This window comes from uncultured Shewanella sp., assembly GCF_947501665.1.
Taxonomy (GTDB): Bacteria; Pseudomonadota; Gammaproteobacteria; order Enterobacterales; family Shewanellaceae; genus Shewanella.
The window spans coordinates 57,672-152,263 of sequence record NZ_CANMWS010000014.1; the positions used below are offsets into that span (position 1 = coordinate 57,672).

Annotated in this window: 98 protein-coding genes and 3 tRNA genes (1 of these 101 only partly in view); 20 read left to right on the forward strand and 81 right to left on the reverse strand. The window is 41.1% G+C overall.

The window, feature by feature from the left end; all coding sequences use genetic code 11:
- The 5 genes from Q0976_RS12210 to Q0976_RS12230 all read right to left on the reverse strand — a co-directional run.
- On the reverse strand, positions 1–320 hold the 5' end (the start) of the coding sequence (locus Q0976_RS12210) for a fumarylacetoacetate hydrolase family protein (RefSeq protein ID WP_299494116.1). 520 nt of this gene lie to the left of the window's left edge; 320 of the gene's 840 nt are visible here — the first part of the coding sequence; its start codon is at positions 318–320; its stop codon lies off the left edge, out of view.
- Positions 321–599: 279 nt separating this feature from the next.
- A complete protein-coding gene (locus tag Q0976_RS12215; protein ID WP_299494117.1) occupies positions 600–2,456 on the reverse strand; it encodes a hypothetical protein in 1,857 nt (618 codons plus the stop codon).
- 24 nt (positions 2,457–2,480) lie between these two features.
- Entirely contained in the window at positions 2,481–2,945 is a 465-nt protein-coding gene (locus Q0976_RS12220; protein ID WP_299494118.1) for a hypothetical protein, read from the reverse strand.
- Positions 2,946–3,340: 395 nt separating this feature from the next.
- On the reverse strand, positions 3,341–4,897 hold the full coding sequence (locus Q0976_RS12225; RefSeq protein ID WP_299494119.1) for an MFS transporter: 1,557 nt from the start codon (positions 4,895–4,897) through the stop codon (positions 3,341–3,343).
- 229 nt (positions 4,898–5,126) lie between these two features.
- Positions 5,127–6,389, reverse strand: a complete 1,263-nt coding sequence (locus tag Q0976_RS12230; RefSeq protein ID WP_299494120.1) for a sugar MFS transporter — start codon at positions 6,387–6,389, stop codon at positions 5,127–5,129.
- Positions 6,390–6,588: 199 nt separating this feature from the next.
- Here Q0976_RS12230 and Q0976_RS12235 point away from each other — a divergent pair, with 199 nt between their 5' ends.
- The gene (locus Q0976_RS12235) at positions 6,589–7,821 is read left to right on the forward strand and encodes an AGE family epimerase/isomerase (protein WP_299494121.1); all 1,233 of its coding nucleotides are present in this window, start codon (positions 6,589–6,591) and stop codon (positions 7,819–7,821) included.
- Positions 7,818–8,777: a carbohydrate kinase gene (locus tag Q0976_RS12240; protein WP_299494122.1), complete on the forward strand. Its 960-nt coding sequence runs from the start codon at positions 7,818–7,820 to the stop codon at positions 8,775–8,777. The genes Q0976_RS12235 and Q0976_RS12240 overlap by 4 nt, the downstream gene beginning before the upstream one ends.
- A gap of 137 nt (positions 8,778–8,914) precedes the next feature.
- On the opposite strand, the gene Q0976_RS12245 is transcribed toward Q0976_RS12240, so the two are convergent.
- Positions 8,915–10,207: a hypothetical protein gene (locus Q0976_RS12245; protein WP_299494123.1), complete on the reverse strand. Its 1,293-nt coding sequence runs from the start codon at positions 10,205–10,207 to the stop codon at positions 8,915–8,917.
- Between the two features lie 703 nt (positions 10,208–10,910).
- Here Q0976_RS12245 and Q0976_RS12250 point away from each other — a divergent pair.
- The gene (locus Q0976_RS12250) at positions 10,911–11,183 is read left to right on the forward strand and encodes a hypothetical protein (RefSeq protein WP_299494124.1); all 273 of its coding nucleotides are present in this window, start codon (positions 10,911–10,913) and stop codon (positions 11,181–11,183) included.
- Between the two features lie 73 nt (positions 11,184–11,256).
- Here the strand turns inward: Q0976_RS12250 and rarD are convergent, their stop codons facing one another.
- Positions 11,257–12,150: an EamA family transporter RarD gene (rarD, locus tag Q0976_RS12255; RefSeq protein ID WP_299494125.1), complete on the reverse strand. Its 894-nt coding sequence runs from the start codon at positions 12,148–12,150 to the stop codon at positions 11,257–11,259.
- Positions 12,151–12,538: 388 nt separating this feature from the next.
- Here rarD and Q0976_RS12260 point away from each other — a divergent pair, with 388 nt between their 5' ends.
- The 4 genes from Q0976_RS12260 to Q0976_RS12275 all read left to right on the forward strand — a co-directional run bounded on the left by Q0976_RS12260 (position 12,539) and on the right by Q0976_RS12275 (position 17,408).
- A complete protein-coding gene (locus Q0976_RS12260) occupies positions 12,539–13,828 on the forward strand; it encodes a DEAD/DEAH box helicase (protein WP_299494126.1) in 1,290 nt (429 codons plus the stop codon).
- A 650-nt stretch (positions 13,829–14,478) separates the two neighbouring features.
- The gene (locus Q0976_RS12265; RefSeq protein ID WP_299494127.1) at positions 14,479–14,955 is read left to right on the forward strand and encodes a CesD/SycD/LcrH family type III secretion system chaperone; all 477 of its coding nucleotides are present in this window, start codon (positions 14,479–14,481) and stop codon (positions 14,953–14,955) included.
- A 28-nt stretch (positions 14,956–14,983) separates the two neighbouring features.
- Positions 14,984–15,937, forward strand: a complete 954-nt coding sequence (locus Q0976_RS12270; protein ID WP_299494128.1) for a hypothetical protein — start codon at positions 14,984–14,986, stop codon at positions 15,935–15,937.
- A gap of 280 nt (positions 15,938–16,217) precedes the next feature.
- A complete protein-coding gene (locus tag Q0976_RS12275) occupies positions 16,218–17,408 on the forward strand; it encodes a YbfB/YjiJ family MFS transporter (RefSeq protein ID WP_299494129.1) in 1,191 nt (396 codons plus the stop codon).
- 377 nt (positions 17,409–17,785) lie between these two features.
- Here the strand turns inward: Q0976_RS12275 and Q0976_RS12280 are convergent, their stop codons facing one another.
- Together Q0976_RS12280 and Q0976_RS12285 are read right to left on the reverse strand one after the other, a co-directional pair.
- A complete protein-coding gene (locus Q0976_RS12280) occupies positions 17,786–18,043 on the reverse strand; it encodes a hypothetical protein (RefSeq protein WP_299494130.1) in 258 nt (85 codons plus the stop codon).
- A 330-nt stretch (positions 18,044–18,373) separates the two neighbouring features.
- Positions 18,374–19,039, reverse strand: coding sequence for a TetR/AcrR family transcriptional regulator (locus Q0976_RS12285; RefSeq protein WP_299494132.1), 666 nt, complete (start codon positions 19,037–19,039; stop codon positions 18,374–18,376).
- Positions 19,040–19,198: 159 nt separating this feature from the next.
- Between Q0976_RS12285 and Q0976_RS12290 the strand changes: the two genes are divergently transcribed.
- Positions 19,199–19,852 (forward strand): hypothetical protein, encoded by a 654-nt coding sequence (locus Q0976_RS12290; protein WP_299494133.1) that lies wholly within the window; start codon positions 19,199–19,201, stop codon positions 19,850–19,852.
- Between the two features lie 41 nt (positions 19,853–19,893).
- Here Q0976_RS12290 and Q0976_RS12295 read toward each other — a convergent pair whose 3' ends face one another.
- From Q0976_RS12295 to Q0976_RS12320, 6 genes are all read right to left on the reverse strand, one after another.
- Complete coding sequence (locus tag Q0976_RS12295) at positions 19,894–20,595, reverse strand: YafY family protein (RefSeq protein WP_299494134.1); 702 nt, start codon at positions 20,593–20,595, stop codon at positions 19,894–19,896.
- A gap of 35 nt (positions 20,596–20,630) precedes the next feature.
- Entirely contained in the window at positions 20,631–20,951 is a 321-nt protein-coding gene (locus tag Q0976_RS12300; RefSeq protein WP_299494135.1) for a hypothetical protein, read from the reverse strand.
- Between the two features lie 124 nt (positions 20,952–21,075).
- Positions 21,076–21,966, reverse strand: a complete 891-nt coding sequence (locus Q0976_RS12305) for a RelA/SpoT domain-containing protein (protein WP_299494136.1) — start codon at positions 21,964–21,966, stop codon at positions 21,076–21,078.
- Positions 21,963–23,171: a hypothetical protein gene (locus tag Q0976_RS12310; protein WP_299494137.1), complete on the reverse strand. Its 1,209-nt coding sequence runs from the start codon at positions 23,169–23,171 to the stop codon at positions 21,963–21,965. The genes Q0976_RS12305 and Q0976_RS12310 overlap by 4 nt, the downstream gene beginning before the upstream one ends.
- Before the next feature lie 12 nt (positions 23,172–23,183).
- Entirely contained in the window at positions 23,184–24,119 is a 936-nt protein-coding gene (locus Q0976_RS12315; RefSeq protein WP_299494138.1) for an NACHT domain-containing protein, read from the reverse strand.
- A gap of 72 nt (positions 24,120–24,191) precedes the next feature.
- A complete protein-coding gene (locus tag Q0976_RS12320) occupies positions 24,192–24,374 on the reverse strand; it encodes a DUF262 domain-containing protein (protein ID WP_299494139.1) in 183 nt (60 codons plus the stop codon).
- Between the two features lie 595 nt (positions 24,375–24,969).
- Here Q0976_RS12320 and Q0976_RS12325 point away from each other — a divergent pair.
- From Q0976_RS12325 to Q0976_RS12335, 3 genes are all read left to right on the forward strand, one after another.
- Positions 24,970–25,137 (forward strand): hypothetical protein, encoded by a 168-nt coding sequence (locus Q0976_RS12325; RefSeq protein WP_299494140.1) that lies wholly within the window; start codon positions 24,970–24,972, stop codon positions 25,135–25,137.
- Between the two features lie 198 nt (positions 25,138–25,335).
- The gene (locus tag Q0976_RS12330) at positions 25,336–25,584 is read left to right on the forward strand and encodes a type II toxin-antitoxin system Phd/YefM family antitoxin (protein WP_299003359.1); all 249 of its coding nucleotides are present in this window, start codon (positions 25,336–25,338) and stop codon (positions 25,582–25,584) included.
- Positions 25,574–25,858, forward strand: a complete 285-nt coding sequence (locus tag Q0976_RS12335) for a type II toxin-antitoxin system RelE/ParE family toxin (RefSeq protein ID WP_299494141.1) — start codon at positions 25,574–25,576, stop codon at positions 25,856–25,858. Before Q0976_RS12330 ends, Q0976_RS12335 begins: the two co-directional genes overlap by 11 nt.
- Before the next feature lie 416 nt (positions 25,859–26,274).
- Here Q0976_RS12335 and Q0976_RS12340 read toward each other — a convergent pair whose 3' ends face one another.
- From Q0976_RS12340 to rpsJ, 29 genes are all read right to left on the reverse strand, one after another.
- Entirely contained in the window at positions 26,275–26,919 is a 645-nt protein-coding gene (locus tag Q0976_RS12340; RefSeq protein WP_299494142.1) for a DUF6624 domain-containing protein, read from the reverse strand.
- Positions 26,920–27,261: 342 nt separating this feature from the next.
- The gene (rplQ, locus tag Q0976_RS12345; protein WP_298773372.1) at positions 27,262–27,654 is read right to left on the reverse strand and encodes a 50S ribosomal protein L17; all 393 of its coding nucleotides are present in this window, start codon (positions 27,652–27,654) and stop codon (positions 27,262–27,264) included.
- Positions 27,655–27,693: 39 nt separating this feature from the next.
- Positions 27,694–28,683 carry a DNA-directed RNA polymerase subunit alpha gene (rpoA, locus tag Q0976_RS12350; RefSeq protein ID WP_298773374.1) on the reverse strand — a complete coding sequence of 330 codons (990 nt, stop codon included), beginning with the start codon at positions 28,681–28,683 and terminating at the stop codon, positions 27,694–27,696.
- A gap of 24 nt (positions 28,684–28,707) precedes the next feature.
- Complete coding sequence (gene rpsD / locus Q0976_RS12355; protein ID WP_298773376.1) at positions 28,708–29,328, reverse strand: 30S ribosomal protein S4; 621 nt, start codon at positions 29,326–29,328, stop codon at positions 28,708–28,710.
- 35 nt (positions 29,329–29,363) lie between these two features.
- Positions 29,364–29,756, reverse strand: a complete 393-nt coding sequence (gene rpsK, locus Q0976_RS12360; protein ID WP_012153476.1) for a 30S ribosomal protein S11 — start codon at positions 29,754–29,756, stop codon at positions 29,364–29,366.
- Between the two features lie 17 nt (positions 29,757–29,773).
- The gene (gene rpsM / locus Q0976_RS12365; RefSeq protein ID WP_012153475.1) at positions 29,774–30,130 is read right to left on the reverse strand and encodes a 30S ribosomal protein S13; all 357 of its coding nucleotides are present in this window, start codon (positions 30,128–30,130) and stop codon (positions 29,774–29,776) included.
- A 111-nt stretch (positions 30,131–30,241) separates the two neighbouring features.
- Positions 30,242–30,355, reverse strand: coding sequence for a 50S ribosomal protein L36 (gene rpmJ / locus Q0976_RS12370; protein WP_006083579.1), 114 nt, complete (start codon positions 30,353–30,355; stop codon positions 30,242–30,244).
- A 23-nt stretch (positions 30,356–30,378) separates the two neighbouring features.
- Entirely contained in the window at positions 30,379–31,719 is a 1,341-nt protein-coding gene (gene secY, locus Q0976_RS12375) for a preprotein translocase subunit SecY (RefSeq protein ID WP_298773385.1), read from the reverse strand.
- 7 nt (positions 31,720–31,726) lie between these two features.
- Positions 31,727–32,161 (reverse strand): 50S ribosomal protein L15, encoded by a 435-nt coding sequence (rplO, locus tag Q0976_RS12380; RefSeq protein WP_299494143.1) that lies wholly within the window; start codon positions 32,159–32,161, stop codon positions 31,727–31,729.
- Between the two features lies 1 nt (position 32,162).
- Positions 32,163–32,345, reverse strand: a complete 183-nt coding sequence (gene rpmD, locus Q0976_RS12385) for a 50S ribosomal protein L30 (protein ID WP_298773387.1) — start codon at positions 32,343–32,345, stop codon at positions 32,163–32,165.
- A 6-nt stretch (positions 32,346–32,351) separates the two neighbouring features.
- Positions 32,352–32,855, reverse strand: a complete 504-nt coding sequence (gene rpsE, locus Q0976_RS12390; RefSeq protein ID WP_298773389.1) for a 30S ribosomal protein S5 — start codon at positions 32,853–32,855, stop codon at positions 32,352–32,354.
- A gap of 12 nt (positions 32,856–32,867) precedes the next feature.
- Entirely contained in the window at positions 32,868–33,218 is a 351-nt protein-coding gene (rplR, locus tag Q0976_RS12395) for a 50S ribosomal protein L18 (protein ID WP_299494144.1), read from the reverse strand.
- Positions 33,219–33,228: 10 nt separating this feature from the next.
- Positions 33,229–33,762 carry a 50S ribosomal protein L6 gene (rplF, locus tag Q0976_RS12400; RefSeq protein WP_299494145.1) on the reverse strand — a complete coding sequence of 178 codons (534 nt, stop codon included), beginning with the start codon at positions 33,760–33,762 and terminating at the stop codon, positions 33,229–33,231.
- Positions 33,763–33,772: 10 nt separating this feature from the next.
- On the reverse strand, positions 33,773–34,165 hold the full coding sequence (gene rpsH / locus Q0976_RS12405; protein WP_299494146.1) for a 30S ribosomal protein S8: 393 nt from the start codon (positions 34,163–34,165) through the stop codon (positions 33,773–33,775).
- Positions 34,166–34,189: 24 nt separating this feature from the next.
- Positions 34,190–34,495 (reverse strand): 30S ribosomal protein S14, encoded by a 306-nt coding sequence (gene rpsN / locus Q0976_RS12410; RefSeq protein WP_298773397.1) that lies wholly within the window; start codon positions 34,493–34,495, stop codon positions 34,190–34,192.
- Between the two features lie 10 nt (positions 34,496–34,505).
- Positions 34,506–35,045, reverse strand: coding sequence for a 50S ribosomal protein L5 (rplE, locus tag Q0976_RS12415; RefSeq protein WP_298773399.1), 540 nt, complete (start codon positions 35,043–35,045; stop codon positions 34,506–34,508).
- A gap of 12 nt (positions 35,046–35,057) precedes the next feature.
- Complete coding sequence (gene rplX, locus Q0976_RS12420; RefSeq protein WP_298773400.1) at positions 35,058–35,372, reverse strand: 50S ribosomal protein L24; 315 nt, start codon at positions 35,370–35,372, stop codon at positions 35,058–35,060.
- Positions 35,373–35,383: 11 nt separating this feature from the next.
- A complete protein-coding gene (gene rplN, locus Q0976_RS12425) occupies positions 35,384–35,752 on the reverse strand; it encodes a 50S ribosomal protein L14 (protein WP_298773401.1) in 369 nt (122 codons plus the stop codon).
- Between the two features lie 181 nt (positions 35,753–35,933).
- The gene (rpsQ, locus tag Q0976_RS12430) at positions 35,934–36,182 is read right to left on the reverse strand and encodes a 30S ribosomal protein S17 (protein ID WP_299494147.1); all 249 of its coding nucleotides are present in this window, start codon (positions 36,180–36,182) and stop codon (positions 35,934–35,936) included.
- Positions 36,182–36,373: a 50S ribosomal protein L29 gene (gene rpmC / locus Q0976_RS12435; RefSeq protein WP_012144642.1), complete on the reverse strand. Its 192-nt coding sequence runs from the start codon at positions 36,371–36,373 to the stop codon at positions 36,182–36,184. The genes rpsQ and rpmC overlap by 1 nt, the downstream gene beginning before the upstream one ends.
- Positions 36,373–36,783: a 50S ribosomal protein L16 gene (rplP, locus tag Q0976_RS12440; protein ID WP_020912144.1), complete on the reverse strand. Its 411-nt coding sequence runs from the start codon at positions 36,781–36,783 to the stop codon at positions 36,373–36,375. The genes rpmC and rplP overlap by 1 nt, the downstream gene beginning before the upstream one ends.
- Positions 36,784–36,794: 11 nt before the next feature.
- Positions 36,795–37,484: a 30S ribosomal protein S3 gene (gene rpsC, locus Q0976_RS12445; protein WP_298773406.1), complete on the reverse strand. Its 690-nt coding sequence runs from the start codon at positions 37,482–37,484 to the stop codon at positions 36,795–36,797.
- A gap of 9 nt (positions 37,485–37,493) precedes the next feature.
- Positions 37,494–37,826, reverse strand: coding sequence for a 50S ribosomal protein L22 (gene rplV, locus Q0976_RS12450; RefSeq protein WP_248942525.1), 333 nt, complete (start codon positions 37,824–37,826; stop codon positions 37,494–37,496).
- Between the two features lie 15 nt (positions 37,827–37,841).
- Positions 37,842–38,120, reverse strand: coding sequence for a 30S ribosomal protein S19 (rpsS, locus tag Q0976_RS12455; protein ID WP_006083596.1), 279 nt, complete (start codon positions 38,118–38,120; stop codon positions 37,842–37,844).
- A gap of 11 nt (positions 38,121–38,131) precedes the next feature.
- Positions 38,132–38,959 (reverse strand): 50S ribosomal protein L2, encoded by an 828-nt coding sequence (gene rplB / locus Q0976_RS12460; RefSeq protein ID WP_299494148.1) that lies wholly within the window; start codon positions 38,957–38,959, stop codon positions 38,132–38,134.
- Positions 38,960–38,975: 16 nt separating this feature from the next.
- Positions 38,976–39,278 (reverse strand): 50S ribosomal protein L23, encoded by a 303-nt coding sequence (gene rplW / locus Q0976_RS12465; RefSeq protein ID WP_298773414.1) that lies wholly within the window; start codon positions 39,276–39,278, stop codon positions 38,976–38,978.
- A complete protein-coding gene (gene rplD / locus Q0976_RS12470) occupies positions 39,275–39,880 on the reverse strand; it encodes a 50S ribosomal protein L4 (RefSeq protein WP_299494149.1) in 606 nt (201 codons plus the stop codon). Before rplD ends, rplW begins: the two co-directional genes overlap by 4 nt.
- A gap of 16 nt (positions 39,881–39,896) precedes the next feature.
- On the reverse strand, positions 39,897–40,535 hold the full coding sequence (gene rplC / locus Q0976_RS12475; RefSeq protein ID WP_299494150.1) for a 50S ribosomal protein L3: 639 nt from the start codon (positions 40,533–40,535) through the stop codon (positions 39,897–39,899).
- 27 nt (positions 40,536–40,562) lie between these two features.
- On the reverse strand, positions 40,563–40,874 hold the full coding sequence (gene rpsJ / locus Q0976_RS12480; RefSeq protein WP_005503530.1) for a 30S ribosomal protein S10: 312 nt from the start codon (positions 40,872–40,874) through the stop codon (positions 40,563–40,565).
- 329 nt (positions 40,875–41,203) lie between these two features.
- Here rpsJ and Q0976_RS12485 point away from each other — a divergent pair, with 329 nt between their 5' ends.
- A complete protein-coding gene (locus tag Q0976_RS12485; RefSeq protein WP_299494151.1) occupies positions 41,204–42,577 on the forward strand; it encodes a hypothetical protein in 1,374 nt (457 codons plus the stop codon).
- A 74-nt stretch (positions 42,578–42,651) separates the two neighbouring features.
- Here the strand turns inward: Q0976_RS12485 and tuf (Q0976_RS12490) are convergent, their stop codons facing one another.
- The 16 genes from tuf (Q0976_RS12490) to Q0976_RS12565 all read right to left on the reverse strand — a co-directional run bounded on the left by tuf (Q0976_RS12490) (position 42,652) and on the right by Q0976_RS12565 (position 61,098).
- A complete protein-coding gene (gene tuf, locus Q0976_RS12490; RefSeq protein ID WP_299494152.1) occupies positions 42,652–43,836 on the reverse strand; it encodes an elongation factor Tu in 1,185 nt (394 codons plus the stop codon).
- 82 nt (positions 43,837–43,918) lie between these two features.
- Positions 43,919–46,015 (reverse strand): elongation factor G, encoded by a 2,097-nt coding sequence (gene fusA / locus Q0976_RS12495; protein WP_299494153.1) that lies wholly within the window; start codon positions 46,013–46,015, stop codon positions 43,919–43,921.
- Between the two features lie 73 nt (positions 46,016–46,088).
- Complete coding sequence (rpsG, locus tag Q0976_RS12500; protein WP_298773419.1) at positions 46,089–46,559, reverse strand: 30S ribosomal protein S7; 471 nt, start codon at positions 46,557–46,559, stop codon at positions 46,089–46,091.
- Between the two features lie 79 nt (positions 46,560–46,638).
- The gene (rpsL, locus tag Q0976_RS12505) at positions 46,639–47,013 is read right to left on the reverse strand and encodes a 30S ribosomal protein S12 (RefSeq protein ID WP_248942498.1); all 375 of its coding nucleotides are present in this window, start codon (positions 47,011–47,013) and stop codon (positions 46,639–46,641) included.
- Between the two features lie 186 nt (positions 47,014–47,199).
- The gene (rpoC, locus tag Q0976_RS12510; protein WP_299494154.1) at positions 47,200–51,414 is read right to left on the reverse strand and encodes a DNA-directed RNA polymerase subunit beta'; all 4,215 of its coding nucleotides are present in this window, start codon (positions 51,412–51,414) and stop codon (positions 47,200–47,202) included.
- 87 nt (positions 51,415–51,501) lie between these two features.
- Positions 51,502–55,533, reverse strand: coding sequence for a DNA-directed RNA polymerase subunit beta (gene rpoB / locus Q0976_RS12515; RefSeq protein ID WP_299494155.1), 4,032 nt, complete (start codon positions 55,531–55,533; stop codon positions 51,502–51,504).
- A 250-nt stretch (positions 55,534–55,783) separates the two neighbouring features.
- A complete protein-coding gene (gene rplL / locus Q0976_RS12520; RefSeq protein WP_299011130.1) occupies positions 55,784–56,149 on the reverse strand; it encodes a 50S ribosomal protein L7/L12 in 366 nt (121 codons plus the stop codon).
- A gap of 53 nt (positions 56,150–56,202) precedes the next feature.
- Positions 56,203–56,703: a 50S ribosomal protein L10 gene (gene rplJ / locus Q0976_RS12525; protein ID WP_299494156.1), complete on the reverse strand. Its 501-nt coding sequence runs from the start codon at positions 56,701–56,703 to the stop codon at positions 56,203–56,205.
- A gap of 265 nt (positions 56,704–56,968) precedes the next feature.
- Positions 56,969–57,670 (reverse strand): 50S ribosomal protein L1, encoded by a 702-nt coding sequence (rplA, locus tag Q0976_RS12530; protein ID WP_299494157.1) that lies wholly within the window; start codon positions 57,668–57,670, stop codon positions 56,969–56,971.
- 4 nt (positions 57,671–57,674) lie between these two features.
- A complete protein-coding gene (gene rplK / locus Q0976_RS12535) occupies positions 57,675–58,103 on the reverse strand; it encodes a 50S ribosomal protein L11 (RefSeq protein ID WP_126508279.1) in 429 nt (142 codons plus the stop codon).
- Positions 58,104–58,228: 125 nt separating this feature from the next.
- Entirely contained in the window at positions 58,229–58,771 is a 543-nt protein-coding gene (nusG, locus tag Q0976_RS12540) for a transcription termination/antitermination protein NusG (protein ID WP_298773426.1), read from the reverse strand.
- A 9-nt stretch (positions 58,772–58,780) separates the two neighbouring features.
- Positions 58,781–59,152, reverse strand: a complete 372-nt coding sequence (gene secE / locus Q0976_RS12545) for a preprotein translocase subunit SecE (RefSeq protein WP_299494158.1) — start codon at positions 59,150–59,152, stop codon at positions 58,781–58,783.
- Between the two features lie 282 nt (positions 59,153–59,434).
- Entirely contained in the window at positions 59,435–60,619 is a 1,185-nt protein-coding gene (tuf, locus tag Q0976_RS12550; RefSeq protein WP_299494159.1) for an elongation factor Tu, read from the reverse strand.
- A 196-nt stretch (positions 60,620–60,815) separates the two neighbouring features.
- Positions 60,816–60,889, reverse strand: a tRNA-Gly gene (locus Q0976_RS12555).
- Positions 60,890–60,928: 39 nt separating this feature from the next.
- Positions 60,929–61,013, reverse strand: a tRNA-Tyr gene (locus Q0976_RS12560).
- A gap of 9 nt (positions 61,014–61,022) precedes the next feature.
- A tRNA-Thr gene (locus tag Q0976_RS12565) sits at positions 61,023–61,098 on the reverse strand.
- 233 nt (positions 61,099–61,331) lie between these two features.
- Here Q0976_RS12565 and coaA point away from each other — a divergent pair.
- Positions 61,332–62,282 (forward strand): type I pantothenate kinase, encoded by a 951-nt coding sequence (coaA, locus tag Q0976_RS12570; RefSeq protein WP_299494160.1) that lies wholly within the window; start codon positions 61,332–61,334, stop codon positions 62,280–62,282.
- Between the two features lie 105 nt (positions 62,283–62,387).
- Here the strand turns inward: coaA and birA are convergent, their stop codons facing one another.
- The 7 genes from birA to Q0976_RS12605 all read right to left on the reverse strand — a co-directional run bounded on the left by birA (position 62,388) and on the right by Q0976_RS12605 (position 69,188).
- Positions 62,388–63,350, reverse strand: coding sequence for a bifunctional biotin--[acetyl-CoA-carboxylase] ligase/biotin operon repressor BirA (gene birA / locus Q0976_RS12575; protein ID WP_299494161.1), 963 nt, complete (start codon positions 63,348–63,350; stop codon positions 62,388–62,390).
- A gap of 12 nt (positions 63,351–63,362) precedes the next feature.
- A complete protein-coding gene (gene murB / locus Q0976_RS12580) occupies positions 63,363–64,379 on the reverse strand; it encodes a UDP-N-acetylmuramate dehydrogenase (RefSeq protein WP_299494162.1) in 1,017 nt (338 codons plus the stop codon).
- Positions 64,380–64,608: 229 nt separating this feature from the next.
- The gene (locus Q0976_RS12585; protein WP_299494163.1) at positions 64,609–64,944 is read right to left on the reverse strand and encodes a hypothetical protein; all 336 of its coding nucleotides are present in this window, start codon (positions 64,942–64,944) and stop codon (positions 64,609–64,611) included.
- A gap of 87 nt (positions 64,945–65,031) precedes the next feature.
- The gene (locus Q0976_RS12590; protein WP_299494164.1) at positions 65,032–65,757 is read right to left on the reverse strand and encodes a methyltransferase domain-containing protein; all 726 of its coding nucleotides are present in this window, start codon (positions 65,755–65,757) and stop codon (positions 65,032–65,034) included.
- 198 nt (positions 65,758–65,955) lie between these two features.
- Positions 65,956–66,201: a hypothetical protein gene (locus tag Q0976_RS12595; RefSeq protein ID WP_299494165.1), complete on the reverse strand. Its 246-nt coding sequence runs from the start codon at positions 66,199–66,201 to the stop codon at positions 65,956–65,958.
- Positions 66,198–67,838 carry an acetolactate synthase large subunit gene (locus Q0976_RS12600; protein WP_299494166.1) on the reverse strand — a complete coding sequence of 547 codons (1,641 nt, stop codon included), beginning with the start codon at positions 67,836–67,838 and terminating at the stop codon, positions 66,198–66,200. Before Q0976_RS12600 ends, Q0976_RS12595 begins: the two co-directional genes overlap by 4 nt.
- Positions 67,839–68,267: 429 nt before the next feature.
- The gene (locus Q0976_RS12605; protein WP_299494167.1) at positions 68,268–69,188 is read right to left on the reverse strand and encodes an SDR family NAD(P)-dependent oxidoreductase; all 921 of its coding nucleotides are present in this window, start codon (positions 69,186–69,188) and stop codon (positions 68,268–68,270) included.
- 140 nt (positions 69,189–69,328) lie between these two features.
- Between Q0976_RS12605 and Q0976_RS12610 the strand changes: the two genes are divergently transcribed.
- Positions 69,329–70,195 (forward strand): AraC family transcriptional regulator, encoded by an 867-nt coding sequence (locus Q0976_RS12610; RefSeq protein ID WP_299494168.1) that lies wholly within the window; start codon positions 69,329–69,331, stop codon positions 70,193–70,195.
- Between the two features lie 2 nt (positions 70,196–70,197).
- Here the strand turns inward: Q0976_RS12610 and Q0976_RS12615 are convergent, their stop codons facing one another.
- From Q0976_RS12615 to Q0976_RS12625, 3 genes are all read right to left on the reverse strand, one after another.
- Complete coding sequence (locus Q0976_RS12615) at positions 70,198–71,994, reverse strand: aminotransferase class I/II-fold pyridoxal phosphate-dependent enzyme (RefSeq protein ID WP_299494169.1); 1,797 nt, start codon at positions 71,992–71,994, stop codon at positions 70,198–70,200.
- 71 nt (positions 71,995–72,065) lie between these two features.
- Positions 72,066–72,767 (reverse strand): DUF6875 domain-containing protein, encoded by a 702-nt coding sequence (locus Q0976_RS12620; protein WP_299494170.1) that lies wholly within the window; start codon positions 72,765–72,767, stop codon positions 72,066–72,068.
- A gap of 433 nt (positions 72,768–73,200) precedes the next feature.
- Positions 73,201–74,442 carry a multidrug effflux MFS transporter gene (locus Q0976_RS12625; protein ID WP_299494171.1) on the reverse strand — a complete coding sequence of 414 codons (1,242 nt, stop codon included), beginning with the start codon at positions 74,440–74,442 and terminating at the stop codon, positions 73,201–73,203.
- 400 nt (positions 74,443–74,842) lie between these two features.
- Here Q0976_RS12625 and Q0976_RS12630 point away from each other — a divergent pair, with 400 nt between their 5' ends.
- Positions 74,843–75,658, forward strand: coding sequence for an alpha/beta fold hydrolase (locus Q0976_RS12630; protein ID WP_299494172.1), 816 nt, complete (start codon positions 74,843–74,845; stop codon positions 75,656–75,658).
- Between the two features lie 323 nt (positions 75,659–75,981).
- Here the strand turns inward: Q0976_RS12630 and Q0976_RS12635 are convergent, their stop codons facing one another.
- The gene (locus Q0976_RS12635; protein ID WP_299494173.1) at positions 75,982–77,646 is read right to left on the reverse strand and encodes a P-loop NTPase fold protein; all 1,665 of its coding nucleotides are present in this window, start codon (positions 77,644–77,646) and stop codon (positions 75,982–75,984) included.
- A gap of 297 nt (positions 77,647–77,943) precedes the next feature.
- Here Q0976_RS12635 and Q0976_RS12640 point away from each other — a divergent pair, with 297 nt between their 5' ends.
- Together Q0976_RS12640 and Q0976_RS12645 are read left to right on the forward strand one after the other, a co-directional pair.
- On the forward strand, positions 77,944–79,095 hold the full coding sequence (locus tag Q0976_RS12640; RefSeq protein ID WP_299494174.1) for a hypothetical protein: 1,152 nt from the start codon (positions 77,944–77,946) through the stop codon (positions 79,093–79,095).
- Positions 79,096–79,429: 334 nt separating this feature from the next.
- Positions 79,430–80,785 (forward strand): phospholipase D-like domain-containing protein, encoded by a 1,356-nt coding sequence (locus Q0976_RS12645; RefSeq protein ID WP_299494175.1) that lies wholly within the window; start codon positions 79,430–79,432, stop codon positions 80,783–80,785.
- Positions 80,786–81,087: 302 nt separating this feature from the next.
- On the opposite strand, the gene Q0976_RS12650 is transcribed toward Q0976_RS12645, so the two are convergent.
- From Q0976_RS12650 to Q0976_RS12690, 9 genes are all read right to left on the reverse strand, one after another.
- On the reverse strand, positions 81,088–81,654 hold the full coding sequence (locus tag Q0976_RS12650) for a DUF1629 domain-containing protein (protein WP_299494176.1): 567 nt from the start codon (positions 81,652–81,654) through the stop codon (positions 81,088–81,090).
- Positions 81,655–81,657: 3 nt separating this feature from the next.
- Positions 81,658–82,335: a GAD-like domain-containing protein gene (locus tag Q0976_RS12655; RefSeq protein ID WP_299494177.1), complete on the reverse strand. Its 678-nt coding sequence runs from the start codon at positions 82,333–82,335 to the stop codon at positions 81,658–81,660.
- A gap of 3 nt (positions 82,336–82,338) precedes the next feature.
- Entirely contained in the window at positions 82,339–83,121 is a 783-nt protein-coding gene (locus Q0976_RS12660; protein ID WP_299494178.1) for a polymorphic toxin type 15 domain-containing protein, read from the reverse strand.
- 206 nt (positions 83,122–83,327) lie between these two features.
- The gene (locus tag Q0976_RS12665; protein ID WP_299494179.1) at positions 83,328–83,711 is read right to left on the reverse strand and encodes a hypothetical protein; all 384 of its coding nucleotides are present in this window, start codon (positions 83,709–83,711) and stop codon (positions 83,328–83,330) included.
- The gene (locus tag Q0976_RS12670) at positions 83,696–85,777 is read right to left on the reverse strand and encodes an S-type pyocin domain-containing protein (protein ID WP_299494180.1); all 2,082 of its coding nucleotides are present in this window, start codon (positions 85,775–85,777) and stop codon (positions 83,696–83,698) included. Before Q0976_RS12670 ends, Q0976_RS12665 begins: the two co-directional genes overlap by 16 nt.
- Positions 85,778–86,149: 372 nt before the next feature.
- Positions 86,150–87,391 carry an NAD(P)/FAD-dependent oxidoreductase gene (locus Q0976_RS12675; RefSeq protein ID WP_299494181.1) on the reverse strand — a complete coding sequence of 414 codons (1,242 nt, stop codon included), beginning with the start codon at positions 87,389–87,391 and terminating at the stop codon, positions 86,150–86,152.
- Between the two features lie 81 nt (positions 87,392–87,472).
- The gene (gene gpsA, locus Q0976_RS12680; RefSeq protein WP_299494182.1) at positions 87,473–88,495 is read right to left on the reverse strand and encodes an NAD(P)H-dependent glycerol-3-phosphate dehydrogenase; all 1,023 of its coding nucleotides are present in this window, start codon (positions 88,493–88,495) and stop codon (positions 87,473–87,475) included.
- A gap of 8 nt (positions 88,496–88,503) precedes the next feature.
- Positions 88,504–88,986 (reverse strand): protein-export chaperone SecB, encoded by a 483-nt coding sequence (gene secB, locus Q0976_RS12685; RefSeq protein ID WP_299494183.1) that lies wholly within the window; start codon positions 88,984–88,986, stop codon positions 88,504–88,506.
- 282 nt (positions 88,987–89,268) lie between these two features.
- Positions 89,269–89,703: a rhodanese-like domain-containing protein gene (locus Q0976_RS12690; protein ID WP_299494184.1), complete on the reverse strand. Its 435-nt coding sequence runs from the start codon at positions 89,701–89,703 to the stop codon at positions 89,269–89,271.
- A 414-nt stretch (positions 89,704–90,117) separates the two neighbouring features.
- Between Q0976_RS12690 and gpmM the strand changes: the two genes are divergently transcribed.
- From gpmM to Q0976_RS12705, 3 genes are read left to right on the forward strand one after another with little or no spacing between them, the layout of a single operon-like run.
- Positions 90,118–91,662, forward strand: coding sequence for a 2,3-bisphosphoglycerate-independent phosphoglycerate mutase (gene gpmM / locus Q0976_RS12695; protein WP_299494185.1), 1,545 nt, complete (start codon positions 90,118–90,120; stop codon positions 91,660–91,662).
- 10 nt (positions 91,663–91,672) lie between these two features.
- Positions 91,673–92,806, forward strand: coding sequence for a peptidoglycan DD-metalloendopeptidase family protein (locus Q0976_RS12700; RefSeq protein WP_299494186.1), 1,134 nt, complete (start codon positions 91,673–91,675; stop codon positions 92,804–92,806).
- Between the two features lie 34 nt (positions 92,807–92,840).
- Positions 92,841–94,037 carry a S41 family peptidase gene (locus tag Q0976_RS12705; protein WP_299494187.1) on the forward strand — a complete coding sequence of 399 codons (1,197 nt, stop codon included), beginning with the start codon at positions 92,841–92,843 and terminating at the stop codon, positions 94,035–94,037.
- Here the strand turns inward: Q0976_RS12705 and Q0976_RS12710 are convergent.
- On the reverse strand, positions 94,034–94,285 hold the full coding sequence (locus Q0976_RS12710; protein ID WP_299494189.1) for a YkgJ family cysteine cluster protein: 252 nt from the start codon (positions 94,283–94,285) through the stop codon (positions 94,034–94,036). The genes Q0976_RS12705 and Q0976_RS12710 overlap by 4 nt on opposite strands.
- Between the last annotated feature and the right edge of the window lie 307 nt (positions 94,286–94,592).

The window sequence follows — 94,592 nt, forward strand, 5'->3', positions numbered from 1 at the left end:
CCGGCCGTAATGTTATTGGCTTTGAGGAAAATGAGTGGTTCATCTGGTGGAGTTAAACCAAGTTCTTTCGCATGATCTAAATAATTTAATCCTATGCCTATTAATTTCGGCGGCCTAGCGACACAAGGACCGCGGCGTACAGTATCACCAATCTGAACAAGTTGACCTTGTTTCACCTGCTGGAATATTGCCGTTCGATCGATGTTCGATAGAGTTTCACCTTGCCAGTCATCCACTAAAACTGAGCAATCATAAGCCTTACCGTCAATGAGCACCCCGGGCTTTTCATAACCTTTTGCACCAAATCGCATTAACTTCATTCAGCTTCACTCCGATTAAAATAGATCTTAATTATTGTTCATCATGAATCAAGGCAACAGTTAATTTTCATTTAGTTTTGTAAGTTACAATGGTGTTAGTAATAAATAAATTAACACTTGTTACCTTATCTCCGTTTATCTAAAAAACAAACCTACTCAAGAGCCGTCATTAAAGTATACTCAATGTCTAAATACGACAGCTTATCTGGATAAACAAAAAGAGATAAAGCAGTTGATACTTCTGCTTTATCTCTTTATATAAATAAAAAATTAGTGAGATTAAATAGAGTACGCAGCACTCGCTTGAATTGATGAATCCATTCTGGTTTCTAAATCACTCGCCCTTTCTTGATTCACTTTATGAGCAAAATCACTTCCAACATTAACAGCAATTTGCTGCATATGAGGCGCAATAGACGTCATATTAAAGTATCTGTGACTATTTGGATCATCATCATACACAACACCACCAATTCCAGTAGATAGCATGACTAAATCCATTCCACCAGAACGGTTTCCAAATGATAAGTCCACACCTTCTTTCTGAAGCTCTTTAAATACTGCAATTTGCTTAATATAGTTTTCCCCCTCAATCGCATTCAATACTGGGTCTTTCCACATTTCAGTCAAATCATGAACCCGTATTTCATCTCCCATACGATTTTGAATATTTTGTATATTATTCGGTGTGTTATTCACTTTATTTCCAAGACCTAAATGGTCAATATTTAACTTCACACCATCTTTACCAAGCATCTTCCCTTTTTCGACCTTAGCCGCTTTATCACCAACAATAATAAGGTGTTCATACCCTTTATTCTTCAAAGCAGTCGCTAACCCTGCAAGGTTTTCCTTACTGTACAATTGCTCATTGCCTGTTTTTAGTAACCCTTTATTGCTGCTCCATAAAATGGCTTTTTTCCCCGGTAAATCGATGAGTCTCTTATTAGATAAATAGGTTTCACAAGCTTGCTGTAAATTTGTTATTTGACTCACATCGGCTTTTACATGTGATACTGGACGCGTAGCCTGATATCCAATTGTCTCAATAACCTGACTTTGAAAAGTTCGATTAATTAACTCTGTTCCCAGAGGACTAAAGATTGCCATATGCCCCCCCAAATCTCCCTTGGGTAATTTATGAGAACTGTTCCTTTCATTCAATGTTGCTAAACCTGTTCCCATTAATTCAAGTTGCTTAGCATTCAGTTCTTTATCATACTTAAGATTGACAAAATTAGTAGAAGAGCTACCTGCAAAACTGGCAAAAAACAGCACATTCATGATTTCACCAAACTCTTCTTTCCCTGTCGTGTAAGAAACGGGTTTCCATATAGCTTTGGAGACTTTTTCACTAAAGCCTTCAAAACATTTGTTACGAATAATTTCTATATTAGTATCTTTCCAATCTGCTTGTTGTTCTTTTAACTCTTTTAACAGCTCATCAGCAACAAACCTCATTGCAGCTGTCAATTTACCGACTTTGACCTGATGGTTTTTAAGATTATCACTATCCATATTATCTTTTTTGGCATCGATAGCTTTTATCATAACTTTATCATTTTTATGAAAATATTTCTCTTCATGCGCATTTTGATATTCTAACAAATGCGCTTGCAATCTAATGCCAGTAATTTTTGCTGATAAGCTAGGTTTATTCAATAGTTCTCCAACGACAGTACGTAAATTAACCTTATTGGTAGACTTTTTTACTAATTTTTTTAAAATACAATCCAAATCATCGCTAGTGATTTTACTCGGTGATGTTTTTTCAAGCTTTGAAGTATCTAAATTCAGCCTTTTTGCAATATTAACAACACCAGCTTTCAATGCGGTGCTAATTTGTTTTCCGCCTTTTCCTTTTAACAGAAATAGCTGAGAAATAACGCCTGTAATTTGTTCAATATCAGTTTTTGATTTGATTTTTTTACTTTTTATTCTTCCTGTACATACACCAGATATTCTAGGATCTTGTTCGTTTTGTATATGTTCTTTAAGGTTCGTTTTCTCCATTTTTTTTGTGAGTTCAGCCGTAGAAGGTTTAACAGATAATGTATGATTACCCGTAACTATTTCACTATTTTCATTTACTCTGATTTCAGAACTCGAAGCTGTACCCGTCGTTATTTTCGGCATCAAAGGTATCTCTTTATTTAAATTTTAAGCAAAATTCATCAAATTAAATTTATTCAATGAGGTTTTTTCTAATACAGGAACAAAGTTCTCTTTTTCTTCCTGCTGTAATTTTTGTTGCCAATATTTAGTCGTTTTGGCAAATATAATTAATTGTTCTAAAATTTCATCGTAACTACCCAGTAATAGGTCAACCTCTTTAAATAACAATATTGATTCCCGAGCATTATCCACCCCAAAAAAAACACCTTCAGGTTGTTGATTTGAGTATTGAGCACACAGCAGATCAATTAACAAATCACGTTGAACTAAACCTTCATCAATATCCAATAATTCACTTGTTATAGTAATAGACTTGTCTTTTTTATCATCTGACCTAATATAAATGTCGATATTATTATCTAAACTAATTGAAAACCCACCATTACTATCTAGTTTAGGTATTGCAATATCATTATTTTCAAATAAGATCTTAAAAAAAGAATTATTCATAAATCCCATATCATTCAATAAAAGCATATCAAGTTTTAAAATCAGCGGGGCATAATATATAAATAAAAAATCATGTCAAAAGTAAATCTATTATAAAAACGGCATTTCGAATAAAAAATATTTTCAATTAAACTAAGTGGAAATAATTAAAACCAAAAGCAGGTCTAAATTAGACCAACCCACTCAAAATTCAATCAATATATTTATAAAATGTATTAAAAACAAGCCAACATCAATATATAAACCATAAATATATCTTATTTTCTATCATAAAAACAAAATTCTTGTATAAAACCAATTAAATTTAATCAACTAAAATATATTAACCTTACCATTAAAACAGACTAACCAACCTAACCTTACTGTGATAAGTCAATCAAGATACCAACTATTTGTTAGTCACTATGTAATAAATGTGACGTATTCTTAAAAAGTAAACTGGCACAAAGCCCAATGAAAGAAAGAAGCAAATAAACTAACATCAAAGCATGAAATCCACTGTGAAAAGCATCTCTTCCCCACGCTAATACTGATGAATGAACCGCGGTATCATTAAATAGAACCAATATCTTATCTAATGGTTGAGCACCCGTAATAAACGGTAAAATTTGCTCAATACTGGGTGAACTAGCTTTTGTCATTTCTCCTGCTGCAAGTAACATAAAGGTATTAACAGACATGCTACTCACTAAGAGTCCTGCGCCAGCAATACCACAGGCATACCATAGATAAGTATGGGAAATGAACAAGCCATAAGAAGCCCCTTTTTCACTTTTAGGTGCCATCTGAACAGCAGCTAAATTGGTTGAAGCGTACATGAGGCCCACAGTGATCCCAATAAAAACCATGCCCGAAGCTAAATATAACCAAGACAGCTCCTCAGGCATGAGTACTAAAATAATAGCCCCCATAAATCCGATAAACTGTGCAACCACAATAGAAGGTAAAGGTCCAAAACGACTATTAAACTGACCTGCACTAATAGATGCTATACATAAACAACCAGTCATGATCAACATCACCAACCCTGCTGATGCTGGCGAAAAATTCAGAATATTTTCTAAATACAGCGGCAAAATAAATAAAAAAGATCCAAATAAAACTTGAAAGCAAGCTCGAGTAATAAGTAAACCTAAAAATAGTTTCTGTTTAAAAAGCCCCAAGCTTATCAATGGATGTGATAAAAACCGTTGCCAGTACAAGGTTATTACTAGTACCAAACCACCAAAAATGAATGGCATTAGAAAAGATAAACTCAAAAAACCGGTCAAAGAGACAATATTAAATGCATATAGCATCATCAAAAACGCAATTAATATTAAAAAACTAGAAGGAACGTGTACATTGATTTGCTTATTACCTTTATCCTTTTTAGCCGTCAGATAAATAATCAATAAACAAATCAAACATACAGGTACATTAATTAAAAATGCCCAACGCCATCCCCAATGTTCAACAATTAAGCCTCCTAATGTTGGTCCCAACGATTGTGCTAAAGCAGTAAATACCACCATAATACTCACTGCTAACCCTTGTTGATGCTTAGGGAAATGCCCAGCAGCAATAACAAAGACCATACCAAAAGTCCCCGCCATCCCTACGCCTTGAACAAAACGTCCTAGAATAATAAACCATAAATTAGGAGCAACGCTGGCAAGTAAAGAGCCAATAAGAAAAATCGTCACGCCCCACATCATCGTTAATTTATGGCCAAAACGATCACCTAACTTACCTGTGGTGATCATCAAGCCCCCCATGGCAATTAAATAAATATTATTGACCCATTGTAACTGAGATAATGTCGCCGAAAAAACGTCACCGATAACAGGCAAAGCTAAATTAATAATCGTCACATCGAGATTAATGATGACAAGACCTAAGCCTAATCCTGTCAGCAGCCACCAGCGATAGCGAAATGACTCTACTCCAACTTCGCTTTCGTTTTGGTTCACTTTACACCTATTTTAAGAGGATGATGATTTACTTCAGTTTAGTCGATAAACAAGAGCTGTGATCCATTACCTGAATATAATGAACCGACAAACAAGAGTAATGATTTATCGATAGAAAAGGGTTTACCTAGCGGTATGCCGCCGAGTTGATAGGTGAGCGAAATGAGCTATTAAGGATATGATTTACTGAGATATTGTTACTTCAAAAAAATACATCAAATCTTTACACTTACCACTTCTCTTTTAATTGACACCACTTATCCGTTAATCTTGGCGCACTAATAGCAAACCCAATGATCACTAAATAACTTAATGCGGGAATAATAAAGCTTGCTTGAACATCAGTCACATCAGCAACACTGCCTTGAACCAAAGGCATAATTGCTCCGCCAACTATGGCAAGACAAAGTAACCCAGAGCCTCGACTGGTATGTTGCTCAAGACCTTTGATGGCCAGAGTAAAAATAGTCGGAAACATAATAGAATTAAATAACCCTACAGCCAAAATAGACCACATCGCAATATAACCACTACTGTTCATTGATATGCATAGTAAGAGAATAGCCATAGAGCCATTAAACATCAGTGCACGTTGAGGCTTAACCACTCGAGTGACAACGGCGCCGATAAAACGCCCAATCATGGCTCCCCCCCAATAATATCCAACAAAATGTGCTGCACTGGCAGCAGGCATATTGCCAATATGGTGTAGCTCAAAATAATTAATCAGAAAACTACCGATCCCCACTTCGGCCCCGACATAGAAAAAAATAGCACATGCGCCAAACAGTGTCTGTTTAGCCTGCCATATACTTCTTCCATCATTGGCCTCAACCATACGACTGGATCCATTGATTTCCGGTAATTTCAATGTTTTTACAATAAGAGACGCAAGAATAAGCACACCAGCTAACATCAAATATTGTATTTTAACCGCTTCGGCTCCAGCAGCAACTCCTGCAGCTGATAGCAACATCATTCCGGCAAAAAATGGCCCTATCGTCGTACCAAATGAATTCAATGCTTGAGCTAAATTAAGCCGACTTGATGCCATTCTTTCAGGCCCCAAAGCGGCAACATAGGGGTTTATAGAGACTTGTAATATCGTGAGTCCACTGGCTAAAACAAATAAAGCAAGCAAAAAGAACCAATAGAGATGTAAAGAAGCAGCGGGATAAAAAAGTACACATCCTAATGCGGTAATCAGTAAACCAAAAATCATACTTCTTTTATAACCCACTTTATGTACTAATAAACCCGCTGGAACCGATACAACAAAATAAGCACTAAAAAAACAAAATTGAATCAACATTGCTTGAGTGTAATTTAACGAAAACATTTCCTTTAAATGCGGGATTAACACATCATTTAAAACAGTGATAAAACCAATAAAAAAGAACAAAACACACATTGAGGCTAAAGGAAATCGATAATTAATCTCTACAGGATCTTGAGACTGAGTAGATGATGAGACATTTGGAATTCCAGCCACAAGTATACTCCATATTTTTGGTTCATTAATGATACGTTCAGGCTTTATTAAGAAGCCACTTTTAATTTTGTTAACTAACGCACACTAGCAATTTAGACTATGATGTCAAGTTAATCGAATATAACTTAAATAATGACCTCCTCCATGATTTAATCGTTAAAGCACTTAATTTATTTGATAAAGAAATGAGATTAAAAGCATGAATAAACAAAAAGATATATCTATTAACGCCTCTGTTCCAGATTTTAAAGATTTATCCTTTCTTAAAGATCACATCAAACAAACTATGGCCTTTTACCACCCTCATTGCATTGACAATAACAATGGTTTTTTTCAAAACTTCACTAACAATGGAAACATTTATAACAAAAAAGATCGCCATTTAGTCTCAAGTTGCCGATTTATTTTTAACTACGCAATGGCAGCCATTGAATTAAACGTCCCAACTTATTTAAAAGTCGTACAGCACGGTATAGATTTCATCGAATCAAAACATAAAAATTCAAACATGCGCTCTTATATTTGGCAATTATCAAGTGACGTTATCACTAACGACACGAACCATTGCTATGGATTAGCCTTTGTACTTCTCAGTCATTCCTTGGCACTCAAAGCGGGTATCAGCACGTCAAAAGATAAAATAGAACAAGTGTGGACCTTACTAGAAACACATTTTTGGGATAATCAATTCGAACTTTATAAAGATGAATATAATGCTGACTTCACGCAACTTAGCGAATATCGTGGTCAAAATGCTAACATGCATATGTGCGAGGCCATGCTGACTGCTTTTGAAGTCACTTCAGATCCTAAGTTTTTATCTCGCGCCCACTTATTGGCGCGTAATATCACCCTCAGACAAGCATCCATAAGTCAAGGTCTCATCTGGGAACATTACACCCCCCAATGGCAAATCGATTGGGAATATAATAAAGATGATCCTCAAAACTTGTACCGTCCATGGGGTTATCAGCCCGGTCACTTTACCGAATGGGCAAAATTATTATGTATTTTATATCGTCATCAACCTGAAGAGTGGATGATTGAGCGTGCCGAATTTTTATTTAATACAGCCCTTGAAACAGCTTGGGATGAAACCAATGGAGGCATTTTTTACGGTTTCTCACCCGATGGTTCAATCTGTGATAATGATAAATATTTCTGGGTTCAGGCAGAAAGTTTTGCGGCAGCCGCATTGCTGGCTATCACCACAGGCAAAGACAGCTATTGGCACTGGTACCAAAAAATTTGGACCTATTGCTGGAAGCACATGATAGATCATCAATATGGCGCCTGGTATTTCATATTAGATGCCAACAATAATCATTATAATGATATAAAAAGCCCTGCAGGGGGCAAAACAGATTACCATACGATGGGCGCCTGTTACGAAGTGATTAAAGCAATAGAATTAAAGGAACAAGCATTATGAGTTTACTCGCATTTGGTGAAGCCTTAATAGACTTCTTATCCAATGGAGGCACACCTGAAACCTTCACGAAATTTCCAGGAGGAGCACCGGCGAATGTCGCCGTTGCTTACGCTAAATTAGGCGGAGCAAGTGCATTTTGTGGTATGTTGGGTCAAGACATGTTTGGTGATTATCTACTGACTTCCCTCAATGAACATCAAGTCAACACTCACTACTGTCTGCAAACCTCACGAGCAAAAACGGCTCTCGCTTTTGTCTCTCTCGATGCAAACGGAGAGCGAAGTTTTAGCTTTTACCGTCCCCCAGCAGCAGACTTATTGTTCCTTGCGAGTGATTTTTCCCCTCAAGCCTTTATGGATAACAACATATTTCATGTCTGCTCAAATAGTCTTACAGAAGAAACCATTTATGAAACGACAATTCATGGATTAACCTTAGCTAAAACACATCATTGTCTACGTAGTTTCGATGTCAATTTGCGCTTAAATTTATGGAATAATGAACAACTCGCCTACCAAAGAGTATGGCAATGCATACGCCATTGTGATGTCTTAAAACTGTCTCAAGAAGAACTCGATTTTTTATTGGATTCCATGCAAGAACCTGAAGAATTCCTCTTTATGCAACAGTGTTTCAAACATGGCGTATCAATAATAATGATAAGTAATGGTCACTTACCAGTGCGATATTATACACCAAATTTTCAAGGTGAATGCCACATACCCACCATCAAAGTGGTTGATACCACTGCAGCAGGAGATGCCTTTGTGGGAGGGATGCTATTTAAATTAAATCAATACCTCAATAATGCAAAGACATTAAACCAACTGCTCACTGAACAAAGTGAATTGCAACTTATTATTGATTTTGCCACTTCATGTGGTGCATTTGCCTGTACAAAAAAAGGTGCTTTTCCTTCATTGCCGTCAATGGAAGATATTAACAGTTTTAACTAGGGGCTGTTGGTTAAATAGCTTAAAAATAGTCAAATAAAATTGACTACTTTTAAGCTTGTTTAAAGCCTGCACCTTAAGGGACATGTGAGTAAATTGATGCTCAGGTTTTACCCTTCCTGTTTTTGAATGAGGAATACTTAAACAAAATGTTGAAAGTTAACTCGCTGATTTACAATTATCACAGAATCATTTAACTGACTAAAAGCTTGCTCTAACGCTTTGGATGCAAAGAAAAAGGCTAAATCAATCTTACGATTATCCTCACCAGCCGCTTCTAAGTCCTCGACTAATTTCGTCCCAATATTGTCCAATAATGCGGTATTATCGCTCCCCTCCTTCGTAAACTTTTCCAATAAATTATGCAAAGGGTAATGCTTCATCTTTTTTTCAGAACCATCAAACAGTAAATGATTTCGAGCAAAGGTCTCAGCAAAGTTAATCCCCTGCCTTTTAAACATATAATTGATATCAGCATAAGGATTCAAGTCGGGATCATCTCCGACTTTCCCTCGGCCAAAATCAATGGCTTGTAAGATCAATGACCCATCATTTAGCTTATGGACCATAAGATTATGCATATGAAGGTCATCATGTGATATTTTCGATTTATACATAACCCTCAACATATCAACAATTTGAAATGAAATATTTTCAACATCTTCTCGAGATAATTGGCTCATAGACACATCAAGCTCAGCACTTTGGACATGCTGACGATCATAAACAGGTACCACTGCATAGACATAATCAGAGTCTAAATGCGCTGGAGGCTCTATTTGAGTTTGCAAGGAAATGAATCGGTTAAGCTCATCCTTATTAGGCTGCTCTTTTATGTACTCACCTATTTTACGCTCTAATACAAAATCAGCTTCACCGACAGCGTCCATTGCTTTCAATACCCCTTGTGAAAACCTTTTGTTCACACCGCCGGTTAAAAAGTCACTATCTGTGACATCGCTAGTTTTGACTTCAATCAAATGATCTGTCAAAGGGTTTGGCTTAAAAACACCATGCAGTAAATCTTTTTCACAACCAAATAGGCTTGCTAGCTGCCTGCTTTGTTGTTCAGTTAACCTTATTGTCTTAATGGGTTTTGAATCGATACAAAGTTCAGCAACATCATCACCTCCTTTTGAGGACATATGAATTGTAAATAAAGCCCGATTCTCTGAAGAGGCTAGACTCGCTAATACTTGGAAAGTCTCAATACTCGCTAAGTTCATGTCGCTATTTTCATCTGTATTCTGATGTATAAGCTTATGCAGTTCAGTAAATGCCTCAGAGCGATTATTCCAAGAAAAAAAATCTTGTATGCACTCCCATACTGTTCTAGTGGTGGCTTCATGACTATCGTCACTCAATAATTTAGATAAACGCTCTTCACTAACTACAACATTCTCATGATTTGAAATATTCAAACCTATCGTCATTTAACCGCCTCAATATTTGTCTTTTTAAAAGTGAAGATCTCCCTACTCGATGTTGTCCTTGATCAAAAAAGAGCCTTATCTGAATAATAATATTCAAATAATCAAAATCCATTACGTATACACATGACTCTTTAGTCTCAAGTATATAATAACCTTACACTTCATCTATCAAAAAAACCGCATTCCCCCAACCAACTGGTCTGATGAGCTTAGATATTGAATAAAGATGAATCCACTTTATTCCTATTTTTTAACCATAAATGACAATAAACAGACTGACTTTAGAGGGGGTTATCCAATGAAAGGGTATCAATGAAAAAATGAACTGTAATCCATCATGGATTTTGCAACCTTACTGAGCGAATACACATAATAACTAAATCAATGTATCCACTTGATAAAATTAAATTTTGATAATCACATTTTCAGTCAATGACGAATCAATTAGGCAACATCATTTTCTTCTAATCGATGCTAATGAGGCCGATTTTTCTCAATGGCATTGAGAACAAGACATATAGCGCGATACACTTAACGATACAATCACGCCCTGTTGTCGGCTTCAAAAGTATCGCAATATTTATGGGGTTTAATACCCATCTCGATGACGATACTCATGCTGAGCGTGGGTAATATCAGGGTGTAATCGACATAACGTTGAAGAATATGCATCAAACCTTAGTAAATAGAGTGATAAATTACAATGAACAATGACAATGAAGCGATGATGACTGGCGAAGATTTAAAACAAGTCGTCGAAAATCAGCTATCTGATAATAACCCCATCAAAGTGAAAAGCACACTCATGCGCTTAATGATGACAGGTACACCCCGTGAAGAAGCTATCGAATTAATAGCCTGTGCTTTGTCAATTGAAGTACTAGACGTCATGCAAAAACAAGCCTCTTTTAATTTAACCCGTTATGAAACTCACTTAGATAAACTTCCAGATATATCTTGGTTAGAAGAAGCATAAAACCACACGGGGTTTCTCCGTTCACTTTCAAATGAACGGAGATCCTCACATCATCCCATGGGTTTATACCATTTTAGGACTGATTCATTTTCGGGCTCACTAACAGTAACGGCCGTTTAATCAAACAGCATAATAGCCCCAACCAAATAAATGAAAAAGTAATGAGCTTATGCACATCCAACATTTCACTAAATACCCAAGTGGCTAAAATAAACTGTAAACTAGGCTCCAAATATTGAATAAGTCCAATAGCAGTCAATGAGGTTCGTCTCAACGCAAGCGAAAACAATATCACAGGCACTAGAGTCACTGGTGCCGTTAACACGAAATACAACTGGGTCATCGGCGTACTATTTATAAAGACGCTTGTTCCTGTTGCAACTTCATATATTACAAAGCCTAACGCAAAAGGAAGCAACACAACGGACTCAACCATCACAGCAGTCATAGCATCATAACGAATTTGTTTTTTTAATACGCCATATAACGCAAAAAAACCGCCCATTAATAATGCCAGAATAGGGAGTTGCCCTGTGGTTAAAATCAAATACCCCACCCCTAGAATACTCAATATAATCGCTAAAGCCTGCCCCGTTGTGGGTTTTTCTTTGAGTAAAACGATACTGAGTGCAATTGTGATCAACGGATTAATGAAAAAACCTAAGCTCGCCGTTAACACTTGCTGATGGGTAACAGCATAAATGAAAGCATACCAGCTCACACACATCGTCGACGCGGCCAAAAAGCTATACCACAAAGAACGCTTATCAGACCAAATTTGACTAAAATCAAAACGAATAGTCATTAAGTAACTAAACATAAAGACAATAGGGACAGACCAAATAATGCGATGTGCTAATAACTCAAAGGTATTTTTCCCATCAAGTAAACCATAAAATAATGGCGTTAACCCCCAGACTGCAAAAGCAGCAATCGCAATAAGATTACCTTGCAAAGAACGATTCATAACAAACTTCAATCAATAAAAGCACAACATAAAAAACTTTTACGCTTACATACATTACATTGCAAGCATCTTTTTACACTGAACTCTTATTGGACGATTATTTTTTATTAATGATTTTAACCATATAAAATCAATACGTTAAAGTTTAATGCTGAAAACCAAAAAACAACAAAACAGACACTCAAACCCATAGTGATTAACATAAGAGAAACTCAATATAAACATTACGATTCCACTTTAGCGTTTGAAACATCAACGCCTAGCAAATTAATTTATAAAAAAGGAATGAGTCAGATATAATACAAACACAGTTAGATATTCGCGCCTTAACAATGCAAATAGTCAAATCTGCCGAACAATTATCATAAAATAATCAACTGAGATAACCATGCCTTTTTCTAAACTGGGATTAAGTGATCCAATCATTACCGCCATAACTCACCAGGGTTACACCACACCAACTCCCATTCAAGCTAAAGCCATTCCTATTATCTTATCAGGTAAAAATGTCATTGCAGCGGCTCAAACAGGAACAGGTAAAACAGCCAGCTTTGTCTTGCCTATTTTAGAAAAGCTAAAAGACAATGAAACAACACGTAAAAAACGCGTCAGGGCATTAATTATCGCCCCCACTCGTGAACTTGCGGTACAAGTTGACACCAATATTAAACAATACAGTTCAACACTTAATCTCACGTCTCTGGCCATGTACGGTGGGGTCGATCTTAAACCACAAAAACAGGCACTGATTGAAGGTGTTGATATTCTCGTTGCCACTCCTGGGCGCTTACTCGATATGTACACCCAAAGAGCCGTCCATTTTGATGAATTAGAAATACTGGTTTTAGATGAAGCCGATAGAATGCTCGACATGGGATTCATTGAAGATATCAATAAAATCATGGATAAGTTGCCTCAAAATAGGCAAAATTTATTATTTTCGGCAACCCTTTCTCATCAAGTCAAAGCCCTAGCCAAAACAACGATTATAAAACCCGTTGAAATTTCAGTGGTGAACAAAGCAAATGGTCCACAAATCGAACAATGGTTAGTCACTGTCGATAAAGATAAAAAATCGGCTCTCTTAAGTCATTTAATTAATGAGTATCAATGGCAACAAACCTTGATTTTTATTGAAACAAAACAAGGCGCAGCCAAACTTGTTAGCCAACTTGAAAAACGCGGTATTAATGCAGAGTGCATCCATAGTGGCCGTAGCCAAGCGATCCGCGAAAAGATTTTAGCTGATTTTAAATCCGGTAAGATCAATCTGCTCATTGCAACGGGCATTGCTGCACGTGGCATTGATATTGATAACCTGCCTAGAGTTGTCAATTATGACTTACCTTACCCCGCTGACGATTATATTCATCGTATTGGCCGCACCGGCCGCGCAGGCAGTCAGGGAGAAGCGGTATCACTGGTTTCAAAAGATGATTTTAAAAATTTATGCGCTATTGAAAGCAAATTGGGTCACTTAATCACCCGTAAAGAAATCGACGGTTTTGCCCCTAAAAAAGTCGTGCCTGTATCCATTTTAAATTATGTACCAAAACATAAAAAAGCCACCGCTAAAAAAGAAAAAACCGCACCTGAACAATCCTCTTCTTCAGTAAAGAAAAAAGCAAAAACGAATCAAGCTCCCCTTCCGATTAACCCTTGGGGTAATAAAAGTTAAATCATTATTTTTAAACAACACCAATATTATTATTGGTGTTGTTTAAAAAATCAGATTAATAATATACATTGCCATGTTTTTGACTTTTAAATAATAAACTAAAGCCTATAAACCTAAAGGCCAATGATGATGCCAAAACTTATTAAACTAAAGTCGAAATAAAATATAATAATGCTAGAAAACCTTATATAAATACCTTAAATAGTACACAACTAGTTATTTCACCTGGTACCTGAAAACATATAATACACTTTATGAATAAAATTATTTTAGGTGCAATAAAATGACAAGTTACAATACGAAATAAAAAACATAAACATTACCACCAATATCATATACGACTCAAAGCTACAGTCATTTATTCATCAATTTAATCCAAATTATTATACTAAAGCAGAATAATTTAAAAGTCTGGTACGATGAGATTCTTTTTATTCATCCATAAATATGATAGCCATCCATTCTCACTCTTTTGTATCATAGATTTAATTCTTGAACAGTATTCCATCATCCGCAGTCTATTTTCTAAATAATACCATATCGCATTTAAGTAAACCGCACTAAACCTAACGCTAAAAAAATAAAGCATAAAATAAAAATCACCAACATCTACATTATTATTTGTAACGCTAAATACATAAGGAATTAAAATGCCCCCTCCCTCAATAACACCTGAACTTAAGCAGCTAGCCAATGCAATAGAACGCGTCATTGACGGACACCAATCACTAGCAGAGCATAACGGTGTAACAGAAGATGAACTCAACAATATCTACCAGGATGCACTGACATATTATCAGCAACAAGATATGCCGTCAGCTCTGAGTGCCTTCACTTATTTGGTCATGAACAACTCATGGAGACGAGAATATATCTTTGGCTTTGCCTCTTGTCTGCACGCATTAGAGCAATATGAAAATGCATTATCTTTCTATGGTTATGCCGCTTTAATGGATGCTTGTGATGCTGGTGTCACTTTTAGAATTGCTCAATGCTATTGCTCAATAGGAAAATCTTCAGAAGCAATCGAGGCCTTACAAACCAGTATCGAGCAAAGTTTCATCGAAAATGTTCAACCTGAAATAAGAACATTAGCCCAAAGCCTGCTCCAAGAAATAATTAACTGACTTTATATATAATTACATAAGGATACTTATGCCTACAATTCATGCTCAATCATCACAAATGAATGTGAGATCAAGCTTAGCTCCACTTCAACAGATCCCAGCATATAAATTTGATATTAAACAGGTTCCCCTTGAATGTGAAGCCACCATTGAGTCATTAGATCTTACAGGGTCAAATAAGGCCTCCTTTCAACGCCCTAAAAACAAAACAATCGAAAGTTTAGATCTCGCAGTCAAGAGCGATAAAACATTTAAATCAACGACTCACATTGAACGAGCACAGCAGCTTGAGCAAAAAGCGAAAGACAATGGTATTGAGCTTGCCAAAAAGGCATTCTTTAAAGCAATATTCAATGTTGCTTTGGCCGGATTAGGAGCTGGGCTAGCTATCGCTGCAACAGTATTAACTAATGGCGGGGGCATTCCTGTACTCGCTGCATCAGGCGTCGCTTTTGCACTTGTTGTCTCAGATGCAGGCTGCGCATATGCCGACTGGAGTAGTAAAGCAAGCGGAAATGATGGCCTTAAAATGGGCTCAGATGCCATAGCAAATACGATTCATTCCATGCTTGATAATATGGGCTTAAACAGTAAAAATTCGGCCTATTGGGCCAATACTACATCCGTTATATCAAGAACTGTACTTACGCTTGGTACATTGTGGTGTAGCATCACTTCTACGGCCAAAGTACCAGGCACAATCGGCAGCACTCTGTCGATGTTGAAACTAGGGAAAAGTATCACCAATAAGATTGGAGGAATGGGGCTGGATGTCGGCATTTCAACTCTAAAAAAACAAACGAATAAAATAAAGGATGACACACACAAGAATAATTTATTCCAGATTCACTTTAATATTGCCGAAACTCAACGTAGCCTTGATTTACTCCTTCAAGAAGGTCAAATAAGCCTTGAAGCGGCAAACATATTACGTGGCACGTTACGTGGCACGATGAATGTGGATCCACAAGCTAGCTCTTAAGAGTAAAGTCATTGAAATGGTGCTCTTAGTATTATCTTATTGAATTACATTAATCAATAACCCACACTAGCAGAGCATCATTGAACAGTGCCCCCAATAAAAGTAAACACTGAAGTGCAAATAAACCTATCGAGAGGTCAAGTTGGAACCAGAAACATATTTTGTAATAGTAAATATATTGTATATTTTTTAATTTTAGACAAGCTTTATAAAGCGTTAACATCGCACAAAATAGTCAAACCGACTATATTCAGTTATTATCACCTTTGAGCATAACGCGATGCCGCTCTTTCAATCCAAAGCCAATATTTATAATATTTTTGCTGGGTTTTGCCTATTTTTAATGGCACTAGGCATAAATCGTTTTTCCTATACACCCGTGATCCCTTTTTTAATTAATGAACATTGGCTGACCAGCTCCCAAGCTGGTTACATTGGAGGTGCAAATTTTTTAGGGTATTTTTTGGGAGCACTCTTCGCACCAAAGTTAAACACCTTATTTCATACATCTCATGTCATGCTCAGCCTGCTGCTCATTTCTTTTCTCTCCGCTGTCTTATGCATTTTTGAACTGGGTTTTTGGTGGCTGACACTGTGGCGTTTGCTATTAGGCTTTAGCGGGGGAGCCATTATGATTTTAGCCCCCAGTCTCATCCTTTCTCACTTACCCGATCACCATAAAGCACTCGTAAGCGGGATTATTTTTGCGGGTATTGGTATTGGCACGGCCTTAAGCAGTTTGATGATCCCTTGGTTTTACACTTGGAATAATGTAATTGGTATTTGGATTGGATTAGCGCTGATCACACTGATCTTAGTCGTATTCACTTGGCTCAAATGTGCAAAAGCAACACCACAAAAAAGCACAATCCAAGCACAGCCAATTAAACTCAACGCACTTCAGAAGAAAACCTTCGTCATTGCACTGATTGGTTATGGTTTATATGGCGTAGGCCTCACCCCTAGCCTACTTTTTTTGTCTGATTTCGCCCATCGCACTTTACACATGAGCCTACATACAAGCAGTACGCTCTTTGCCTTATTAGGCTTAGGCGCTGCCGTTGGTTCCATATTTGCTGGTATTTTACATCATAAACTGGGTCATTATTGGGCTATTATGATCACAGCCCTCATTGGGATTATTAGCTTAATTTTAATTGCTTGGTTTCCTTCTCTCACCTTTGTCGCAATAAGTGCTTTTTTATCCGGTTTTTATTTAATTGCCTTAGTGACTTTAATGTCACTTTTTATTGGACACTTAGTCACTATGCAGCACCATGCTAAATATTGGTCTTATATGACATTGCTCTATGGCGGCTCACAGTTTGTTGCCAGTTATGCCTTCTCCTATGGACTTAACTTTAATCTTAGTTATATCAGTATGTTCAAAATCGGCGCACTGGCTTTAACCTTATCATTGCTGTGTTATTTGTATCTTCCTAAGACTATAAACACACATCATAAACAATGATCCCTTAAAGATTCAGCACCTAATGACGCTGATTTATCAATAAGCAATCATAGTTAAACCTGATAATAGTTAAACAAGATAATGGTTAAATAAAATAATTGTCAAAAAAGATAAATAGTCCAATATGCAAAGCGATACGTGATTAAAGAAAATAACCATAACTCGGGATGATGAGCATTAAATATGAATTACATTTATAATCATGGGGTTAATTTTATTTCTTGTTTTTTATTTATTTTACCTTTTTGCTCAATGCCGACATTTTTGTCGATATCAAGGCTGGGGTCGTATCGCATAGCCTGCTATTGATAGACAGCACAATACAGATAGCGACCAAAATAGCAATATTAAACGGCGATGTTTATCCCAAGTTCAGGTTAAATAAACCAATTAGGAAACATCAATGCTAAGGCCACAATAATCACAAAATAAGCGACTGTGGCACCAAGTCCCGTTAAGAGCACATAAAGGTATTTTTTGGATTCAGGCCAATCTTTTTTAAAAATTCTAACGTTCAAGGTTAGCGCAACACAGCCACATAAACCACCCAGTCCCCCTCCAACAATAACCAATCCCATAGGCCAGAAACAGACAAGCTTTTCATACCATTTTAACCTTATCTGCTGCACTCTCATCCCTTTCTCCTTATGCATAACTCATTCAGCTAAAGGAATAAAAGTACCACTCCCCCATACTTCAAGTGTATTAACTCTTGGTCTAATGGCAATTTGATAACCAGAAATAAAATACAAGCCATTGATTTAAAGCTTTATTTTTATACACTCTATCTAAAACGATTTAGAAAGCGTCATAACAGCTATTTTGAAACGAAATAAGCCAAAACCCCACAGCTGAACCTCGAACAACATCAGAAGAGTGCTTTAAACACTGTATACCGCCGCTCAATTTTAAAATCTATTTGAAGAGATAGTTGGCACCAAAAAAACATAGGCTCAGGAACTGAACTATCTTTCTTCTGCTCCTAACCCATTGTCCGTCCCCTTAAGGAACATGTTGACAACTAAGGCTACGTGCCGTGATATCAAATCATCTTCAAGCGCAGCAGAATGAGTCATTAATGCCTTTAGTACAAATTCACCTTTAATCATTTCAATGAAAATATACGCAGCAGCTCTTGTATCATCAACCTTTAAATTACCACACATACACTGGTAATTAAGATAGCTTTCAACTCGTTTGGCAAGGACTTCTGGTCCTTTTGAAAAGGCACACTTGCCGATATTGCTATCCTCGTCAGAAAGTGCAATGAGCTGACGAAACATACCAATGACATCATACCTTGTCATCGTTCTCAAATAGGTTTCACCTAATACTGTTAGCCAAACTTTGGCCGGAGTCTCATCGGGTGGTAATGCTTCAAAGGCGGTCAAGACATCCCCAGCAATACTTTCTAACACAGCTCTAATGAGCCCCTCTCTTCCATCAAAGTACGTGTAGATATTTCGTCGCGATCCCCCGGTGACTTTAATGATCATATCAAGTGAGGTTGCTTTAAAGCCATACTGAGTAAACAATTCACGCGCTGCTGCGATGATTTGCTTCTTTTTACTTGGCTGAATGTTCATGGCGATTTCCATAATACAGATATATTTTTCTTGAATGGTATTCATGAATATCATAACATCACCGACATGGTATTATAAAATACCATTGAAGGGATAATAACATAATATTGAATAATGCTAGCTAGTAAGGGTTGTAATGATGACCTAACGTCATACGCTCATTGCAACGCCTAGGTTCAGCACACCAGAAAGGAAAAATCTAACATGCTCAAATACATTAAGACCACAATCTCCTCAATCACCGTCAGCTGCCTTATCACCCTAGCGCTTCCAATCAGTACTTTTGCCAGCGAAGATAGTGATCAAGATTTGCAACGTTGGCTTGTTCAGGCCACTATTCTTCCCGGCGCAGAAGAGGTACTGAAAGAGCGTCTTCATTTGGCAAATGCGGCAGATCAACAACGACTTGACGATGGGATCCAAGAAGACTTAGCACTTGTCGCTGCCGATCGCTCAACAGCTTGGATTGTACTTCGTGCAGAATCTGAAGAGGCTCTTCAAGACATATTCGCGACCATGCCGCTAAATGATTATCAAACTTATGCATGGACCTTGATTAGAAACGCTCCTCCAATCAATGTTATCAATAATGATATTAATCAATACGAGAAACGCTGGCTTGTCCAAGCCACCCGATCAGAACAGGGACTGCACACACAACTGCATCTACCTAGTCCAGCACACCAACAACTCATTGCCGATGGAATGATAGAGGAATTACCGTATATCGCTGCGGATCTATCAACGGCATGGATTGTACTTCGCGCGGAGTCCGAAGAGGTCCTTCAAGACATCCTCACAACAACAGACTACAAAACGTATTCATGGACGTTGATCCTGAACGAAGACGAAAACTAGGCTAAGCCTGCTTCATATCTAAGAGACAAAGGGAAGGTCTCTTAAATATGACTCTTTTGCTGATGAATATAATCCTCCAGTGATTTATTGTCTGTGAGTTCAAACGTCTCATCAAGTACGGTGATCTGTAAAATACGATCGATACGAAAATGACGATAGGCCTCTCTCAGTTCACACCAAGCGACTAAGGTCCATATGCTTTCCCCTGACATGTGGCCCCACAAAATTTGTCCTAAGGGTTGCAGGCACCGAAGCGTTAATTGCTTGTTCACATCACAATAGCCAACTTCCACCTTTAAACACCTATCGATTGCATGTCGTAAGATTTTACGGGTATTGGCTGCAGGAGACGGCTTTGAAGTATTAGGCACTAAATAAGAAAAACGCTCTACTTGCTGCTTCAATTTGTCCGGCAACACGGACACCAATTTATTGGATGCACTTTGAGCCGCAATGGCCAGTTCATCATCTGACCATGCTCGCACCATGCGCATACCCAACTCTAACGCCACTAATTCTTGATCGGTAAACATCAAAGGCGGTAAGTGAGAAGCTGTGCCAAGTAAATAGCCTACCCCCGCCTCTCCTTCAATGGGAACACCAATATGCATCAAAGCTTGTATATCACGATAAATAGTACGCTCACTGACCTCAAGCGCTTCAGCTAATTGCACCGCCGTGACCGCATAGCGTTTAGTGCGTAATAACGTCAATAATGCCAATAATCGTTCTGATTTCGTCACAGCTTAGCTCCACGGCCTTCTTGAAAATGTTATAGTTATTGATACTTTTCGGCTAATGCTGACATCTTGATTTCCTGATGCTCAATATTTATGGTTTTAGGGTCAATCAGTGCCATAAAGGCTTGGCAATCCGGGTGGGCCTTAAACTGCTCACAGGCTTGCTTGGCACTGTCCATACTGTCCCAATAAATGACATCTGTCCACGTTTGAGAGTCTAGATGATAACTTAACGATCGATATTGAAAGCCCGCAAGGGTCGCAACAAAAGTTTGACTGCGTTGGGTCGCAGTCACGAGATCCGCTTCCGTCGTCCCGGGAAGTACAGTAAAACACACGATTTCGATGACACTTTTCATTTTTTCATTCCTTGTATTATTTATCATGTTTGCAATAAAAAAGTTGTTACAAACAGCATACAAAGAAAGACTGTCAGGATGTGTCAGTAGGGTTTGAGGTAGTACAATTAAGCGAACGTATCGTTTAACATAACTTCTCATGCTCTAAGGTGTATTCTTCAACAAACTCTTCTGGTGTTAACCCTAAAATGCTTTTATCACGAACAAAAACAGTATTAGTAAAGAACACTATATTTTTTAAGGTTAATGGATAATCAAAACCTTTCTCATACAATTCTGTAATTAGGCTTTCTCTATCAACTCGGAAAAACTTCTTAGCTAACTCTGTGTTAGAGTCGAAAAGTAGATTAATATCTTCTCCAAGATCAAAGTCTTGAATTCTTAACCTCAATTTTTGCCGAAGCATTGCTTCCCAATTTTGCTGTTTATAGTGTTTGTATGCTACATCTTCTAGAATACGAATCATCGTCCATTCGCTTGTTTCTAATGAAGCATAAACACCATTTAGTTTTCTTGATTCGATATGACTCGCACTCCAGTCATCTTGAAACTTATATCGTAAATCGTGCTCTACTTCATGCCACCCTTCGGAGAGAACAGTTCTAATTTGAAGCTCAAATGTATTGTCTACACAATGTGCATTATCAAAGCCCAAATCATAGCACGAATCCTTAGGCAACTCGTAAACAAGATTATAACGGACAGGCTTAAACGTATTGTCATCTAGGTCATCAATACTCGCATCTTTTTTCCGTTCACAGTAAATGGCTGTCATCGTCTTATGTACCAACTCAATATCATCAGGGAAATACATAACTACGCGCACACCGATAAAATCTTGAATTCTTGAACTACCTTCGAGATATTTAAACTTTGATGATATTTTCTTGGATAATGAATGAGAATCTTTTACTCTAGAAAAAATACGATACATTATGCCCAGTTTGTTCAATGTATCAGTAATATTCCCAACAACTTCTCTCTCCATTAGGTTAGGAAGCATTGCCTTCATCATGCTCTCCCTAACATATCTTTAATAGCAGCAATACTATTACTATTAATCGCTATGTATTCACCATTATCAGCATTTTCTAACAACTTCTCAGACTTCATCCTCTTCATTTCTAATGTTATTTGTCGCTTGCTGTATCCCTGCTGTTGACACGCTTTATAAATTCTAACCATAGGTATATGTAGCCTATCGATTTGAGCAGAACCTACTCGCCAGTATCGCTCCAAAATCAAACGGGTAAGCTCATCAAGCCCTCCACTATCCTCTTCTCGTCTAAAGCTATCCACATCATTTATAAATCCATTATTGTCAATACAATTTAAGAACAAAAAGGATTCTGCATTCTCCAGTCTACCCGTTACCTTGCAGTTATAGAGCTTACAGTTGATAAAAGTTATGTCGGTAATATTTTTAGCCACAAATTCAACGTCATTAAATACACAATCACTAAATGAAACTTCACTTACCTGACTGTGGCTGAATAATGTGTATTCTTTGATATTTAAAGACATTATTGAGCATTCATCGTAACTATTAGAACGAATCTCTCCCAACATACTTAACTCATATCGAAATCTGTCTGATGTTGATAAGAACTCATTCATCGGCGACAAAGCACCCCAAAGTTTTTCTTTAACTTCGTGATGCCGAGGAACATATGACAATACGGCTGGCTCAACAAATCTTTCGTCACTTGCTATCCAATCGTCATCACACTCCAAAATCCCTTGAGCAATATAATTTCCGAATACGAATTCGTTTACAAACTCAACACGACCTTCGCCTTGATTACTACGGTCAAAAAATGCGTGATTAGAAAGAGTATTGCTCAATGAATCAATAGAGGGGCGTTCACTTACTTTGTAAGATTTTCTTGCCTCTTCTAGTATGCTCAAGCACTTGTTTGACTTGAAAAACTCTATTAGTTTTTCTTTGGACTCAGATGTATAGTTTCGCTCGCACATATCTTCGGCAAGCAATGCCAGTAGAGTACTTTGATTCTCTGGAGTAATATGTAAATTTTGGCGCTCTCGCTCTCGCTCAAGCATGCTGTCGAAGTACCTATCTACTAATTCGTCAGGATATTCACATAATTCATCAAACTTTTCATCACTAACGAACCGCAAATAAGACAGCAAAACGGGATTAGATACCTCTTTAAGGTTCAGTCCAAGCTTTTCTATTTTATCTTGTCGCTGCCTTCCCAACCAATCACAAGCTTAAGGGCGCTCAATCCGATAGCGAACGAAGTCAAACTTGTTATCAAACTTATCTATCCACTCACTGAAAGTGACGCCATCAAACACTGCTGATTTTCGAGAAGTAATAATTATTTTTGAGCGCCCTTCCAGTAGCTCACTAATAGTTTCAAGCATGGGCTCTGCATTCTCATAATCTTCATCTGCTTCGATTTTTTGAGTATCAGAAAGAAGCTCATCAAACCCATCTAGAACCATGACAATACGACCATTCTTAAGTTCGTATTCCACGATGTCTGAATTTACTTGATTAAACGCCCTGTCCACTTCGCGTATAAAAACATGACTAAAAATTCGTGCTTGACGGTCTCTAGAGAATTCGGTAAAAAACGGAATTGGGCTTTGATCATCTGAAGCTAATTTATCTATTAGCTCATATGCCGTACAGGTTTTACCGAATCCAGCTGGTGCTTCGATAAGAATTAGCTGAGCAGAGTCATCATTTAAACGAGATATGATATCTTCAATGATATCAGGCGAGCATTCTGCGTTTTTATTGGTGATCGCATATGGTGCGTTTATATAATGATACGACATATCATCATTTTTCTGAGGGTATATTCGCATAACAGATGCTACGTATTCACGATAGTCACTGCGAATGCGATTTCGCCAAGAAATAACATCAAAAAAACCTTTAAATAGCCCTTCTTCTATATCTTCTAAGTTCGAGTATTCTGTAATTTTCGCAGATATCCCTAACGTGTTAAGACTACTTATTTTTTCTTGTATCATGGCCTCATCGTTAGAGTTGTTTGCTATCTTGACTACTTCAGCATTATGGAAGAACCCAGAGCGAAACGTAAAAGTAAGATAAGAATGATTTGAGTACTGTTTCTTGTATTCAAACCCGTACGTTCTATATTTTTCGATAACTTGACTAGCGCAAAGATCCATCTGAAATACTCATTGTATAGTTTTCACCCAAAAGCGGGTGCTATCAAAATATGGCTTTACAGTTACTGCGATTTAACACAAAACATGTAATCCCTCTTCATCAAGTCCATTAATGTCATTCCATAGATCTTCCCATTGCTCAATATCCCACGCGTAATCACGCTGAAACCTAGGAACTATATATTTACTTGAGCCACCTATAAGCTCATTAAAATTTTCATTTTTAGGTTCCATTAACATGAACTGTTTTGCCATATATCTTTCCTAGAAAAATAACCAAATGAATGAATAATATCCAAATAATTAGGTGATTACATCAGGATTAAGTACTAATAAGATTTTAATTCTCTTGATGAGATTAAAAATTAAATACCGACATCAGCACAAAACAAAAATAAGCTTTGCCCTTCCCATCGAAGTTACCGAAAGACGTATTTCAAAATATCGTAAGATGAATATGGATATTCATCTAGTTTTCGAGGGGCAGGACGCCCCATCGGAAACGTTAGACTATTTTTAACGGAGTATGAGGAAAATTAACTTCGTCTGGGCGTCATGGTGGATGCAAGAGGGCGAAGGCCATAATTATGGCCTTTTTGAGCGACAAATACGGATATTTGGCTGGCTTTTGAATAAGGATATCCTTAGGACGAGCAGTCCTTCTTGCCCCAGTGTGGATGGGAATCCACGACTTTAGCCCGCTGCAAGCGATTAATAACAATGAAACTTCGACTAACAACACACTCTACACCTGTCACCGAAGCCCCCCCTCAGCTTTGATCTTTGCTGTTCAATCCAGTGTAAGTGAACTAGAGGGCTTCAATTTCAAGGATGAAATTGCAGAGCGCCCATGGATGGGTTTACAGCGTCCCGAGAGTTACTTGCACATAAACCTGCGGTAGCAATTAATACCAATGAGGTTATGGTTAACGGCAAGCTCACTCATTATACTGAGAACGTTATCAACTTTCGTTTGAAAGATTACCAGTGTGAATCGAAACTCACGATCACCCATTAAGCGAAGCTTAATACTCAAAGTGTCACCAGCCTTCAATGATCTTTGACAGATGGCCGCAGCGCTGGCTAACCCTCCACCTAAGCCCCCTTGTACTCCCATTAACTTGCCGCTAAAATGAATAATACGAAGACTGATTTAAAGACTTATTTAAAGACTTATTTAAAGACTTATTTAAAGCACCATTAGAGGAGCGACTTAATGACCACTCGAATTTTAGCTGATGTGGCTGCCAGCATTACCGAATTAAAAGCCAACCCAATGAAAGTGGCGACAAGCGCTTATGGTGAACCTGTTGCCGTGCTAAATAGAAATGAGCCAGCATTCTATTGCGTACCCGCTGAAGCTTATGAAATGATGATGGATAAAATCGAAGATCTTGAGCTGCTTATTATTGCAAAAGAGCGTCAATCTGAAGAAAGTATTGCGGTCAATATTGATGAGCTATGATCTCGAATTCAAAAAGAGTGCGCTCAAAGAATGGCAAAAACTTGGCTCTACTTTACAACAACAATTTAAAAAAAAATTAGCTGAGCGCTTAACCAATCCTCATATCCCTGCCGCGAAGCTTTCAGGTGGTGATAATCTGTATAAGATAAAACTCAAACAATCAGGCTATCGTCTGGTATACCAAGTCCAAGATAAAAGCATCATTGTCACCGTAATCGCTGTCGGCAAACGCGAGCGAAGTGATGTGTACCTAAAAGCGATAAAACGCTTATAGAACAGCTCATGTCTATATTATTTTCCTCACCCAATACCAACCTTCTCTTTCAAATCATAGCCAATTGATCTAATTGATACTTCGGATAAAAAACAAACCGAAGAAACCCCCGCTGCTTTGATCTATGCTTGTCTCTTGATTTTAGAACCCCGTGTAGATGCAGCGGTACGCCTTCGACTTCAAGGATGAAGTCGTAGAGCGCTCAGGGAAGAGTTCATAGCGTGCTACAGATGCATCTGCACATAAACCTGCGGTAGCAATGAATATCAATGAGGTTATGGTTAACGGCAAGTTCATTCATGACACCAAGAAACGTGATCAACTTTCGTTTGAAAGCTGACCTATTTTTCTGCTGTTAGAAATCGATACCTCCCTGCTTAAAATACACTTAAAATTTTTAAAACAATCATTTAGCATTAATGAGCCGTTGGGCCGGAAGAAAAAAATTGAAGTGAGTCTGAAAGTGAAACTAAACCCAACTGTGAACGACGAAAATCCACGTTTTCAGGATCTTGAATATTCATCAATACATAATGCCCATTTTCTTCATGCAATACAGTACCATAGTACTGTGGCAAACCTTTTTCCATCTGAACCAAATCATATAACACTGCAAAATCTTGACCAGACAGCTCTTTGAGCTGGTAGAGCTGTTTAATCACAAGCAACATTTGTTGTTTAAAATCGGTATCATAGTTATTTGAGATCAATTGCACTAATGCACTTAGCCCATCCTTACCTATATCTGCGGAAGTCAGCAAGGCGTGTTGAGAGAAAATACTCTTTATTTTTGCAACTTGTTTATCCGTTAATGCCACTAACTCACGCTCAAGCTCAGTGATATAGCCCTTGTCACATGCTTGATAATCTTGTTGTGCTGATTTAATCACTTTCTGCTGCAGCCTTTGGTTGGTTTGATACATATCCAGTAAAACCTGCCTCAGCTCAGGATAATTAACCTTAGCATTAGTATCAGGCAGCTGAGCAAGACTGCAACCTTGCATGAAAACCAGACAAAAGCATAAAAAAGCGGAACGATGAAACTTTCTGATGAACAACATAGACTAAGATTTCCCTATCAGTTATTGATTGACTACACTCACTGAAAACAAGTACAAGATACACCTTGTGCTTTCATGTTTAATATTTAAACACTAAATAAAAATCTGCAATAAGACCTTAGTAAAAACTATGTTATTTCAATAATATATTGATAAGAAAATCAATACACACTAAAGCAAGTACTCCTAACACTATCTGAGTACGCACTCATACTCTTCTATTAAGCCTTTAAGCGCAGCTTAACCGTTAAAAATATAATTGACCTTCATTTGAAGGTAAGCTGCATTTTGACCATAAAAAAAGGCCGAGCTAAGCTCGACCTTTTTTAACTGAATTCCTAGTTACTCAGCGACTTCAACGTCAGCTTCAGCAACATCAGCACGACCTACTAGTTCAATATACGCCATAGGCGCTTTATCACCAGTACGTAAACCGCACTTAAGGATACGGGTGTAACCGCCAGGACGTTCCTGGAAGCGTGGACCCAATTCATTAAATAGCTTACCTACGACTTCTGCGTCGCGAGTACGAGCAAACGCCAAACGACGATTTGCAACGCTATCACTTTTAGCAAGTGTTATCAGAGGCTCAACTACGCGACGCAGTTCTTTCGCTTTAGCTACAGTAGTTTTGATCACTTCGTGACGAACTAATGAGCTTGCCATGTTACGGAACATAGCTTGGCGATGACTGCTGTTACGGTTTAGTTGACGACCACTCTTACGATGGCGCATGACCTAATCCTTATTACCTAAATCTGTACAAATCTGGACTTAAAGGTCGTCTGCTAAACTGGCTGGAGGCCAATTTTCTAGACGCATACCTAACGACAGTCCGCGAGACGCTAACACATCCTTAATTTCGGTAAGAGATTTCTTACCCAAGTTAGGTGTTTTCAGCAACTCAACTTCAGTGCGCTGTACCAGATCTCCGATGTAATGAATCGCCTCGGCTTTCAAACAGTTAGCCGAACGTACAGTTAGCTCTAAATCGTCGACAGGACGCAACAGAATCGGATCGAACTCCGGCTTCTCTTCCTTCTCAACTACCTCAGTGACATCACGAAGTTCAACGAACGCATCTAGCTGTTCAGCTAAAATAGTGGCTGAGCGACGAATAGCTTCTTCAGGATCAAGAGTACCATTGGTAGTCATGTCGATCACAAGCTTGTCTAAGTCAGTACGCTGTTCTACACGAGCCGCTTCTACATTGTAGGCGATACGTGCAACAGGAGAAAACGAAGAATCCACCAACAAACGGCCGATAGGACGATCATCGTCTTCAGTTTGTGCGCGAGCTGATGCTGGCACATAACCACGACCACGTTCTACACGGATCCGCATGCTGACATCATTATTACCTGTTAAATGACAGATAACATGGTCAGGATTCATGATAGTGACATCACCATCATGCGTGATATCTGCTGCAGTAACAGGGCCTGCGCCTGACTTACTTAACGTAAGCATAGCCTCGTCTTTCCCTTCGATCACAACAGCTAAACCTTTCAGGTTTAGAAGGATCTCAAGGATATCCTCTTGCACGCCTTCCTTGCTGCTGTATTCGTGCAGTACACCATCAATCTCTACTTCGGTAACCGCGCAGCCTGGCATTGACGACAATAGGATACGACGCAACGCGTTACCTAAAGTGTGACCAAAACCGCGTTCTAGGGGCTCCAGTGTCACTTTGGCACGTGTTGGATTAACCTGCTCGATATCAACGAGACGCGGTTTAAGAAATTCTGTAACAGAACCCTGCATTGTGTCCTCTCTTTTGTGTTAACTTTACTTAGAGTAAAGTTCGACGATCAGCTGTTCGTTAATATCCGCAGACAAATCACTACGCTCAGGAATGCGCTTGAAAGCACCTTCCATCTTAGTGGTATCTACTTCAACCCATGTTGGCTTTTCGCGCTGAGCCGACACTTCTAAAGCAGCCTTAATACGGGCTTGCTTCTGTGACTTCTCGCGAATGCTCACGACATCATTCGCAGACACTTTGAATGATGGAATGTTGACAACGCTGCCGTTAACCATAATAGACTTATGACTAACTAGCTGACGTGATTCAGCACGTGTAGCACCGAAACCCATACGATAAACGACGTTATCTAGACGAGTTTCCAAAAGTTGTAACAAGTTTTCACCTGTATTGCCTTTAATACGTGCAGCATCTTTGTAGTAGTTACGGAATTGCTTTTCTAGCACACCGTAAGTACGACGAACTTTTTGTTTCTCGCGTAGCTGAACGCCATACTCAGACAGACGGGTCTTACGAGCGCCGTGTTGTCCAGGTGCAGTTTCAAGCTTACACTTCGAATCAATTGCTCTCACACCGCTTTTTAGGAAAAGGTCTGTACCTTCTCTGCGGCTGAGCTTGAGCTTGGGACCCAAGTATCTTGCCATGTTCTTTCTCCAACTATCCTATTAAATGCGGCGTGTTATACGCGACGTTTCTTAGGAGGACGACAACCATTGTGAGGGATAGGCGTCACATCGGTAATATTGGTAATTTTATAACCAACCGAATTTAGTGCACGAATCGCTGATTCACGCCCTGGACCTGGACCCTTCACAAAAACCTCTAGGTTTTTAACACCGTAGTCCTGAGCAGCAGTACCTGCGCGCTCAGCAGCAACCTGTGCAGCAAACGGAGTAGATTTACGTGAACCACGGAAACCTGAACCACCTGATGTTGCCCAAGACAGTGCATTACCTTGACGATCGGTAATGGTGATGATTGTGTTGTTGAAAGACGCATGAATGTGCGCCATGCCATCAGCAACCTGTTTACGTACGCGCTTACGCGGAGAACGTGACGGAACTTTAGCCATATTGGTTTACCTTCCCGTTACTTTCTAATTGGTTTACGTGGACCTTTACGCGTACGCGCATTGGTCTTAGTACGTTGCCCACGAAGGGGCAGGCTACGACGATGGCGAAGGCCACGGTAACAACCAAGGTCCATAAGACGCTTGATGTTCATGGAAACTTCACGACGTAAATCACCTTCTACGATGTAGTTGGCGACTTCTTCGCGTAGAGTATCAATTTGAGCTTCGCTCAATTCCTTGATCTTAGCATCTTCAGCGATTGAAGTAGCCGCGCAAATAGCTTGTGCGCGAGTACGACCAATGCCGTAGATAGCAGTCAATGCAATGACTGTGTGCTTTTGATCAGGAATGTTAATGCCAGCGATACGGGCCACTATGCACTCCTCAAGTTAAAGGTCATCTGTGAAAAGCCCGGTAGGATACTCGACAGACGACAATTTAGCAAATAATATTTGATCAGCCCGAACAGGGCTGACCAATTTTTTTTAGCCTTGACGCTGTTTGTGTTTAGGTTCAACACAAATCACGCGAACAACGCCACTACGCTTTACGATCTTGCAATTACGGCAGATCTTCTTCACGGAAGCTCGAACTTTCATTACATCACTCCGTAAAAGCTAGCTTATCGACCAAAGCGATCTAAATTCGCTTTGTTCACTAGGTTAGCTTTCTTCATTACAGAATCATATTGATGAGACATCATATGAGTCTGAACTTGAGCCATGAAGTCCATGATTACGACTACCATAATCAGTAGTGAAGTACCGCCAAAATAGAACTGTACTTTCCACGCAATTAACATGAACTCCGGAATTAAACAGATAAAGGTAATGTATAACGCGCCTGCTAATGTCAAACGAGTCATCACTTTATCAATGTAACGCGAAGTCTGTTCTCCAGGACGTATCCCGGGAATGAACGCACCACTCTTCTTCAAGTTATCTGCTGTCTCACGTGGGTTAAACACCAACGCTGTATAGAAGAAACAGAAAAAGATAATTGCTGTCGCATACAATAATGAGTACAGCGGTTGCCCTGGTGACACAGCCAGTGAAAAATCACTTAACCATGACATGGACTCATTTTGACCAAACCACTGAGCCAGTGTGCCTGGGAACAAAATAATGCTGGACGCAAAAATAGGGGGGATCACACCCGCCATATTTAATTTAAGTGGTAAATGCGTACTTTGTGCAGCAAACACCTTACGGCCTTGCTGACGTTTTGCATAGTTAACAACGATACGACGTTGTCCACGCTCAACGAATACCACAAAATATGTTACAGCGAAAACAATCACTGCAAGTAACAACAATACTAGTACATTCAAGTCGCCTTGACGCGCCTGTTCAGCCGTTTGGCCGATAGCAGATGGTAGACCGGCAACAATACCTGCGAAAATCAATATCGAGATACCATTCCCTATGCCTCTCTCGGTAATTTGCTCACCTAGCCACATCAGGAACATGGTTCCTGTCACTAGACTCACAACTGCGACAAAGTAAAAACTAAAGCCTAAGTTTACCACTAAACCTGGCACTAAGTTTGGTAACCCTGTTGCAATACCAATTGCCTGGAACGTGCCCAGAACCAACGTGCCGTACCTAGTATATTGACTGATTTTCTTTCTTCCAGACTCGCCTTCTTTTTTTAGCTCAGCGAGTGCAGGATGAACCACAGTCAATAATTGCATGATAATCGATGCCGAAATATACGGCATAATACCTAATGCAAAGATAGAAGCACGTTCAAGGGCACCACCAGAGAACATGTTAAACATGCCTAGGATGGTCCCCTTTTGCTGATTGAACAGCTCTGCTAATACAGCGGCGTCAATACCAGGAATCGGTACAAACGATCCCGCCCTAAAGACGATTATTGCACCAATCACGAACAGGAGGCGAGCTTTCAGTTCTGAGAGTCCACCCTTCGTGCTTTTTGTATCAAGTCCTGGTTTTGCCATCGACGTATTATTCCTCGATCTTACCGCCGGCAGCTTCAATCGCTGCACGAGCACCTTTAGTTACCTTAAGACCTTTTACGGTCACTGGGCGTTCAATGGTACCTGAAAGAACGATTTTAGCAAACTGTATGTTGCGAGTAACTAAATTCGCATCTTTCAGCGCATTAAGGTCGATAACATCACCGTTAACTTTTGCCAATTCGCTCGTGCGAACTTCTGATGATACTAACGCTTTACGCGAAGTAAAACCAAATTTAGGCAGACGGATTTTAAGTGGCATTTGACCACCCTCAAAACCGACACGAACGCCGCCACCTGAGCGAGACTTTTGTCCCTTGTGACCACGACCGGCTGTCTTACCTAGGCCAGAACCAATACCGCGACCTACACGCTTAGCTGTAGATTTTGCACCTGCAGCAGGTGATAGAGTATTTAGACGCATCTTATTCCTCCACCGAAACCATGTAGTAAACCTTATTGATCATACCGCGAACAGAAGGAGTATCTTCTAATTCAACAGTGTGATTAATACGGCGTAAACCAAGACCAGTCAACGTTGCACGATGCTTAGGCAAACGTCCAATTGAACTTTTAGTCTGAGTTACTTTTAAAGTTTTAGTAGCCATGGTGTATTAACCTCGAAGTTCATCAACATTCAGGCCACGCTTAGCTGCGATTTGTGATGGTGACTTCATGTGCACCAACGCATCGACAGTTGCGCGAACGATGTTGATCGGGTTAGTAGAACCGTATGCTTTCGACAGTACGTTATGAACGCCTGCTACTTCCAATACGGCACGCATAGCACCACCGGCAATAATACCAGTACCGTCAGATGCAGGTTGCATGTAAACACGCGAACCAGTGTGACGTCCCTTAACAGGGTGATGCAAAGTTCCACCATTCAATTCAACGTTAACAATGTTACGGCGAGCCTTTTCCATTGCTTTTTGAATTGCGGCAGGCACTTCACGCGCTTTACCATAGCCGTAACCGACTTTACCGTTACCGTCACCCACTACAGTTAATGCAGTGAAACTGAAGATACGTCCGCCTTTTACAACTTTAGAAACACGATTCACTGCAACTAATTTTTCTTGCAGATCGTCTTTCTGTTGAGCTTCAAATTTAGCCATTCTTATAACCCCTTAGAACTGGAGGCCAGCTTCACGAGCGGCGTCAGCTAATGCTGCAACACGACCGTGATACTTGAAACCGGAACGATCGAAAGCGACGCTAGTAACACCTTTTTCAACGGCGCGCTCAGCAACGGCTTTACCGACTGCTTTAGCTGCATCAACGTTACCGGTGTACTTTAGTTGCTCTGTTACCGCTTTTTCAGCAGTAGAAGCTGTCGCCAAAACCTGTGCAGTAGGACTAATGACCTGTGCATAGATGTGACGTGGTGTACGATGTACAACCAGACGATTAACGCCCAGCTCTTGGATCTTCTTACGGGCGCGAGTTGCGCGGCGTAAGCGAGATGTTTTCTTATCCATATCGCGTTACCTACTTCTTCTTAGCCTCTTTACGGCGTACTTGTTCGTCAGCATAACGAACACCTTTACCTTTATAAGGCTCTGGTGGACGATAGCCACGAATGTTTGCAGCAACCTGACCCACTAACTGCTTATCGGCACCTTTCAGTACGATTTCAGTTTGTGAAGGACATTCTGCTGTTACGCCCGCGGGTAGTTCATGTACTAAAGGATGTGAAAAACCTAAAGTCAAATCAATGCCTTTACCGGCGATTTTCGCACGGTAACCAACACCAATTAACTGTAATTTCTTCTCGAAACCTTGAGACACACCTATAACCATGTTGTTAACCAGTGCACGAGCAGTACCTGCTTGTGCCCAAGCGCCTGCGACGCCTTCAACTGGTGCAAAAGTGATTTTATCACCTTCAACAACTAGGTTTACCGCACTGTTAATCACTCGAGTCAAAGTAGATTTGCCGCCTTTAACGGTAATCTCTTGATCTTTCAAGCTCACCTCTACGCCAGCTGGAATAGATACGGGTGCTTTTGCAACACGTGACATACCTAGCTCCTTACGCTACGTAGCAGATAACCTCACCACCCATGCCTGCTTGGCGGGCGGCACGATCGGTCATCAAGCCTTTAGAAGTGGAAACAATTGCGACACCTAGACCGCCCATCACCTTAGGAAGTTCGTCTTTACCTTTGTAAATACGAAGACCTGGGCGACTAACGCGCTGGATAGTCTCAACGACTGGTTGCCCTTGGAAATACTTTAACGTAATTTCCAGTTCAGGCTTAGCTTCATCTGCTACGGCGTAGTCTGAGATGTAACCTTCTTCTTTAAGTGTTTTCGCGATAGCGATTTTTAACTTAGCTGAAGGCATCTTCACAGATACTTTGTTAGCAGCTTGGCCGTTACGAATACGTGTTAACATATCCGCAATAGGATCTTGCATGCTCATATTAGCTTACTCCGTGACAAGTGCTTACCAACTAGCCTTGCGAAGGCCAGGAACCTCACCGCGCATAGTCGCTTCACGTAATTTAATACGGCTTAAGCCGAACTTACGTAAGAAACCATGTGGGCGACCCGTTTGACTACAACGATTGCGTTGACGCGCAGCGCTAGAGTCACGTGGTAGACCTTGCAGCTTAAGAACGGCATCCCAACGATCTTCATCAGACGTTGTTGGGTTGCTAATGATAGCCTTAAGTGCCGCACGCTTTTCAGCGAACTTTGCCACGAGCTTGGCACGTTTTACTTCACGTGCTTTCATTGAACTTTTTGCCATTACGCTACCCTTATTTCTTGAATGGGAAGTTGAATGCGCTTAATAAAGCACGTCCTTCTTCATCATTCTTCGCAGAAGTAGTGATTACAATATCCATACCACGGATCTTATCGATTTTATCGTATTCGATCTCAGGGAAGATGATTTGCTCACGTACACCCATCGCATAGTTACCACGGCCATCGAATGATTTAACACTCAGACCACGGAAATCACGAATACGTGGGATTGCGATATCTACTAAACGCTCAAAGAACTCCCACATGCGTTCGCCACGCAGGGTTACTTTACAGCCGATAGGGTAGCCTTCACGGATTTTAAAACCAGCCACTGACTTACGAGCGACAGTCACAACTGGCTTTTGACCAGCGATAGCAGTCATGTCACGAAGCGCATGCTCCATAACTTTCTTATCTGCTACAGCTTCGCCAACACCCATATTCAGGGTGATCTTTTCAATCCGAGGGACTTGCATGACACTGGTAAAACCGAACTTTTTCATAAGTTCAGGACTAACAGTCTCTTGATATTTATCATGCAGTTTCGCCATCGTTTACTCCAATTACTTAACGAGTTCACTGTTCGATTTAAAGAAACGGACTTTTTTCCCGTCTTCAAATCGGAAACCAATACGATCCGCTTTGCCAGTGGCAGAGTTGAAGATCGCTACGTTTGATGCTTGTATAGCGGCTTCTTGTTCAATAATACCACCAGTCACACCCAGTTGTGGGTTAGGCTTTTGGTGTTTCTTAACAAGATTGATGCCTTCTACCATCAATTTACCAGTAGGAAGAACTTGAGAAACCTTACCGCGTTTACCCTTGTCTTTCCCTGCTAGTACAATTACTTCGTCTTCGCGACGTATTTTAGCTGCCATTTTGAAGCTCCTTACAGTACTTCTGGTGCCAATGAGACAATTTTCATGAACTGCTCTGTACGCAATTCACGTGTCACTGGTCCAAAGATACGAGTACCAATCGGTGCAAGGTTTGCGTTAAGCAATACCGCTGCATTCCGATCGAAGCGAATGACAGAACCATCTGGACGACGTACGCCTTTCTTAGTACGGACTACCACCGCGTTATACACATCACCTTTCTTCGCTTTACCGCGAGGAATTGCTTCTTTTACAGAAACTTTGATGATGTCGCCGATACCGGCATAACGACGATGAGAGCCACCCAAGACCTTAATACACTGAACTCTACGAGCGCCACTGTTACAGGCGACTTCAAGAGCCGATTGCATTTGGATCATTTTAAGTGCTCCGCTATCGTTACTTCATAATCCCAACAATTGGGTCTAATTATTACACGCTTTTTCAATCAATTTTATCGAAAAAGGCGCGCAAGTATAACACCCGAAATTAGGAATAGATAGTACTAAAAAATAAACGACCCCGGAAATGGAGCCGTTTAACTATTTTACCTAATCGAAATTAGGCCTTTGATACTACTTCAACCAGGGTCCAAGACTTAGTCTTAGACAGCGGACGGCATTCGCGAATAGTCACGACATCGCCAGCATTACACTGATTTTGTTCGTCATGTGCATGGATCTTTGTAGTACGCTTAAGGAACTTCCCATATAGAGGATGTTTCACTTTACGTTCAATAGCAACAGTAATGGACTTGTCCATTTTGTCGCTAAGTACACGACCTTGCAAAGTACGGATTTTATCAGACATTATGCACCCGCCTTAGAAGTAATAATGGTCTTAACGCGCGCAATGTTGCGACGCACGATTTTAAGCTGATGAGTCTGAGTTAACTGACCAGTGGCGTGTTGCATACGCAGATTAAACTGCTCACGCAGCAGACCAAGCAGTTCAGCGTTCAGTTCTTCAACGCTCTTTTCTGTTAGTTCGCTCGCTTTCATTACATCACCGTCTTAGTTACGAAAGTCGTCTTCAGAGGGAGTTTAGCAGCAGCTAAAGCAAACGCTTCACGCGCTAACTCTTCAGATACACCATTCATCTCATAAAGGACTTTACCAGGCTGGATCTGACAAACCCAATATTCAACGTTACCCTTACCTTTACCCATACGCACTTCAAGAGGCTTAGAGGTAATTGGCTTGTCAGGGAAAACGCGGATCCAAATCTGACCTTGACGTTTAATGTGACGTGTCATCGCACGACGCGCAGATTCAATCTGACGTGCTGTAAGTCGACCACGACCTACCGCTTTCAGACCGAATTCACCGAAGCTGACTTCAGTGCCGTTCGCAAGACCGCGGTTACGGCCTTTGAACATTTTACGAAACTTCATTCGTTTTGGTTGCAGCATTGCCGGCTCTCCTATTTACCGCGAGACTTACGCTTAGGCTGCTGTTTCGGCTCTTCGTGCTGAGGAACGATTCCATCTAGGACTTCACCTTTGAAGACCCAAACTTTAACGCCGATCACACCATATTGAGTGTGACTCTCAGCTGTCGAATAGTCGATATCAGCACGCAGAGTATGTAGAGGTACACGACCTTCACGATACCACTCAGAACGTGCAATCTCAGCTCCACCTAGACGGCCACTCACTTCAACTTTGATACCTTTAGCACCAAGACGCATAGCATTTTGTACAGCGCGCTTCATCGCACGACGGAACATAACACGACGCTCTAGTTGAGAAGCGATGCCTTCGGCAACTAACTTCGCATCTAGCTCTGGCTTGCGGATTTCAGCGATGTTGATTTGAGCTGGAATACCAGTCAACTTAGCAACTTGGTTGCGTAGCTTCTCAACGTCTTCGCCTTTCTTACCAATCACAACACCTGGACGGGCTGTGTGGATAGTAACACGAACACTTTTAGCTGGACGCTCGATAACTATTTTAGAAACTGACGCTTGCTTAAGTTTCTTTTCTAGAAACTTACGCACTTCCCAGTCACTGCTCAAGTTCTTGGCATAGTCTGACTTATCAGCGTACCAGGTCGAGATCCAAGGCTTAGTGATACCCAGACGGATACCATTAGGATGTACTTTCTGTCCCATTGCTAACTCCTAGCGATCTGATACAACCACAGTAATGTGGCTGGTACGCTTGATTATGCGATCAGCACGGCCTTTAGCACGTGGCATGATACGCTTCATGGTTGGACCTTCATCAACTAAGATGGCGCCAACTCGTAGCTCGTCAATGTCAGCACCTTCGTTGTGCTCAGCATTAGCGATAGCAGAGTCGAGTACTTTTTTAACAAGTACAGCGGCTTTCTTAGGGCTGAAAGTCAAAATTTCGAGAGCCTTAGCAACAGGCAGGCCTCGGATTTGATCTGCAACCAAACGGCACTTTTGAGGCGACGTACGGGCAAAACGATGTTTAGCTAAAACTTCCATCTTATTCCTCCCGTATTAACGCTTCTTCGCTTTCTTATCTGCAGCATGGCCGCGATAAGTGCGAGTTGGTGAAAATTCACCAAGCTTGTGGCCGATCATTTCGTCAGTTACGAACACAGGTACATGCTGACGACCATTATGGACAGCGATGGTCAACCCAATCATATTAGGGATGATCATAGAGCGGCGAGACCAAGTCTTAATAGGCTTTTTGTCACCCGCTTCCATCGCTTTCTCTACCTTCTTCAGCAAGTGCAGGTCAATGAATGGACCTTTCTTGAGAGAACGTGGCATGGCGAATCCTCTTACTTTTTATTGCGACGACGTACAATGTACTTGTCGGTGCGTTTGTTACTACGAGTCTTATAACCCTTAGTAGGCTGACCCCATGGAGACACAGGATGACGACCACCAGAAGTACGGCCTTCACCACCACCATGTGGGTGATCTACTGGGTTCATTGCAACACCACGAACTGTCGGGCGTACGCCTCTCCAGCGTTTAGCACCTGCTTTACCTAACTGGCGTAGCATATGCTCGGCGTTACCAACTTCACCCAATGTCGCGCGGCAATCAACTGGCACTTTACGCATTTCGCCAGAGCGAAGACGTAGAGTGGCATATGCGCCATCACGAGCAATAACTTGTACGTAAGCACCTGCAGAGCGAGCGATTTGAGCACCTTTAGCAGGCTTCATTTCAACTGCGTGCACTACGCTACCCACAGGGATATTGCGTAGAGGCAGAGCATTACCAGTCTTGATTTCAGCATCAATACCTGATTGGATTGCATCGCCAGCTTTCATGCCTTTAGCGGCAAGAATGTAACGACGCTCACCATCAGCGTATAGTACCAATGCGATGTTAGCTGTGCGGTTTGGATCATATTCCAAACGCTCAACTTTCGCAGGGATACCATCTTTATTACGCTTGAAATCGATGATACGGTAATGCTGCTTATGACCACCACCTACGTGACGGACAGTGATACGACCGGTATTATTACGGCCACCACTTTTAGATTTTTTCGCCAACAGGCCTGCAAAAGGTTTCCCTTTATGCAAATCGCTGTTCACCACTTTAACTACGTGGCGACGACCTGGAGAGGTTGGCTTACACTTAATAACTGCCATGATAATTCTCCTTTGCTTACTCAGCGCCGCCGACGAAATCGATGTCAGCACCTTCAGCTAAAGTCACATAGGCTTTTTTCCAATCGCTACGACGACCCATACGGGCACCGTGACGCTTAGTTTTACCTTTGTTAACCAAAGTGCGAACTGAATCAACTTCAACTTCAAATAACGTGGCTACTGCAGCTTTAACTTCAGCTTTAGTCGCATCGATAGCGACACGGAAAACAACCGTGTTGTTCTTCTCAGCATTAACAGTGCTCTTTTCAGAGATGTGTGGCGCTAGAATAACTTTTAGCAAACGTTCTTCGCTTATCATCCTAGCATCTCCTCAATTTGCTTAATCGCTTCTGCAGTAACAAGGACTTTGTCGAAAGCGATAAGGCTAACTGGATCAATACCAGCAACATCGCGAACGTCAACTTTGTACAAGTTACGAGCGGCTAAGAATAAGTTCTCGTCAATTTCTGGAGTCACAATCAACACGTCTTGTAATTCCATTGTGTCTAATTTTGCTTTCAGCTCTTTTGTTTTAGGAGCTTCAACGCCAAATGACTCAACAACAATCAGACGGTCTTGACGTACCAATTCAGATAAAATGCTTTTCAGCGCTCCGCGGTACATCTTTTTGTTAACTTTTTGGCTGTGATCCTGAGTTTTAGCAGCGAAAGTTACGCCACCACCACGCCAGATTGGGCCTTTAACGGTACCGGCACGTGCACGGCCAGTTCCTTTTTGACGCCAAGGCTTTTTGCCAGAACCAACAACTTCTGCGCGAGTTTTTTGAGCACGAGTGCCCTGACGCGCGTTTGCAGCATATGCTACAACTACCTGATGAACCAGTGCTTCATTAAAGTCACGGCCGAAGGTAGTTTCGGAAACTTCAAGAGCACTCTGTGCGTCTTTCAATACCAATTCCATTACTATCTCCTCAGACCTAAGCTTTAACGGCAGGTTTGATGATCAGGTCGCCATTAGTGGCACCCGGAACCGCACCCTTAACCAATAGCAAGTTACGTTCAGCATCGACACGTACAATGTCAAGATTCTGTGTCGTAACACGCTCTGCACCCATGTGGCCTGACATTTTCTTACCTTTGAAAACGCGACCAGGTGTTTGGTTTTGACCAATAGAACCGTTGGATCTATGTGCCAGTGAGTTACCATGAGTCATGTCTTGGGCATGGAAGTTCCAACGCTTAATACCGCCTTGGAAGCCTTTACCTTTAGATTGACCAGTAACATCAACTTTCGCTACATCAGCGAAGATATCTACATTTAGCTCAGCACCAACTTCAACGCCTTCGCCTTCACCATCTGCCAAACGCACTTCCCACAAACCACGACCGGCTTCAACGCCTGCCTTAGCAAAGTGACCTGCTTCTGGTTTAGTGATGCGATTAGCTTTTTTGGTACCAGTAGTAACTTGAAGTGCACGGTAACCGTCAGTTTCCAAAGTTTTCACTTGGGTAACACGATTAGCAGCAATTTCAATTACTGTAACAGGTATAGACGCCCCATCTTCATTGAAGATACGAGTCATACCTACTTTACGACCGATAAGACCGATAGCCATCTCTCAAACCTCTTCTAAGGATCTCAATTAACCTAAGCTAATTTGAACGTCAACACCCGCCGCAAGATCAAGACGCATTAATGCATCTACAGTCTTCTCAGTCGGCTCTACGATGTCAACAAGACGTTTGTGAGTACGAAGTTCGTACTGATCACGCGCATCTTTATTAACGTGTGGAGAAGTCAAAATGGTATAACGTTCTTTACGCGTTGGCAGTGGAATTGGACCACGTACCTGTGCGCCTGTACGCTTAGCAGTTTCAACGATTTCCGCAGTAGACTGATCAATTAAACGATGATCAAATCCTTTTAAGCGGATACGGATTCTTTGGTTCTGCATTGACCAGAGCTCCTAAAATGGACACATAAAAAATCACCCTCTAGCTTCTTCCTTCTTGGAAAAGCAGAGCGAGATGATTTAACCGTTCGACTCACAATTGGAGCCGCTGTATTTTACGTCAAGCTTTTCTTGACTGATTAATTCGCCTAATGGTTAAGGCGAGCGGCCATTATACGCAGTTTCACTTCAAGCGCAAGCAAATTGTCAATAATTAAGCACATGACCGAACGAGTCCAGAGATTAAAACATTTAGCGCAACTTGAACTGCCATACTGACTCTTATATAGTGCGCAACAAATTTTACAAAAAACAAAACTAAAACCAACTTTATGCATACATTTAAATTGACAGCTTGTGGTCTTTTAACCGTCTTACTCACCGCTTGTGGTGGCAGTGATTCGAATAATAATAACCAAACAGAAAATGCCGCTGACAATAAAGGTAACACCCCCTCCCCTGTTTATTTAACCTTAGATGCCATGCGCTCCAACCAGTGTGGCATGTTAAGCCCAGATCTTGATGCACGCTTTCTTGTTCATGACAGTGACGGTAATATATTAAGTGAACACAAAACAGACAGTAATGGTCATCTAAACATTGAATGGAGTGAGGCTAACCAACACATCACTCAGCTCACCTATACTGAGCCTAATGATCAGAGTGCTGGCGTGAAAGTCGATACTTACCTCAATGTCACCGCTGGCGACTTAGGTAAGAAAGTGTATTATATTGATAACGATATTGGTTGTGAGTGTAATGAAGTACAAATTGATCTTAGTGAATTACATAACAGTGGTGACTTTCGATTTGTCGATTTCGCCGCCAACAGCAACATAATGAGTGTATTCCTCAGTCCCGCTTCCCAACACAGTGAGTCCAAAGTCAATTGGTGTGCAGACGTGAAAACCGATCTCATTCTTATCGATAACAATGGCTTTAGCACACATGTAGCTCAAGTGTTATTTTCGCCAGTCGATAATCAAACATTAACACTGAGTGATTTCTCTGAGGGCATTGAAGTTAATATCACACCGCCAACCGACTCCAGTTTTATGGTTGCTTATACAGGCTTTTATCAGTTCGGAAATGATTCATGGAACACCAGCCCGAATAGCTCCAACCATGACAAACCTATCTATATCTATCCGGAGTTAAACCTCACATCGATACTCTATACCCATAATTATTCATCATCGAGCATTTTAGATTCCCACGCCAATATCAATATCTCTTCGCGTCAGCCAATCGATGATGAAGGCTATACCCAGCCAATTGAGTTATTAACGGCCGATGAGTCCTTGCTGCCAGAGGTTGAACATATCGCCACGCAGATGCAATTAGCTTCTGACACGGTTGATTTTGACTTTAGTGCTTATGACAGCAATATATCAGCCACAACATTAAGACTGTATGACGACAGTCAGTTTTATTTTGACAGTGATAGCACTTGGTCCATTTTTGCTGGGCGTGCAGGTACGATTCCCGCTCTCAAACTGCCACAAGACATTCAAGCGAAATTTGATGCCATCGAACACAAAAAAATGAACGTTAGCTTACAAAAAATTGATCGTTATTTATCTTTACAAGAATGGCGAGCACAAGTCGCAACAGAAAGTCGTTCAGCGGATAGAGCTAATGAGCTCATTTATCAGCAAGGCCAATCCATAAGAATTGATTTTGCTTTAACGCAACCAAGCGAATAGCAATCCACAAAGCAATAGCAACAAAAAAGGCAGCCTAAGCTGCCTTTTTTTATGTTGCGTAAAATGAGTCGCTATTAAGCAACAATCTTAGCTACAACACCCGCACCTACTGTACGGCCACCTTCACGGATTGCGAAGCGTAAACCTTCGTCCATCGCGATTGGGCAGATTAGCGTCACAACCATCTTGATGTTGTCACCTGGCATTACCATTTCTACGCCTTCAGGTAGCTCAATTGTACCTGTTACGTCAGTTGTACGGAAGTAGAACTGTGGACGGTAGCCTTTGAAGAATGGAGTGTGACGTCCACCTTCTTCTTTTGAAAGTACATAAACTTCTGATTCAAAAGTTGTGTGTGGGTTGATTGAACCAGGCGCTGCCAATACTTGACCACGCTCTACTTCATCACGCTTAGTACCACGTAGTAGTACACCACAGTTCTCACCTGCACGACCTTCGTCAAGCAGCTTACGGAACATTTCAACACCTGTACAAGTTGTCTTCGTCGTATCTTTGATACCAACGATTTCAACTTCTTCACCCACTTTGATGATACCGCGCTCTACACGACCAGTAACAACTGTACCACGACCTGAAATTGAGAACACATCTTCGATTGGAAGAATGAATGCACCGTCAATCGCACGCTCTGGCTCTGGGATATAAGTATCTAGGGCTTCTGCAAGCTCAAGAGTTTTCGCTTCCCACTCAGCTTCGCCTTCAAGGGCTTTAAGTGCACTGCCTTGGATAACGGGTAAGTCATCACCAGGGAATTCATATTCAGAAAGTAGTTCACGTACTTCCATTTCTACAAGCTCAAGTAGCTCTTCGTCATCAACCATGTCACATTTGTTCATGAATACGATGATGAAAGGAACACCAACCTGACGAGAAAGCAGGATGTGCTCACGCGTTTGTGGCATTGGGCCGTCTGTAGAAGCAACAACTAAGATTGCACCGTCCATTTGAGCAGCACCAGTAATCATGTTTTTAACATAATCCGCGTGACCTGGGCAATCGACGTGCGCATAGTGACGAGTTGGTGTGTCATATTCGATGTGAGAAGTATTAATGGTAATACCACGCTCACGCTCTTCTGGAGCGTTATCGATTTGTGCGAAATCTTTAACTTCACCACCGTAAGTTTTGGTTAATACTGCAGAGATAGCAGCAGTTAGTGTAGTTTTACCATGGTCAACGTGACCAATTGTACCTACGTTTACATGGGGTTTACTACGTTCAAATTTTTCTTTAGCCACGATATATTCCTTTCTTTTCAGAAAACTCGACCTTGGTCGAGATAATAGCAATTAATTTATAACAATCACATTTTGCACAAGTTTACATGCGCGATTCAGTGATTGCCTTAGCGATGTTTTGCGGCGCCTCAGAATACTTCAAAAACTCCATAGAGTATGAAGCACGTCCCTGAGTCGCAGAGCGTAAATCGGTTGCATAACCAAACATTTCAGACAAAGGTACCACAGCTCGAACAAGCTTGACGCCGGCAATGCCGTCATCCATGCCTTCTATCAAACCACGACGTCTATTTAAGTCGCCAACCACATCACCCATATAGTTTTCAGGTGTTGTGACTTCCACTTTCATGCAAGGTTCGAGTAAAACAGGGCTTGCATCTTCGCAGCCTTTTTTAAACCCGATTGAACCTGCAACTTTAAACGCCATTTCATTGGAGTCCACATCATGATATGAACCGTCAAATAAAGTGACTTTTACATCAAGCACAGGGAACCCGGCAACAACACCGTTTTTCATCTGTTCCTGAATGCCCTTATCTACCGCAGGAATGTATTCTTTTGGAACCACACCCCCAACGATTTCGTTCACAAATTCGTAGCCTGCACCTTCTTCTTGAGGTTCAAGCTTCAACCAAACATGACCGAATTGTCCTCGACCACCCGATTGACGTACGAATTTACCTTCAACTTCCACACTGTTGCGGATAGTTTCACGGTATGCAACTTGAGGCTTACCTACATTACACTCAACATTAAATTCGCGACGCATACGGTCTACGATGATGTCTAAGTGTAGTTCACCCATCCCAGAGATCAGTATCTGCCCTGACTCTTCGTCAGTTTCAACACGGAACGACGGATCTTCCGCTGCTAATTTTTGCAGCGCAATGCCCATTTTCTCTTGGTCGGCTTTTGTTCTAGGCTCAACAGCGATTGTAATGACAGGCTCAGGAAATTCCATACGCTCTAAAATTACTTTGTGATCCATATCGCACAACGTGTCGCCCGTTGTCACGTCTTTCAGACCAATAGCCGCCGCGATGTCTCCAGCGCGAACTTCTTTAATCTCTTGACGATCATTGGCGTGCATTTGCACCATACGACCCACTCGCTCGCGTTTTTGCTTAACCGAATTATAAACGCCAGCACCACTTTCAAGCACGCCCGAATAGACGCGAATAAAGCTTAAGGTACCCACGAAAGGATCGGTTGCAATCTTAAACGCTAATGCTGAAAAAGGGGCGTCATCATCCGCAGGACGATGAACTTCCTCTTCTTTCTCATTGATCCCCGCAATAGCAGGCACCTCTGTGGGAGAAGGAAGATATTCAACAACAGCATCGAGAACGGCTTGCACCCCTTTGTTCTTAAAAGCAGAACCACAAGTGGCCAACACGATCTCATTGTTTAAGGTACGCTGACGTAATGCTTCTTTAATTTCAGCTTCAGTCAAATCACCTTCTTCAAGGTATTTGTCCATCAACTCTTCTGATGCTTCTGCCGCAGCTTCAACCAAGTATTCACGCATTTCTGCGGCTTGCTCGGCTAAATCGGCTGGGATAGCTTCATAAGTGAAAGTCGTTCCCTGATCAGCTTCTGACCAGTTAATCGCTTTCATTTTAATTAAATCGACAACGCCCTTGAAGTTTTCTTCTGCACCAATGTTCAATTGGATCGGTACACAAGTCGCGCCCAAACGGTTACGGATTTGCTCAACGACAGCATTAAAGTCCGCTCCAGCCCGATCCATCTTATTGACGAATACGATACGAGGAACGTGATACTTATCAGCTTGACGCCATACTGTCTCTGATTGAGGCTCAACACCAGAAGAACCACAAAATACAACGACAGCGCCATCAAGGACCCTTAAAGACCGCTCAACTTCAATAGTGAAGTCAACGTGGCCTGGAGTATCAATGATGTTAATACGGTGCTCAGTGAACTGGGCATCCATTCCGCGCCAGAAAGTAGTCGTTGCAGCTGAAGTGATGGTAATCCCACGCTCCTGCTCCTGCTCCATCCAATCCATGGTGGCTGCGCCATCATGAACTTCACCGATCTTATGAGACATCCCGGTGTAAAATAGAACACGTTCAGTGGTGGTAGTTTTACCAGCGTCAACATGAGCGCAAATCCCGATATTACGGTAACGCTCAATTGGAGTTGTACGAGCCACGATTTATACCCTCTTAGCTAAAACCTGAGTGATAGCAGTGTAAGTATGGCGTGGAAAAATCCACGCCATGATATTACCAGCGGTAATGAGCAAACGCTTTGTTTGCTTCTGCCATACGATGCACATCTTCGCGCTTCTTAACAGCAGTGCCTTTGTTTTCTGAAGCGTCTAGCATTTCACCGGCTAGACGTAAAGCCATAGATTTTTCACCACGCTTACGAGCAGCTTCAACTAACCAACGCATTCCCAGTGCATTACGACGAACTGGGCGTACTTCACATGGTACCTGGTAAGTAGAACCACCCACACGACGAGATTTAACCTCGACAGATGGACGGACATTTTCCAGGGCTGCTTCAAGGATCACTAGATGATCTTCGCTTTTCTTTTCAGCGACAACATCAAGTGCCTTGTAGATGATTTTTTCTGCAGTCGACTTTTTGCCGTCCTGCATAATGACGTTGATGAACTTAGCCAACAACTCACTATTAAATTTTGGATCTGGTAGGATTTTACGTTGTCCTACAACGCGACGTCTTGGCATAACAATTTCTCCGTATGCTTCAGGGACCCCAAAACTGGAATCTCAAATTATCTAGCTTGGCCTTACTTAACGGAAAACGTTAAGACTTAGGACGCTTAGCACCGTACTTAGAACGACCTTGGCGACGTTCACTTACGCCTGCGCAATCGAGTGCTCCACGAACTGTGTGATAACGAACACCAGGTAAATCTTTAACACGACCACCACGGATCAAGATTACACTATGTTCTTGTAAGTTGTGGCCTTCACCGCCGATGTACGAAGTGACTTCGAAACCGTTAGTTAGACGCACACGCGCTACTTTACGTAGAGCTGAGTTAGGTTTTTTTGGTGTAGTAGTGTATACGCGAGTACAAACACCACGTTTTTGCGGACACGCATTCAACGCTGGCACGTTAGTCTTATCGACTTTTGGCGAGCGAGGCTTACGGACCAACTGGTTTACAGTTGCCATGTATAGCTCCGAATCAGTTGAAAGATTCAACAGTAAGGTGTGAAAAATCTATAGCCCACAGGTGTGGGACGCGAAATTTTAGAAAGGTAATGGCCTCCTGTCAAGAAATAGACAGGTTTTAGGTGAAATTAGTTTAAAAAAAAGGCGCACAAGGCGCCTTTTCATGTTTTTTAGCCTTTTTCAGCCTTAATCCGAGCTACCCGCAAGGTTAAGAAGATCGGCAAGATTTTGCTCTGCTTCACTGGCACTGATCACCGGCGTCTCATCAAGCTGACCAGCTGGTTGTGCTTGTTGACGATTCTGATGATATGAATAACCGGTACCCGCAGGGATCAAACGACCCACAATCACGTTTTCTTTCAAGCCACGAAGTTTATCACTCTTACCACCTACTGCCGCTTCGGTCAGTACGCGTGTGGTTTCTTGGAAAGAAGCCGCTGAGATGAAAGATTCCGTTGCAAGCGATGCTTTCGTGATACCTAATAGTTCACGCTCAAAACGTGCAGGCTGCTTACCTTGTGCTTCTAATTCGCGGTTAGCGATTTTCACACGTGACACTTCAGCTTGCTCACCCGCTAAGAATTGGCTATCGCCCGCATCGGTGATCTCACACTTACGCAACATCTGGCGAATAATCACCTCAATGTGCTTATCGTTGATTTTCACCCCTTGCAGACGGTAAACATCTTGTACTTCGTTAACGATGTAGTTAGCCACATTGTGGATACCACGTAAACGCAAGATATCGTGTGCTGCTTCAGCGCCGTCAGCAATAACCTCACCACGTTCGACTTTTTCACCCTCAAACACGTTCAAGTTACGCCATTTCGGGATCATCTCTTCATAAGGCTTATTACCATCAGCAGGCGTGATCACTAGACGACGCTTACCTTTAGTCTCTTTACCAAATGAAATGGTACCCGAGATTTCCGCAAGAATAGCAGGCTCTTTAGGCTTACGCGCTTCAAATAAATCCGCAACCCGTGGAAGACCACCGGTAATATCACGGGTTTTTGAAGACTCTTGTGGAATACGCGCTAGCGCATCACCAACGTTAATCAGACCATTATCGTCTAAGTTAACAATCGCGTTACCCGGTAAGAAGTATTGTGCTGGAACATCCGTACCAGGGATCATAAGATCGCTACCATCGCTCGCAAGCAAGCGGATCATTGGGCGCATTTCTTTACCCGCAGTCGGACGCTGAGCAACATCAAGTACCACAATTGAAGACAAACCTGTTAGCTCATCAGTTTGACGTGTCATAGTGACACCATCAATCATATCGACAAACTTGGTTGTACCCGCCACCTCAGTAATAATCGGGTGAGTATGGGGATCCCAGTTAGCGATAATGTTACCCGCTTCAAGCTGTGAATCTTCAAGCTTCTCAAGTACTGTACCGTAAGGCACTTTATAGCGCTCTTTCTCACGGCCAAGATCATCAATGATCGCAAGCTCAGATGAACGAGACACAATTACTAGCTTACCTTCACTGTTGGTCACATGCTTAGCATTGTGCAGTTTCAGGGTACCGGCATTCTTCACTTGAACATTGTTCGCTGCAGATGCTCTAGATGCCGCTCCACCAATGTGGAAGGTACGCATCGTCAACTGTGTACCTGGCTCACCAATTGATTGCGCTGCAACCACACCAATGGCTTCACCTTGGTTAATCAGATGACCACGTGCTAAATCACGACCATAACACGCCGCGCACACACCAAAGTCAGTATCACAGCTGATCACTGAACGCACTTGAACTTCATCGATTGAATGCTCTTCAAGTACATCACACCAAGCTTCATCAAGCAGTGTATTACGTGGCGCCAGTACATTTTCAGTACCTGGATAACACACATCTTTAGCAACCACACGACCCAATACGCGCTCACGTAATGGCTCAACAACATCACCACCTTCAATCAGCGGTTTCATTGTTAGCCCTTCGTGGGTACCACAATCATCTTCAATGACCACTAAATCTTGCGCAACATCTACAAGACGACGGGTTAAGTAACCCGAGTTAGCCGTTTTCAATGCCGTATCAGCCAAACCTTTACGCGCACCGTGAGTTGAGATGAAGTATTGAGATACGTTTAGACCTTCACGGAAGTTCGCCACAATCGGCGTTTCAATGATAGAACCATCCGGTTTTGCCATCAAACCACGCATACCCGCTAGCTGACGAATTTGTGCTGCACTACCACGAGCGCCCGAATCGGCCATCATGTAAATGCTGTTGAAAGATTCTTGATCTTCAGGCTCACCGTCACGATTGATCACAGTTTCAGTCGATAAATTTTTCATCATCGCTTTAGAGACTTTCTCGTTCGCACTGGCCCAGATATCAATCACCTTGTTATATCTTTCACCCGCAGTAACCAAACCAGATTGGAACTGCTCTTGAATTTCAATAACTTCAGCTTCTGCGTCCGATACTAGCGTATACTTCTCATCAGGGATGACCATGTCATCAATACCAACAGAAGCACCAGAGATAGTCGCAAAATGGAAACCGGTATACATCAATTGGTCAGCAAAGATAACGGTATCTTTAAGACCCAGTTGACGATAACACGTATTCAATAACTTAGAGATTTGCTTTTTACCCATGTTCTGGTTAACCAGATCATAAGACAAACCTTTAGGCAGAATTTGTGATAATAAAGCACGGCCCACTGTAGTATCCACAATGCGACGTGTTTTGACTTTTTCACCTAATTCACTGGTCGTCGTTTCAGTAATACGTACCTTCACGCGAGCGTGTAATTCTGCAGAACCTGTGCGGTAAGCTTTTTCAGCTTCAGCAACAGATTCAAATGCCATGCCTTCACCCTTGCCGTTAATACACTCACGACTGGTATAATAAAGACCCAATACAACATCTTGTGACGGTGTGATCACCGGCTCACCGTTTGCAGGTGAAAGAATGTTGTTGGTTGACATCATCAATGAACGTGCTTCTAGCTGAGCTTCCAGCGTTAGAGGCACGTGAACCGCCATTTGGTCACCATCGAAATCGGCGTTATAGGCCGCACAAACCAAAGGATGCAGCTGAATCGCTTTACCTTCAATCAATACTGGCTCAAACGCTTGAATACCCAATCTGTGCAAGGTTGGTGCACGGTTGAGCATGACAGGATGTTCGCGGATCACATCATCAAGCACGTCCCAAACTTCTGGGACTTCACGTTCAACCATTTTCTTAGCCGCTTTAATCGTTGTCGCTAGACCACGACCTTCAAGCTTGCCATAGATGAAAGGTTTGAACAGTTCCAATGCCATCTTCTTAGGAAGACCACATTGATGTAGACGCAAAGTTGGGCCCACGGTAATAACAGAACGACCAGAGTAATCAACACGTTTACCCAATAAGTTCTGACGGAAACGACCTTGCTTACCTTTGATCATATCGGCCAAAGATTTAAGCGGACGCTTGTTAGAACCAGTAATCGCACGACCACGACGGCCGTTATCTAACAATGCATCGACAGATTCTTGCAACATACGTTTTTCGTTACGTACGATGATATCTGGCGCTGCAAGGTCAAGTAGACGCTTCAGACGGTTGTTACGGTTGATCACACGACGATAAAGATCGTTCAAATCAGACGTCGCAAAACGACCACCATCAAGTGGGACTAATGGACGAAGATCAGGTGGCAGAACCGGTAATACTTTTAGGATCATCCACTCAGGCTTATTGCCTGATTGGAAAAACGCTTCAATTAATTTTAAGCGTTTAGTCATCTTCTTACGACGTGTTTCAGAGTTAATTGACGGTAACTCTTCACGCATCATCTCGATTTCTTTTTCAAGATCGATAGCACGCAATAATTCTAAAACGGCTTCCGCACCCATTTTAGCTTCAAACTCATCACCGTACTCTTCCAATGCATCCAGATAGTTTTCTTCTGTTAGCATTTGGCCGCGTTCAAGACTAGTCATGCCAGGCTCGATAACGACGAATGACTCAAAATACAATACGCGTTCAATGTCACGTAATGTCATATCTAACATCAAACCGATACGAGACGGTAATGATTTTAAAAACCAGATATGAGCCACTGGGCTGGCAAGATCAATGTGACCCATGCGCTCACGACGCACTTTAGTCTGCGTGACTTCAACGCCACACTTTTCACAAATCACACCACGGTGCTTAAGACGCTTATATTTACCACATAAGCATTCGTAATCTTTAACAGGACCAAAGATCCTCGCACAGAACAAACCTTCACGCTCAGGCTTGAAAGTACGGTAGTTAATGGTTTCTGGCTTCTTAACTTCACCAAATGACCAAGAGCGGATCAGATCTGGCGACGCTAGGCCAATTTTGATCCCTTCGAATTCTTCAGTCTTGCTTTGCTGTTTCAGAAACTTTAATAAGTCTTTCACGTTTCTCTCCTGAAGGAGTTAAACCGGGTGCCCCACTTAAAAAGTAGGACACCGTTTTTGTTGCCAAACTAGAGGATTAATCTAGTTTTAGTCTTGATCCAACTCGATATTAATACCGAGTGAGCGGATCTCCTTCAACAATACATTGAAGGACTCTGGCATACCTGGATTCATCTGATGGTTACCGTCAACGATGTTCTTATACATCTGTGTACGACCATTTACATCATCTGACTTAACCGTTAGCATTTCTTGAAGCGTGTAAGCGGCACCGTATGCTTCTAGTGCCCATACTTCCATCTCACCGAAACGCTGACCACCAAACTGGGCTTTACCGCCGAGTGGTTGTTGAGTCACAAGACTGTAAGAACCAGTTGAACGCGCATGCATCTTGTCATCAACCAAGTGGTTAAGTTTCAGCATGTACATGTAACCTACAGTTACTTGACGCTCAAACTCATTACCAGTACGGCCATCAAACAACTTACGCTGTCCAGACTCAGGCAATCCAGCAAGAGTCAGCATCTGCTTGATCTCTTTTTCTTTCGCGCCATCAAATGCTGGCGTGGCAACTGGAATACCACCTTTTAGGTTCTTAGCAAGACGAATGACTTCATCATCAGTGAAAGAGTCGATGTCAACACGTTGAAGTACATCATCACCTAACTCGTAGACTTCTTTGATGTAATTACGTAATTCGGCTAACTCACGCTGTTCTTCAAGCATACTGGTAATACGATTACCAATGCCTTTTGCAGCTGCACCTAAATGCACTTCAAGTACCTGACCGATGTTCATACGTGATGGTACACCCAATGGGTTCAACACGATATCAACGGGATCGCCATTTTCATCGTAAGGCATGTCTTCAACAGGGCAGATCTTAGAGATCACACCTTTGTTACCGTGACGTCCCGCCATTTTATCACCTGGTTGGATCGTACGTTTAACGGCTAAGTAAACCTTAACGGTTTTCAATACACCTGGTGCTAAGTCATCACCTTGAGTGATCTTACGACGCTTAACTTCAAACTTCTTATCAAAGTCAGCTTTTAGCTCTGCATGTTGCTCGCTAAGTTGCTCAAGCTCAGTTTGCTTCGCTTCATCATCGATGTTTTGTAGCAATAACTGTGAACGTGGAATAGTGGCAATTTGAACGTCGCTTAAGCCAGTGCTCGCTAATAAATTACGCGCACGGCCGTATACGCCTTCTTCCAAAATTTGGAATTCTTCGGTTAGATCTTTTCTCGCTTGCGCGATATGCATCTCTTCGATTTCAACAGCACGTTTATCTTTCTCAACGCCGTCACGGGTAAATACCTGTACGTCGATGATAGTACCCTTCACTGAATTAGGTACGCGTAATGAACTGTCTTTAACGTCAGAGGCTTTCTCACCGAAAATAGCACGTAAAAGCTTTTCTTCTGGTGTTAGCTGTGTTTCACCTTTAGGTGTCACTTTACCAACTAGAATGTCGCCACCTTTCACTTCGGCACCAATGTAAACGATACCTGACTCGTCTAATTTAGACAGAGCAGATTCACCCACATTTGGAATATCAGCCGTAATTTCTTCGCTACCTAATTTGGTATCACGCGCCACACAAGAAAGCTCTTGAATGTGGATAGTGGTGAAACGATCTTCTTGCGCAACACGCTCAGAAATTAAGATCGAATCCTCGAAGTTATAACCATTCCAAGGCATGAAGGCGATACGCATGTTTTGACCCAGCGCTAAATCACCTAAATCCGTTGAAGGACCATCGGCTAATACATCACCGCGAACCACTGGCTCACCAACACTACAACACGGACGTTGGTTGATACAGGTGTTTTGGTTAGAACGGGTGTACTTAGTCAAGTTATAGATATCGATACCGGCTTCACCTGGGGTCAGCTCAGCTTCGTTCACTTTAACAACGATACGACTCGCATCAACGTACTCAACAAAACCACCACGCTTAGCGGCAACAACCACGCCTGAATCGACCGCTAATGTACGCTCAATACCCGTACCGACTAGCGGCTTATCCGCTTTGAGTGTAGGAACGGCTTGACGTTGCATGTTCGCGCCCATCAAGGCACGGTTAGCATCATCGTGTTCAAGGAATGGGATTAATGACGCCGCCACAGAAATAATTTGCTGTGGTGAAATATCCATATATTGCACATCGCTTGCACGCATAAAGGTGGCTTCACCTTTGTGACGACAAGCAATTTGCTCTTCTAACATACGACCATTGGCATCAAGCTCAATGTTCGCCTGTGCAATAACATAACGCCCTTCTTCAATCGCTGATAAGTAGTCCACTTCATCAGTGATCACGCCCTCAACCACTTTACGATAAGGCGTTTCTAGGAAGCCATATGAGTTGGTACGCGCAAAACTCGCAAGGGAGTTAATCAGACCAATGTTTGGTCCTTCTGGCGTTTCAATTGGACATAGACGACCATAGTGAGTCGGATGTACATCTCGCACTTCAAAGCCTGCACGCTCACGAGTCAAACCACCTGGGCCTAATGCAGAAATACGGCGCTTATGCGTCACTTCTGATAGCGGGTTGTTTTGATCCATAAACTGAGACAGTTGAGAAGAACCGAAAAATTCTTTCACTGCAGCAGAAATCGGCTTAGCATTGATCAAGTCTTGAGGCATAAGCTCATTGAGATCGCCAAGGCTCAAACGTTCACGGACGGCACGTTCAACACGAACAAGACCGACACGGAATTGGTTTTCAGCCATTTCACCAACGCTACGAATACGACGGTTACCTAAGTGATCGATATCATCAACTTCATCATTACCGTTACGGATCTTAATGATGTTCTTCATCACAGCAACGATATCTTCTTTACTAAGGATACCTTCACCTTCATCGTCTTCAATACTCAGACGACGGTTGAATTTCATACGACCGACTTTCGATAAGTCATAACGCTCTTCACTGAAGAAAAGGTTATTAAATAACGCTTCAGCGGCATCTTTGGTTGGTGGCTCGCCAGGACGCATCATACGATAGATTTCAACCAAAGCTTCTAAGCGGTTAGTGGTTGAATCGATACGTAGCGTATCAGACATGTAAGCACCGTTATCAAGTTCATTGATATACAGTGTGCTCACTTCTTTAATACCAGCCAAAGAAAGCTTAGCAAGATCTTCTAAACCAATTTCAGCATTGGCAGAAACAATCACTTCACCGGTATCAGGATCAATGTAATCCTGACCAGAAATTTTACCCACAATGTATTCAACGGGGACTTCAAGTTCTGTGGTATTTGTTTTTTCTAATTGACGAATATGGCGCGCCGTAACCCGACGTCCTTTCTCAACTAAAACAGTTCCTTCAGAATCTTTAATATCATAACTTGCTGTCTCACCGCGCAGGCGCTCGGCAACAAGATCCATCACCAAAGTGTCTTTCTTAACTTTGAAATTAACACGGGTGAAGAAGATGTCTAAAATATCTTGCGTTGAATAATCCAATGCACGCAGAATGATTGACGCAGCCAATTTACGACGACGGTCAATACGAACAAACAATGCATCTTTTGGATCAAATTCAAAATCCAACCATGAACCACGGTAAGGAATAATACGTGCGTTATACAGTACCTTACCTGATGAATGTGTTTTACCACGATCATGATCGAAAAATACTCCTGGGCTACGATGTAGCTGAGAGACAATAACACGCTCAGTACCATTGATAACAAAAGTACCGTTGTCAGTCATAAGAGGGATATCCCCCATATAAACTTCTTGTTCTTTAATATCTTTAACTGTGCCTGGTGCCGCTTCACGGTCATACAACACCATGCGTAATTTAACACGTAGCGGTGCAGAGTATGTGATACCACGGATTTGACATTCTTTCACATCAAAAACAGGCTCGCCTAGCTTATAGCTGACATATTGCAGCTCTGAATTACCAGAGAAGCTTTTGATGGGAAAAACGCTACGGAAAGCCGCTTCAAAACCGCGCTCCCCAGTAGGATCTTGATCGGTGAACTTTTTAAATGAGTCCAACTGAATTGACAAAAGGTAAGGAATGTCCAGTACTTTTGGACTCTTACCGAAGTCTTTGCGAATACGCTTCTTTTCAGAATAGGAGTAAACCATGGGTTTCCTCTGATTGCGGAATGTGACCAAGACTACATTAAACATTGTCTGTACAATGCTAACGTAGCAACGTTTGCCCATCACCGTTGAAAGCAAGAACCTAACCAGTAATCTCTGCTAGGAACTGCAACATCTGGCGATAAACGGTGAATAAAAAATCGCCTGCGCCTACAGCGCAAAAAAGGCCGACAGTCTAAAAAACCGTCAGCCTTCACCCGATTGACTCGGGCTTAGCAAGTTATATTATAACTTACTTAATCTCTACTGCAGCACCAGCTGCTTCTAGATCAGTCTTAAGCGCTTCAGCTTCTTCTTTAGTGATCGCTTCTTTAACAGCTACAGGCGCTGATTCAGCCATACCTTTAGCTTCTTTCAGGCCAAGACCTGTCGCGCCACGAAGTGCTTTAATCACTGCAACTTTGTTGTCGCCGTGTGAAGTAAGGATCACGTCGAATTCTGTTTGCTCTTCAGCAGCAGCGGCTTCGCCACCACCAGAAACAACAGCAGCAGCGGCAGATACGCCGAACTTCTCTTCCATTGCTTCGATTAGTTCAACAACTTCCATTACAGACATTTCTGCAAAAGCTTCTAAGATTTGGTCTTTAGTGATAGACATAACAAAAAATTCCTAAATGTTCTGAATTCAATTCAATTAAGCGGCTAATAAAATTAAGCTGCTTCTTCTTTTTGATCGCGAAGGGCGGCCAAAGTACGTACAAACTTGCCAGCAGACGCTTCTTTTAGAGTCATCATTAACTGAGCTAGTGCTTCTTCGTAAGTTGGTAGTTTCGCTAAACGATCAATATTCGTTGCAGGGATTAATTCCCCTTCAAAGGCTGCTGCTTTTACTTCAAATAGCTCTTGCTCTTTAGCAAAGTCTTTTAAAAGACGTGCTGCGGCACCTGGGTGCTCGTTAGAGAAAGCGATAAGAGTAGGACCTGAGAACGTTTCGTTAAGGCACTCAAAATCAGTACCTTGAAGCGCACGACGAGCCAAAGTATTACGTACAACTTTAACGAATACTCCGTTCTCACGAGCGGCTTTACGTAAACCGGTCATAGCACCCACAGTTACACCACGTGAATCGGCAACAACTGCAGATAAAGCACCTTTGGCAACTTCGTTGACTTCAGCAACAATCGCCTGTTTGTCTTCGAGTCTTAATGCCATTGGCTTTACTCCTGGATTCTATCTAGGGAAACCCCTAGTAATTACCATATTCGCTATCAAATGACAGCGAATGACTTACGGCGCGAATATCCAGAAGAACAAAATCTATCTGGGGTCCGACACCGTCTACGTAGGAAATTAAGTTACACTTTACAGCTAACACCTACGGTCTTGGACGGAGATCAAAATAAGTGCAAAAAGCAACTTATTGACCTCAACCCTACAAAGTGCGCGCATTATAGACTAATACGCACAGCTTGTAAATTTACTTAACGTCAGCTAACGTACCTTGGTCAACGGTAACACCGGCGCCCATGGTCGTTGAGATGCTAACTTTCTTAAGGTAAACACCTTTAGCAACCGCTGGCTTGGCTTTTTTCAATGCACCAAGTAGGGCTTCTAAGTTTTCCTTAAGTTGAACGGGTTCAAAATCCACTTTACCGATAGTTGTGTGGATGATACCGTTCTTATCGTTACGGTAACGGATTTGACCCGCTTTTGCGTTCTTAACAGCTTCTGCAACATTAGGTGTTACAGTGCCTGTTTTAGGGTTAGGCATCAAGCCACGTGGGCCTAAGATTTGGCCTAATTGACCAACAACGCGCATTGCATCTGGAGAAGCAATCACTACGTCGAAGTTCATTTCACCCGCTTTAACTTGTGCAGCAAGCTCATCCATACCCACTAGCTCTGCGCCAGCAGCTGTTGCTGCTTCAGCGTTAGCACCTTGAGTGAATACAGCAACACGTACTTCACGACCTGTACCGTGTGGCAATACAGTTGCACCACGAACGTTTTGATCAGATTTACGTGGGTCAACACCTAGGTTAACCGCAACATCAACACTTTCAACAAACTTTGCAGTAGCTAATTCTTTTAGCAATGCAACCGCTTCATTGATGTCGTAACTTTTAGTGACTTCTACTTTTTCGCGAATAAGACGTGCGCGTTTAGTTAGCTTTGCCATGATATTAATCCTCTACTACCAAACCCATTGAACGCGCAGTACCTTCAATTGAGCGAGTCATCGCTTCAATATCAGCACCAGTCATATCAGTCGCTTTAGTTTCAGCAATTTCCTGAACAGCGCTGCGCTTGATAGTACCCACTTTTTCAGTGTTAGGACGACCAGAACCTGATTTCAGGCCTGCTGCTTTTAGCAACAAAAAAGAAGCTGGAGGCGTCTTAGTTTCAAAAGTGAAAGAGCGATCAGTATAAACGGTGATCACAACAGGAATTGGCATACCTTTGTCGAACTTTTCAGTACGCGCATTGAATGCTTTACAGAATTCCATGATGTTGACACCTTTTTGACCCAAAGCTGGACCTACTGGTGGCGACGGATTCGCAGCGCCGGCTGCAACTTGCAATTTGATGTAACCATCAACTTTCTTTGCCATGAGACATTTCCTCAAGTTTGGGTTCAAACGCCATCAGCCCAACGCCGATAAGCTCCCCGAAAATAATGGTGGCGAATTATATATAAATTCGCCACCTTTTCCAAATCATTTTGCGTTTTATTTAATCAGCTTTTTTCAATTTGAGCGAAATCAAGTTCAACCGGTGTAGAACGACCAAAGATCATGACCGACACTTTCACGCGATTCTTCTCGTAATCGACTTCTTCAACCGTACCGTTAAAGTCAGCGAAAGGTCCGTCAATTACACGGACAATTTCACCCGCTTCAAACATAATGCGGTGTGTTGGCGATTCGGTCGTTTCTTGAAGACGCTGTAGAATGGCATCCGCTTCTCTATCTGAAATAGGAGCAGGCCTGTCTGAAGTGCCACCAATAAAGCCCATTACACGCGGAATACTTTTCACTAAATGCCAGCTTTCATCGTTCATCACCATTTGGACTAATACATAGCCTGGGAAAAACTTACGCTCACTCTTGCGACGCTGACCCGCACGCATTTCAACCACTTCTTCAGTAGGGACCAATACCTCACCAAAATAGTGCTCCATTGAATGCATCTTAATGTACTCATTCAACGATTTACACACTCTGCCTTCATAGCCAGAAAATGCTTGAACCACATACCATCTTTTTTTAGCTTCAGTCATTCGAGATGCCTATACGCCTGTAATAAAATTAACAATTTTAAGTAATACTGCGTCCATACCCCAAAGGATTAACGCCAAAATACCTGTTGCAGCTAACACGATAAACGTCGTGTTCAGTGCTTCTTGACGCGTAGGCCAAATAACTTTACGGACTTCGATTTGCGACTCACGTGCAAAAGAAAGAGCCTGTTTACCTTTCACTGTTTGTAGCGCAATAAAACCTGCAACGGCAAATGTAACGATAACGCCGAGTGCGCGTACCACGACACTTGCTTGATCAAACATTTGATTGCCTACAATAGCGGCGGCTAATAGCACAATAACTATGCCCCACTTAAGAATATCCAGAGAATTGCTCTGGTTTTCAGTATTTGTTGTCATCGGTTAATTCCGTTACTCACTACGAACTATAAATAAAGTCCTGCTGACAAAAAATTTAAGACTTTACTCAGTGAAATTTTTCAGTCAGCCCATAAAATCCGAACTGACATTCCACTATACAGAGATAGTATAAATTCAGAGGGTCTAAAATCGGCCATAGATTGTATTCTTATTCCACTACTTTGGCAAGAATACAAATCAAAATGACACCATTAAAGCCACAATAACCAAAAAAAGGCAGCCTAAGCTGCCTTTTTTTATGTTGCGTAAAATGAGTCGCTATTAAGCAACAATCTTAGCTACAACACCCGCACCTACTGTACGGCCACCTTCACGGATTGCGAAGCGTAAACCTTCGTCCATCGCGATTGGGCAGATTAGCGTCACAACCATCTTGATGTTGTCACCTGGCATTACCATTTCTACGCCTTCAGGTAGCTCAATTGTACCTGTTACGTCAGTTGTACGGAAGTAGAACTGTGGACGGTAGCCTTTGAAGAATGGAGTGTGACGTCCACCTTCTTCTTTTGAAAGTACATAAACTTCTGATTCAAAAGTTGTGTGTGGGTTGATTGAACCAGGCGCTGCCAATACTTGACCACGCTCTACTTCATCACGCTTAGTACCACGTAGTAGTACACCACAGTTCTCACCTGCACGACCTTCGTCAAGCAGCTTACGGAACATTTCAACACCTGTACAAGTTGTCTTCGTCGTATCTTTGATACCAACGATTTCAACTTCTTCACCCACTTTGATGATACCGCGCTCTACACGACCAGTAACAACTGTACCACGACCTGAAATTGAGAACACATCTTCGATTGGAAGAATGAATGCACCGTCAATCGCACGCTCTGGCTCTGGGATATAAGTATCTAGGGCTTCTGCAAGCTCAAGAATTTTCGCTTCCCACTCAGCTTCGCCTTCAAGGGCTTTAAGTGCACTGCCTTGGATAACGGGTAAGTCATCACCAGGGAATTCATATTCAGAAAGTAGTTCACGTACTTCCATTTCTACAAGCTCAAGTAGCTCTTCGTCATCAACCATGTCACATTTGTTCATGAATACGATGATGAAAGGAACACCAACCTGACGAGAAAGCAGGATGTGCTCACGCGTTTGTGGCATTGGGCCGTCTGTAGAAGCAACAACTAAGATTGCACCGTCCATTTGAGCAGCACCAGTAATCATGTTTTTAACATAATCCGCGTGACCTGGGCAATCGACGTGCGCATAGTGACGAGTTGGTGTGTCATATTCGATGTGAGAAGTATTAATGGTAATACCACGCTCACGCTCTTCTGGAGCGTTATCGATTTGTGCGAAATCTTTAACTTCACCACCGTAAGTTTTGGTTAATACTGCAGAGATAGCAGCAGTTAGTGTAGTTTTACCATGGTCAACGTGACCAATTGTACCTACGTTTACGTGAGGTTTACTACGTTCGAATTTTTCTTTAGCCATGGTATTGCCCCAATCCAAAATACTTGGTGATGAAACTGCAAATATGATAAAAAATCCGATGCATTAAATGTCATCGAATCAGTCGGTTTTGAATAATTAGGAGTGAAATAAAGAAGTGTTGAAGCTGACAGGCATAAAACTGAGGACCTCGCCCTTTACACAGGGCGTGCTCGACAGATTGAGCACAAATCAGAATTGGAGCGGATGGCGGGAATCGAACCCGCGTTATCAGCTTGGAAGGCTGGAGTAATACCATTATACGACATCCGCGCAACCTACTTTAGGTTACCTAACTACCCATTTAAAAAATGGTGGAGGGAGAAGGATTCGAACCTTCGAAGGCTGAGCCGTCAGATTTACAGTCTGATCCCTTTGGCCACTCGGGAACCCCTCCGATGAAATGTGGTGCCGGCACCAAGAGTCGAACTCGGGACCTACTGATTACAAGTCAGTTGCTCTACCAACTGAGCTATGCCGGCGTGTCATTTCGGTAGCGGATATTATGGAAGTCTGAGCATAAGTGCAATAGGTAAATTGTATTTTTATTAAAAAAAAGTGTTAATCGATGTTTTTTTGTTCCAAATAAGCTTTTTCAGCTTAAAAAAGATACCATCAATACCGACAAAAACAGCATACAGTCTTATCGAGCTTCTTTATTCTTGTTCCTCATAAAATCATAGTGTACTGTTCAGCCCTTAAGGAGAACAAAGCTATGACATCGGCAAATCAATTTCACAATGCGCTTTACCTTGCTTTTCAAAGGGCCCAATGGGCAGAACTTCGTAATTCAGTCCCCTTAACATTGAATGAAACTGATCTGGCAAATTTGCGCGGGATCAATGAAAAACTGTCTCTCACCGAAGTCACTGATATCTATTTGCCAGTCAGTCGATTATTAAATTTGATTGTCGGCGCCAAACAGCAACGTGGACTCACACTGAATCAGTTTTTAGGGCACACACCACCTAAACGGCCTTATATTATCAGTATCGCAGGCAGTGTGGCTGTCGGAAAAAGTACCACGGCAAGAATATTACAAGCCTTATTACAGCAATGGCCTGAACACCCGCAAGTAGATTTAATCACTACCGATGGCTTTTTATATCCGCTATCTGAGCTGAAAAGAAGAGGCTTATTACAGCGAAAAGGCTTTCCTGAAAGCTATGATATGAAACTACTGATTGATTTTATCACCAAAATAAAATCAGGTGACGCTTCAGTAAAAGCACCATTATATTCACATATTAAATACGATAGGATCCCCAAGAAAAATCAAATTATTAACCAACCCGATATTTTGATTATTGAAGGACTCAATGTATTGCAAACAGGACAAGACTCACCTTTTGATACCAAACGCCCTTTTTTATCAGACTTTGTTGATTTCTCTATTTATGTCGATGCTTGTCAGTCGTTGCTGAAACAATGGTATGTCGAGCGCTTCTTACAGTTCAGACAAGGTGCGTTTGCTAACCCTAAGTCTTACTTCCACCATTACTCTAAACTCAATGATGACGAGTCAGTGCAAATCGCGACGAATATTTGGGACAGTATTAATGGTCCTAATTTACAACTAAACATCGAGCCCACACGAGAGCGAGCCCATCTGATTTTACAAAAAGGCGCGGATCATTTAATGGATCAAGTCTTACTGAGAAAATAATTCAGGTAATCGAACAACTGATTTTACAAAAGCAGCCACTCAACAAAAAAGGGCGCCCCTTAATGAAGCCGCCCTCTTGATAAAATAGCATTAGCTCAATGATTGCTAGCTTGCATTACGCAGGCTAATTTCTCCGCCAACATAAGCTGTGACACCTTCCCGAGTTTCCAACAAAATGGCGCCCTTCTCATCAATACCTTTACAAATGCCCATCACTTCATTATTGGCCATCGACAAGGTAACGGCTTGATTAAGAAATAAATCCGCTTTTTGCCAACGTGACATAAAGGCTGCCAATCCTTGTTCTTCAAACAAGTGTAAGTCCATTTGTAATTGTTTTTGCAGCGCGATCACTAAATCTGTTTTACTGGGTTTACTCTGTAACTCAGATAAATCACTCCAAGGCTGATCAATCGTATCACCTTGCGCACTGGGCATAGCCATATTGATGCCAATACCAATGACCACATTACATTCACTATCTGTTTGGCCACTCATTTCAACCAACACACCCGCAAGCTTCTTATGATTTAAATAAATATCATTGGGCCATTTCACTCCTAAACCACTCACACCGAATGCTTCAAGCACATTCACTAACGAGCAAGCCACCACTAGACTCAGCCCCATAGCTTGCGACATTCCCTGAGGAAAAGACCAAAACATGGAAGTATATAAATGGCAACCATAAGGCGACAGCCAAGTACGGCCTCGTCGACCTCGACCTGCCGACTGATATTCGGACACACAAATATCACCAGATTTGAGTTCATCAATATGCTTTAACAAAAATGCATTGGTACTGGCTAATTCATTAAAATAAAAACAGCGCTGTTGTGTCGCTGACGTTAGCTTTTCTTCATCAACTAACGACACAGGATTGACCAATTTATAGCCTTTCCCTTTCACACTATAAATATCCACGCCATATTCTTCTAATGCACTAATATGATTTGCAATAGCTGTACGAGACACACCTAAAAGCTGTGCCAGTGTTTCACCCGATACAAATTGCTCATTGGCTAATGCCTGTAATATTTGTCGCTTTCTCGCCCAATGATCGGTCATGTTATTTTTCCTTTAATTGATTTCACCCGTCGCGCCAATGAGCCGAGGTTCAGCCTCAAGTTTGATCCCAAATAACTGCATAATCCGTTCAATAATAAGTTCTGCTAACTGACACACATCATGACCTGTGGCCGTGCCATTGTTAACTAAAACGAGTGCTTGCTGTTCATGTACACTAGCGTCACTAAAGCGCATTCCTTTTAAACCAGCCTTATCAATTAACCAAGCCGCCGCTAATTTCATGCTTTGCTCACCCATTTGAAATGCCACAATATCCGGATAATGATCCTGCAAACGCTCAAAGGTCGCCACGGGCACCACGGGGTTTTTAAAAAAACTTCCCGCATTGCCTAACACTAACGGATCGGGCAATTTCTCACGCCGTAACTGGCAAACATAATCAAAAATATGCTTAGGCTCAAGTGCGCCTTTATCTAAAATACTTAATGGTCCATAAGATAAAATCGGCTGCCATTGCTTGGGGAGTTTGATCCCAATAGCGGTGATCACTGCTCTCCCTTTAAGCCTATGCTTAAAAACAGATTCTCGATAAGAAAATTCACATTCTGAGCCCGCTAAACGTGTTAATTCCCCCGAAGATAAATCAAGGTACTCCACCCATTCACAGATTTCACAAAACTCCACACCATACGCACCAATATTCTGAATAGGTGCCGCGCCGACAGTGCCGGGAATTAAAGCCAAATTCTCCAGACCGCCAATCCCCTCTTTGACACAAAAGCTCACTAACTCATGCCAATTCTCACCCGCTTCGACTTGCAAATAATAACAGGCATCATCTTCTGCAAAGGTAATGCCTTTAGTCAGCACCTTAACAACATGGCCTTGAAAATCGTCCACCAGCACAATATTGCTGCCGCCCCCTAAAATGAGCATAGGCAAGTCTTGTGCATACAAATCTAAGCAAGTCGAGATTAACATTGCTCTATCGCGCGCTTCATGTAAAAACAAACACGAATGATCAATACCAAAGGTGTTATACGCTTTCAACGAAGCCGATGATTTCATTATTTCTATGGTCATTGATTTATATAAGAATTTATTTATAATTTTGTGGTTGCGTTAAACTGCATAACAAAGGCAAATAACTGTCGAAGGCGTATTGTAGCTTAAATGAGCACTAATGAGTATGTGCAATCTTAATCCAATCACAAACGTGTAATAAACACATGCTAAATAATTATCGTTTATTGCCTCATTTTATCCCATCGACAGTCAAACTAAACTCACAACAATATTAAAAAGACGTCTCTTGTATCGCTAGAAAATCCATTTCACAAGTATCGCCAGCTGAGTTAGCCCGCACTTTCTTACCTGACATATAAGCTGCAATCGCTAAGCTGGTCATTTGATTAACCGAAACTTCAGAATGCAGACTATGGGTTATTCTCGCTACACCATTACAACCTTCCACTTTTTGTAAACCTGCATCATCAGAAAAATGCAACTCAGTGACTTTCTTCGTACTTTGATCGTAAACTTTAATGCCTTTTAATGTGCCAAAAGCGATATCCCCCGCAACAACAGGTAAAGTAAATAATAATGATGCCCAACACAATAATGTAAACTTCATACTCTTATATATCCAAATATATTCAAAAACAGAAGAATATGTTATATAAAAGTAAATATGAGTAAAATAGCTTTAGACATTTATAATTTATATCGCCTTAATGATAAACTTACCGCCACCAATATTGCCCGCTTGTAACTCTTGCAATAACGTCTGATACCAAGTTAGCGCATACTGATACCAAGCATCATCAAATAACTGCACTATGGCAGATTGCTTACTTTTAAGCTTGGCCACAAACGCAACATAAGCATCAATGTATTTTTCCGTCCAATCTTCAAACGTTTCTAATTGCCAGTGCGCCTCAGACAGCCATTGCCCTATAGTATTCATAGCAATAGGTTGACCAATTTCAAGGCCTAAACAATTAGGCTTTATTTGGTGTGCGCTCAGAGTGTAATCACAGATCAACAAATGCCCTCCCGTACGGCATTGCTTTCTTAAAGCTGTTAACACTTCTGCTTGATGGTTTAATGCATAAAACACATTAAACAAATACATTAAGTCAAAATCCGCCAATTTAAGCTTTGACAAAGACAATACATCTTGAGCATAAAATGCCACTTCGGGATATTGCCGCATAGCGTAATCAATGGATGTGTCATCAATATCCACCCCCACGACCTTGCCCCAGCCATTGGTATGAAACCAATTAGCGGTCCCGCCACGACCGCAACCCATATCCAATATATGGCTGCTCTTATTTTTGGGTAAACCAACAGCTGCATCGACAATGGCCTGCTCTTCTCCTGGGTGGGCAAAGTCTCCTTCACGTACCATGGCTAGAATACATTTCCCTTGCGGGGAATTCATTTTACAAGACATAATAAAACCGACTAAAAAACGAAGCGATGCTAATAGTGTAATAGCAATAAGCTAAGCCATACTAATTTCAGTATAAAAAGTCACTTGCACCAGAGCTAAATTGACAAGATAAACACAATAAAAAACAAGCCACATATCAAATGCATTTGATATGTGGCGTAACTAGCACAAATTGATTAATCAACCCTACATAACATCAGGCGCATATTGAGTAATGCGGCAATATGAAAAAGTCGTTTCATCGCTCACAAACACATTGGCTTTTCTATTCCCCGCCATGTACATAGATAACGCGACCGACACCATAGTGCTGTCTTCTTGTGCGATGATCATCCAAGGTGAACTGTGCTTGCAACGTTCGGGTTTGACATCGCCCACTAGTCGTACTAACAAACCATCTTTATAGCTAGTGATCAACACAAAAAGGTTCATAATAATTTCACCTTGTGTGCCAATTCTTCAATCAACACTGAGCGATTGGCGGCATAATCCACAGGCACTTCTACAAGGTGTACGCCACCTTGCTCAAAAGCAGTATCTAGCGTGCTTACCAGTGTTTCTGCGCTGCTCACAAGATGGCCATTAGCCCCATAAGCTTTAGCATATTGCACAAAATCAGGATCGGTAAATTCCAGCCCCCAATCTGTAAACCCTGCAATTTGCTGTTTCCAGCGGATCATGCCATAAGCATTGTCATTCAATATCATCACCACCAGATTGAGTTTCAATCGAAGTGCCGTTTCAATTTCTTGAGAATTCATCATAAATCCCCCGTCACCGCAAATGGCAAGTACTCGCTTATGTGGATTTAACTTAGCGGCCATCATGGCAGAAGATAACCCCGCCCCCATAGTGGCTAAGGCATTATCTAATAACACTGTATGGGGATAATAGGCTTTGTAATTACGGGCAAACCAAATTTTATAAATACCATTATCTAACGCAATAATGCCCTTCTCCCCCATTACTTTTCGCGTATCGGCAACGACACGCTGAGGAATAATAGGAAAAGCGTTATCTTCACTTCCTTGCGTAATATGGCGCTCCACTTCTTGTTTGACTCGCTTAAAATACTCCACAGGCGCACATTGCCAGCCAGCTAACTTGGCACTTAACTGCTTAACCGTAAGACTGATATCCCCCACCAGCTCTAATTGAGGAAAATACACTTCGTCAACTTGAGCTGATTTATAATTAAGATGAATAACCTCTTTGCCATCATTTGTCATAAAAAAAGGTGGTTTTTCCACCACATCATGGCCAATATTAATCACAAGATCGGCTTTGGCAACTGCATAGTGCAAGTAATCATTATCAGACAAGGCCGCTGTTCCAATGAAAAAATCACCACGTTCATCGGCCACGCCTTTACCCATTTGAGTATTAAAAAAATAAATCCCCGTATTTTTGGCAAAATGTTCCAAGGCTTTCCATGATGTTTTTCTATTAGAACCCGCCCCCAATAAAATTAATGGCATTTTAGCGGCTTTAATCTTCTTTACAGCCTCATTTAACACAAAATCATCGGCAACGGCATATTGACGAACACTGGGCTGAATGACATGAGTATTAGTTGCTTCAGCAGCAATATCTTCGGGTAACTCTAACAAAATGGCGCCGGGACGCTCTTCTTCTGCTCGCCGAAACGCTTCTCTAACGAGTGATGGGATGGTATTACCATTAACGATTTGTTTGCTAAGCTTGCAGATGGGCTCATAGAGTTTAACAATATCAATAATTTGAAACTGGCCTTGTTTTGATGTTTTTATCGGCTTCTGACCTGTTATCATAATTAAAGGAAAGGCGCCTAAATGTGCATATGCTGCAGGTGTGGCTAAATTGGTCGCTCCTGGCCCTAATGTGGCCATGCAGACACCCGCTTTGCCCGTTAACCGACCATAAGTCGCCGCCATGAAGCCCGCGCCTTGCTCATGCCGAGTTAATATCAGCTCAATGGACGAGTTTCTCAACGATTCAAGTACATCTAGATTTTCTTCGCCGGGAAGTGCAAAAATATATTCCACTCCTTCGTTTTCTAAGGCTTTCACTAATAGATCTGACGCTTTCATGTTATCCCCTATTGCGTTATAGCAAAGTCAAGATACTGTGATACTGACACTTCATAAGCATAGGGCCTGTTGATTTTTTGTGGTTAAATTATGTCCGAGATAAACGTGTTTTAATCGCGACGGGAGGGATGACGCCTAGTGATCTAAGCAAATGTCTCCCAACAAAGAGTAAAACACGTTTAGCCGGATCCTACGGACAGCGTTTGTGGCTCCTTTCTACGGCGTTATCACTTGTTTATGTAGAATAACTACACCACACAAGCTCTGCCTTGTATAAAGAAACCACAAACAACTGCAGAAATCATCACCAAAGATCAACAGGCCCTAATCTTGAGCATGACTTTAGAGGATCCATTAAAAAGAAAGCCAGTATGATATTGATCAGACTGGCAGCTCACCTTATAGCGAATGTAGACAGAATGACTAACGTTATGTTGATTTAATAAAGCGTTGAATGGCCAATTGAGCATTATCTTGAATAGCCACATTATCTAAATCAGCAAAATGTAAACTTTGCTTACCCACAGGCCCCGTCAAACCAGATTGACTGCCGTAAAACACCCCACTTTTAAACGACTTATTTTGCAATGCATCGACAAAACGCTGAGCGCCCACTTCCAATTTATGAACTTTCCCAAGCATTAACATCACCTTCATCATGGCTTTCATTGCATACTGCTTAATCGGTGTCAGCGTATTAAAGCCTTCTGTACCTGTTGTTGCGCCTGGACTCATGGTAATAAAACGTACATCAGGATACTGACGCGCCATCGAAGACATCCACAAAGCTGCCATGTATTTAATGGGACCATAGGGAATAGTGGCGTCATTTATCTTGCCAAAAAAAGCTCCATTACCGATCTGCTCAAACTCTTCTACAGATGAAGTTTTTAAATTAGGGCGTTTCATGCCCATTTCTTTCACCCCTCTTGCCGCCTCAGAACCAGCATAAACCGCTACTTGGTTAAGCTTATTTGCCGCTAGTAATGCCTGAGCTAATACCACATGGCCCAATACATTCACGGCAAAGATTTGCGTCGCCCCCTGCTGGGTCTTTTCAAAAAAACGCTTTCCGCCCGTTCCACCCGCGTTCATGATTAAACCGTCTACAGGCTCAGGTAAGGCCTGCACAGCGGCTTTGACAGAATCGATATTTGAAACGTCCATGATAACAATTTCAAAAATGGCTTTACCTGTTATTTGCTCTAGTTCAGCCATAGCCTTCTGAGCCTTCTCAATATTTCGACAAGCCAAATAAATCTTACTCACCCCATCTTGCAAAGCTAACTGCCTAGCCGATTCTTTCCCCAACCCTGCATTAGCTCCTGTAATTAATATACTTTTCAACATATTGTACCTCGTCCTTATTCAAGTTTATAAAACAAGAATAGAATAAGTCACATCGCTATTTTTGATATTTCTTGCTATCTTGATGCTGTCGCTCAATCAGCGCTTTATGGGTTTGGAAAGGCAAAAAAGGACATGTCTATATGCAACGATTTTTTAAAAGTATCGATTTTATAGAGAATAACTTAAATAATAGAATTTCAATCCACGATGTCGCTGCGGCTTCTCATTATTCGACCTATCATTTTAGTCGAATTTTTAGAAGTTTAGTGGGAGATACGCCAAAAGAATATTTGCGTAAACGTCGGTTAACGTTAGCCGCACAAAGATTGCTTAACGAAGATATAGGTATTTTATCTTTAGCGTTAGATTGTCAATTTGACTCACAAGAAGCATTTACCCGCGCTTTTAAAGCCGCCTTTAATATCACACCTGCACAGTACCGTAATCAAAAGCACCGCAAGCAAAAAACCGCTACACGCTTATTATACAAAGACGTCTTTACCCCGGATATGCTCGATTTTTTGCAAAATGAACTCTCAATGCAACCGCAAATCGTGACACGTCCTCGCTTAAAAGTTGTGGGGATTGCAACCCAATACGACAATGCCGCATTAGATCTCACCCAACTCTGGTCAGCATTTAGGCCCTTTCGGGATAAAATAAAACATCGCGCCAGCGAGCAAGCTTTTGGTATTTATGAGTCTTATCAAGAAAAAGGTGAAGAAGTCAATTTTAGTTATATCTGCTCTGTGGCCGTACACCATTTTAATGACGTACCACTAGGTATGCTCACTCGAGAGCTCCCCGAGCAATTGTACGCTCAATTTACCCATAAAGGTCCCATCGCTCACTTGGATAAGACCCTAAGATATATATGGGGAAGTTGGCTGCCAAAATCCCATTACGAATATATTGATCAGCCGGATTTTGAACTTTACCCCTCAGGTTATAATCCACACGCGACAAATAGCGAAATGACCATACACATTCCCATCAAAACCCAGTAGATTCAACTCAGTTCAGCAACAAACTCATCTAACAAAGACTTATCAGCATGGGGCATGACTACCACATGAGACATGCCTTGAGTAACAGGTAACATCCATTTTTGACAAATAACCTCATTCGGTGCGGGCATATAAACGATATTAGAAGCGTTATTAAGCTCAGCCTCAATCCCCTTAAACTTGAGTTGTGTTTGCAAATAAAGCGCTAAATCTACACAACGCATTCCTTGTTCTTTAATCCCATTTTCTTGTAAAGTATCAATACGGTAAGCTGCTAATAAAGCGGCTAATCCTGATCGAGAACAGGTTAGAGTATTATTGTCACTGGCAATATATTCAATGTAGTCTTGCTTAATGGCCCCGTTGTTATCTTGTTTTTTCGTCAGTACTAAACCTGCTGGAGTAATATTGCCTAAAAACTTGTGCAGGCTTATCGACAATGCATCCACATCTTCACCTATAATGAGTTTTTTAGCGCCATACACCTCAGGCAAAAAAGGTAAAAAACTGCCATGCAAAGCCGCATCGCCATGAATGAAATGAGGTTTATCACCTAGTAGGGCTTTTATTTGTGCCACGTCATCTATGGCGCCTTTCATAGTACTGCCGATATTTGCCAACACCACTACAGGTTCCTCGATAGTCATTAGCGTATTTTGGAATGCTGTATAATCGATTTCACCATTACTCAAACAAGGTAATAGCTCATATTTTTTATTATATTTTTCAACAATGCTCACTGCACTGTAATGACTCTCTTTTGACAACAACACAACCGCATTAGGAAATTGTTTAAAGCCTTTAAGCAAGCCATATTCCATGGCTTCAGTGCCACCACTGGTCACATATCCATAGGTATTATCTTCACTTAATCCATATTGCTTGGCAAAAAAGTGGATCACTTTACGCTCAAAACCTTTCGTGCTTAATCGATGGGACGATGCACAAAAAGGATCGCCACTATTGTTCATCAGCACCTCAAGGCCGTCGCTAAGGGATGAAAAATCAAACGCCATATTGCCCGGTTTGCCTAACATCTGCCGCTTACGGCTTTTAATGCCAGCCAATAAATCTAGATACTCTTGTTCAATACTCTCGGTCGGTTTTTCACGCATCGGTAGACTGAAATCTTGCACTAAAATGCCATAAACCGGATCAGAGCGCCACTTTAATGCTGCAGGCATTTTTTCATTGATATTATTGAATATAGTGCGCCCTTCATACCTAAAATCAGCATAACGCTTTTCAATGAAATGATGATGTCCTCCTGCACTCACTTGCTGAGCAATATGGTAAGTCACAGGCGATGTCATCACACCAATAAAGCGCTCAAAACCCATGACTATTGCTTGTCTGCGTGACAAATCAATCAGCTGAGCTGCAATACCTTTTCCAGCATAGGCTAAATCCACACCTATCATGACTTGATCCAGTGTTTTCTTATCATCCAGCGGCTTTATTTCACTAATGGCTTCATCAATCAAGGTCATCATTGGCAATAAGGCTTCGCATACATGGATACTGGATAAATCATCCTGCAAGTCATGGGCAATGAACGCCCCTACGACGCGATCATTATCGCGTACATCAATGGCGACAATACTCAGGTTTTGCTCATAAATGCGTAAGCAAAGATGATGAACAAAATCAATCATCTCAGTTTTTTCAATATGCATCGCAATCGCGCCAGGTTCAAAACTAATAAACGCGCTGGTTAAAATATCAGCCACCTCATTAATATGAGCAAACTGCATAGGCTTATAATGAATATCATCGATCACTTTAGGAAAAAGAGCCATAAACAACCTTTTTAATGTCAACACCAGAATACAGAACAAATAACCTAACTGCTTTGTATACTCAGATAGGATTAACGGTAAATCGCCTCAACATGACGCAATACATTTTCATTTTTAGCCATACCAACACTTCCCAATACCTGCATCAGCTGCTCACGGTTAAAAATATTGTGCTTTTCAAGATAAATTTTGGTGTGCTCACTATCATCACTCACGAACACCAGATCTTGCGGCATAATATGGCGTATTCCAATCATAGGTAGCTGAGAATCAAAAGGATAAAAGTCATCATTATGTAAACCTGTGATCGGACATTTGGAGTAAAACTGTCCAATCATGGTGTCATAAGACATAAATTCAGACTTAAGTGCCCGCTGCACCCGCTCCACAATCCCCGCCCCCAATGCCTCACCTTCCTCTTTATTCACCATCACAATCACTATGGTATTGAGATGGCTTTCAGGCAAACTTCTGAAGTATTCGCCATAGGCAAGCAACATACTTTCAATCTCACGGTCTTGAGTCGAGGTGTCATACAGCAAATAAGACACAAGTGCTTTGCGTTTATTCAGCGCAGCTGGCACAAAGGGACAAACAGGCCCTTTTCGACCCAGTGAAACATGAGGTCTGGCTAAATATTGCTTTAACCATTGCTCTGCTTGTATCAGATGTTCGGTGATTTTTTCAATATACTGGCACTCACCCTCATTGGCTGAGGCTAAGATCTGCTCATTCGTTAAATTGCTTTTAGCATCAATAGTAAAAAACTGCATAAACGACCTACTATTTATCCCATGCTCATTCGACCGTATTTCTCATTTCAAGAAAAACCACCAAAATGTTACATCGGCCCCTAAAAAGAAAGCCTACCTAATCAAGATAATTAGACAAAGCTAAACAACATACTAATAAATAACAAGTTAAAACAAATACAAATAAAATCATTTTAGTTACAAATGTATCAACACTATGGCCTAAATTTAATCAAGTTGTCAAACAATTCTACGTTTAAAGGAAGGTTTACAGGTTAAATCACTAAAAAGAATAACAAGCAGTCCATTAGAAAAATCAACTAATCATGGGATATGCTTTTGTGACCAATCAATCGCAACTAAAGAGAAAGAGAAAGAGAAAGAGAAAGAGAAAGAGAAAGAGAAAGAGAAAAGTAGACAATGGAACCCTACACTGCCTACTGTCAACAACTGCTTATTTGATGCGTCGACGTTGCCACCGAATATGACTCACATGGACAAAACAAACCAAAACCAGCAAAGCTACAAACACGGCAACCGATAACACAACCGAAGTCGCACTACCGTCATACTGAGCACTACTAAAATCAATAGCGACTGCCACAATACACAAACGAATCGCCGTCACTAAAGAAGCCGCAATCCCCGTTAAATCTGGACAAGCTTGCATAGATTGGGTAAAAAAGATCCCAATAGAGCAACCCGCGCCAACCGAAAATAGACACATAACGGCGGTTAAATAAAAGGGCGAAGCCAACTGCTGTTCAGTGGAAAATAAAAAGAGCACTGCAGCACCAGTAATCACTAACAGTCCAAAGTACTTCAATCCTTCCATTCCCCACTTATCAATCAAACGACCATTATTAATACTGACCAAAACAAAAGTACCTAATATTGCTATTTGAAAGTAAGGAAAATGCGCTTTAACCACATGTAATTCATTAATAAATAATAAAGACATATTTGATACAAACACTAAATAGGCCGATAGCATCAAGCTGGTCGCCAAGGTGTTGTACCAAAAAGCCGATGTCGATAAAACCTGTTTATAATCATACATCACCGTAACAGGCTTAAGTTTTTTTCTTTTAGACACTGCTAATGACTCGGGTATGAACCACCAACACTTTAGCGCCGAAACAAGCACTAATCCTGCAATAAACACAAAACTGGCCTGATAACCCCAATTCACATTTATCCAGCCACCGATTAATGGTGCCAGTGCAATAAGGCTAACCACCAATGTATTGAGATCGCTCACCATTTTTGCTGCTTGCTCTTCTTCAAACAAATCAAAAATCATTGCCGTCCCCACGATTATACAAGCGGCACTGCCAAAACCTTGTATTAATCGAAACAACAATAACTGTTCAATGCTTAACGCAAAAACACAACCCACACTCGCTAAAGTAAATAGGGAAAAACCAAACATCAATACTGGTTTTCTCCCAAAATGATCCGACAATGGGCCATAGAGTAAAGATCCAATACAGACACCAATAAAGTTAATACTTAAGATCCGCTGCACCATCGACTCATTGGTATGTAGTGCATGCAAAATATCCGGAAAGGCTGGTAAATAGATATCGGTCTCCATTGCTGCCGCGAGAAAAATAAAAATCATGATCACACGAAATCCTTTCCCTTCATGGGAGATCCCCCTACGGGCAAAGGGACGCTTAAAACGACTAAACATAAATATTCCATTAAAGAATGTAAAACAGATAAAAATGAAGGACAATCAAGATGTCAGCACACCTAAAAGTGACAATTGAGACAGAAATAATTGCATTTTCATTTAAAAGGAAAAGATGAGGCAAGCTCAAAGAATGCGGTCATGAAGAGAGGCTTCACTGACGGTTTTTCAACATTCCCACCGCTTATGACTAAGGCTATAATGGCTAGTGCCTAGCATTTATATCAGCATGCACATAAGCAACGAAGAACGCACGTTAACAGATCCAGCACGTAGATCCAAGTTAAAAACTGACATAAAGCACACAATAACGGCAATAAATTCCCCTTCATAAGCTGTTATAAAATATTAGTAATGATAATCTTGCTCACCTATAATCTTGTAATAGAGAGCGCAAAAAATGAACATGTTTGCTGTTGATGGGAGCCAAATGGCTTATCAAGATGTCGGTCAAGGGCCTGTTATTTTATTGGGACACAGCTTTTTATGGGATAGTCATATGTGGGCGCCACAAATCAAGGCACTCAGCCAACACTACCGTTGTATCGTGCCAGAATTTTGGAGCCATGGTCAGTCTCAATCGGCACCCAGCCAAACCCACTGTCTCAAAGATTATGCTCAGCAGGTACTGGCATTAATGGATAGTCTTGATATTGAAAAATTTGTTATCGTGGGGCTTTCTGTAGGTGGCATGTGGGGATCAGAGCTCACTACCCTTGCGCCCAGTCGAGTACAAGCCTTAGTCCTCATGGATACCTTTGTCGGGCTCGAGCCTGAAGTCACTCATCAAAAATACATGCAAATGCTCGATACCATCGCTCATCTCAAAACGGTGCCTCAACCGATTGTTGACGCCGTCAGTTCATTATTTTTTGCAAATAATGCACACCAAGACTCACCTGAATTGGTTAACTCTTTCAAACAGTACCTCTCTAACCTTACCGGTGAACGTGCGGTACAAATTGCTCGTATGGGTAAAATCGTCTTTAATCGCCGCGATCAAATGGATGAACTGGCTAATTTTGCCCTACCCGTACTCATCGCCGTCGGCCAAGAAGATAATCCTCGCCCGGTACTTGAGTCTTACTTAATGCAAGACAGCATCACCAATGCCCAGCTCATTCAAATTCCTAACGCAGGGCATATCTCTAATCTTGAACAACCCAAGTTTGTCACAGATATGCTGCGCATCTTTTTGGGTAAGGTGTATTCCTAAACCCTCTGTGGTTCTTTCAACCACAAGGTATACATGGGTTTGAAATGGGGCCTTAATGGACTAAGACCCGAATATGGGGGCGCCATAAACTTACCAGTTAATGCCCCTTGTATTGTTAATGCTTCTACCCTTTTGAGTTTAAATTGCTACCGCAGGTTTATGTGCAAGTAACTCTCGGGACGCTGTAAACCCATCCATGGGCGCTCTGCGATTTCATCCCTGAAACCGAAGCCCTCGCATTCACTTACACTAAGTGGTAAAGCTAAAAACAGTGTGTTTGTTCGATGTCGGCTAGATGTTCTGTTTCAAGTATGGAGTTCAATTCATGTTAAAGAGTCTGCTATTTCAACTTTTTTAAAGTACATCTCTTTAGGGAAGACATTGTATTTTGTTGATGAGTGGGTCAAAGAATTGTGCATATCTTGTGTTAGCTTTGCGTATCGTTGATATGTGTTGTATTTATAATACATTAGAGTATCATTTCTTGGGCGCTTCATTGAACTGAATAAACCACCAACTTTTAAAAAATTAATGTCAGGACCAGCACAATTGGCAAGAAACAACCAACTCGCATTATACTTTTCTCTCAAATATGACACTTGCTGAGAGTCATTATATTTATCTACTGGTAACTTATATTCAAGGTTTTTCCCCCTCAACAAATGCCCTATTAAATCTGTTTGATACCTATCCCAACCCAGCTTTTCGACCGTCTTGGGAGCAGGATTAAAAGTATCGCTTTTATCTTGCTTTCTCAGTAAGTAACACTCATAAAATCCATCAGTGGAATATTCCGCTAATAACTGCAATAACATTCTAAAATCGAATATAACATTAGGTATTTCATAAGCTTCGACAACTATAGATTCAAACTTCGCAATAAACTGCTCAAGCTTTCTCAGTTTAATATCATACATAACCGCAATATGAGTGATTTCTTTTACGATAAAATCTTCATTTGACTGACATGGATATGCATCAGAATCCTTACCTGGAAACATTATTCCTTTTTCGAATGACTCTATAATACAAGTTTCTTTAATCAATGCTTTAACAAATCCTTTGAGATTACCCTGAGGAACTGTCGCTGTTCGATTAAAAAATCGAGTTAAATACTCTTGCCCATTAAAATCATTACCGTACACAGCTTTTATAGAATGGCTCAATTGTGTAGTATCAGTCGCAACCACAAAAACGAAATTGGGGATATCAAAGAAATGTTTAATGGTTTCCAATAATTCAATAGCGTAAGAAGGCCTACAACGATCAAGCTCGTCAACTAACACATAAATCTTGCCTTGTTTTTTATTTGTATCTGCCTCTTTGCTTTTATCGGTTCCGCAAATTAACTCCGCATATGCCGACATAAGGCTTTTTGTGTCTTCAATTGCTTTTATTTGTTTTTTGTAATTATCGCTCAGACTTCGTCCAAATCTAGGTTCATCGACTTGTAATTTATTGCCATCGGTAACTTTAAGGTGACTCGCTATAGTTACCAGTGCAGTTGCATCAAGCCCCGTCTCCCACTTTTCATTTTTACTGGAAACATATGCTGCCGCAACATCTAAACCGCCGTTATAAACCTTCTTACTCAAAGAACCTAGCTTTGAAAATATCTCTTTAGTTTTACTTTCATTTTTTGCTTTCTTTTGTTCATCATCACTAGAAAAAAGCGCTGACATTTGCTCAAGCAATTCAGCAATAATGACCAATAAAGGATCATTCGAAAAGTCTGATTTCCATGCATTAATGTACACAGTTGGTTTTTCATGAGTTTTAAGTAAATTAGTATAAAGTTGTTTTATAAAAAACGTCTTTCCTGTCCCCCACTCACCATTTAAATTAAGCACCAACCCATTTTTTTGATTTCGAATATAAGAAGAAAGATATTTCCCATATTCTTCCCGCTTTAAATAACATTTATTTGGATCTTTCCAGTCAAAATCATCAAACCAGTCATTATAAACAGCATTATTCTTATTTATCATTATTATATGCATCCTTTCCTTTGAGCATCATCTACTTCGGCTAGCAGAGAATTTTATGGCAAATGAACAGCTTTTATCAAAAACTAAACTAATATTCCAGTCAAACTCCCCCCCTTTCTACCAACAAACCAATGTGTTTACCATATTACCCCTATGCCTTGTTCATAGAAGTTACCTTGTAATCTTCATCCACCAACAACCACCTGATTGGTACTATTTAAATCACTTATTGTTTGAATTAATTTGAAATTATGGACATAATGCGCGCGATTTATGACAATAAGGAAATTGTATATCATGAAATACTGTGTTTTGATTATTAGCTTATTATTGGGGGGGTGTGTCAGTTATCACAGCCCTATTCCTAAAGATTATTCAGGCCCAATTACAACAATAGATGATAGCTTTACCATCCAAAGTTCAAGAACGGCGGATATGTTTTATATTGAAAAAATCAATAATAAAAATGTTTATAATGCTGCTAGGGCAAGTAGCGGGGCTTCTGCGGGGAAAAATGGATTGCTTATCACTCGAGGTTATACTCATCGATTACCTGCAGCGGAAACCACTTTATTCTTGTCAGGTGCAACAATGCATGGCGCACCAATTGGTTATATTTTAAATGCAGGATCAAACTATGGTGTTCAGGGAGAAGTGATATTTAAACCTGAAGCAGATAAACACTACTTAGTCTCTGGTGAATTAACCCAAGAACATTCAAGTGTATGGATAGAAGATATGCACGGTAACATTGTCTCGGATGTAGTGTTACTTGAAGAAGATCAGAAAGAATCACGCATTGTTGCCGCCAAAGATTTTGAAGTAAACACAAATAATATTCATATACCATTAGAGGCCGTTCAACAAAACAAATTTACACTATTTTCACAAATTAGTGGAGGAGAGAGCCTTGCTTTAGTACTCTCAAAAATTGGAGAGCCTGATTCAACTTTGTATGATAGTGGAAATTTCTTCAGTCAGCGTCCAAGTCACATCGACTATATTTATGATGGATTGGGTAAAATCAGGTTTACAACTTTTAAAAAGCAAGCACAAAATGTATTAAAAGTTATGCCTGAGATTAGTCGTGATCCAGAATTGATAACGACTCAATTAAACGTTACAGGAATACGTTTACAATATATTGCTAAAGAATATTATAAAAATAATCAATTATCTGAAGTAGAGTTAGACAAAATAGCCGATACCATTTGGAAAAATAGGCATGCTGAAGACAGTAAAACTGAAGATGCCGTAGCTTGGTTAATGAAGGTTATTGGTAAACAGCAGGGCCATCGTTATTATAATTTAATCAGTACGCTTACAGATAAAAGTACTTTTAGTAGCAAGATCACTCGTTATGCCGCTCAAGTATTAGGCCAGCTAACACCATCAAGTATCAGTCAGTATCAGTTTGCAATTAAGCCATTATCAGATAATAAGTATTGATTCATTTTATAAGTAATTAATATAGCTGACATAGAGTAAGGTAGTGTGTGACTTATAGCTAAAAAGAAACCACTACCTTAATAACGTATAATGTAGTCCATAACTTTTTGAATAGAATACCTATTCAAAAAACAATTTCACTTCAAGTCAGCCCCCTAATGTGATCTCGAATTTAAACAAATAAAGGGTTAACAATGCCATTAATGATGGCTGTCTATGAATTCACATAAGAGTTACTCACAAGCATTTAAAGATGTAGCAGCTGGATTACCTGATAGTACTGTGGAATAATTAATAAGCCGCAAAATATGCGGCTTTTTTATGGATGAAAAATATGAAGTTAATAGCAAGCGGTGTGAATAAACAGTTTTTATCTTCTCATTTACCCAAAATAGGAGATGAAGTCGATGGTGTATTGGCTGCTATTGCCTATGGTGATGATACCGATACTCTTTTAAAAAACTGTCTTGATCATAAATATCGGTTAGATATTTGGATGCGTTATGATCATACCGTGCCTGTTCAACCACGGTTACTTACTCAGCTATTGAGAAATATTAATAACAACATATTTTGCCAATTGATACCGGACGTATTGCATTCGAAAATAATATGGTGGAAAGGCTATGGAGCGTACATTGGTTCGGCCAATTTAACGAATAGAGCATGGTGGACAAACATAGAAACAGGAATATTTTTTACGGAAGAAGAGCTTGTTGCTAACAACATCATTCCTCAGCTCGATGACTTTTTCAATGAATTAAGCAATTTAGAAGAAGCAATTCCACTTTCTCAGAGTATTATAGATGAGCAAAAAGATATTTTAGAATTACGAAATAAGGCTGGTTTAGAGGAAATCGAGAACAGGGCAAAGAAAACCAGAAAAGTTCCAATATTCAATGGAGTAAGTGATTACACAAAAGGTTCTATTGTTGATAAGAAAAAAGAACGGTTTAGACAAGAGTGGCAATCTACAATTACAACGATAGATAATATCGCATCCCAAATTAATGACTATCGTCCTAAATGGATTTCTGCTGATACTCCTACTTATTGGCAAGTAGATCAATTCTTACACGCCTACTATTACAATCAGGTTAGACAACAGAATAATACCTATCCATTCGAAAAATTTTACTCTTCCCATGAAAAAAATCCTAATTCAGCTTTAATGGATGCTCTAATATGGTGGAAGGCGAGTTCAGAAGCCCCTTCTAATGAAGATGACACTTTCAATTATAGTGCGCCAAAAATTCGTGAACTTCTGGCAAAAGACAAACTATTAACATTATTCTTAACTGACATTGAAGAAATGTGCAGATGTACTCATGCAACTAAAGATCATTTAATAAAAATGTCTACGGCAACTTTAAGTCGCGCAGATACAAAAACACTATCGCGTGAAGAACGAATACCATTATTTGCGAAATGGCTAATGGCTCAACGTAATAAAAAGGGCCAAGACATTCGCCAAATTTTATTTGATATTCTGTATACGGGAAAACCTGAAAATATATGGGAACGTATTTACGCTGCAAGTATGACTGATGACCTTTGGATTCCTCATTATGGAATTAACTCAATTGCCGAAGTAGTCGGGTGGGCACAGCCTGAGACCACACCGCCTCGAAACGGTAGAACAAATAAATCTTTGAGAGCGCTTGGCTACCCAGTAAGAGTTAATTTTTAAAATGAGACAAACTTAGTTTTGTCTCATTTTAAGATGGTTTGTCTCAAATTTAAATATATCTCTACAACTGTGATGGAACAATAAAGTCTGCCCGTAAGGACAAAAAATGACAATAAAGTTTGCCCGTAAGGAAGCAAGTAAACTAAAGCCACATTTAAATTACAATAGCGATTTTGTACCGCTCTATATATGACTAGGGGATCAGGCTTATCTTCCCTACAACAAAAATACCGAGGTATCATTGATGCCTCAATATTAATAATACAACCCCCCGAAGAAAAACCGCTTTAGGATTTTGTGATTTACAGATAAAAATCTTCAGGTTTGTAGAAGGTAAACCCAGTTATATTATTGGTTTCAAAAGCCTGTTTAACCTTATCATGAGCAATAATTAAAGGCAGAAAACTGGTTAAGCGAAACACATATGGTAAAGGAATATCAGAAGTATCAATGAAAGATAAAGAATCGATGAGCATAATGTCGCCAGGTGAATTAAGTGTGATATCGGATTTATCATAATCCACAATGTCTGCATCACCAATGATGTTAATTAAATCATAATCCGTACAATCTTGATTACCATTGACCTCCTTCAAAAGTACTGGGAATTGCTGAATATTATTAACCCCTATTTCTCGCAATGTTTCTGATACTCGTTTATTTGCAATCAACCCCGAAAAGCCAGCCGCTGTTAAATTATCAGTTAGACAATGGAAATCTTCCTTTGGTGTAAATTCAATAACAGGAAATGATCTCGTTATGTTTTTCCCCTCATTACATTTTAAATGTAACTCATCGATTAGTGGCGGCACACCTGATAATCTTTTCTCTTCGACGCTTTTCCGTTCTGTAAACATAACCCAATACATGGCTTATGCACCATGCTCTTTCATGGTTTGGCTAACTAAGGCTGCCATATCAATGATTTCCATATCGCCCATGTCGGCAATGAGGTTAAGGTGAGTAATTAAGTCCAACTTTTGGATATTAGCCAGCTTCTTTTGTCCCCCCATAAACAAATAAGGTGCAAAGCCGTAAACTTCGGTTTCTGTTAATGGCCCTAGAGTTTTCAGCGTGCGTTCAAATAATGGTTTATCATCTTCACCTTCTATATCAACGTCATGTATTTTCGTGTACGCAAAAAAACGTTCTATTTTTTTATCCGCCAGCCCTTTCTTTATTTCTTTTTTGCTATCTTGGGCTGTGGTTATCCAGTTTAAATAAGGAGAAACTTCTAGAGATGCCCCTGTTTTTTCTCCCCAGAGATATAATTCTCCCCAAGCACTGCGGGCGATGACATGATAAGTATCGATATCGGGAAACAGAGTATCATCCAAAAATCGGTCTAAAATATCAACGTAATCGGCAGGGTTGGTGATCCAAAATAACCCCTCTTTAAAGCCTGAAAAACCGATTTTTCCCCAGTACTCCAGTAACCTGTCTGGCAGTACGTCGCGGTATTCTTCGATTTCTTCTGGTGTCGCGACCAGTTGGCTGGTCGGTTGGTCAAATTTTTCTAAAAAATATTCAAAATATTCATCAAATTGCATTAGTTATTTCCTTACCTGACAGCGGCTTAATTGTATGTTTAATTTGGCATCACGACCATATTTTTGTTTAGCGAGCTCGACTTGTTCATCCATTAATTGCACACGCGTTTTATCGGTTCGATCATATTGTTCTGAATTAGGTTTTCGGTTCCACTGTGGGCCTATTGATGAATTCACTCGTTTATTGCCCATGCGTTCGACTTTATCATTACCGCCTGCAATCATGTCAGGATCATGCAATGCGGCTAAATCTTTCATGATTTCTTCAGTTCTTTTATTGGCTTTTATTTCTATTTCCTTAGGAGATAATTCAATGTTTGGATTATTTTCATAAGATTCCTCTAAAGACTTTGACAGTTTACTTTTGAAGCTTTTTCTAAAATCTTTTTGTGCCGAACCAGTGCCTTTTCGCTTCATTTCCTTGTAACGATCTCGATTGTCAATGTACTCACCAATGCTTAAATCATTGAGGCCGTTCTGTTGATGCTGTAATTGACGAGCATAGTGTTGTTCCAATTTTTTAGGATCATCTTTAAATTTATTTTTAATGTTCTTGCTGGGTTCAAAGCAGGGAGCTTTAAAGGGTTTCATGCGTGTTAGCAACGGATGGACATTCGAACCATCATTTCCCTTATCACTATTCCCCGTCGCAGGTGCCTTCTCTTTCAAAGGCGTCACAAAGGTACGAGTATTGAGATCCGCTTGATGGTTAGGGATGGACGGATCTTTTTTGTATAGCTGTTTTTTGGGGTTGTTGTTACGCACCACTTTTAGAGCGTCTTTCATCTCGCCTAGGACTTCAACGGTTTCCTCTCCCTTTCTCTACAAAAAGTTTGCCAGCCTTGCGGCCGTTAGCGGCCAGCATGAATGAGGCCGAATGTGATTAGATGTGTACAGTATTATGAGTTCATTAGGTGGAGGCTAAAACTGCCCCTATGATGCCAAGGCACTTGATAATGCCTTGGTGAATTAAAGAAGAAAGAAATTAAGTGTTAATGACCTGTAGGCTTGCAATTTATTTCATTAGCAAAGGCTTTTATTTTACATTGTTGTTCATTCCAAGGTGCAGCAATCGTAAAACTAACACTAACAGGGGATACATATAGATCAGTTACATAAATAGTCGGGCTATCTTTCTCAAGGTTCAGTCCTGATTCTCCCATTTGACAGTATCGCTTTGATTTTCCATCAGGGAAAACTTGTACTGTAATGCAAGGGTCATTCTTCAATACGTAGGCAATAATATCTTCTTTTTTAGATTTATAGTCATAGTTAGATTGATAATAAACAATATTATTTATAGTTAAAGCGTCATTAGCGAAAGCTGAATGTGTGACAAATATACATACTAAAAAACTTATTATAATTTTAACCATTTCACTCGTTCCATTATTCTATTTTTATCGACACCATAGATATTGTTCCACTTCTCTTTATTATCCATTATGTCAATGAAGTTAGTTAAATTTCCTGTAACACCACTCTTTTGATCAGCTTCTAATGCAGGTATAAACCAAGCACGAGTAGAGCCACGTTTATCGCCTGTTCCTGTATTATCACCACGATAAGTCATATCAACGAGTACTTCTTTGACATTATTCGGTAATTTCTCCCAATCAACAATACCAACTTCCCTTTTTACATCCGATTTTGTGAGTAAGTATTTTGTTTTCTCCTCGTAATCTCCATATATGGCCATAAATAGATGATGTTGTTGTTTTCGGGTCAAAGTGAGCTTGTCTTTGCTGATTAAACCCTGATATTTCTTGTAGTGAGCAATAAGTGCCTTATCATCTGCTTTTTCTCTGGCTATATGAGCGTCTTTAGCCGCTCCTGTTAATCCTTCCCCTGTTTTATTTGATCCGCCTTTCATGCCAGCAGATGCCTTAAGAAAGTCCAATAATTCTGGTGCAATAGGGCGACAATCTTTAGCCACTTTATCAAATAATTCTTGCACTTCTTTAGCGCTTCTTGAGCCGACATCTAACCCTCTACCAATGGTTATACCCGATGCTCCAATTACTGTATCGCCTGAATGAGGTAAATGAGCTGTACGGGAAAAATAAATATTACCATCGATGTCATTGCCTTCAACGCCAAAGGTAAGTTGCCCTTTAGGCACTTTAAGCCATTTAAGATCCATTTCATCATCTTCCCCCGTATGCACCGCCAAATACACAGGCTTGAGCTTTAACTCCGTTGGAAAGTTCACTATGGCCTCGATATTCGGCTCAACGATATTGTTCGCCTCCACTTCCGTTTGGGGTTGTGCTTTCAAATTCCATAAGGCGTCATTGGTGGCTTCATCTAAAGTCGATGCGGGCAAATTGCTCTTATTAGCAGTCTCTTCACCTGCTTCGCTAACTTGAGGCTGCCAATGAAGGCTCAGCTCTTCTGTTAAATCGGCGCGAATACCGTCACCATCAATGACTGCCTGAACAACTTTGACTTTATCGGAATAGACTTGTTTATCATCGGTATGTACAGCCTTTAAAACAGGCTGATTGCGATCAAGATTATTGTCATTTTTCAGCGCTTGCTCTGACGGCAATTCATAATAGAACTTTACCCGAGTGTCAGCCTCTTTTAGCACTGGAAAATCGAAATCTTCGTACTGCGCACCACCTGTATTTTTAGCCCACTGTGCCAACAGTTGGGTATAAGACGTAAAACGGCTCACCGCTTTACCAGAGAATGACCACTCACCTCTATCATTCTCTTGCGTATCTGCCCGTTTAAGCAATAAGGTTTGATTTTCATACACATTATTTTCTTCTGTGGCATTTGAAGACACGCTATTGACACTATTTGATGTCAGACTAAACAAGCTCAATACACCAAAGTTTTTCGCCGACTCAACTTCTGTGCGCATATCGGAGACGTGTTTACCCAATACAATTGACTTAGCAAACACCTTATTGCCATAAGCTGGTAAGTAAAATTTGGCAAATTTATCAGGCCCCGTCTGCTTAGGGGGATCATCATCAATCACAGGTTCCTGTGTACGCTTTTTCATGGGCGCAGGAGGATGCAGGTTATCCGATGAGGGGCTTTTGTACGGATTGCCGCCAATAGCGATCATGCCACCTGCAGTGCCTAAGCGGGTATCGATGGCTTTAATCACGTCCTTTGGATAGTCATTATTGATGGCAGGATTCACTCGCCTGATCTGCACAGGCTTAAGGCTGTGAAGAATGACCTTTAGTCTATCTTCCATGCTGAGTTCGGTATCAGCGAACCCCATAATGAACATAGGTTTTGTGGGTTTATCGGCCAGTAAAAGCTTTTCACCGCGAGTGAGGGCGGTTTTAAGACTGGATAGTGACTCGCCTGTGGCAAGGTAAGCCTTTAATTCATTATCTTTAAGATGAGTAAAATCCGTTTCAATGCTTAACGCTTCATGCTCCATCAATTGATGAAGTTGCACTACCTTCCCTGACATACTGCTCCCTAATTCCCTTATTAAAGCACGCCTACTTCATGCCCTGCTTACTTAATCAAGATCACTTCGCGCATCCTTTCCCTAAGGGCGATAATTTACCACAATTGATTAATAATAAAAGGGATTTTTTGTCCTATTTACAGATCGTTCTATTCGAATCTAAATAAGAAAATTAATAAATACAGTGCTAGCATGCAGCTCAGATACTACACAATGAGTTATTGTTGTGTGTCGCAGATGTCTCTACACAAAAGCCTGCGGCAGACAATCGATACCCATGAAGATTCCACTAACAACACACTTAATCAATACCACCATCACACATAAAAATGTCATCAGTTTTCATTTGATACTTTTTTGTCAAACACAAAGCTAGCAAACCTCTCCTGCCGCATAACCGCTAGACCAAGCCCACTGGAAGTTATAGCCTCCTAGCCAGCCGCTCACATCGACGACTTCACCAATAAAGTACAAGCCTTTTTGGGCTTTGACTTCCATGGTTTTAGACGAGAGTGCGTCAGTATCGACACCGCCTAAGGTCACCTCAGCAGTACGGTAGCCTTCGGTGCCATTGGGGAAAACAGTCCACTGAGTAAAGTAGTTAAGTAAAAAAGCTTGCTCGGCTTTACTGAGCTGATTAATGCTCTTTGCCCCTATAAGGCCTCTTTGGCTTTTATCTGATGTCTGAGCACCTTTCCCGCCCATTCCATCTAACTCTCCTAGTTCTAGCAGTCGCTCAACAAAGCGTTTGGGGAAAATGCGGCATAAGGCATTTTTTAATGACAGCTTAGGTGACTCTTTAACGGTATCACTAAGCCAAGTCATGAAATCAAGCTCAGGCAGCAAATTGAAACGCACCGCTTGACCCGGTTGCCAGTAAGAGGATATTTGCAACACCGATGGTCCGCTTAAACCTCTATGGGTAAACAGCAAGGCTTCTTTAAAGCTTTTACCGCACTCAGCTGTTGCAATGACAGGTAATGCGATTCCCGATAAACACTCAAACTTGGCTTTATCAGCCACTTGCAGTGTAAAGGGGACTAATGCCGCCGAGGTGGGCAATACGGGTACCTTAAACTGCTCAGCCACTTGATAACCAAAAGGCGTTGCGCCCAATTTTGGCATGGATAAACCGCCGGTAGCGATAACTAGCGACTCACAGGTATATTGTCCTTGGGATGTATCCAGCTGATACCCCGATGACGTCGGCTCAATTGACAAGACATCGGTGCGAAGCGCAGTATTCACCTCCGCCCATTCGCATTCTGTTTTCAGCATTTCTACAATTTGTTTCGCGCTGTCATCGCAAAACAACTGACCTAAGGTTTTCTCGTGATAGTCGATCCCGTGGCGCTCTACCATGGCGATAAAGTCCCACTGGGTATAACGGGCTAACGCGGATTTACAAAAATGCGGGTTTTGACATAAATACGCCGTCGGCTCGATACCTAAGTTAGTAAAATTACAGCGGCCACCACCACTGATCAATATTTTACGACCAAGTTGTTTAGCATTATCGAGAAGCAATACATTACGACCTCTATAGCCTGCCGTTAATGCGCACATGAGTCCAGCAGCACCTGCACCTATTACTACCACATCTTGATGTTTCACTTAAACCTTGCCCAACTTTGTCATAAAAAAGGATGCTATTGTAGCATCCTTTAATCTCTCTTCACGCATTCAAATCTTAAACTACTCACTGGTTTTTTTCGTCTCAGATTTTTGCTCTCGGCTTAACAATGCTTTAGCAGCATCCAGTGCAGGCTTATTTTGGTAAAGCACTTGATAAACTTGCTCCACTATCGGCATTTCCACGCCAAGGCGCTGGGCTAATACGTAAACTTCTTTAGTATTTCGGTAACCTTCTACCACTTGACCAATTTCAGCTTGCGCCGTATCAACATCCAATCCTTTACCTAAGGCTAAACCAAAGCGACGGTTTCGAGACTGATTATCCGTACAGGTGAGCACCAAATCCCCTAAGCCGGCCATCCCCATAAAGGTATCCGCTTGCGCACCAACCGCTTTGCCCAATCGAGAAAGCTCCACTAGCCCACGTGTGATCATGGCCGTACGGGCGTTAGCACCAAAACCAATGCCATCAGACAGACCTGCGCCAATCGCCATGACATTTTTGACCGCACCGCCTAATTGCAAACCAATAAAGTCATCATTGGCATACACTCGTAGCCGTTTAGGGCAATGAAGTAAATGAATAAGATCTTGAGTGAAAGCTTTATCGGTACCCGCTATGGATATCGCAGTCGGTAAACCCGCAGCAAGCTCTTTAGCAAATGTCGGTCCTGATAACACGGCAAGAGGGTACTCTTCACCAATAACATCCCGAGCGACATCTTGTAATAAGCGACCCGTTTCAGGCTCTAAACCTTTTGTGGCCCAAACGATACGACTATCACTGCGTAATAAATCTTTCGCTTGATTTAAGACGTTACCGAAAACATGACTAGGCACCACAACCAGAATATTATTCGATGCCTCAAGGGCGACTTTTAAATTAGATTCAAGTTGTAAGCAATCAGGGAAAGAGATATCAGGTAAAGCATTTTGATGGCAACGTTGTGCTTGTAATTGCTCTATATGCTGAGGATTGTGGCCCCAAAGTAGGGTATTGTGGCCATTATTAGCTAAAGAAATAGCAAGGGCGGTGCCGTAAGACCCCGCCCCTAATACCGTTATATCGGCAGTCTTTTTCATATAGCCAATTACGCGTTAGCTTCTGCTTGTTGCGCTTGAGCTTCTTGCTGTTGTTGCATATGCTGTGCAAATAATGCATCAAAGTTCACTGGCGCAAGATTCAGTTGTGGGAATGTACCACGACCCACTAAACTACCCACAGTTTCTCTTGCATAAGGGAACAATACATTAGGGCAGTAAGCACCTAAAGAATGAGCAAGTTGTGGTTCTGTAAGACCCGTAATTGAGAAGATACCCGCTTGTTGTACTTCACATAAGAAAGCCGTCTCGTCACCGTTTTTAGCAGTCACAGTCAAAGACAATACCACTTCATATACATCATCAGCTAACTTTTCAGTACGAGTATCAAGATCTAATTTAACCTCTGGAGACCATTCTTTTTGAAAAACAGCAGGACTGTTAGGGGTTTCAAAAGAAATATCCTTAGTATAGATACGTTGAATATTAAATTGTGGTCCAGTTTGTTCGTTGCTTGCTACTTCTTCAGCCATAGTATCCTACCAATCAGTTAATTAAGAGCCTTAACACTTAAGTCAAACTCAACCAGCTTAACTTGAGTTTATTAAGATCTCATTTCAGGGGTGTCACACTGACTCTTATTTGAGTGGGTGTGGGTTCCCGCATTGTTAATTTTTTATGCTAATGCATTGATATAAAACATTTTAAACCAATTACATCGCACATTTTATTTTTGACTCATTATAAAAGCCATATCACTTTAATCAATAAATTAATCAAAAAGCAATACGTGCAGATAATTTTTTACGTCTCACTTATTTTTTGCTTTTAGACACAGGTAAATTGCTCGACTGCCATTCGCCCATACCGCCCGTTAAGTTATAAACCTGTTCAAAACCGTTTTTAACCAATAACTGAGCCGCTTGAGAAGATGTCATCCCTGCGCTACATACTAATATAATGGGACTGGCTTTAAACTTTTCAAGAGCTGACACTTTATTATTTTTAATATCCGCCAATGGAACATTGATTGCGTCAACAATATGACCTTTTTTAAAATCAGCTTTTGCTCTAACATCAACAACTTGTGCATTTTCTTTATTCATCAACAATACTGCTTGCTGATGTTTAATATTCTTAACTTTTGATACACTCGTCTTAAACGTCACTACGATAAGTCCGACAAACAAGCCGATCCAAGCCAAGCTAAGCATCGGGTTTGCTTCTAAAAATTCAATATATTCTTGCATTATTCACTGCCTACTCATTTTGGCTTACAGATTAATTGAGCCGAAGTATAACCCCAAACTACCTGAAAATGCGAGTTTCAGCACCGATATAACAGTGCAAATAACCTGCATTAATTAAACAGTATGTCACTGTCTAATTTAACCAGCCTATCGCCTCAATCTAAGTAAAGCGCTTTATGCGAGCCCACGCTCGTAGTAAACTGAGTGCAATTTCAAACTTATCATTCTTAACCTAATAAGCCTCAACTAGACTTGGTAAACAATGACAAAGATGAACTAATGATGCTCCTAAGGAACATCACCCCCTTTTTGTGTTTCTTTTATATGTGAGACCAACGAGAACTGTTCATTGCCATCACTGTTAGCACGTAATACTAGTTGCCTTCATTTAGGAACAACATTAGAGGTATCACCATGACAACTCGCAAACGCCCATTGGCATTGCTCATATTAGACGGTTGGGGTTATCGCGAAAATACAGATAACAATGCTGTGTATCATGCCAACACACCAGTGTTAGATAAATTGAATGCTCAATATCCAAATAGCTTGATTTCAGGCTCAGGCATTGATGTCGGCTTACCTGATGGACAAATGGGTAACTCAGAAGTCGGGCATATTAATATCGGTTCAGGCCGAATTGTCTATCAAGAGTTAACCCGTATCAGTAAAGCCATAGAAGACGGTGAATTTGATGAAAATCCCGCCTTAGTTCACGCAATTGACCAAGCAATAGCTAAAGATGGGGCTGTGCATCTAATGGGATTATTATCCCCTGGTGGCGTACATAGTCATGAAGCCCATATTGAAGCAATGTGCCGCTTAGCGGTTAAACGAGGCGCAAAAAATGTGTATTTACATGCCTTTTTAGATGGTCGAGACACGCCACCTCGCAGTGCTAAAAATAGCTTAGTGCACTTCGAAGCACTCTTTAACGAACTGGGTACAGGCCAAATCGCGTCTATCATTGGTCGCTATTATGCTATGGATAGGGACAATCGTTGGGAGCGGGTCTCTCAAGCTTATGAGCTGATCACTCAAGGCAAAGGATTATTCCATTATGATAGCGCCGCAGAAGCACTGGATGCCGCCTACGCACGTGATGAAAATGATGAATTTGTTAAAGCATCGACCATTGCGAGCTCAAATGGCAATACGATTACGCTAACCGATAATGACTCACTGATTTTTATGAATTTCAGAGCCGATAGAGCGCGGCAGATCACTCGCAGTTTTGTGGAAGCGAATTTTGATAATTTTGACCGTCAAGTAACGCCTAATGTCCATTTTGTGATGCTCACAGAATATGCCGCTGATATTAATGCGCCCATTGCTTACCCTGCAACAGATCTTGTTAATACCTTAGGTGAAACACTGCAAAATACCCATAAGACACAGTTAAGAATTTCAGAAACTGAAAAGTATGCCCATGTCACCTTCTTTTTCAATGGCGGCAAAGAGCAAGCCTTTGAAGGCGAAGAAAGGATCCTCATTCCTTCTCCCAATGTTGCCACTTATGATCTTCAACCTGAAATGAATTCAACGTTACTCACAGATAAGCTCGTTGAAGCCATTGAAGCAAATAAATTTGACGTCATTATTTGTAATTACCCTAATGGCGATATGGTGGGTCATACAGGTAATTTTGATGCCGCAGTAAAAGCGTGTGAAGCTGTGGATACTTGTATTGGCCGGGTTGTCGACGCCCTTGAAAAAGTCGGCGGAGAGTGTTTAATTACTGCCGATCATGGTAATGCTGAGCAAATGACTGACAGCCAAACCGGTCAAGCCCATACGGCTCATACCAGCGAGCTCGTTCCTCTTATCTATTTTGGTCGACCCGCCACAATAGAAAAAGGCGGAAAATTGAGTGATTTAGCTCCAACTATGTTAGCATTGATGGGACAAGCCGTTCCTCAAGAAATGACGGGGCGTTCAATCATCAAACTCGATGAGTAAATAAATTACTGTGAATAAAAGCCTGATCACACAAGCCAGTCTATTAGCTGGCTTGCTTATTATCTCTTCGCCGTTGCAGGCTAATGATCTGCAGCAGCGTCAATCTGAATTGAAAACGATCACCGCACAGCTCAATAAGCAGGCCTCGACGGTTAAAGCAACGTACAGGCAACGTGAACAGCTACTGGATTTACTCAAAGAAGATGAAAAAGCCATCGCTTCAGTAGCTAAAAAAGTGAATCAGACTCAAGCCTCTTTAAAAGAAACTGAAGCAGAAATAGCTAAGCTCAATACGCGCAAGCAAGTGCTTAATGAGTCTAAAAAGACTCAACAAGAAGTACTTTCGAAGCAATTAACCAGTGCTTACCTCGCTGGCAATTATGATTACAGTAAAATGCTGCTAAATCAGCAATCCCCTGCCAGTATAGAGCGTATGTTAACTTATTATCAGTACTTAAATAACGCTCGAATAGCCTCCATAAAAAAGTTACAACAAACACTCAATGAGCTTGACGATATTGAACGAGAACAGGAACAACGCCAAACCCAGTTAAACCGTTTAATACTGGAACAAAACACCCTTGCCGACAAACTCAAAAAAGAACAAGCTCAACGTAAAAATACCTTAACCCAGCTACAAAGCACGTTAAATACCCATGGCGCCAAGCTCGAACAGCTTCAAATAGAGCAAGCCAGCTTAAAGCACTTAGTTGATCGTACTTTAGCCATGATGAAAAGTAATTCCACTATGGCCGGATTAAAAAGCAGTAAAAAGTTAAAGTGGCCAACCTCGGGGCGAATTAAAACTGCTTTTGGTAATAGCCGTTCAGGTAAAATAAAATGGAAAGGTGTCACCATTTCAGCCCCAGAAGGACGCAGTGTCGCGGCCATCGCATCAGGCAAAGTCATTTATGCCGATTGGTTAAGGGGTTTTGGTATGGTGCTTGTCATCGATCATGGTAAAGGTTATATGAGCCTCTATGGTTATGCACAAGCTTTATTAAAAGAAGCTGGAGATAAAGTTCAGCAAGGTGATACGATTGCATTAGTTGGACGTTCAGGTGGACAGAGCGAGCCTAGCCTATACTTTGAAGTAAGGTATAAGGGACAAGCCGTCGATCCTGCAAGGTATTGCACACGATAAAAGGTTTTTTCCCTTTCTATAGTAAGGGGTTAAGATGAAGTCAATTTATCGTTATATAAGTTGTGTCGCCATAGGTTTAACACTCGGCCTTTCCATTACTCTGTTAGAAAAAAGTCACTCCCAAGAATATAGTTTCCGCTCACATTACCCACTTCTACTTGAAGTCATGGATTCAATACAAACCTATTACGTGGATCCAATCAGCGAAGATGAATTGATGCAAGCCGCCATTGAAGGTGTTTTTGATAAGCTTGATGCTTATTCTGGTTTACTGGATAAGCAAGATTTTCAAAATATTAAAGATAGCAATAATGGCGAATATTTTGGTTTTGGTATTGAAATTGCGATAGAAGACGACAAAATCACTATCATCACACCTTTCGCTCATTCTCCTGCCGCTCAAGCCGGGATCAAACCTGGCGATCAAATTATTAGCCTTAATCAGCAGACCGTCACTTCAGATAAACTTAACGCACTCTTAAGTGAAATGAAGCAACACAGCAAAGATAAAAAAGCCATTGATATTATGCTCACTCGTGCCAGCACACAAAAAACTTACTCTGTCACATTAAAACCCAGCACAATAAAAATCACCTCTGTTAAGGCGCAATTGCTCGATAATCAAATTGGCTATATACGTTTATATAACTTCCAAGAAAATTCAACAAAAGAAATTATTAGCCACCTATTCGATTGGCAAGCGATTCCTCTTCAAGGGATTATTTTAGATTTACGCAATAACCCTGGTGGACTATTAGATCAAGCGGTTAGCATTGCAGATATCTTTCTCGATAAAGGCCTCATCGTTTCCACTCAAGGGCGTTACTTCGATGCTAATTCTGACTATTACGCGTCTTCGAAAAGTATGCATAAACAAATCCCTTTACTGGTTATTATTAATAAAGGCTCAGCATCAGCTTCAGAGGTGTTAGCAGCAGCATTACAAGATAATCAAAGAGCGAAACTGATTGGGCAAACCAGTTACGGTAAAGGCACAGTTCAAAGCCTAATTCCCACACTCATAGATGGTCATGCGATAAAACTGACCATAGCCAATTACACCACACCAAAAGGCAAAAACATCAACAAAACAGGCATAGAGCCCAATATTAAAATTGCATTAGATAAAACGGAAGCCGATCAAATGCTCTCTTTAATGGCCCTTAGCGACATTCAGCAAGATAAACTATTGAACACGGCGATCACATGGTTTGATAAACAACAACCTTAAGCTGTCGCTGCCTCCAGCTCATTAATCAGCCAAATGGCCTCTTCTTTGTTCGTGCCGCAAACATCTTTTGTTGCGGCAAACATATGGCAAACATCTGGGCGCTCAGGCAAACCAAACAGCTTACATAGATTATCTTCATTAAGTTGAATACAACGAACCCCTGCAGGCTTACCTTCCGGCATCCCTGGGATCACAGTGCTAATAGACGGCGCAATGCAGCAGGCACCACAACCTAAACGACAATCCATAAATAATCCGATACCTAATGTGTCAACACATCGATATTATCGCATACCTTTCATAAAAGCCCTAAACTCTGCAAACATGAACACTATGCTCCAGACAGTGAAGTGCATGGATATTTTTTCGTCTTTATGTTGGTGGGTGAGTACGGCGTAAGCCGTGAGCTTTCGAACGCGAAGCTGGGGAATTTATCCGCGACGTCACACAACAAACATTGATAAATACGACAGACACGAAAAAGCCCTAACATTGCTGTTAGGGCTTATCGTAATGTTGGCGGAGCGGACGGGACTCGAACCCGCGACCCCCGGC

Coding starts and splice junctions, on each gene's coding strand:
- Q0976_RS12635 (WP_299494173.1), bottom strand. CDS start 77,646: ATGATAAATAAGAATAATGCTGTTTATAATGACTGGTTTGATGATTTT.
- Q0976_RS12665 (WP_299494179.1), bottom strand. CDS start 83,711: ATGGTTAAAATTATAATAAGTTTTTTAGTATGTATATTTGTCACACAT.
- Q0976_RS12235 (WP_299494121.1), top strand. CDS start 6,589: ATGAATAAACAAAAAGATATATCTATTAACGCCTCTGTTCCAGATTTT.
- Q0976_RS12250 (WP_299494124.1), top strand. CDS start 10,911: ATGAACAATGACAATGAAGCGATGATGACTGGCGAAGATTTAAAACAA.
- rpoA (WP_298773374.1), bottom strand. CDS start 28,683: ATGCAGGGTTCTGTTACAGAATTTCTTAAACCGCGTCTCGTTGATATC.
- coaA (WP_299494160.1), top strand. CDS start 61,332: ATGACATCGGCAAATCAATTTCACAATGCGCTTTACCTTGCTTTTCAA.
- rpsE (WP_298773389.1), bottom strand. CDS start 32,855: ATGGCTAAATTTGAAGCTCAACAGAAAGACGATCTGCAAGAAAAATTA.
- rplR (WP_299494144.1), bottom strand. CDS start 33,218: ATGGATAAGAAAACATCTCGCTTACGCCGCGCAACTCGCGCCCGTAAG.
- Q0976_RS12215 (WP_299494117.1), bottom strand. CDS start 2,456: ATGCCGAAAATAACGACGGGTACAGCTTCGAGTTCTGAAATCAGAGTA.
- Q0976_RS12270 (WP_299494128.1), top strand. CDS start 14,984: ATGCCTACAATTCATGCTCAATCATCACAAATGAATGTGAGATCAAGC.
- Q0976_RS12335 (WP_299494141.1), top strand. CDS start 25,574: ATGAGCTATGATCTCGAATTCAAAAAGAGTGCGCTCAAAGAATGGCAA.
- rpsJ (WP_005503530.1), bottom strand. CDS start 40,874: ATGCAGAACCAAAGAATCCGTATCCGCTTAAAAGGATTTGATCATCGT.
- Q0976_RS12340 (WP_299494142.1), bottom strand. CDS start 26,919: ATGTTGTTCATCAGAAAGTTTCATCGTTCCGCTTTTTTATGCTTTTGT.
- Q0976_RS12645 (WP_299494175.1), top strand. CDS start 79,430: ATGAAGTTAATAGCAAGCGGTGTGAATAAACAGTTTTTATCTTCTCAT.
- rpoB (WP_299494155.1), bottom strand. CDS start 55,533: ATGGTTTACTCCTATTCTGAAAAGAAGCGTATTCGCAAAGACTTCGGT.
- Q0976_RS12620 (WP_299494170.1), bottom strand. CDS start 72,767: ATGCAGTTTTTTACTATTGATGCTAAAAGCAATTTAACGAATGAGCAG.
- murB (WP_299494162.1), bottom strand. CDS start 64,379: ATGAAATCATCGGCTTCGTTGAAAGCGTATAACACCTTTGGTATTGAT.
- Q0976_RS12660 (WP_299494178.1), bottom strand. CDS start 83,121: ATGAAAGACGCTCTAAAAGTGGTGCGTAACAACAACCCCAAAAAACAG.
- gpsA (WP_299494182.1), bottom strand. CDS start 88,495: ATGAAAAAGACTGCCGATATAACGGTATTAGGGGCGGGGTCTTACGGC.
- birA (WP_299494161.1), bottom strand. CDS start 63,350: ATGACCGATCATTGGGCGAGAAAGCGACAAATATTACAGGCATTAGCC.
- rplA (WP_299494157.1), bottom strand. CDS start 57,670: ATGGCAAAGCTAACTAAACGCGCACGTCTTATTCGCGAAAAAGTAGAA.
- Q0976_RS12705 (WP_299494187.1), top strand. CDS start 92,841: ATGAAGTCAATTTATCGTTATATAAGTTGTGTCGCCATAGGTTTAACA.
- rarD (WP_299494125.1), bottom strand. CDS start 12,150: ATGAATCGTTCTTTGCAAGGTAATCTTATTGCGATTGCTGCTTTTGCA.
- rpsS (WP_006083596.1), bottom strand. CDS start 38,120: ATGCCACGTTCTCTCAAGAAAGGTCCATTCATTGACCTGCACTTGCTG.
- Q0976_RS12610 (WP_299494168.1), top strand. CDS start 69,329: ATGCAACGATTTTTTAAAAGTATCGATTTTATAGAGAATAACTTAAAT.
- Q0976_RS12305 (WP_299494136.1), bottom strand. CDS start 21,966: ATGATGAAGGCAATGCTTCCTAACCTAATGGAGAGAGAAGTTGTTGGG.
- rpmD (WP_298773387.1), bottom strand. CDS start 32,345: ATGGCTACTAAAACTTTAAAAGTAACTCAGACTAAAAGTTCAATTGGA.
- Q0976_RS12630 (WP_299494172.1), top strand. CDS start 74,843: ATGAACATGTTTGCTGTTGATGGGAGCCAAATGGCTTATCAAGATGTC.
- Q0976_RS12625 (WP_299494171.1), bottom strand. CDS start 74,442: ATGTTTAGTCGTTTTAAGCGTCCCTTTGCCCGTAGGGGGATCTCCCAT.
- rpsC (WP_298773406.1), bottom strand. CDS start 37,484: ATGGGACAGAAAGTACATCCTAATGGTATCCGTCTGGGTATCACTAAG.
- rplQ (WP_298773372.1), bottom strand. CDS start 27,654: ATGCGCCATCGTAAGAGTGGTCGTCAACTAAACCGTAACAGCAGTCAT.
- rpsD (WP_298773376.1), bottom strand. CDS start 29,328: ATGGCAAGATACTTGGGTCCCAAGCTCAAGCTCAGCCGCAGAGAAGGT.
- Q0976_RS12265 (WP_299494127.1), top strand. CDS start 14,479: ATGCCCCCTCCCTCAATAACACCTGAACTTAAGCAGCTAGCCAATGCA.
- Q0976_RS12710 (WP_299494189.1), bottom strand. CDS start 94,285: ATGGATTGTCGTTTAGGTTGTGGTGCCTGCTGCATTGCGCCGTCTATT.
- rplV (WP_248942525.1), bottom strand. CDS start 37,826: ATGGAAGTTTTAGCTAAACATCGTTTTGCCCGTACGTCGCCTCAAAAG.
- rplN (WP_298773401.1), bottom strand. CDS start 35,752: ATGATCCAAATGCAATCGGCTCTTGAAGTCGCCTGTAACAGTGGCGCT.
- rpsH (WP_299494146.1), bottom strand. CDS start 34,165: ATGAGCATGCAAGATCCTATTGCGGATATGTTAACACGTATTCGTAAC.
- Q0976_RS12240 (WP_299494122.1), top strand. CDS start 7,818: ATGAGTTTACTCGCATTTGGTGAAGCCTTAATAGACTTCTTATCCAAT.
- Q0976_RS12590 (WP_299494164.1), bottom strand. CDS start 65,757: ATGAATTCCCCGCAAGGGAAATGTATTCTAGCCATGGTACGTGAAGGA.
- Q0976_RS12285 (WP_299494132.1), bottom strand. CDS start 19,039: ATGAATACCATTCAAGAAAAATATATCTGTATTATGGAAATCGCCATG.
- Q0976_RS12220 (WP_299494118.1), bottom strand. CDS start 2,945: ATGAATAATTCTTTTTTTAAGATCTTATTTGAAAATAATGATATTGCA.
- Q0976_RS12615 (WP_299494169.1), bottom strand. CDS start 71,994: ATGGCTCTTTTTCCTAAAGTGATCGATGATATTCATTATAAGCCTATG.
- rplE (WP_298773399.1), bottom strand. CDS start 35,045: ATGGCGAAACTGCATGATAAATATCAAGAGACTGTTAGTCCTGAACTT.
- rplJ (WP_299494156.1), bottom strand. CDS start 56,703: ATGGCATTAAGACTCGAAGACAAACAGGCGATTGTTGCTGAAGTCAAC.
- Q0976_RS12605 (WP_299494167.1), bottom strand. CDS start 69,188: ATGTTGAAAAGTATATTAATTACAGGAGCTAATGCAGGGTTGGGGAAA.
- rpsK (WP_012153476.1), bottom strand. CDS start 29,756: ATGGCTAAAGTTCCGTCACGTTCTCCGCGTAAGCGCGTACGTAAACAG.
- rpsN (WP_298773397.1), bottom strand. CDS start 34,495: ATGGCAAAAAGTTCAATGAAAGCACGTGAAGTAAAACGTGCCAAGCTC.
- rplD (WP_299494149.1), bottom strand. CDS start 39,880: ATGGAATTGGTATTGAAAGACGCACAGAGTGCTCTTGAAGTTTCCGAA.
- rpmC (WP_012144642.1), bottom strand. CDS start 36,373: ATGAAAGCGAGCGAACTAACAGAAAAGAGCGTTGAAGAACTGAACGCT.
- Q0976_RS12245 (WP_299494123.1), bottom strand. CDS start 10,207: ATGACGATAGGTTTGAATATTTCAAATCATGAGAATGTTGTAGTTAGT.
- Q0976_RS12595 (WP_299494165.1), bottom strand. CDS start 66,201: ATGAACCTTTTTGTGTTGATCACTAGCTATAAAGATGGTTTGTTAGTA.
- gpmM (WP_299494185.1), top strand. CDS start 90,118: ATGACAACTCGCAAACGCCCATTGGCATTGCTCATATTAGACGGTTGG.
- secE (WP_299494158.1), bottom strand. CDS start 59,152: ATGACAACAAATACTGAAAACCAGAGCAATTCTCTGGATATTCTTAAG.
- Q0976_RS12600 (WP_299494166.1), bottom strand. CDS start 67,838: ATGAAAGCGTCAGATCTATTAGTGAAAGCCTTAGAAAACGAAGGAGTG.
- rplK (WP_126508279.1), bottom strand. CDS start 58,103: ATGGCAAAGAAAGTTGATGGTTACATCAAATTGCAAGTTGCAGCCGGC.
- Q0976_RS12690 (WP_299494184.1), bottom strand. CDS start 89,703: ATGCAAGAATATATTGAATTTTTAGAAGCAAACCCGATGCTTAGCTTG.
- tuf (WP_299494159.1), bottom strand. CDS start 60,619: ATGGCTAAAGAAAAATTCGAACGTAGTAAACCTCACGTAAACGTAGGT.
- Q0976_RS12300 (WP_299494135.1), bottom strand. CDS start 20,951: ATGAAAAGTGTCATCGAAATCGTGTGTTTTACTGTACTTCCCGGGACG.
- rplP (WP_020912144.1), bottom strand. CDS start 36,783: ATGCTGCAACCAAAACGAATGAAGTTTCGTAAAATGTTCAAAGGCCGT.
- Q0976_RS12640 (WP_299494174.1), top strand. CDS start 77,944: ATGAAATACTGTGTTTTGATTATTAGCTTATTATTGGGGGGGTGTGTC.
- rpsG (WP_298773419.1), bottom strand. CDS start 46,559: ATGCCAAGACGTCGCGTTGTAGGACAACGTAAAATCCTACCAGATCCA.
- rplB (WP_299494148.1), bottom strand. CDS start 38,959: ATGGCAGTTATTAAGTGTAAGCCAACCTCTCCAGGTCGTCGCCACGTA.
- Q0976_RS12585 (WP_299494163.1), bottom strand. CDS start 64,944: ATGAAGTTTACATTATTGTGTTGGGCATCATTATTATTTACTTTACCT.
- rplC (WP_299494150.1), bottom strand. CDS start 40,535: ATGGCTATCGGTCTTATCGGTCGTAAAGTAGGTATGACTCGTATCTTC.
- rpsQ (WP_299494147.1), bottom strand. CDS start 36,182: ATGTCTGATAAAATCCGTACTTTGCAAGGTCGTGTACTTAGCGACAAA.
- secY (WP_298773385.1), bottom strand. CDS start 31,719: ATGGCAAAACCAGGACTTGATACAAAAAGCACGAAGGGTGGACTCTCA.
- Q0976_RS12485 (WP_299494151.1), top strand. CDS start 41,204: ATGCATACATTTAAATTGACAGCTTGTGGTCTTTTAACCGTCTTACTC.
- rplO (WP_299494143.1), bottom strand. CDS start 32,161: ATGCGTCTAAATACTCTATCACCTGCTGCAGGTGCAAAATCTACAGCT.
- secB (WP_299494183.1), bottom strand. CDS start 88,986: ATGGCTGAAGAAGTAGCAAGCAACGAACAAACTGGACCACAATTTAAT.
- rpsL (WP_248942498.1), bottom strand. CDS start 47,013: ATGGCAACTGTAAACCAGTTGGTCCGTAAGCCTCGCTCGCCAAAAGTC.
- Q0976_RS12325 (WP_299494140.1), top strand. CDS start 24,970: ATGGATGGGTTTACAGCGTCCCGAGAGTTACTTGCACATAAACCTGCG.
- Q0976_RS12280 (WP_299494130.1), bottom strand. CDS start 18,043: ATGAGAGTGCAGCAGATAAGGTTAAAATGGTATGAAAAGCTTGTCTGT.
- Q0976_RS12670 (WP_299494180.1), bottom strand. CDS start 85,777: ATGTCAGGGAAGGTAGTGCAACTTCATCAATTGATGGAGCATGAAGCG.
- nusG (WP_298773426.1), bottom strand. CDS start 58,771: ATGACTGAAGCTAAAAAAAGATGGTATGTGGTTCAAGCATTTTCTGGC.
- Q0976_RS12320 (WP_299494139.1), bottom strand. CDS start 24,374: ATGGCAAAACAGTTCATGTTAATGGAACCTAAAAATGAAAATTTTAAT.
- Q0976_RS12315 (WP_299494138.1), bottom strand. CDS start 24,119: ATGGATCTTTGCGCTAGTCAAGTTATCGAAAAATATAGAACGTACGGG.
- Q0976_RS12275 (WP_299494129.1), top strand. CDS start 16,218: ATGCCGCTCTTTCAATCCAAAGCCAATATTTATAATATTTTTGCTGGG.
- rplW (WP_298773414.1), bottom strand. CDS start 39,278: ATGATAAGCGAAGAACGTTTGCTAAAAGTTATTCTAGCGCCACACATC.
- Q0976_RS12290 (WP_299494133.1), top strand. CDS start 19,199: ATGCTCAAATACATTAAGACCACAATCTCCTCAATCACCGTCAGCTGC.
- rpmJ (WP_006083579.1), bottom strand. CDS start 30,355: ATGAAAGTTCGAGCTTCCGTGAAGAAGATCTGCCGTAATTGCAAGATC.
- Q0976_RS12650 (WP_299494176.1), bottom strand. CDS start 81,654: ATGTATTGGGTTATGTTTACAGAACGGAAAAGCGTCGAAGAGAAAAGA.
- rplX (WP_298773400.1), bottom strand. CDS start 35,372: ATGGCAGCTAAAATACGTCGCGAAGACGAAGTAATTGTACTAGCAGGG.
- Q0976_RS12330 (WP_299003359.1), top strand. CDS start 25,336: ATGACCACTCGAATTTTAGCTGATGTGGCTGCCAGCATTACCGAATTA.
- rplL (WP_299011130.1), bottom strand. CDS start 56,149: ATGTCTATCACTAAAGACCAAATCTTAGAAGCTTTTGCAGAAATGTCT.
- Q0976_RS12655 (WP_299494177.1), bottom strand. CDS start 82,335: ATGCAATTTGATGAATATTTTGAATATTTTTTAGAAAAATTTGACCAA.
- Q0976_RS12260 (WP_299494126.1), top strand. CDS start 12,539: ATGCCTTTTTCTAAACTGGGATTAAGTGATCCAATCATTACCGCCATA.
- rplF (WP_299494145.1), bottom strand. CDS start 33,762: ATGTCACGTGTTGCAAAAGCACCCGTATCTATTCCAGCTGGCGTAGAG.